At 66.1% G+C, this 111,670-nt stretch carries 102 protein-coding genes and 2 pseudogenes (2 of these 104 only partly in view); 54 read left to right on the top strand and 50 right to left on the bottom strand.

The features are described from left to right. The 3 genes from AC1TXO_RS15925 to AC1TXO_RS15915 form a co-directional block, all read left to right on the top strand. Positions 1-538: the 3' portion of a CoA transferase subunit A gene (locus AC1TXO_RS15925; RefSeq protein WP_486402646.1), read on the top strand. The gene continues 161 nt to the left of window position 1, outside the view; 538 of the gene's 699 nt are visible here — the last part of the coding sequence; the start codon falls outside the window, past its left edge; it ends in the stop codon at positions 536-538. Between the two features lie 34 nt (positions 539-572). Then, the gene (locus AC1TXO_RS15920) at positions 573-1,229 is read left to right on the top strand and encodes a CoA transferase subunit B (protein ID WP_486402645.1); all 657 of its coding nucleotides are present in this window, start codon (positions 573-575) and stop codon (positions 1,227-1,229) included. A 150-nt stretch (positions 1,230-1,379) separates the two neighbouring features. Next, on the top strand, positions 1,380-2,798 hold the full coding sequence (locus AC1TXO_RS15915) for a short-chain fatty acid transporter (protein ID WP_486402644.1): 1,419 nt from the start codon (positions 1,380-1,382) through the stop codon (positions 2,796-2,798). 75 nt (positions 2,799-2,873) lie between these two features. Here AC1TXO_RS15915 and AC1TXO_RS15910 read toward each other — a convergent pair whose 3' ends face one another. Next, positions 2,874-3,302 (bottom strand): hypothetical protein, encoded by a 429-nt coding sequence (locus AC1TXO_RS15910; protein WP_486402643.1) that lies wholly within the window; start codon positions 3,300-3,302, stop codon positions 2,874-2,876. Positions 3,303-3,532: 230 nt separating this feature from the next. Continuing rightward, positions 3,533-4,144, bottom strand: coding sequence for a LysE family translocator (locus tag AC1TXO_RS15905; protein ID WP_486402642.1), 612 nt, complete (start codon positions 4,142-4,144; stop codon positions 3,533-3,535). A gap of 153 nt (positions 4,145-4,297) precedes the next feature. Between AC1TXO_RS15905 and AC1TXO_RS15900 the strand changes: the two genes are divergently transcribed. The 6 genes from AC1TXO_RS15900 to AC1TXO_RS15875 all read left to right on the top strand — a co-directional run bounded on the left by AC1TXO_RS15900 (position 4,298) and on the right by AC1TXO_RS15875 (position 11,824). After that, positions 4,298-5,269: a GlxA family transcriptional regulator gene (locus tag AC1TXO_RS15900; protein ID WP_486402641.1), complete on the top strand. Its 972-nt coding sequence runs from the start codon at positions 4,298-4,300 to the stop codon at positions 5,267-5,269. A 173-nt stretch (positions 5,270-5,442) separates the two neighbouring features. Beyond that, positions 5,443-7,056 carry an ABC transporter substrate-binding protein gene (locus AC1TXO_RS15895; protein ID WP_486406850.1) on the top strand — a complete coding sequence of 538 codons (1,614 nt, stop codon included), beginning with the start codon at positions 5,443-5,445 and terminating at the stop codon, positions 7,054-7,056. Continuing rightward, positions 7,053-8,036: an ABC transporter permease gene (locus tag AC1TXO_RS15890; protein ID WP_486402640.1), complete on the top strand. Its 984-nt coding sequence runs from the start codon at positions 7,053-7,055 to the stop codon at positions 8,034-8,036. The genes AC1TXO_RS15895 and AC1TXO_RS15890 overlap by 4 nt, the downstream gene beginning before the upstream one ends. Then, positions 8,033-8,896, top strand: a complete 864-nt coding sequence (locus tag AC1TXO_RS15885; RefSeq protein ID WP_486402639.1) for an ABC transporter permease — start codon at positions 8,033-8,035, stop codon at positions 8,894-8,896. The genes AC1TXO_RS15890 and AC1TXO_RS15885 overlap by 4 nt, the downstream gene beginning before the upstream one ends. After that, positions 8,893-10,602 carry a dipeptide ABC transporter ATP-binding protein gene (locus AC1TXO_RS15880; RefSeq protein ID WP_486402638.1) on the top strand — a complete coding sequence of 570 codons (1,710 nt, stop codon included), beginning with the start codon at positions 8,893-8,895 and terminating at the stop codon, positions 10,600-10,602. The genes AC1TXO_RS15885 and AC1TXO_RS15880 overlap by 4 nt, the downstream gene beginning before the upstream one ends. Positions 10,603-10,612: 10 nt before the next feature. Next, positions 10,613-11,824, top strand: a complete 1,212-nt coding sequence (locus tag AC1TXO_RS15875) for an acyl-CoA dehydrogenase family protein (protein WP_486402637.1) — start codon at positions 10,613-10,615, stop codon at positions 11,822-11,824. Between the two features lie 32 nt (positions 11,825-11,856). Here AC1TXO_RS15875 and AC1TXO_RS15870 read toward each other — a convergent pair whose 3' ends face one another. After that, positions 11,857-14,010, bottom strand: coding sequence for a TonB-dependent receptor (locus tag AC1TXO_RS15870; RefSeq protein ID WP_486402636.1), 2,154 nt, complete (start codon positions 14,008-14,010; stop codon positions 11,857-11,859). A gap of 63 nt (positions 14,011-14,073) precedes the next feature. After that, entirely contained in the window at positions 14,074-14,484 is a 411-nt protein-coding gene (locus tag AC1TXO_RS15865) for a DUF2946 domain-containing protein (RefSeq protein ID WP_486402635.1), read from the bottom strand. A gap of 287 nt (positions 14,485-14,771) precedes the next feature. Between AC1TXO_RS15865 and AC1TXO_RS15860 the strand changes: the two genes are divergently transcribed. The 8 genes from AC1TXO_RS15860 to ureG are packed head-to-tail and all read left to right on the top strand — an operon-like array spanning position 14,772 to position 20,320. After that, positions 14,772-15,605: an urease accessory protein UreD gene (locus AC1TXO_RS15860; protein ID WP_486402634.1), complete on the top strand. Its 834-nt coding sequence runs from the start codon at positions 14,772-14,774 to the stop codon at positions 15,603-15,605. 12 nt (positions 15,606-15,617) lie between these two features. Beyond that, positions 15,618-15,920, top strand: a complete 303-nt coding sequence (locus AC1TXO_RS15855; protein ID WP_486402633.1) for an urease subunit gamma — start codon at positions 15,618-15,620, stop codon at positions 15,918-15,920. Positions 15,921-15,939: 19 nt separating this feature from the next. Further along, positions 15,940-16,257, top strand: a complete 318-nt coding sequence (locus AC1TXO_RS15850; RefSeq protein WP_486402632.1) for an urease subunit beta — start codon at positions 15,940-15,942, stop codon at positions 16,255-16,257. Then, positions 16,254-17,957, top strand: coding sequence for an urease subunit alpha (gene ureC, locus AC1TXO_RS15845; RefSeq protein ID WP_486402631.1), 1,704 nt, complete (start codon positions 16,254-16,256; stop codon positions 17,955-17,957). The genes AC1TXO_RS15850 and ureC overlap by 4 nt, the downstream gene beginning before the upstream one ends. A gap of 10 nt (positions 17,958-17,967) precedes the next feature. Then, complete coding sequence (gene ureE / locus AC1TXO_RS15840; protein WP_486402630.1) at positions 17,968-18,435, top strand: urease accessory protein UreE; 468 nt, start codon at positions 17,968-17,970, stop codon at positions 18,433-18,435. Positions 18,436-18,465: 30 nt separating this feature from the next. Then, complete coding sequence (locus AC1TXO_RS15835; protein WP_486402629.1) at positions 18,466-19,011, top strand: HupE/UreJ family protein; 546 nt, start codon at positions 18,466-18,468, stop codon at positions 19,009-19,011. Further along, complete coding sequence (locus AC1TXO_RS15830; protein WP_486402628.1) at positions 19,011-19,685, top strand: urease accessory protein UreF; 675 nt, start codon at positions 19,011-19,013, stop codon at positions 19,683-19,685. The genes AC1TXO_RS15835 and AC1TXO_RS15830 overlap by 1 nt, the downstream gene beginning before the upstream one ends. An 11-nt stretch (positions 19,686-19,696) precedes the next feature. Continuing rightward, positions 19,697-20,320: an urease accessory protein UreG gene (gene ureG / locus AC1TXO_RS15825; RefSeq protein ID WP_186665077.1), complete on the top strand. Its 624-nt coding sequence runs from the start codon at positions 19,697-19,699 to the stop codon at positions 20,318-20,320. A gap of 55 nt (positions 20,321-20,375) precedes the next feature. Here ureG and AC1TXO_RS15820 read toward each other — a convergent pair whose 3' ends face one another. Both AC1TXO_RS15820 and pdxR read right to left on the bottom strand, forming a co-directional pair. Beyond that, positions 20,376-20,864: a DUF1097 domain-containing protein gene (locus AC1TXO_RS15820; RefSeq protein WP_486402627.1), complete on the bottom strand. Its 489-nt coding sequence runs from the start codon at positions 20,862-20,864 to the stop codon at positions 20,376-20,378. Between the two features lie 150 nt (positions 20,865-21,014). Then, entirely contained in the window at positions 21,015-22,472 is a 1,458-nt protein-coding gene (gene pdxR / locus AC1TXO_RS15815) for a MocR-like pyridoxine biosynthesis transcription factor PdxR (protein WP_486402626.1), read from the bottom strand. A 93-nt stretch (positions 22,473-22,565) separates the two neighbouring features. Here pdxR and AC1TXO_RS15810 point away from each other — a divergent pair, with 93 nt between their 5' ends. From AC1TXO_RS15810 to AC1TXO_RS15800, 3 genes are all read left to right on the top strand, one after another. Further along, positions 22,566-22,997 (top strand): GNAT family N-acetyltransferase, encoded by a 432-nt coding sequence (locus AC1TXO_RS15810; RefSeq protein WP_486402625.1) that lies wholly within the window; start codon positions 22,566-22,568, stop codon positions 22,995-22,997. Positions 22,998-23,088: 91 nt separating this feature from the next. After that, positions 23,089-23,706, top strand: a complete 618-nt coding sequence (locus tag AC1TXO_RS15805; RefSeq protein ID WP_486402624.1) for an FMN-dependent NADH-azoreductase — start codon at positions 23,089-23,091, stop codon at positions 23,704-23,706. Then, positions 23,703-24,716 (top strand): hypothetical protein, encoded by a 1,014-nt coding sequence (locus AC1TXO_RS15800; protein WP_486402623.1) that lies wholly within the window; start codon positions 23,703-23,705, stop codon positions 24,714-24,716. Before AC1TXO_RS15805 ends, AC1TXO_RS15800 begins: the two co-directional genes overlap by 4 nt. 12 nt (positions 24,717-24,728) lie before the next feature. Here AC1TXO_RS15800 and AC1TXO_RS15795 read toward each other — a convergent pair whose 3' ends face one another. After that, positions 24,729-25,850 (bottom strand): mechanosensitive ion channel family protein, encoded by a 1,122-nt coding sequence (locus tag AC1TXO_RS15795; RefSeq protein WP_486402622.1) that lies wholly within the window; start codon positions 25,848-25,850, stop codon positions 24,729-24,731. Between the two features lie 203 nt (positions 25,851-26,053). On the opposite strand from AC1TXO_RS15795, the gene AC1TXO_RS15790 reads away from it, so the two are divergent. Genes AC1TXO_RS15790 through qhpG form a run of 4 tightly spaced genes read left to right on the top strand, consistent with a single transcriptional unit; the run spans position 26,054 to position 31,674 of the window. Next, positions 26,054-27,964: a sigma-54-dependent Fis family transcriptional regulator gene (locus tag AC1TXO_RS15790; protein ID WP_486402621.1), complete on the top strand. Its 1,911-nt coding sequence runs from the start codon at positions 26,054-26,056 to the stop codon at positions 27,962-27,964. Between the two features lie 3 nt (positions 27,965-27,967). Then, positions 27,968-29,701 carry an ABC transporter ATP-binding protein gene (locus tag AC1TXO_RS15785; protein ID WP_486402620.1) on the top strand — a complete coding sequence of 578 codons (1,734 nt, stop codon included), beginning with the start codon at positions 27,968-27,970 and terminating at the stop codon, positions 29,699-29,701. Next, on the top strand, positions 29,691-30,368 hold the full coding sequence (gene qhpE / locus AC1TXO_RS15780; protein WP_486402619.1) for a subtilisin-like serine protease QhpE: 678 nt from the start codon (positions 29,691-29,693) through the stop codon (positions 30,366-30,368). The genes AC1TXO_RS15785 and qhpE overlap by 11 nt, the downstream gene beginning before the upstream one ends. After that, positions 30,322-31,674 carry a flavin-dependent monooxygenase QhpG gene (qhpG, locus tag AC1TXO_RS15775; RefSeq protein ID WP_486402618.1) on the top strand — a complete coding sequence of 451 codons (1,353 nt, stop codon included), beginning with the start codon at positions 30,322-30,324 and terminating at the stop codon, positions 31,672-31,674. Before qhpE ends, qhpG begins: the two co-directional genes overlap by 47 nt. Before the next feature lie 98 nt (positions 31,675-31,772). Here qhpG and AC1TXO_RS15770 read toward each other — a convergent pair whose 3' ends face one another. Then, the gene (locus AC1TXO_RS15770) at positions 31,773-33,266 is read right to left on the bottom strand and encodes an aldehyde dehydrogenase family protein (RefSeq protein WP_486402617.1); all 1,494 of its coding nucleotides are present in this window, start codon (positions 33,264-33,266) and stop codon (positions 31,773-31,775) included. 539 nt (positions 33,267-33,805) lie between these two features. Between AC1TXO_RS15770 and peaA the strand changes: the two genes are divergently transcribed. The 5 genes from peaA (at position 33,806) to AC1TXO_RS15745 (ending at position 40,157) form a co-directional block, all read left to right on the top strand. Further along, complete coding sequence (gene peaA, locus AC1TXO_RS15765; RefSeq protein WP_486402616.1) at positions 33,806-35,371, top strand: quinohemoprotein amine dehydrogenase subunit alpha; 1,566 nt, start codon at positions 33,806-33,808, stop codon at positions 35,369-35,371. A gap of 48 nt (positions 35,372-35,419) precedes the next feature. After that, entirely contained in the window at positions 35,420-36,850 is a 1,431-nt protein-coding gene (peaB, locus tag AC1TXO_RS15760) for a quinohemoprotein amine dehydrogenase maturation protein (protein ID WP_486402615.1), read from the top strand. A 1-nt stretch (position 36,851) separates the two neighbouring features. Next, positions 36,852-37,175 (top strand): quinohemoprotein amine dehydrogenase subunit gamma, encoded by a 324-nt coding sequence (gene qhpC, locus AC1TXO_RS15755; RefSeq protein WP_054891339.1) that lies wholly within the window; start codon positions 36,852-36,854, stop codon positions 37,173-37,175. A gap of 32 nt (positions 37,176-37,207) precedes the next feature. Continuing rightward, a complete protein-coding gene (peaD, locus tag AC1TXO_RS15750; protein WP_486402614.1) occupies positions 37,208-38,335 on the top strand; it encodes a quinohemoprotein amine dehydrogenase subunit beta in 1,128 nt (375 codons plus the stop codon). A 139-nt stretch (positions 38,336-38,474) separates the two neighbouring features. Further along, a complete protein-coding gene (locus tag AC1TXO_RS15745; protein ID WP_486402613.1) occupies positions 38,475-40,157 on the top strand; it encodes an AMP-binding protein in 1,683 nt (560 codons plus the stop codon). 14 nt (positions 40,158-40,171) lie between these two features. Here AC1TXO_RS15745 and mobA read toward each other — a convergent pair whose 3' ends face one another. The 3 genes from mobA to AC1TXO_RS15730 all read right to left on the bottom strand — a co-directional run bounded on the left by mobA (position 40,172) and on the right by AC1TXO_RS15730 (position 45,109). Beyond that, positions 40,172-40,744: a molybdenum cofactor guanylyltransferase MobA gene (mobA, locus tag AC1TXO_RS15740; protein ID WP_486402612.1), complete on the bottom strand. Its 573-nt coding sequence runs from the start codon at positions 40,742-40,744 to the stop codon at positions 40,172-40,174. 61 nt (positions 40,745-40,805) lie between these two features. Then, positions 40,806-43,928, bottom strand: coding sequence for a multidrug efflux RND transporter permease subunit (locus tag AC1TXO_RS15735; RefSeq protein ID WP_486402611.1), 3,123 nt, complete (start codon positions 43,926-43,928; stop codon positions 40,806-40,808). Between the two features lie 11 nt (positions 43,929-43,939). Further along, the gene (locus AC1TXO_RS15730; protein ID WP_486402610.1) at positions 43,940-45,109 is read right to left on the bottom strand and encodes an efflux RND transporter periplasmic adaptor subunit; all 1,170 of its coding nucleotides are present in this window, start codon (positions 45,107-45,109) and stop codon (positions 43,940-43,942) included. Positions 45,110-45,369: 260 nt separating this feature from the next. Here AC1TXO_RS15730 and AC1TXO_RS15725 point away from each other — a divergent pair, with 260 nt between their 5' ends. Further along, positions 45,370-46,071, top strand: coding sequence for a response regulator (locus AC1TXO_RS15725; protein ID WP_486402609.1), 702 nt, complete (start codon positions 45,370-45,372; stop codon positions 46,069-46,071). A gap of 6 nt (positions 46,072-46,077) precedes the next feature. Next, entirely contained in the window at positions 46,078-47,376 is a 1,299-nt protein-coding gene (locus AC1TXO_RS15720; protein ID WP_486402608.1) for an ATP-binding protein, read from the top strand. A gap of 9 nt (positions 47,377-47,385) precedes the next feature. Here the strand turns inward: AC1TXO_RS15720 and AC1TXO_RS15715 are convergent, their stop codons facing one another. After that, positions 47,386-48,090: an SDR family oxidoreductase gene (locus AC1TXO_RS15715; RefSeq protein WP_486402607.1), complete on the bottom strand. Its 705-nt coding sequence runs from the start codon at positions 48,088-48,090 to the stop codon at positions 47,386-47,388. A 110-nt stretch (positions 48,091-48,200) separates the two neighbouring features. Then, on the bottom strand, positions 48,201-49,094 hold the full coding sequence (locus AC1TXO_RS15710) for a LysR substrate-binding domain-containing protein (RefSeq protein ID WP_486402606.1): 894 nt from the start codon (positions 49,092-49,094) through the stop codon (positions 48,201-48,203). Positions 49,095-49,207: 113 nt separating this feature from the next. On the opposite strand from AC1TXO_RS15710, the gene AC1TXO_RS15705 reads away from it, so the two are divergent. After that, on the top strand, positions 49,208-49,516 hold the full coding sequence (locus tag AC1TXO_RS15705; RefSeq protein WP_486402605.1) for a c-type cytochrome: 309 nt from the start codon (positions 49,208-49,210) through the stop codon (positions 49,514-49,516). A gap of 116 nt (positions 49,517-49,632) precedes the next feature. On the opposite strand, the gene AC1TXO_RS15700 is transcribed toward AC1TXO_RS15705, so the two are convergent. The 7 genes from AC1TXO_RS15700 to AC1TXO_RS15670 all read right to left on the bottom strand — a co-directional run bounded on the left by AC1TXO_RS15700 (position 49,633) and on the right by AC1TXO_RS15670 (position 56,807). Continuing rightward, complete coding sequence (locus AC1TXO_RS15700; protein WP_486402604.1) at positions 49,633-49,962, bottom strand: hypothetical protein; 330 nt, start codon at positions 49,960-49,962, stop codon at positions 49,633-49,635. A 39-nt stretch (positions 49,963-50,001) separates the two neighbouring features. After that, the gene (locus AC1TXO_RS15695) at positions 50,002-51,348 is read right to left on the bottom strand and encodes a dihydroorotase (protein ID WP_486402603.1); all 1,347 of its coding nucleotides are present in this window, start codon (positions 51,346-51,348) and stop codon (positions 50,002-50,004) included. Next, positions 51,345-52,601 (bottom strand): hydantoinase/carbamoylase family amidase, encoded by a 1,257-nt coding sequence (locus AC1TXO_RS15690; protein WP_486402602.1) that lies wholly within the window; start codon positions 52,599-52,601, stop codon positions 51,345-51,347. The genes AC1TXO_RS15695 and AC1TXO_RS15690 overlap by 4 nt, the downstream gene beginning before the upstream one ends. After that, positions 52,598-53,533, bottom strand: coding sequence for a dihydroorotate dehydrogenase (locus tag AC1TXO_RS15685; protein WP_486402601.1), 936 nt, complete (start codon positions 53,531-53,533; stop codon positions 52,598-52,600). The genes AC1TXO_RS15690 and AC1TXO_RS15685 overlap by 4 nt, the downstream gene beginning before the upstream one ends. After that, positions 53,530-54,363 carry a dihydroorotate dehydrogenase electron transfer subunit gene (locus AC1TXO_RS15680; RefSeq protein ID WP_486402600.1) on the bottom strand — a complete coding sequence of 278 codons (834 nt, stop codon included), beginning with the start codon at positions 54,361-54,363 and terminating at the stop codon, positions 53,530-53,532. Before AC1TXO_RS15680 ends, AC1TXO_RS15685 begins: the two co-directional genes overlap by 4 nt. 181 nt (positions 54,364-54,544) lie before the next feature. After that, positions 54,545-55,792 carry an MFS transporter gene (locus tag AC1TXO_RS15675; RefSeq protein WP_486402599.1) on the bottom strand — a complete coding sequence of 416 codons (1,248 nt, stop codon included), beginning with the start codon at positions 55,790-55,792 and terminating at the stop codon, positions 54,545-54,547. A 160-nt stretch (positions 55,793-55,952) separates the two neighbouring features. Further along, positions 55,953-56,807: a hypothetical protein gene (locus tag AC1TXO_RS15670; protein WP_486402598.1), complete on the bottom strand. Its 855-nt coding sequence runs from the start codon at positions 56,805-56,807 to the stop codon at positions 55,953-55,955. Between the two features lie 194 nt (positions 56,808-57,001). Here AC1TXO_RS15670 and AC1TXO_RS15665 point away from each other — a divergent pair, with 194 nt between their 5' ends. Beyond that, complete coding sequence (locus AC1TXO_RS15665; RefSeq protein ID WP_486402597.1) at positions 57,002-57,877, top strand: helix-turn-helix domain-containing protein; 876 nt, start codon at positions 57,002-57,004, stop codon at positions 57,875-57,877. A gap of 75 nt (positions 57,878-57,952) precedes the next feature. Here the strand turns inward: AC1TXO_RS15665 and AC1TXO_RS15660 are convergent, their stop codons facing one another. Further along, positions 57,953-58,822, bottom strand: a complete 870-nt coding sequence (locus AC1TXO_RS15660; RefSeq protein ID WP_486402596.1) for a LysR substrate-binding domain-containing protein — start codon at positions 58,820-58,822, stop codon at positions 57,953-57,955. Positions 58,823-59,061: 239 nt separating this feature from the next. On the opposite strand from AC1TXO_RS15660, the gene AC1TXO_RS15655 reads away from it, so the two are divergent. The 5 genes from AC1TXO_RS15655 to AC1TXO_RS15635 all read left to right on the top strand — a co-directional run bounded on the left by AC1TXO_RS15655 (position 59,062) and on the right by AC1TXO_RS15635 (position 65,259). Beyond that, on the top strand, positions 59,062-60,378 hold the full coding sequence (locus tag AC1TXO_RS15655; protein ID WP_486402595.1) for an MFS transporter: 1,317 nt from the start codon (positions 59,062-59,064) through the stop codon (positions 60,376-60,378). Between the two features lie 14 nt (positions 60,379-60,392). Next, a complete protein-coding gene (locus tag AC1TXO_RS15650) occupies positions 60,393-61,784 on the top strand; it encodes an FAD-dependent oxidoreductase (protein WP_486402594.1) in 1,392 nt (463 codons plus the stop codon). Positions 61,785-61,928: 144 nt separating this feature from the next. Then, complete coding sequence (locus AC1TXO_RS15645) at positions 61,929-62,639, top strand: YebC/PmpR family DNA-binding transcriptional regulator (protein ID WP_046856031.1); 711 nt, start codon at positions 61,929-61,931, stop codon at positions 62,637-62,639. Positions 62,640-62,738: 99 nt separating this feature from the next. Continuing rightward, a complete protein-coding gene (locus tag AC1TXO_RS15640; RefSeq protein ID WP_486402593.1) occupies positions 62,739-63,683 on the top strand; it encodes a LysR family transcriptional regulator in 945 nt (314 codons plus the stop codon). A gap of 163 nt (positions 63,684-63,846) precedes the next feature. Then, positions 63,847-65,259: a DOPA decarboxylase gene (locus AC1TXO_RS15635; RefSeq protein WP_486402592.1), complete on the top strand. Its 1,413-nt coding sequence runs from the start codon at positions 63,847-63,849 to the stop codon at positions 65,257-65,259. 33 nt (positions 65,260-65,292) lie between these two features. Here the strand turns inward: AC1TXO_RS15635 and AC1TXO_RS15630 are convergent, their stop codons facing one another. Continuing rightward, a complete protein-coding gene (locus AC1TXO_RS15630; RefSeq protein WP_486402591.1) occupies positions 65,293-66,663 on the bottom strand; it encodes an MFS transporter in 1,371 nt (456 codons plus the stop codon). A 279-nt stretch (positions 66,664-66,942) separates the two neighbouring features. Here AC1TXO_RS15630 and quiC point away from each other — a divergent pair, with 279 nt between their 5' ends. Both quiC and AC1TXO_RS15620 read left to right on the top strand, forming a co-directional pair. Further along, the gene (gene quiC / locus AC1TXO_RS15625) at positions 66,943-68,826 is read left to right on the top strand and encodes a 3-dehydroshikimate dehydratase QuiC (protein ID WP_486402590.1); all 1,884 of its coding nucleotides are present in this window, start codon (positions 66,943-66,945) and stop codon (positions 68,824-68,826) included. 110 nt (positions 68,827-68,936) lie between these two features. After that, positions 68,937-69,605 carry a TetR/AcrR family transcriptional regulator gene (locus AC1TXO_RS15620; protein ID WP_486402589.1) on the top strand — a complete coding sequence of 223 codons (669 nt, stop codon included), beginning with the start codon at positions 68,937-68,939 and terminating at the stop codon, positions 69,603-69,605. A gap of 126 nt (positions 69,606-69,731) precedes the next feature. On the opposite strand, the gene AC1TXO_RS15615 is transcribed toward AC1TXO_RS15620, so the two are convergent. Both AC1TXO_RS15615 and AC1TXO_RS15610 read right to left on the bottom strand, forming a co-directional pair. Then, positions 69,732-69,914 (bottom strand): hypothetical protein, encoded by a 183-nt coding sequence (locus AC1TXO_RS15615; RefSeq protein ID WP_486402588.1) that lies wholly within the window; start codon positions 69,912-69,914, stop codon positions 69,732-69,734. Positions 69,915-70,019: 105 nt separating this feature from the next. After that, the gene (locus AC1TXO_RS15610) at positions 70,020-70,358 is read right to left on the bottom strand and encodes a hypothetical protein (RefSeq protein ID WP_054891267.1); all 339 of its coding nucleotides are present in this window, start codon (positions 70,356-70,358) and stop codon (positions 70,020-70,022) included. A gap of 161 nt (positions 70,359-70,519) precedes the next feature. On the opposite strand from AC1TXO_RS15610, the gene AC1TXO_RS15605 reads away from it, so the two are divergent. Beyond that, a complete protein-coding gene (locus AC1TXO_RS15605) occupies positions 70,520-71,341 on the top strand; it encodes a shikimate 5-dehydrogenase (RefSeq protein WP_486402587.1) in 822 nt (273 codons plus the stop codon). A gap of 42 nt (positions 71,342-71,383) precedes the next feature. Here AC1TXO_RS15605 and AC1TXO_RS15600 read toward each other — a convergent pair whose 3' ends face one another. The 3 genes from AC1TXO_RS15600 to AC1TXO_RS15590 all read right to left on the bottom strand — a co-directional run bounded on the left by AC1TXO_RS15600 (position 71,384) and on the right by AC1TXO_RS15590 (position 72,847). Next, on the bottom strand, positions 71,384-71,626 hold the full coding sequence (locus AC1TXO_RS15600; protein WP_486402586.1) for a hypothetical protein: 243 nt from the start codon (positions 71,624-71,626) through the stop codon (positions 71,384-71,386). Between the two features lie 98 nt (positions 71,627-71,724). After that, positions 71,725-72,252: a lactoylglutathione lyase gene (gene gloA, locus AC1TXO_RS15595; protein WP_486402585.1), complete on the bottom strand. Its 528-nt coding sequence runs from the start codon at positions 72,250-72,252 to the stop codon at positions 71,725-71,727. 226 nt (positions 72,253-72,478) lie between these two features. Continuing rightward, positions 72,479-72,847 (bottom strand): histone-like nucleoid-structuring protein, MvaT/MvaU family, encoded by a 369-nt coding sequence (locus AC1TXO_RS15590; RefSeq protein WP_486402584.1) that lies wholly within the window; start codon positions 72,845-72,847, stop codon positions 72,479-72,481. Between the two features lie 334 nt (positions 72,848-73,181). Here AC1TXO_RS15590 and AC1TXO_RS15585 point away from each other — a divergent pair, with 334 nt between their 5' ends. Together AC1TXO_RS15585 and cobF are read left to right on the top strand one after the other, a co-directional pair. Next, positions 73,182-74,471 (top strand): OprD family porin, encoded by a 1,290-nt coding sequence (locus AC1TXO_RS15585; protein ID WP_486402583.1) that lies wholly within the window; start codon positions 73,182-73,184, stop codon positions 74,469-74,471. A gap of 65 nt (positions 74,472-74,536) precedes the next feature. Next, the gene (gene cobF / locus AC1TXO_RS15580) at positions 74,537-75,289 is read left to right on the top strand and encodes a precorrin-6A synthase (deacetylating) (protein ID WP_486402582.1); all 753 of its coding nucleotides are present in this window, start codon (positions 74,537-74,539) and stop codon (positions 75,287-75,289) included. A gap of 27 nt (positions 75,290-75,316) precedes the next feature. Here the strand turns inward: cobF and AC1TXO_RS15575 are convergent, their stop codons facing one another. Then, positions 75,317-75,667, bottom strand: a complete 351-nt coding sequence (locus tag AC1TXO_RS15575; protein WP_486402581.1) for a response regulator — start codon at positions 75,665-75,667, stop codon at positions 75,317-75,319. 259 nt (positions 75,668-75,926) lie between these two features. On the opposite strand from AC1TXO_RS15575, the gene AC1TXO_RS15570 reads away from it, so the two are divergent. Genes AC1TXO_RS15570 through AC1TXO_RS15550 form a run of 5 tightly spaced genes read left to right on the top strand, consistent with a single transcriptional unit; the run spans position 75,927 to position 82,426 of the window. Beyond that, positions 75,927-79,394, top strand: coding sequence for a response regulator (locus AC1TXO_RS15570; RefSeq protein WP_486402580.1), 3,468 nt, complete (start codon positions 75,927-75,929; stop codon positions 79,392-79,394). Then, complete coding sequence (locus AC1TXO_RS15565; RefSeq protein ID WP_486402579.1) at positions 79,391-80,212, top strand: CheR family methyltransferase; 822 nt, start codon at positions 79,391-79,393, stop codon at positions 80,210-80,212. Before AC1TXO_RS15570 ends, AC1TXO_RS15565 begins: the two co-directional genes overlap by 4 nt. Then, positions 80,209-80,784, top strand: a complete 576-nt coding sequence (locus tag AC1TXO_RS15560) for a chemotaxis protein CheB (RefSeq protein WP_486402578.1) — start codon at positions 80,209-80,211, stop codon at positions 80,782-80,784. Before AC1TXO_RS15565 ends, AC1TXO_RS15560 begins: the two co-directional genes overlap by 4 nt. Continuing rightward, complete coding sequence (locus AC1TXO_RS15555) at positions 80,778-82,004, top strand: hybrid sensor histidine kinase/response regulator (protein WP_486402577.1); 1,227 nt, start codon at positions 80,778-80,780, stop codon at positions 82,002-82,004. Before AC1TXO_RS15560 ends, AC1TXO_RS15555 begins: the two co-directional genes overlap by 7 nt. A 44-nt stretch (positions 82,005-82,048) precedes the next feature. After that, complete coding sequence (locus AC1TXO_RS15550) at positions 82,049-82,426, top strand: response regulator (protein WP_402761879.1); 378 nt, start codon at positions 82,049-82,051, stop codon at positions 82,424-82,426. 6 nt (positions 82,427-82,432) lie between these two features. On the opposite strand, the gene AC1TXO_RS15545 is transcribed toward AC1TXO_RS15550, so the two are convergent. The 4 genes from AC1TXO_RS15545 to AC1TXO_RS15530 all read right to left on the bottom strand — a co-directional run bounded on the left by AC1TXO_RS15545 (position 82,433) and on the right by AC1TXO_RS15530 (position 86,563). Then, positions 82,433-83,065, bottom strand: coding sequence for a LysE family translocator (locus AC1TXO_RS15545; protein ID WP_486402576.1), 633 nt, complete (start codon positions 83,063-83,065; stop codon positions 82,433-82,435). Positions 83,066-83,170: 105 nt separating this feature from the next. Beyond that, positions 83,171-84,325, bottom strand: coding sequence for a cysteine desulfurase family protein (locus AC1TXO_RS15540; RefSeq protein WP_486402575.1), 1,155 nt, complete (start codon positions 84,323-84,325; stop codon positions 83,171-83,173). 161 nt (positions 84,326-84,486) lie between these two features. Beyond that, the gene (locus AC1TXO_RS15535) at positions 84,487-85,530 is read right to left on the bottom strand and encodes a hypothetical protein (RefSeq protein ID WP_486402574.1); all 1,044 of its coding nucleotides are present in this window, start codon (positions 85,528-85,530) and stop codon (positions 84,487-84,489) included. A gap of 94 nt (positions 85,531-85,624) precedes the next feature. Beyond that, positions 85,625-86,563: a LysR family transcriptional regulator gene (locus tag AC1TXO_RS15530; protein WP_486402573.1), complete on the bottom strand. Its 939-nt coding sequence runs from the start codon at positions 86,561-86,563 to the stop codon at positions 85,625-85,627. A 142-nt stretch (positions 86,564-86,705) separates the two neighbouring features. On the opposite strand from AC1TXO_RS15530, the gene AC1TXO_RS15525 reads away from it, so the two are divergent. Next, a complete protein-coding gene (locus tag AC1TXO_RS15525) occupies positions 86,706-87,935 on the top strand; it encodes an acyl-CoA dehydrogenase (protein WP_486402572.1) in 1,230 nt (409 codons plus the stop codon). Between the two features lie 32 nt (positions 87,936-87,967). On the opposite strand, the gene AC1TXO_RS15520 is transcribed toward AC1TXO_RS15525, so the two are convergent. The 4 genes and pseudogenes from AC1TXO_RS15520 to AC1TXO_RS15505 all read right to left on the bottom strand — a co-directional run. Beyond that, complete coding sequence (locus AC1TXO_RS15520; protein ID WP_486402571.1) at positions 87,968-89,053, bottom strand: TerC family protein; 1,086 nt, start codon at positions 89,051-89,053, stop codon at positions 87,968-87,970. Between the two features lie 155 nt (positions 89,054-89,208). After that, positions 89,209-90,228, bottom strand: coding sequence for an ABC transporter substrate-binding protein (locus AC1TXO_RS15515; RefSeq protein ID WP_486402570.1), 1,020 nt, complete (start codon positions 90,226-90,228; stop codon positions 89,209-89,211). A 101-nt stretch (positions 90,229-90,329) separates the two neighbouring features. Beyond that, positions 90,330-90,839: pseudogene (locus AC1TXO_RS15510) on the bottom strand (methyl-accepting chemotaxis protein); the annotation flags it as partial. A 396-nt stretch (positions 90,840-91,235) separates the two neighbouring features. Then, positions 91,236-92,153: pseudogene (locus AC1TXO_RS15505) on the bottom strand (methyl-accepting chemotaxis protein); the annotation flags it as partial. Positions 92,154-92,726: 573 nt separating this feature from the next. On the opposite strand from AC1TXO_RS15505, the gene AC1TXO_RS15500 reads away from it, so the two are divergent. Both AC1TXO_RS15500 and AC1TXO_RS15495 read left to right on the top strand, forming a co-directional pair. Next, positions 92,727-94,046 carry a Na+/H+ antiporter family protein gene (locus tag AC1TXO_RS15500; RefSeq protein ID WP_486402569.1) on the top strand — a complete coding sequence of 440 codons (1,320 nt, stop codon included), beginning with the start codon at positions 92,727-92,729 and terminating at the stop codon, positions 94,044-94,046. Between the two features lie 72 nt (positions 94,047-94,118). Beyond that, positions 94,119-95,033 carry a LysR substrate-binding domain-containing protein gene (locus AC1TXO_RS15495; RefSeq protein ID WP_486402568.1) on the top strand — a complete coding sequence of 305 codons (915 nt, stop codon included), beginning with the start codon at positions 94,119-94,121 and terminating at the stop codon, positions 95,031-95,033. Between the two features lie 38 nt (positions 95,034-95,071). On the opposite strand, the gene AC1TXO_RS15490 is transcribed toward AC1TXO_RS15495, so the two are convergent. From AC1TXO_RS15490 to leuC, 3 genes are all read right to left on the bottom strand, one after another. Beyond that, the gene (locus tag AC1TXO_RS15490) at positions 95,072-96,400 is read right to left on the bottom strand and encodes a 2-hydroxycarboxylate transporter family protein (RefSeq protein ID WP_486402567.1); all 1,329 of its coding nucleotides are present in this window, start codon (positions 96,398-96,400) and stop codon (positions 95,072-95,074) included. Positions 96,401-96,492: 92 nt separating this feature from the next. Beyond that, positions 96,493-97,101, bottom strand: a complete 609-nt coding sequence (leuD, locus tag AC1TXO_RS15485; protein ID WP_486402566.1) for a 3-isopropylmalate dehydratase small subunit — start codon at positions 97,099-97,101, stop codon at positions 96,493-96,495. A gap of 3 nt (positions 97,102-97,104) precedes the next feature. Then, complete coding sequence (gene leuC / locus AC1TXO_RS15480; RefSeq protein ID WP_486402565.1) at positions 97,105-98,529, bottom strand: 3-isopropylmalate dehydratase large subunit; 1,425 nt, start codon at positions 98,527-98,529, stop codon at positions 97,105-97,107. Positions 98,530-98,721: 192 nt separating this feature from the next. On the opposite strand from leuC, the gene AC1TXO_RS15475 reads away from it, so the two are divergent. Further along, entirely contained in the window at positions 98,722-99,270 is a 549-nt protein-coding gene (locus tag AC1TXO_RS15475; protein ID WP_486402564.1) for a TetR/AcrR family transcriptional regulator, read from the top strand. 11 nt (positions 99,271-99,281) lie between these two features. Here AC1TXO_RS15475 and AC1TXO_RS15470 read toward each other — a convergent pair whose 3' ends face one another. Together AC1TXO_RS15470 and AC1TXO_RS15465 are read right to left on the bottom strand one after the other, a co-directional pair. Further along, positions 99,282-99,542, bottom strand: a complete 261-nt coding sequence (locus AC1TXO_RS15470; protein ID WP_486402563.1) for a DUF1652 domain-containing protein — start codon at positions 99,540-99,542, stop codon at positions 99,282-99,284. A gap of 257 nt (positions 99,543-99,799) precedes the next feature. Then, positions 99,800-100,447 (bottom strand): DUF1345 domain-containing protein, encoded by a 648-nt coding sequence (locus AC1TXO_RS15465; RefSeq protein ID WP_486402562.1) that lies wholly within the window; start codon positions 100,445-100,447, stop codon positions 99,800-99,802. 235 nt (positions 100,448-100,682) lie between these two features. Between AC1TXO_RS15465 and AC1TXO_RS15460 the strand changes: the two genes are divergently transcribed. Continuing rightward, complete coding sequence (locus AC1TXO_RS15460; RefSeq protein ID WP_486406849.1) at positions 100,683-101,528, top strand: site-specific integrase; 846 nt, start codon at positions 100,683-100,685, stop codon at positions 101,526-101,528. 48 nt (positions 101,529-101,576) lie between these two features. Here AC1TXO_RS15460 and AC1TXO_RS15455 read toward each other — a convergent pair whose 3' ends face one another. The 3 genes from AC1TXO_RS15455 to AC1TXO_RS15445 form a co-directional block, all read right to left on the bottom strand. Beyond that, positions 101,577-102,164: a hypothetical protein gene (locus AC1TXO_RS15455; protein ID WP_486402561.1), complete on the bottom strand. Its 588-nt coding sequence runs from the start codon at positions 102,162-102,164 to the stop codon at positions 101,577-101,579. 91 nt (positions 102,165-102,255) lie between these two features. Further along, complete coding sequence (locus AC1TXO_RS15450; protein WP_486402560.1) at positions 102,256-102,642, bottom strand: VOC family protein; 387 nt, start codon at positions 102,640-102,642, stop codon at positions 102,256-102,258. 74 nt (positions 102,643-102,716) lie between these two features. Continuing rightward, positions 102,717-103,577: a CAP domain-containing protein gene (locus AC1TXO_RS15445; RefSeq protein ID WP_486402559.1), complete on the bottom strand. Its 861-nt coding sequence runs from the start codon at positions 103,575-103,577 to the stop codon at positions 102,717-102,719. A 255-nt stretch (positions 103,578-103,832) separates the two neighbouring features. Between AC1TXO_RS15445 and AC1TXO_RS15440 the strand changes: the two genes are divergently transcribed. Next, entirely contained in the window at positions 103,833-106,001 is a 2,169-nt protein-coding gene (locus tag AC1TXO_RS15440; RefSeq protein WP_486402558.1) for a TonB-dependent receptor, read from the top strand. 13 nt (positions 106,002-106,014) lie between these two features. On the opposite strand, the gene AC1TXO_RS15435 is transcribed toward AC1TXO_RS15440, so the two are convergent. From AC1TXO_RS15435 to AC1TXO_RS15410, 6 genes are all read right to left on the bottom strand, one after another. Continuing rightward, entirely contained in the window at positions 106,015-106,623 is a 609-nt protein-coding gene (locus AC1TXO_RS15435) for a cell wall hydrolase (RefSeq protein ID WP_486402557.1), read from the bottom strand. A gap of 48 nt (positions 106,624-106,671) precedes the next feature. Beyond that, the gene (locus AC1TXO_RS15430) at positions 106,672-107,589 is read right to left on the bottom strand and encodes an AEC family transporter (RefSeq protein ID WP_486402556.1); all 918 of its coding nucleotides are present in this window, start codon (positions 107,587-107,589) and stop codon (positions 106,672-106,674) included. Positions 107,590-107,699: 110 nt separating this feature from the next. Further along, complete coding sequence (locus AC1TXO_RS15425) at positions 107,700-108,563, bottom strand: LysR family transcriptional regulator (protein WP_486402555.1); 864 nt, start codon at positions 108,561-108,563, stop codon at positions 107,700-107,702. Between the two features lie 78 nt (positions 108,564-108,641). Further along, positions 108,642-109,949 carry a substrate-binding domain-containing protein gene (locus AC1TXO_RS15420; protein WP_486402554.1) on the bottom strand — a complete coding sequence of 436 codons (1,308 nt, stop codon included), beginning with the start codon at positions 109,947-109,949 and terminating at the stop codon, positions 108,642-108,644. Between the two features lie 77 nt (positions 109,950-110,026). Then, positions 110,027-110,629, bottom strand: coding sequence for a cupin domain-containing protein (locus AC1TXO_RS15415; protein ID WP_486402553.1), 603 nt, complete (start codon positions 110,627-110,629; stop codon positions 110,027-110,029). Positions 110,630-110,670: 41 nt separating this feature from the next. Beyond that, positions 110,671-111,670, bottom strand: partial view of an oxidoreductase gene (locus AC1TXO_RS15410; protein WP_486402552.1) — the 3' portion only. Its footprint extends 953 nt past the window's final position; 1,000 of the gene's 1,953 nt are visible here — the last part of the coding sequence; the start codon falls outside the window, past its right edge; the stop codon is at positions 110,671-110,673.

Raw genomic sequence — 111,670 nt, 5'->3', positions numbered from 1 at the left:
CAACAACTGCGGCGTCGACGGCTTCGGCCTGGGTGTGCTGCTCGAAGACCGGCAGATCCGCAAGATGGTCGCCTCCTACGTCGGCGAGAACGCCGAGTTCGAACGCCAGCTGCTCAGCGGCGAACTGGAAGTCGAACTTACCCCCCAGGGCACCCTGGCCGAGAAGATGCGCGCCGGTGGCGCCGGTATCCCGGCATTCTTCACCGCCACCGGCTACGGCACGCCGGTCGCCGAAGGCAAGGAAGTGCGCGAGTTCAACGGCCGCAAGTACATCCTCGAAGAAGCCATCACCGGCGACTTCGCCATCGTCAAGGGTTGGAAGGCCGACCACTATGGCAACGTGGTGTACCGCAACACCGCGCAGAACTTCAACCCGCTGGCCGCCACCGCCGGCCGGATCACCGTGGTCGAGGTCGAGGAAATCGTCGAACCGGGCGAGTTGCTGCCCAGCGAGATCCACACCCCGGGGATCTTCGTCGACCGGGTCATCGTCGGCACTTTCGAGAAGCGTATCGAAAAGCGCACCGTCAAGGCCTGAGCGCCGTCCACAGAACAACAAAGAGATCCTGACCATGGCACTGACCCGCGAACAGATGGCTCAACGCGTCGCCCGTGAACTGAAGGACGGCTACTACGTCAACCTCGGCATCGGCATCCCCACCCTGGTGGCCAACTACGTGCCCGCCGACATGGACGTGATGCTGCAGTCGGAGAACGGCCTGCTCGGCATGGGCGAGTTTCCCACCGAAAGCACCGTCGATGCCGACATGATCAACGCCGGCAAGCAGACCGTGACCGCCCGCCGCGGTGCATCGATCTTCGACTCGGCACAGTCCTTCGCCATGATCCGTGGCGGCCACGTCGACCTCACCGTGCTGGGCGCCTTCGAAGTGGACGTGGAGGGCAACATCGCCTCCTGGATGATCCCCGGCAAGCTGGTCAAGGGCATGGGCGGCGCCATGGACCTGGTGGCCGGTGCCGAGAACATCATCGTCACCATGACCCATGCGTCCAAGGACGGCGAGTCCAAGCTGCTGCCGCGCTGCAGCCTGCCGCTGACCGGCGCTGGCTGCATCCGCAAGGTGCTCACCGACCTGGCTTACCTCGAGATCGAGAACGGCGCCTTCATCCTGCGTGAGACCGCACCCGGGGTGAGCGTCGAGGAGATCGTCGAGAAGACCGCCGGCAAACTGATCGTGCCGGACGATGTGAAAGAGATGACCTTCTAAAAGACCACCCTATCCCCCTGTGGGAGCGGGCTTGCCCGCGAATGCGCCGGTACATTCGCCGTCGCATTCGCGGGCAAGCCCACTCCCACAGGGGTTTTGCGTTGATCGACAAGCAACATCCACCAATAAGACCAAAAAAGGAAAACCCTCGTGGCCGCTGAAATCCAAGACAGCCGCTCCGCCCGCTTTGCCCTGCGCTGCTCCAACTGGGCCGAACGCTGGTTCCCCGACTCCTGGGTGTTCGCCGCCCTGGCGGTGATGCTGGTGTGCCTGGGCGCCCTGGCCATGGGCGCCAAGCCCACCGACACCGCCAAGGCCTTTGGCGACGGCTTCTGGAGCCTGATCCCGTTCACCATGCAGATGGCCTTCGTGGTCATCGGCGGCTATGTGGTCGCCAGCTCGCCGCCCGCTGCACGCCTGATCGACCGTCTCGCGCGCCTGCCGAAGAATGGCCGCTCGGCCGTGTGTTGGGTGGCCTTGATCTCGATGCTCGCATCGTTGCTCAACTGGGGCCTGTCGCTGGTGTTCGGGGGGCTGCTGGTGCGTGCCCTGGCCCGTCGCACCGACCTGAAGATGGACTACCGCGCCGCGGGCGCTGCCGCCTACCTGGGCCTGGGCGCCGTGTGGGCGCTGGGCCTGTCGTCGTCGGCGGCCCAGTTGCAGGCCAACCCGGCCAGCCTGCCGCCGTCGATCCTGTCGATCACCGGCGTGATTCCCTTCACCGAGACCATCTTCCTGTGGCAGTCCGGCGTGATGCTGGCGGCGCTGGTGATCGTCTCGCTGGTCATCGCCTACGCTACCGCGCCCGGCCCGAACAGTGCACGCAGTGCCGAAGACTGTGGCGTCGACCCCAGCTTCACCGCACCGCCTGCGCCACAGCGCACCCGCCCGGGTGAATGGCTGGAGCACAGCCCGATCCTGATCCTGCTGCTGGTGGCCCTGGCCGCCGGCTGGCTCTACCAGGAGTTCGCCACCAAGCCGGCGATCACCGCCATCTCCGGGCTGAACACCTACAACCTGCTGTTCATCATGCTCGGCGCGCTGCTGCACTGGCGTCCGCGCAGTTTCCTCGACGCCGTGGCCCGTGCCGTGCCGACCACCACCGGGGTGCTGATCCAGTTCCCGCTGTACGGCTCGATCGCCGCCATCCTCACCCAGGTCAAGGGCGCCGACGCCCAGACCCTGGCGCACCACATCTCGGTGTTCTTCACCCAGATCGCCACCCACGACACCTATGCCTTGCTGATGGGCGTGTACTCGGCGGTGCTGGGCTTCTTCATCCCTTCCGGTGGCGGCAAGTGGATCATCGAAGCCCCCTACGTGATGCTGGTGGCCAACGACCTGCAGTACCACCTGGGCTGGGCCGTGCAGATCTACAACGCCGCCGAGGCGCTGCCCAACCTGATCAACCCGTTCTACATGCTGCCGCTGCTGGGCGTGCTGGGACTCAAGGCGCGCGACCTGATCGGCTTCTCTTTCGTGCAGTTGCTGGTGCACGTGCCGCTGGTGCTGGTGCTGCTATGGGCGTTGGGGACGACCTTGCAGTATGTGCCGCCGGTGATGCCGTAGGGGCAGAGGGCAACGAAAAAAGGACGGGCCGCCCCGTCCTTTTTCGTTTTCCTTCAAGCGGGATTTTTCAACGCGTCAAAGGCTGGAGTATTTTTCATCCACTTTGCGCTTTTCCAGCGTATACCTCTCCAGGTCAATCTCTTTGGTGGAAAGCCTTGTGTCGAGCAGATCCATATCGTGCCGTTTCAAACTGGCGACACGCGCCCTGGTGGCCTGGTAGTTGATGGACTCGGCAGCATTGTAGCCACTCACCGGATCCCACAGGATCGAGATAGGCCAGAGCAACAGGTTCACCACACCGAAGCCGTACGAGCGGCCGTAGAATGAACCGCCTCCCGGCAGCAGGCCCAGCGCAGCGGCGCCTCCCGGGCTCTTTTCCTGTACTGCCATGTCATTGGCTCGGTATTTGGCGAGCTCTGATTCCTGTGATGAATTAAGCCCGCTGGCGCAGCCGGTCGTCATTGTAATAACGGCAGCAGCCATCAGAGTACGAAGCGCGAACATCCTTGACCCCTTGTTGATTTTCTCTACGCTTGCGCGCGCAGCGCAAGGGCGGGAATTCTATCTCAGATGATGGCACTTTGCCTTAACTCGGTATGGGCGCCGGAAGATAAACAAAAGCCTTGCAGCCGGCTTGACGACCGCACTGCGCCTTTGGCTGTCCGAACGACCCGGCTGCTCCTTGGCTGTTTTCGCCTTGCCTGACCTTCGTCTCAAGACTTTTCATGCAGACCCTAACGCCCCAGCGGCAGCGCCACCGCGATCATCGCGAACAGCGCGCCGCAGCAGCGATTGAAGCCCTTGCCGCCCTTGGCCAGCCAGGGTCTGATGCGAAACGCCAGGCGAGCCAGCAGGTATTCGACCAGGCACTCCACTGTGGCGAAGGTCGCTGCCATCACCACGAACTGCACGGCCAGGGGGCGCTGCGGGTCGATGAACTGGGGCAGGAAGGCGCCGTAGAACAGCAGCACCTTGGGGTTGGCCAGCGCCGACAGCAGGCCCTGGCGGAACAGGCCCGCGTTGCTCAGGTGGCTGTCGCCCTGGCTCAGTTCCAGGTGCATGGGCGGTGCCCGCCAGAGCTGGATGCCCAGCCACAGCAGGTAGGCTCCGCCAACCCACTTGAGCACCTGCAGCACCGAGCCCGAGGCTTGCAGCAGCGCACTGAGCCCGAACATCGCCAGGGCGATCAGGGCGCTGAAACCACACATGCCGCCGACGATGGTGAACAGGGTTCGCCGCGCGCCATGGCGCGCGCCGTGGGTGAGGGCGAGCAGGCTGTTGGGGCCGGGGGTGAGCGACAGGCCGACGCTTGCCAGCAGATAGATGAGCCAGGTGTCGAGTGCCATGAGAATGCCTTGATGGAGGGGCTGTACCGTCCTGTGGGAGTCACTGTCTTGCTCAAAAGCCAGGTCGGTCCGGAGCATGGGAGGGAGTATAGGGCTGCCCTTGGCGAAATCAGGGTATGATCTGGACATCCTGCGGTAATAATCGGACGCATCATGCAACCAGATCTGCGCCTGCTGATCCTCCCGCTACCTGAATTCGCCCTGCTGCCGTTCGGCGGCTTTCTCGACAAGCTGCGCTTCAGCGCCGACGACGAGGACTACAGCCGCCAACGCTACTGCAGTTGGCAGGTGGTGGGCCTGACGCCGGCGCCGGTGACTTCGAGCAGTGGCGCGGTGGTGCAGGTCGACCGGCAGGCGCAGGACCTCGAACTGGCCGGCCATGACTACCTGGTGCTGTTCGGTGGGCGCAATGCAGCTGCAACGGCGGCACTGGCTCCAAGCTACCGACCATGGCTGCAGCGTGCTGCCCGGGCCGGGATCAGGCTGGTGGCGGTCGACAACGCGGTGTTCCTGCTCGCAGCCTGCGGCTTGCTGGATGGTCATCAGGTGGTCGTGCACTGGCGCCATGAGGCGGAGTTCCGCGCAGCCTTCCCGCGCGTCAGGGTGCAGTCCGAACAGCTGTATTGTTTCGACGGCGCCAGGGTTTCCTGCGCGGGAGGCACTGCCGCCATCGACCTTGCCGTGGAGCTGCTCGCCCGCGCCTGTGGTCGGGCGCGAGCGCTCAAGGGCCTGGCCGACATGCTGGTGGACGAAACCCGCGACAGCCGCCACGCCTTGCGCTCGCTTGAACTCGGTGGCGGGCAGGGTCGCCAGGTGCAGCGCGCCACGGCATTGATGCGCCACCACCTGGGCTCCGGGCTGGCGGTCGAACAACTGGCGGCGCAACTGGGCATCAGCCGACGCCAGCTCGACCGGCAGTTCATCGCTGAACACGGCATCAGCGCCAGTGCCTGGTGGCTGGAGATGCGCCTGCAGCAGGCACGCTGGCGCCTGCTCAATTCGGCGCACAGCCTGGCGCAGATCGCCGAAGAGGTGGGGCTGGTCGACGCCAGCTACCTGGGCAAGCGGGTACGACGGCGTTTCGGCTGCACGGCGATGGCCTTGCGCAAAGGCGCAGCGCACTGACCGGGCAACTGTTGCCTGGCCAACAGCAGCGCTACAGTTTGCCCGCCGCCGATCACCCGCACGTCGGCAAACCCCTGTGAAATCAGGGGGTTGAAACCCGGCACAACTCCTGCAAAAGCCCCTGCGATGCCCAGTCACCCGCAGGAGCGCCCTTGAACCGAATCCACTTCTCCCTGATCCCGCTCTGCGCTGCATTGGCCCTGGCCGGCTGCGAACGGGTCGAGCAGGTCAGCACACGCAGCGACCAGCCGCAGCACGGTGGCACCCTGGTCTACGCCACCGACCGCGAACCCACCTGCCTCGATCCGCATGTGGCGGGCGACATGCCCCAGGTGTTCGTCGGCCAGCAGTACCTCGACTCGCTGGTGTCGATGGACAGCGATGGCCGCATCGGCCCCTGGCTGGCCGAGCGCTGGGAGGTGTCCGGTGACGGCCTGAGCTACACCTTCCACCTGCGCCGCGACGTGCACTTCACTGACGGCACGCCCTTCAACGCCCTGGCGGTCAAGGCCAACCTCGACCACATGGCCGACCCGAAGACCCAGTCCAGCACTGCCGGCGGCTACATCCGCCAGTACCGTGGCACCGACATCGCCGACGAGTACACCGCAGTGGTGCACCTGGCTACGCCTTACGCAGCCTTTCTCGAAGTGCTGGCCCAGGGTTTTCTCGGCATCCAGTCGCCCACCGCGCTCAAGCGCAGCCGCGACGAGAACTGCGAGAGCCCGGTGGGCAGCGGGCCGTTCAAGGTGGTGCGCTGGGACCGACAGAACCAGGTCGAGCTGGTACGCAACCCGGATTACAACTGGGCGCCGCCGACCGCCCGGCACCAGGGACCGGCCTACCTGGAGCGCATCCTGTGGAAGTTCATCCAGGAGCCGTCGGTGCGCTTCGCCTCGCTGCAAGCCGGTGAAGTGGACGTGATCGAGAGCGTACCGCCGGAGTCGCACGAGGCGGCGCGGCGCAACCCGGACGTCGAGCTGATCATCGCCCAGCGTCCCGGCAACCCCACCAACGGCACCTTCAATATGCGTCGGGCGCCGTTCGACGATATCCGCGTGCGCGAAGCCTTCGTGCGCAGTGCTGACATCGAAGGCGCACTCAAGAGTGTGTATTTCGGCGAGTTCCCCCGCGCTGGCGGCCCGCTCAGCCTGGCCACGCCGTTCTACAGCGGCGACTTCGAGCACAGCCAGGACTACGACCCGGTGCGCGCCGCCCGGTTGCTCGACGAGGCCGGCTGGACCCGCCGCGACGCCGAGGGCTACCGCACCCGCGACGGCAAGCGCCTGAGCGCCGTGGTGCTGATCGGCGCACGCACGCCGCCGTCGGAGCTGACCCTCTGGGAGCAGGTCCAGGCCACTACCCGCCAGGCCGGCCTGGAACTGGTGATCGACCAGATGAGCGACGCCCAGGTCACCGCCCGCCAGGCTGCCTGGGACTACGACATCCGCACCGGCTACTGGAACACCAATACCCCGGACGTGCTGCGCATCATCTTCGGTTCGGCGTTCGTGCAGCCGGCCGGAGTCGGTGGCTACCACCAGAACTCCTCGGGCTTTGCCGATGCCGGCTTCGACGCGCTGCTCGACGCAGCCCTGGCCACCCAGGACCCCGACCAGCGTCGTGCCCTCTACTTCAAGGCCCAGCAACAGGCTGCCGGCCAGTACCTGCAACTGAACACTTACCCGCAGAGCACGCGGCTGGGCCTGTACAAGACCGCCCATGGCGTGCGCCTGGAGCCTTCGCTGGCGGTGACCTACCTCTATGACGCATGGGTGAGCAAATGAGCGACGCGACGACCCTGACCGACCCTCGCCGCGAGCGCCTGCGTGCCCTCGCGCGCCGAGGTTTTATCCGCCTGGGCGGCGGCCTGCTGGTGCTGTGGGCGGTGGCGACCCTGACCTTCTTCGCCCTGCGCCTGATGCCGGGTGACCCGGTGCTGGCGATCCTCGGCGGCACCACCGGCAACCCGACGCCGGAGGCCATCGAGGCGACGCGGCGCGAATACGGCCTGGACAAGCCGCTGCCGGAGCAATATGTGCTGTACCTCGGGCGCCTGCTGCAGGGCGACCTGGGCCAGTCCTACTCGCAGCACCAGCCGGTGACCCGGGTCCTGGCCGAGCAGGCCGGCGCGACCCTCGAACTGACCCTCGCCGCGTTGCTGGTGGCCTGGTTGCTGGTGTTGCTGCTGACGGTGGCCACCGCCGGGCGCGGGCGCTTGATCGGCGGCCTGGCGTCCTTGGCCGAAACCCTCAGCGCCGCCTTGCCGCATTTCTGGCTGGGCGTGGTGCTGCTGGCCGTGTTCGCCTTCGGCTTGCGCTGGTTCCCGCCCGCTGGCAGCGATGGGCTGGCCAGCCTGGTGCTGCCAGCGTTCTCGCTGGCCATTCCGCTGGCCGGCTTCATCGCCCAGGTGACCCGCGAATCCCTTGAGCTGACCCTCGACCAACCCTTCATCCTCAGCGCCCGCAGCCGCGGCCTGAGCGACCTGGCGGTGCGCTTCCGGCATGCCCTGCGCCACGCCCTGCTGCCGGGGGTGTCGCTGTCGGGCTGGGCCATCGGCGCGCTGATCAGTGGGGCGGTGGTGTGCGAGGTGATCTTCTCGCGCAAGGGGGTGGGCCGTCAGCTGTACCAGGCAGTGCAACTGCAGGACCTGCCACTGGTGATCGGCATCACCCTGGTGGTGGCCGCAGCCTACGTGCTGGCGAACATCCTGGTGGACCTGCTCTATCAATGGATCGACCCGCGCCAACAGGAGGCGACTGCATGAGCGACCTGATTCTCCAACGCGCCCAGGCGCCATCGCGCCGGCAACGGCGCCTGCAATGGCCGCCGCTGGGCGCGAGCCTGGCCCTGTTGTTCCTGTTCGCCTTGTTGCTGGCAGCGCTGGCACCCGGGCTGTTCACCCGCATCGACCCGCTGGCGATCGTGCCGCGCGAAGCGTTCCAGGCACCGAGTTGGGCGCACTGGCTCGGCACCGACCAGTCGGGGCGCGACATCTTCGCGCGGATTGTCCACGGTGCCCGGCAAAGCTTGCTGATCGGCGTGGCGGCAACCCTGCTGTCGATGACCATCGCCATCAGCCTGGGGCTGCTCGGCGGGCTCGGCGGCGCGCGCGTGGACCGTGGCGTGGGCTGGTTGCTGGAGGTGCTGTTCGCCTTTCCCAGCCTGGTGCTGGCGCTGCTGTTCGTGGCGGTGTTCGGCAGCGGCGTCGGCCCGCTGATCGTCGCCACCGGGCTGGGCGGCGCGCCGGGCTATGCGCGGATGGTTCGCGGCCAGGTGCTGGCGGTACGCAACTCCGGCTACATCGAGGCGGCGCGGGCGCTGGGGCATCCCACCGCGCGCATCGTGCTGCGCCAGTTGCTGCCCAACGCCATGCGCCCGTTGGTGGTGACCCTGACCATGGGCGTCGGCCAGGCCATCGTCTGGGCCTCGGCCTTGAGCTTCCTGGGCCTTGGCGCCCGGCCACCGGCGCCGGAGTGGGGCACCATGCTGTCGATGGGCCGCGACTTCATCGCCAGTGCCTGGTGGCTGACCTTCTTCCCCGGCCTGTTCATCGTGCTCACCACCCTGGCCACCACCGCGGCCGGACGCTACATCCAACAACACCTGGAGGGCCGCCTGCCATGAACGACAAGACCTTGATCGTCGAGGGACTGAACGTGTCTTTCGAAGGCCGCAGCGTGGTGCGCGAGCTGTCTTTCACCCTGGCGCCGGGGCGCTGCGTGGCACTGGTGGGCGAGTCCGGCTCGGGCAAGAGCGTCAGTGCCCGCAGCCTGGTGGGGCTGACCGGTGCGCGCAGCGAAGTGACGGCGCGGACCCTGAGTTTCGCCGGGAGCGACCTGCTGGACCTGAGCGAGCGCCAGTGGCGTGGCGTGCGCGGCAAGGAAATCGGCTTCGTGCTGCAGGATGCGCTGGTGTCGCTCGACCCGCTGCGGCCGGTGGGCAAGGAAATTCTCGAGGTGCTGCACACCCACGGCCATGGCACGCGTGCGCAGCGCGGCGCACGGGTGCTGGAGTTGCTCGAACGCGTCGGTGTGCCGGACGCTGCGCTGCGCGCCCGGCAGCGTCCAGGCCAGCTCTCGGGCGGGCTGCGCCAGCGGGCGTTGATCGCCAGTGCGCTGGCAATGGATCCGGCGCTGGTGATCGCCGACGAGCCGACCACTGCGCTGGATGCCACGGTCCAGGCGCAGATCCTCGAAGTCTTCCAGCAGATCAAGGCCCGAGGCGCTTCGCTGCTGATCATCAGTCATGACCTTGCCGTGGTCGCGCAACTGGCCGATGAAGTCGTGGTGCTGCGCCATGGCGACGTGGTGGAGCAGGGGCCGATGCAGCAGGTGTTGCGTCAGCCGCAGCATCCCTATACCCAGGCATTGCTGGCGGCGGTGCCCGCCGAGCAGCCGCGCGGCAGTCGCCTGTCGCCTGAGCGTGCCGGCGCGCCTGTGTCGCCTGTGCCCATCATCGATGAAGTGCTGTTGCAGGCCAGTGGCGTGGGCAAGCGCTACACCGGACCCGATGGCGTGGTACGCCAGGTGGTACAGGGCGTTGACTTCACCCTGCGTGCCGGCCGCACCCTGGGCATCGTCGGTGAATCCGGCTCGGGCAAGACCACGGTTGCGCGCATCGCCCTGGGCCTGCTGCAACCGGACCAGGGCGAGGTGCTGTACCGCGGCAAGCCTTGGAACCTCCCGAACGACGCCGTGAGCGAGGCCGAACGGCGGCCGTTGCGCCAACAGATCAGTGTGATCTACCAGGATCCGCTGGGTTCGTTCGACCCGCGCTGGAGCGTGGCGCAGATCCTCGACGATGCGCTGCAGGTGGCGGGCGTGGACGCGGCGGCGCGACCGGCCCGCATTCAGGTGTTGCTCGAGCAGGTGCGCCTGCCGGCGAGCCTGGCTGCGCGCCGCCCCCTGCAGCTTTCCGGTGGCCAGCGCCAGCGCGTGGCCATCGCCCGCGCCATTGCCAGCGAGCCGAAGCTGATCATCTGCGACGAGCCGGTCTCGGCCCTGGATGTGTCGGTACAGGCCCAGGTGCTCGACCTGCTGGCCGACCTGCAGGACGCGCTGGGCCTGGCGTACCTGTTCATCTCCCACGACCTGGGGGTGATCCGGCATGTCAGCGACGAGGTGCTGGTGATGCGCCACGGCCAGGTGGTCGAGTACGCGCCGGCCGAGCAATTGTTCGAGCGACCTGCCCACGAATACACCCGCCGCCTGCTCGGTTCCGTGCCGCGCCTGCCCGGTAGCGGCGCCGAACTGGTGGTGCCGCCGCTGGACCTGGAACACGAAGCCTTCGACCTGTTCGACGAATCACGCCTGTGGAAAATCGCCATCTGAGGACTACCCCATGACCACCTTCCAACGTTTCCCTCATCAGGCCCCGGCCTCCAGCATCCAGGCCCTGAAGACGCGCATCGAGGCGCTGCTGCCGCAGATCGCCGCCGGCGCCGCCGAGCGCGAGCGCGAGCGTCAATTGCCGTTCGAGGCGATTGCCCGGCTGGCCGCAGCCGGCCTCTACAGCGTACGCATTCCCAGCCGTTTCGGCGGGCCGGGCGGTTCGGTGAGCGATGTCATCGAGCTGTTGCTGAAGATCGCCGCAGCCGACTCCAACGTCGCCCAGGCCCTGCGCCCCGGCTTCGCCTTCATCGAGGGCTTGCTGTTGTCTACTGCCGAGGACGCCGAACAGGAGCGCGAGCGCTGGTTCGCCCGCTACCTTCAGGGCGCTGTGATCGGCAATGCCGGCTGGGAGCTGGGCGGTGCCAATGGCGCCATCGCCGCACGGCTGGTGCGCGAAGGCGATCACTATCGGGCCAATGGCAGCAAGTTCTACAGCACCGGGGCGCTGTTCGCCGACTATGTCAGCGCGGTGGCGCTGGATGAGGATGAACAGCCGGTGTCATTCGTCCTGCCGCGTGATCGCGAAGGCCTGGAACTGGTCGACGACTTCGACGCCATGGGCCAGCGCCTGACCGCCAGCGGCACCACGCACCTGCGCAATGTGCGGGTGGAGGAAAGCGAGCTGCGCACGCGCACCGTGGAGGAGGGCAAGCGCACCCTGGTAACGCCGTTCCTGCAGCTGTTCCTGGGCACTGTGCTGGCCGGTATCGCGCGCAATGCGCTGGACGATGCCACGCGTTTCGCCCGCGAGCATGCCCGACCGATCAAGCACAGCACGGCCAGTCGTTCGGTGGACGATCCCTACGTGGAACTGAGCGTCGGTGACATCGCCGCACGCGCCTACGGCGCCGAGGCGCTGGTGCTGAAGGCAGCCGCCACGATTGACCGGGCCTGGGCGACGCCGCTGGACGAGACCGCCGTGGAGCAGGCCGCCGTAGAGGTGGCGCAGACCCAGTACCTGGTGGCGGAGCTTGCGCTCAAGGCCGCCGAGACGGTGTTCGACGTGGGCGGCGCCTCGACCACGGGACGTCAGCACAACCTCGACCGCCATTGGCGCAATGCCCGCACCGTGGCCAATCACAACCCGCGCCAGTGGAAGGCGGCGGTGGTGGGTGCCTGGCAGCTCAAGGGCACCCGGCCACCGGTGTCGGGGTTGTTCTGAAGGTATCTGCCGCAAGCGCAGACACCTCGACCCTAGAACTTCACATCCATCGCCACTTCGAAGGTGCGCGGTGCCCCCATGTAGTACTGCTGCCCGTAGGCCTGCTTGGCATACACCTCGTCGGTCAGGTTGCGCACCCGGCCGGTGAGGGTGGTGTGCTCGTCCAGGCGGTAGCGGGCGAAGGCGCCGAGCAGCGTGTAGGCGGGGGCCTGGAGGCTGTTGGCGTTATCGGCATACACCGAATCGACGTAGCGCACGTCCACGCCGGCCGACCAGTCGCGGGTGAGGGCGTAGGTCAGCCACAGGTTGGCGACGTTGGCCGGCACGTTGACCGGCGCGTTGCCCTTGCGTGATACCGACACGCCGCCCACCGCTTCGTTGAACTCATCGTAGCGGGCATCGACATAGGCGTAGTTGGCCTCGGCCAGCAGCTTGGGCGTGACCTGCAGGCGCGCGGACAGCTCGATGCCGCGCGAAGTCTGCTGGCCGGCCTGCACCGTCAGGTTGGGGTCGTTGGAGTCGCGCACGGCAAAATCCTTGCGCACGATCTGGTACACCGCCACGGTGGCGGCGCCGCGTCCGTCGAGAAAGTCGAACTTGCTGCCTGCCTCCCACTGTTCGCCCTTGGACAGGTCGAACAGCCCGACGTTGGAATAGGTCGCCGAGGCCAGTGAGCCGGCCGGCAGGTCGGCGGAGTTGCTGTACTGCAGGTAGACACTGGCGCTCGGGGTCAGCTCGTAGGTCAGGCCGATGCGCCCGGACAGCGGCTCCCAGCGGCGTTCGAAATAGGCCGGCGAGCTGGGGCTGACCGGGCCATAGTTGGTGACCTGCATGTCCAGGTAGTCGTAGCGCAGGGCCGTCAGCAGCGCCAGGCGCTCGGTCAGTTGCAGGCGGTTCTCGGCGAACAGCGCACGGTTGAGCACTTCGTTGCGCCGCTGCTTGGTCAGGCCACGGTTGACGCCCGGAATGTCGTGGAAACTGCCGGGGTCGAAGTGATCTGGATCGACCACATCGCTGTAGCTGCTGCCGGTGGGGTACAGGGTCTGGTGCATGCTCGACCAGTCCAACCCCAGCGACCACTGGCTGCTCAGCCCGAACAGGCTGTTGTCGTGGCGCAATTCGACGCGATCACCGATCACGCTCTGCTGGTGGCGCTGCAGGTAGGGGCTGGAACGCACTACGTTGCCGTCGCTGTTGTAGCGGTAGCCTTCGACGTTGCGGTAATCACGCTGGGCGTTGTAGTGGTAGAGCGTGTTCTGCACGCTGGTGCTGTCGCTGACCTGGTAGTCGAGGATCGAGCGCAGCCAGCGCACACGTTGCTCGTAGCGGCCATCGGCAACGTTGTAGTTCTCGAAGCGCCGGCTCTTGTCGATCTTCATGGTGCTGCGTCCGGGCAGGATGGGCGAGCCCCAGTACGGGCTGTCTTCCTTGTCCTCCTGGTATTCCAGGGCCAGGGTGTGGGTGAGGTTGGGCGACAGGTCGCTGAGCAGCGAGAAGGCCAGGCTGTCGGTCTTGCGCTGGTTGCGGTCGATGTAGCCGTTGCCCTGGCTGTGGCTGAAGTCGAGGCGGGCGAAATGGCGGGCATCGGCGGGGTTGTCGGCCAGGGCCTGGTTGATGCCGAAGGCGACTTCCGAGTCGTCGTAGCTGCCGTAGCGGATACGCCCGTCGAGGGTCTGCGCATCGCGGCTGGCAAGCTTGGTGATGTAGTTGATCGAGCCGCCCACGGCCCCGGCGCCGTGCAGGAACGATGACGGTCCGCCGATCAGTTCGACCCGGTCCAGCACCCAGGCATCCACCGGGCGGGTGGCGCTGCTGTAGCCCAGGTTGATGCCGTTGTAGAGCTGGGTGACCTGGTTCTGGGTGAAGCCACGGTAGGCGACGAAGCCGCCGTAGCCGGGGTTGGCCGAGGCGTTGACGCCGGTCATGGCGTTGATCACGTCCTGGCTGTCCTTGGCATCGCGCTGCTCGATCACCCGCCGGTCCGAGACGCTGACCGAGGCGGGTGTCTGCCGAGCGCTCAGGCCCAGGCGCGAGCCGGTACGAATCGGCTCGTCCAGCTGGATGCCCGAAGGCGCTTGCTGCTCGGCATCGATGGTGGTGGCGTCGAGCTGCACGGGGGCGACATCGGCCCAGGCACAGGTGCAGGTGGTGCCCATCAGGAGCACCAGAGAAGTGTTGCGGATCATGTTGTAGAGGCTTCCACGCAAAGGTCATGGCTGACCCGCGGGCAGGGTCGTGCCCGCCTGGGGTCAGGCGAAGGTCGCAGCTGCGGGGAAGACGGAGGGGGAGGCGCGGGGCGGGATGGCGGGACGCAGGTGCCGTGGCGGCGGCTGCGCCCAGCTGCGCACGATGATCGGCGAGGGTTGGCCGCTGTGCGCTGCCGGGAACGACCAGAAGTTGCCGCTCAGCGGCACGGCCAGGGCGAAGGAGGAGCACACCGGGCAGTCGAGCTGGGCCATGTGCTGGTCGCCGCTGCCGTCACCCAGGTCGAAGGCCGGCCCCTTGCCGGTGCTGTCCAGCGAACAGAACCCACCCTCCAGGCCCGACAAGCGCAGGCCGCTCATCTGGCCGTGGTGCAGACCGCACAGCAACAGGCTGAACAGGACGCTCGCGTAGAGCGTCCAGGCAGTCAGCGAGCGGGTCTGGCGGGTGGTTTTCATGGCCGCGAATCTACCATTCGGATGGCTGCGTGGGGTGCTGTCGTGGTGTGGTCGATTGTCGCATTCCAGGCACCGAAAGCGTGCCCCCGCGCGCTCCACGATCGTGCGTCACGCCCTGTTCCAGAGCGGCGACCGTAAAATTTCATCTTCGTTCATATTCGTTGTTGGCCCGCAACCTGCTATATCAGTTCAGCAATTCAGACAAGCGGTCATTGCCTAGCCCATCAGTGGTAAACGCGACAGACCCGCAAAAATTTAGCAAGACCAAGGATTTCAGGGGCTGCAGGATGGCATCCGCGCTACAGATCGAACACCCGGGAAGCGATGCAGGCTGGAGTGCGTACCTGCAACTGCGCTTCGTCCAACGTGGCGACACGACCCGCCTTGGTGCGCGCAAGCATTTCGGCCCTCTTCTGGTGCAGCGGCCGTTCTACCCGGAAGGCGCGCCGTGCCATGTCTACATCCTCCACCCCCCTGGCGGTGTGGTCGGCGGAGACCGGCTGGAGCTCGACATTCATCTCGAGCCCGGCAGCCACGCGCTGCTGACCATGCCTGGGGCGAGCAAGTTCTACCGCAGCATCGGCCCGACCGCGCGGCTGGCCCAGCACTTTCACCTGCAGGCCGGGAGCACGCTGGAATGGCTGCCCCAGGACAGCATCTTCTTCGACGGCGCCCGCGCCCGGCTCGACAGCCGCTTCACCCTCGAGCCCGGCGCACGCCTGCTGGCCTGGGAAACCCTGTGCCTGGGCCGGCCGGTGATGAACGAGCGCTTCGACCATGGCGCCCTCGACAGCTGCCTGCAGGTCGAGATGCCGGATGACCCCGGGCTGCACGAGCGCCTGCGCATCGAAGGCGGTCGCCTGGAAAAGCTTGGTGGTTATCCGCTGGTCGCGACCTTCTGTGCCGCGCCTGCCGACCCGGCCCTGCTCGAGCAGGTGCGCCAGGTGCTCGACGATGTGCAAACCCCGGCCGGCGCGACCCTGCTCGGGTCGTTGCTGGTGATTCGCCTGCTCGACAACGACAACCAACACGTGCAACGCACCCTGCAGCGCCTCTGGCATGTGCTGCGCCCGGCCGTTCTTGGCCTGGCGCCGTGCCCGCCGCGCATCTGGGCCACCTGAGAGAGCCTCCCCATGGAGCTGACCCCGAGAGAGAAAGACAAACTGCTGCTGTTCACTGCCGCGCTGGTTGCCGAGCGCCGCCTGGCCCGTGGACTGAAGCTCAACTACCCCGAGGCGGTGGCGCTGATCAGCGCCACGGTAATGGAGGGCGCGCGCGATGGGCGCACGGTGGCCGAGCTGATGAGCCTGGGCCGCGAGGTGCTCAGCCGTGACCAGGTGATGGAGGGAGTGCCTGAGCTGATTCCCGACGTCCAGGTGGAAGCGACCTTCCCGGACGGCACCAAGCTGGTGACCGTCCACGAGCCCATCGTCTGAACCTGCCCAGGAGGCATCCATGATTCCCGGAGAAGTCCAGGTCGCCCCTGGCGACATCGAACTCAATGTCGGTCGCGAAACGGTGAGTGTCAGCGTGGCCAACCATGGCGACCGCCCGGTCCAGGTCGGTTCGCATTATCACTTCTATGAAGTCAACAATGCCCTGGTGTTCGAGCGCGAGCCGACCCGTGGTTTCCGCCTCGACATCCCCGCCGGTACCGCCGTGCGCTTCGAGCCTGGCCAGTCGCGCACCGTGCAACTGGTGGCCTATGCCGGCAAGCGCGAGGTCTACGGCTTCCAGGGCAAGGTGATGGGCGCACTGGAGGACAGGCCATGAGTCGTATTTCCCGGCGGGCCTACGCCGACATGTTCGGTCCCACCGTAGGCGACCGTGTGCGCCTGGCCGACACCGCGCTGTGGGTCGAGGTGGAGAAGGACTTCACCATCTACGGCGAAGAGGTCAAGTTCGGCGGCGGCAAGGTCATCCGCGACGGCATGGGGCAGGGCCAGATGCTGGCGGCCGACGCCGTGGACCTGGTGCTGACCAACGCCCTGATCATCGACCACTGGGGCATCGTCAAGGCCGATATCGGTGTGCGTGGCGGACGTATCGTCGCCATCGGCAAGGCCGGCAACCCGGATGTCCAGCCCGGTGTGACCATTCCGGTCGGGGCGGCCACCGAAGTGATCGCCGCCGAGGGCAAGATCGTCACGGCCGGCGGCATCGACACGCACATCCACTTCATCTCCCCGCAGCAGGTCGACGAAGCCCTGACCAGCGGCGTCACCACCTTCATCGGTGGCGGCACCGGCCCGGCCACCGGCAGCAACGCCACCACCTGCACCTCGGGGCCCTGGTACCTGGCGCGCATGCTCCAGGCGGCCGACAGCCTGCCGATCAACATCGGTTTCCTGGGCAAGGGCAACGTCTCCAAGCCCGAGCCGCTGCGCGAGCAGATCGCTGCCGGGGCCATGGGCATGAAGCTGCACGAGGACTGGGGCTCGACCCCGGCGGCCATCGACTGCTGCATGAGCGTGGCCGAAGAGATGGACATCCAGGTGGCGATCCACAGCGACACGCTCAACGAGTCCGGCTGCATCGAGGACACCCTGGCGGCCATCGGCGACCGCACCATCCATACCTTCCACACCGAAGGGGCCGGCGGTGGGCACGCACCGGACATCATCCGTGCGGCGGGACAGGCCAATGTGCTGCCGTCCTCCACCAACCCGACGCTGCCCTACACCATCAACACCGTCGACGAGCACCTGGACATGCTCATGGTCTGCCACCACCTGGACCCGAGCATCGCCGAGGACGTGGCCTTCGCAGAGTCGCGCATTCGCCGCGAGACCATCGCCGCCGAGGATATCCTCCATGACATGGGCGCGTTCTCCATGACCTCGTCCGATTCCCAGGCCATGGGCCGGGTCGGGGAGGTGGTGCTGCGCACCTGGCAGGTCGCGCACCAGATGAAGGTGCGGCGCGGGCCACTGGCGCCGGACAGCGACTACAGCGACAACTTCCGGGTCAAGCGCTACATCGCCAAGTACACCATCAACCCGGCGATCAGCCACGGCATCGCCCACGAAGTCGGTTCGGTGGAGGTGGGCAAGCTGGCCGACCTGGTGCTCTGGTCGCCAGCCTTCTTCGGCGTCAAGCCGGCCACGGTGATCAAGGCCGGGCTGATCGTCACCGCGCCGATGGGCGATATCAACGGCTCGATCCCGACCCCGCAGCCGGTGCATTACCGCCCCATGTACGCAAGCTTCGGCGCCGCCCGTCATGCCACGCGCATGACCTTCCTGCCCCAGGCCGCCATGGACCGTGGCCTGGCCGAAGAGCTGGGGCTGCGCAGCCTGATCGGCGTGACCCATGGCTGCCGACGGGTGCGCAAGGCCGACATGGTGCACAACGGCCTGCAGCCGCTGATCGAGGTCGATGCCCAGACTTACCAGGTGCGCGCCGATGGCGAGCTGCTGGTGTGCGAACCGGCCAGCGAACTGCCGCTGGCCCAGCGTTATTTCCTGTTCTGAAGGAGCAAGCATGATTGTCCTGACCCGCCGGATCACCGAGGCTGCCTCGGTCACCGGCACTGTCACCCTGGATGTGGACAGCCGTATCAAGAGCCGCCTGCGCGTGACCCTCGACGATGGCCGGGAGGCCGGCCTGATGCTCGTCCGCGGCCACCTGCTGCGCGGCGGGGAACTGCTCGCCGATGACCACGGCGAGCACGTCGTGCAGGTGCTGGCCGCTGCCGAGCGCGTGTCGACCGTGCGCTGTGCAGACCCGTTGCTGCTGGCGCGTGCCGCCTATCACCTGGGCAACCGCCACGTACCGCTGCAGATCGACAACGGACTGCTGCGCTACCAGCACGACCATGTGCTGGACGAGATGGTGCGTGGCCTGGGCCTCGAGGTGGCGCTGGAGCAGGCGCCATTCGAACCCGAGGCAGGTGCCTACCAGAGCGCGCCCCATGGGCATGCCCACGACCACCCCTTCGTTCGCCTGTAAACCCCTTTTCGAACTGCCTTGGAGCACACAATGAAAAAAGCCCTCGCGCTGATGCTGCTGATGATTGCCTTGCCGGCCTTCGCCCACCCCGGTCACGACAACAACCCGCTGCAGGATGGCCTGCTGCACCCGCTGACCGGTATCGACCACCTGCTGATGCTGCTGGGCACCGGCGTGCTGGCGGCACTGACCCGGCGCACCCTGACCCTGCCGCTGGCCACGCTGTCGGCGATGTTCGGCGGTGCGGTGCTGGGCCACCTGTTCGGTGACATGGTCGGCGTCGAGTCGATGATCACCGTCTCGCTGGTGGTGGCGGCCTGCGCCATGCTGCTGCCCAACCGCCAGGTCCTGCTGGCGCTGGCCATGCCGGTGTTCGCCCTGTTTCACGGCTGGGCGCATGGCGTCGAGGCTACCCCGAGCGCGTTCTGGATGTTCAGCGCAGGCTTCGTCACGGTCAGCGCACTGCTGCTGGTGGTCGGTTTCGGCGTAGGCTGCCTGCTGCGTCGCCACACCAAGCTGCAGAAGCTGTTCGGCGGTGGTCTGCTGGCTGGCGCCGCGTTCGTGCTGGCGGGCTGATGAGCAGCGACCTGGCGCTGCTGCGTCTGCTGCAACTGGCAAGCCCCGGCCTGCCGGTGGGCGGCTTCACCTACTCGCAGGGCCTGGAGTGGGCCGTCGAGGCTGGCTGGGTACGCGATACGCCGGGCTTCTGCGCCTGGCAGCGCGAGCAGTTGCACGACACCCTCGGTTGCCTCGACTGGCCGTTGCTGGCGCGTCTCTATCAGGCCTGCCTGAACGACGACGCCGAGGCCTTCGCGCATTGGAGCCGTTTTCTGCTGGCCAACCGCGAGACTGCCGAGCTGCGCCTGGAAGAGTGTCAGCGCGGCAGCGCCCTGGCGCGCATCCTCGATGGCTGGCAACTGGCGCAGGCGCCGGCCTGGCGTGAAAGCATCGAGCTGTCGCAGCTCGGCGGCATGGCCTGGCTCGGGGCGCACTGGTCCATCCCGCTGCGCGACCTGGCCCTGGGCCACGGCTTCGCCTGGCTGGAGGGCGCGGTGATGGCCGGGGTCAAGCTGGTGCCTTTCGGCCAGCAAGCGGCCCAGACCCTGCTGCGCGACCTGGGCGCGGAGTTGCCGGCCGTGCTCGACCAGGCCCTGACCCTTGACGACGACGCGCTGGGCGGTGGCCTGCCGCTGCTGGCCATCGCCTCGTCACGACACGAAACCCAATACACCCGTTTGTTCCGTTCCTGAGGACTGCCTACATGCAAAGCTATCAGCAACCCCTGCGCGTCGGTGTCGGCGGCCCGGTCGGCTCCGGCAAGACCGCGCTGCTCGAGGCCCTGTGCAAGGCCATGCGTGACCACTACCACATCGCGGTGGTGACCAACGACATCTACACCAAGGAAGACCAACGCATCCTCACCGAGGCCGGCGCCCTGGAGCCGGAGCGCATCGTCGGCGTGGAGACCGGTGGCTGCCCGCACACCGCGATCCGCGAGGATGCCTCGATGAACCTGGCGGCGGTGGAAGCCCTGGCGCGCAAGTTCGGCAACCTGGAAGTGATCTTCGTCGAGAGCGGGGGGGACAACCTCAGCGCCACCTTCAGCCCGGAGCTGGCCGACCTGACCATCTACGTGATCGACGTCGCCGAAGGCGAGAAGATCCCGCGCAAGGGTGGGCCGGGCATCACCAAGTCGGACTTCCTGGTGATCAACAAGACCGACCTGGCGCCCTATGTCGGCGCTTCGCTGGAGGTGATGGAGCGTGACACCAACCGCATGCGCCCCGAGCGCCCCTGGACCTTCAGCAACCTGAAGAAGGGCGAGGGCCTGCAGGCGGTGATCGACTTCATCGTCGATCGCGGCATGCTCGGCGTCAGGGGCTGACCGGCACGGCCCCGCCGGGCGGCTGCACGGCCGGCCGGGCGGGGCATGTCGCCAATCAGGCGACGAACATCTTGCGCGGGCTGTGGTGCGAGATCCAGCCCGCCACCGAACCCAGGGTACTGGCCCCGGCCATTTGCGCCAGGCTCTCGAGCGAAGGCTCCAGGTGCGCGGCGAACCAGGCCACCAGGCCCAGGAAGTAGCACAACAGGTTGTTCATCATCGGCAGGCCGCGCAGGCTGACCACGATCACCGCGACCACGAACACCACCATCGGTATCGCCAGCAGTGGGCCGACGCTTGGCGCGATCAGGGCGACGCTGGCTGCAGCCAGGGCTCCGAAGATCAGGCCGAGCCAAACGCAACCGAGGTTTTCCAGGGTCGAGCGGGTGGTCAGGCCCCGGGTGAAGAAGGCGATCCAGCCGATGAACATGGCCCAGACCGGCACCTGTGCGGCCAGGGCGGTGGCGGAGGCGGCGGCGGCGGTGACGGCCGCGACCAGGGTGACGGTGATGTAGCTGCTGCGGGAAACGTGGAGGTGACTCATCGCTGGGTTCCTGTGGGTGGTTGTGACGGCTGGATTCTGGTCCGTTTCCCCACCGGGATAATCACCCGGGCAAGAGCTTGTTAATTCCAAGTACGTTAACAATGCATTTGTAATAATTTGTTTTATCTAAATAATTGAAACAAAAAATGTTCAATTGTTTCGACGTATTTGTTCGCCTGCCGGCGCCGACAATCCATCCCAGACCGCTGCCAGGCGCCGCACCGCGCTCATCGCGTCATCGGCATCGATGAAATTGGCGAACCCCATCAGCAGCCCCTGTTCGGCGCAAGGTCGTACCCGCCATTCCCCCAACGCATGCACGGCCAGGCCCTGGGCCCGTGCGCTCGCGGCGAGCAGGTGCTGGTCGGTCGCGTCGTGCAGGTGAGCCAGTACGTGAATGCCTCCGGCCTGCTGCTGCACACCCAGGCGCGTGCCAAGCACCTGCTGCAGGGCGTCGACCAGATACTGGCGACGGACGGCGTAGAGCGCGCGCATCCGGTTCAGGTGACGGGCGAAATGGCCAAGTTCCATGAACTGCGCCACGGTGGCCTGCAAGGCAATGGCGCCAGGTCCGGGCAGGTGGCGGGCACTGTCGTTGAAACGCTCGACCTGCGACATCGGCACCACCAGGTAGGCCAGGCGCAGGCCCGGATACAGCACCTTGCTGAAGGTGCCGGTGTACAGCACCCGGCCTTGGCGGTCCAGGCTCTTGAGTGCAGGCAGCGGTCGACCGTGGTAGCGAAACTCGCTGTCGTAGTCATCCTCGATTATCCAGGCGTCGGCCCGTGCCGCCCAGTCCAGCAATTCCAGCCGCCGTTGCAGGCTGAGGGCAACGCCCATCGGGCTCTGGTGGGTCGGCGTGACCACCGCGAAACGCGCCCCCGCGGCCAGGCGCTGGCCGAGGTTGACGTCCAGTCCGTCCTGGTCCACGTCCACGGGTTGCAGGCGCATCCCGGCGTGCTCCAGGCACTGGCGTGCATGCAGGTAGCCGGGGTCTTCGTACCAGCCCAGGTCGCCGGGGCGCAGCAGGGTGCGACACACCAGCTCGAGCGCGCCCCGATAGCCGGTGGTGACGAACACCTGCTCATGGCTGCAGTGGATGCCGCGCGAAATGCCCAGATAGGTGGCGATGGCGTGGCGCAACTGTGCATGCCCGGCGGCCGGGGGAGCGGTCATGGCCAGTGGATCGAGGCTGCGCAGGTGGCGCGCGGCCAGGCGTGCCCAGGTCTTGCGCGGGAACGCATCGAGCGCCGGCAAGCCCAGGCGGAAGGGCGCTATGTGCGTGCCTGCGTCCTGCGTCGCAGGGCTGACCGGCAGCGTCGCCGGGGCCACGACCCGGTCGGTACCGGGCAGCCCGCACAAGCCGGGGGCCACGACCGTGCCGGCCGCACCACGGGTGATGAAATAGCCTTCGCCGACCAGCATCTGGTAGGCCATTTCCACCGTGCCACGGGCCAGGTTCAGTTCGCTGGCCAGGCTGCGCACCGAGGGCACCCGGTCGCCAGCGCGCAGCTTGCCCCTGGCGATCGCTTCGCGGTAGCGCTGGTAGAGCTGCAGGTAAATGGGCGCGGTGTGTTCGCGGCTGGGCTTGAGCTGTTGCAGGTCCATGGGGCTTGTCCCATTCAATTGAGCGATTCTTGCACCTGTCGGGTGGGGCATGATCTTCCTAGAGTGGCGGGCAGACCTCAAGGGACACCTGTCATGAATACCTTCAGCCTGACCCATGCCGAAACCGATGCCCAGTTGCATGCCTGCTTCGCGGTGATGCACGAGCTGCGTCCGCACCTGGCCGATGCCGCTACCTTCGTCGCCCAGGTCCGTCGTCAGGCTGCGCAGAACTATCGCCTGCTGGCGGCGTGGCAGGGTGATGAAGCCAAGGCGCTGGCCGGCTACCGGGTGCAAGAGAACCTGCTGTACGGACGCTTCCTGTATGTCGACGACCTGGTTGCCAGCACCGAGGCGCGCCGCCATGGCCTGGGGGCGGCGTTGATCGACGCTCTGCGCGAGGAAGCCCGTGCGCAAGGCTGCACGCACCTGGTGCTGGACACCGCGTTGGCCAATGCCCTGGGTCAGCGCTTCTATTACCGCCAGGGCCTGCTGGCCAGGGCCATGCACTTCAGCCAGGCCCTCTGATTGCACGGCCGGCTTCACCTCACTCGCGGAGAACTCCGATGAACCTGTGTCCATCGGCCTGCCTGCGCAGGCCCCTGTTCGGAACCCTGACATGAAGATCCTGCACATCGATTGCAGCACCCGGGTCGCCTCGCACAGCCGAGCGCTGTCGGCGGCGGTCGTCGACCGTCTGGTCGAGGGTGCGGCGCAGGTCGTGGTTACCCGCCGTGACCTGGGCATGACGCCCATCGGGCATGCCTCGGCGGCCTACGCCGACGGATTGCAGTCGCCCCAGGCACTGGAGGCGGCGCTGGCAGGCTCGGCCATGGCCCTGTCCGAGCAACTGATCGTGGAAATCGAGCGCGCCGATGCCCTGGTGATCGGCACGCCGATGCACAACTTCACCGTGCCTTCGGTGTTCAAGGCCTGGCTCGACCAGGTGATGCGCGTCGGCCGCACCATCGGGCGCACGCCCGAGGGCCGCAAGACCGGCCTGCTGGCTGACCGCCCGGTGCATGTGGCCATCGCCTCCGGCGGCTTCTTCACCGGCGAGCGCCCGGCGCAGCCGGATTTCCTCACCCCCTATCTCGACGCAGCGTTCGCCTGCATCGGCCTGCACTCGGTACGCTTCCACGCGCTGCAGGGCACGGCCGTGCTTGACGCTGCGCAATTGCGTGACGAACACCAGCGCTTGCTGGCGAGTCTCGACCGGTGGAGATCGCAGGCATGACGATCATCGAGCAATCTCCCCTGAAAGTGCAGGCGCATCCGGGCAGTCGCGGACCGTTGGCCGTCCCGCTGCTGGCGGTACTGGTCTACCCGTTCCTGTTGATGCTGTTCAACGCCTATGTAAACGAGCCCAGCGGCCTGGATGGGGTGGGTGCGGTGATCGCCCTGGGCCTGGCCTTCGCCGTGCCGATTCCCGGCTTGCTGGTGGCCGGGCAGGCCGGGGTGTCTGCCGGTGTGCGCCGCTTTGCCTACGCCAGCGTGGCGGCGCCGACCCTGTACGTGTTTCTCGGCGTGGTACAGGCGCTGCTCGGCAGCACGCTGCCCGACCCGCTGGTGTGGTGCGTGATCTGGCTGGCACTGGCCGCACTGGCGCTGTTGCGTGCACGCCAGCCAGTAGCCGCATCGGCCACGGCAGGCCTGGGCCGCTGGCGCGTGGCCCACGGCGTGAGCGGCGCGGTCCTGTGCCTGTATGTGCTGTTCCACCTGGGTAACCACCTGGCCGGGCTGGTCGGGCCTGAACTGCACGCCCAGGTAATGGAGATCGGCCGCACGGTGTACCGGGCCGGCCTGATCGAGCCGCTGCTGGTGCTGGCGTTCATCTTCCAGGTAGTCAGCGGCCTGCACCTGGCCTGGCGCTGGAGTGCCCGGACGCAGGACCGGCTGCGGACCTTGCAGGTGGCGTCCGGGGTGTACCTGTCGCTGTTCGTGCTCGGGCACATGAACTCGGTGTTCATCTATGCCCGCACGTTCCTCGGCATCCCTACCGACTGGAACTTCGCCACCGGCGCACCCACCGGCCTGCTGTTCGATGCCTGGAACATCCGCCTGGTGCCGCACTACACCTTGGGCGTGTTCCTGGTACTGCTGCACCTGCTGTTGGGGCTGCGGGTGGTGCTCCAGGCGCACGGCGTGCAGGAGCGCGCCGTGCGCCTGGTCTGGCGGGGCGGCGTGACGGCCTGCGCGGCCATCGCGCTGGCGATCATCGCCGGCATGTGCGGGGTGAGGCTGTAGCGCCAGGGCGGTTCAACCGCCCTGGGAATCGCGCCCCTTGAGCGGGGTGAACTGGTTCGAAGCCTCCGGCAGGCCGGTGACCTTGATCGACCGCGCCCCGACGGCGAACTTCGCGCCCACCTTGGAGAAGCGCTCGAGCAGCTGGAAGTTGATCGCCTGCTGGATATCCATGTACAGGTTGTAGCCGGGGTCGAGCACGATGTAGACCGCCTCGAACTCCAGCGCCTCCTTGCCGAAGCCGCGCAGGTGGGCGCGGTCGAAGCGCACCTGGCCCTGGGCCTTGATCGACTCCTCGACGATCGCCGGGGCCTTCTTCACCGCTTCGGTCGGTGTGTCGTACGACAGGCCGAACTCGAAGACGATACGCCGTTCCTGCAGGCGCTTGTAGTTCTGGATGGTGCTGCTGATCATGCCGGCGTTGGCCATGACGATCTGCTCGCCGCCCAGGCTGCGGATGCGCGTGGTCTTCAGGCCGATGTTCTCGACCGTGCCGGCCAGCGCGCCGATGACGATGAAGTCGCCGACCTCGAAGGGTTTGTCGACGGCGATCGACAGCGAGGCGAACAGGTCGCCCAGCACGTTCTGCACTGCCAGCGCCACGGCGATGCCGCCCACGCCGAGGCTGGCGACGAAGGCGGTGATGTTCACGCCCAGGTTCGACAGCATCGCCAGCAGCACCACCGACCACAACAGCACGCGCGCGCCCCAGCCCGACAGGGTGGCCAGGGCACTGCCGCGGTAGGCGCTGCCGCTGTCGTGGCGAGCGAAGTAGCGGCTCAGGCCAAGGGCGATGGCGCGGTTGGCCCACAGGCCGATCTGCAGCGCAGCGACCACGAACCACAGGCTGCCGACCCGGTCCAGCCAGCGCTCGGGCAAATCCAGTACGCCAAGGCCGACCAGCAGCGAAGCGAGCATCAGCAGGAAGTTGCTGGTGCCTTCCAGTACCTGGGTGATGAGTTTGCTGAGCTGGCCGTCGTGACTGGACCATTGCCGGGCGCGGCGCTTGAGAAAGCTCAGCGCCCAGCGCGTCACCAGGAAGGTGATCAGGGTCACCGCCAGGGCCAGCAGCAGGTTGAGGATGGAGATGCCGAACACCGTGGTGGTGGTCAGCAACTGCAGCAATCGTTCGTCCATCGGGTCTCCCTCCGAGATGGTGGTCAATTCAGGGTGCCTGTTGCGGCACAGTCTGTTTAGAAGGGCGAGGGCGGCGAGGGTTTAATCGGATGTGCGCCGATGCTGCCCGACGCCTGCCGGGCTGCCTTGCGCCATGGCAGCTTTACGTGCACGTCAGGCTGTCGCACACTGCGTGCAGTTCCGGGGTACAGCTGGAGTAAACGATGGCGCGACAATCACCCATAACAGACGCCCACGACCCGATGCAGCAATCCCGCCAGGTCCGCCTGCACCTGGCCAGCGAAGGCGAACTGCCTTCGGGCATGCTGCGCGACGAGATCGATGCGTCCTGGCGGCGCAGCCATGGCCACGGCCTGGATTGCCTGCAGGGCGAACAGGTCGGCCTGGGCCTGAAGCACGGTAATGACCTGCAGACGCTGCTCGAACTCAACCGCACGCTGATCGATGCCGTCACCCCTGAGCTCGATTACCTGGTCGAGCGCCAGGGCAAGGGCGGCATCATCATCCTCGGCGACGCCCAGGCCAATGTGCTGGCCATCGAAGGGCAGACCCATGTGCTCAACCGCACCGGCCTGCGCGACCTGCACCCGGGCAGCTGCTGGAGCGAGGCGCTGCGCGGCACGAATGCCATCGGCACGGCCGTGGTCGAAGGCCGGCCGACCCTGATCAACTGCGGCGAGCACTACCTGGATCGCCTCAGCCCGTTTTCCTGCACTTCGGTACCGCTGCGCGACCCGCGCGGCGAGGTGATCGGCGTGCTCGACATCACCCGCGAAGGAGTGATGAGCCAGCCGCAGGACAGCCTGTCGACACTGATGCTCGCGGCGGGCAACATCGAGAGTCGGCTGTTCGGTCTGTATCACCCCGAGCAACTGGTGCTGGCCTTTCACAGCCGCCCGCAATACCTGGGCAGCGCCTGGCACGGCCTGCTGGCGCTGAGCCTGGACGGCGAGGTGCTGGCGGCCAACGACAATGCCTGCCAGCTGCTGGGCCTGGCCCGCCCGGGCCTGATCGGCCGGCGCTGCAGCGACCTGCTCGGTGAGCGTTCGCCCGCCTTCCTCAACCGGCTGTGGCAGGGCGGGGTGAGCAGCGTGCAGACTGCCAAGGGCGAGTTCTTCTGCCGCGTGCTGCAACTGCCGCGACACCTCCCGCTCGGCCCCGCGGTGGCGACCAGGCCGGCGGCTGCGCCCAGGTCAACGGCGCTCGAGGCCCTGGCCGGCGGCGACGCGCGCCTGGCGCGTGGCCTGCGCATGGCTCGCCAGGGCCTGGGCAACGGCCTGCCGGTGCTGCTGCTGGGCGAAACCGGCACCGGCAAGGAGGTGGTGGCACGCGCCCTGCACCAGGCCAGCCCCCGCGCCGACAAGCCGTTCGTGGCGGTCAACTGCGCGGCCATTCCCGAAGGGCTGATCGAGTCCGAACTGTTCGGCTACCGCGACGGTGCCTTCACCGGTTCGCGGCGCGGCGGCATGGTCGGGCGGCTGATGCAGGCCCAGGGCGGCACGCTGTTCCTCGACGAGATCGGCGACATGCCCCTGGCCCTGCAGGCCCGCCTGTTGCGCGTGCTGCAGGAGCGTCGGGTGGCGCCGCTGGGGGCAGGGGAGGAGCAGGATATCGACGTCGCGATCATCTGCGCCACCCACCGCGACCTCAAGCGCCTGGTGGCCGAGCAGCATTTTCGCGAAGACCTCTACTACCGGGTCAACGGCGTGTCCCTGCGCCTGCCGGCCCTGCGCGAACGCGATGATCTGCGCGCGCTGATCGACGGCCTGCTGGACAAGCTCGGCGCTCGTCACGTCAGCCTGGCACCTGGCTTGAGCACATTGCTCGAAGGCTTCGACTGGCCGGGCAACATCCGCCAGCTGGAAATGGTGCTGCGCACCGCACTGGCCATGCGCGAGGAGGGGGAGCAGGTACTGCAGCTCGAGCATCTGACCGACTGCCTGCTCGACGAGCTGTCCAGCGGCGTCGCCGCGCCCGGCAGCCTGCGCGAGAACGAGCTGGAGCTGATTCGCGGCGCGCTGGCGCGACACCAGGGCAATGTCTCGGCGGCCGCCGAGGCGCTGGGGATCAGCCGTGCCACGCTGTATCGCAAGCTCAAGCAGTTGCGCGCCTAGGCCATGGGGGGACTGTTCTCGCGCCTGATCGAGTCCGGCGACCCGCAACTCATGCGCCAGGCCCTGGCCTGGCTGTATGGATTCGTGCGCCCGCAGCGCCGGGCCATCGCTGCACTGCTGGGCCTGTCGCTGCTCGCCTCGCTGCTGGCGCTGGCCCAGCCCTGGCTGGTCAAGACCCTGATCGACGATGGCCTGTTGGCCCGCGACTACCCCACGCTCTGGCACATGGCGGCACTGATGATCGGCGCCGGCGTGCTGGGCACGCTGCTGTCGGGCGTCAACCGCTACCTGCACACGCGTCTGTCGGGGCGCATCCTGTTCGCCCTGCGCGACGACCTCTACCGGCATCTGCAGCAGTTGTCGCCGACCTTCTACGGGCGGCGGCGCACCGGTGACATCCTCTCGCGGCTGGACGGCGATGTCGCCGAGATCCAGCGTTTTGCCGTGGATTCGCTGTTTGCGGCAGTGTCCAGCGTGATCGGCCTGCTCGGTGCGGTGCTCCTGATGCTGATGCTGTCGTGGCAGTTGTCGCTGTTGCTGGCCGTGCTGGTGCCGATCGAGGTGCTGTGGCTGCGCTGGATGCGGCGCAAGGTCGAACGTGAGGTGCGCAGCCTGCGCGAGCGCTCGGCGGATGTGTCGTCGTTCCTGGTGGAGACCTTGCCGGCGATGAAGTTCATCCAGGCCGCCGGACAGCAGGACCGCGAGGCAGGGCGCCTGGATCGGTTGGGCCAGGGCTACATGCGGCAATTGCTGAAGGTGCAGGTCACCGAGTTCTTCACCCAGGCGGTGCCCGGCACCCTGACGTCGTGGTGTCGCGCCTGTGCATTCCTGGTGGGCGGCTGGTGGGTGATCCAGGGCACCTGGCAGTTGGGGGCGCTGATCGCTTTTTCGACTTACCTGGGCATGGCCGTGGGGCCGGTGCAGAGCCTGCTTGGCCTGTATGTGGCGGTGCAACGCATGGCGGTCAGCCTGGGGCGGGTGATGGAACTCAAGCGCGAGGCGGTGGCCGTTCGCGAGCCGCAGGCGCCCCGGCCGATGCCGGACGGCCCCGGCGAGTTGCGCCTGGAGGCTGTCGGTTTCACCCATGAAGGCCGCCAGGGCGCAGTGCTCGACCAGGTCGACATCGCTGTCCCGGGTGGACTGAAGGTGGCCATCAGCGGTGCTTCCGGGGTGGGCAAGTCGACCCTGATCGACCTGCTGCAGCGCTTCTACGACCCCGATCACGGGCGCATCCTGCTCGATGGCGTCGATCTGCGCGAGCTTGACCTGGCCGCGCTGCGTCGGCGCATCGCGGTGGTCAGCCAGGACATCGTGCTGTTTCGTGGCACCCTGGCGCAGAACCTGGCCTACAGCACCCCGCACGCCAGCCGCGCAGCGCTGGAGCAGGTGGTGCGCCTGACCCATCTGCAGAGCCTGGTGCACAGCCTGCCGCTGGGGCTCGATGGTACGCTCGGCGAGCGCGGCCAGCAGTTGTCCGGCGGGCAGAAACAGCGTATCGCCATTGCCCGTGCCTTGCTCCAGGATCCGGCGATCCTGGTGCTCGACGAAGCCACCAGCGCCGTGGACGAGGCGACCGAGCGCGAGGTGATCGCCGCCATCGACCAGTTGTTCGCCGGGCGCACCCGGATACTCATCAGCCACAGGCCTTCGACCCTGGCCGATGCCGACCTGCACCTGCATTTGCAGGAGGCTCGCCTGCAGGTGCTGCAACCGGTGCGTGCCGACCATGGCCAGTGAACTGCGGCTGGGGGTGGTCGACAGTGGCTGTGCACTGCAGCATATGCCTGCGGTGCTGGCGGCGCGACGGTTCTGGCTGGAAGACGGACTGCTGCAGGAAGGCACGGCGCTGCCCGACCGCCTGGGGCACGGCAGCGCCGTGCTGGAATGCCTGGCGCAGGATGCTGGCGAGGCCGGTTTGCTGGTGGCGCAGGTCTTCACCGATCAGCCGCGCACCAGTGCCTTGCAAGTGGCTGCAGCGGTGTTGTGGCTGGTCGAGCAGGGCGCGACCCTGATCAATCTGAGCCTGGGGCTGGCCCAGGACCGCCCTGTGTTGCGCCAGGCCTGCGCAGCCGCCCAGGCTGCCGGCGTGGTGCTCTGCGCCGCAAGCCCGGCGCGCGGTGGCCCGGTGTATCCGGCCAGTTACCCCGGCGTGCTGCGCATTACCGGTGACGCCCGTTGCCAGCCGGGGCAATGGTCGTGGCTGGGCACGGCGCAGGCTGACGTTGGCGCAGCGGTGGGCGAAGGCGGCCAGGCGGGTGCCAGCCTGGCGTGCGCCGCCCTGACCGGGCGCCTGTGCGCTGTGCTGCGTGAGCACCGCGAACTGCAACCGGCGAACTTGCGTGCCTGGCTGCAGGCGCATGCCGCGTTCGTCGGGCCTGAGCGGCGAGGTGTCGATGGCCAGTGATCCGCAGATCCTGGTCCTCGGCGCAGGCCCTGCCGGTGCCACCACCGCCATCGGCCTGCGGCGCCTGGGCTATGCGGTCACCCTGGTATCGGACTGGCGCCGCTTCGATGCAGTCGAAGGCGTTTCGCAACGGGTGCTGGACGGCCTGCGCCATGCCGGACTGGGCCAGGCGCTTCACGTGGCGACCGTCGCAGCCGCGCGCCAGGTGCAGTGGAACGGCGAGCGCCTGCAGATGAATCAGGAGTTCCTGCTCGACCGCGTCCGTTTCGACCGGGCGCTGCGCGAGGACTTGCTGCGCGCCGGAGTACGGCTGATCCACGGGCGTGTCCGTGAGCTGGAACAGGCGGATGGCTACCGGGTGCGCCTCGACGATGGCCAGTGGCTGCAGGGTGATTTCCTGGTCGAGGCCCGTGGCCGTCAGGCACCGCTGCCGGGCAGTCGCCTGCGCGGCCCGGAGACCCTCAGCCTGCTCAACCTTTGGCAAGCCACGGAAGGTGCGCCGGCCTCGGCCGTGGAAAGCCTCGAAGATGGCTGGGCGTGGATGGCGCGCCTGGCAGACGGGCGCTGCTATTGGCAGATCACCCTGGATGCCGGTGCCGCTTCGCTGCCGGGCAAGGCGGCTTTAGCCGGCTATTGCGCAGCGCGGCGGCGTCAATCGGCCCTGGTGGCGCAGCTGTTCGATGCCCGGGCGCTGGAGCCTGCCCAGGTGCATGCGCGCAGCAGTACGGCGATTCTGGCCGGCGAGTGCGCGGGGCGCGACTGGCTGCGGGTGGGCGATGCGGCGATGGCGGTCGATCCGCTGTCGGGCAACGGGATCTTCCAGTCGCTGTCGTCGGCATTGCAGGCGCCGGTGGTGATCAACACCCTGCTCAGGCGGCCCGGGCGGGCAGCGCTGGCGCAAAGCTTTCACCAGCAACGGGTCGAGCAGCTGTTCTTGCGCTTTGCCCGCACGGGGCGCGATTTCTACCGCCAGGAGCGCCGTCAGCCCGGCGCCGGTTTCTGGATGCCGCGCCAGGCGTGGCCGGATGACCAACCCATGCATCAGGCCGCGCACTGGCAGGCCGTTCGGCTCGAGCGCAGGCCGGTGCTGCGTGATGGCTGGGTGGATGAAGCCGAGGTGGTGGTGACTGCCGACCAGCCGCTGGGTGTGTGGCACCTGCAGGGCATCGAGTTGGCGCCGGTGGTGCGGGCCCTGCAGGCAGGGGCCGGCCTGGACGCGGCATTGGCGGGGCAGCCACGGCAGGCACAGGCGATGGTCCGGCGCTGGTTGCATGAGCAGGGCTGGCGTATCGACGAAGCATTCTGAAAAACGGCAGGCGCGGTCAGTGCCCTGAACCGTAGCGGTGTCGTTTCGACAGGAAGGCGGCCTGCTCGCGCAGTGGCTGCGAGAGAGGCCGCTCAAGCTCAGAGCTTGATCAGTACCGACTTGAGCTCGGTATAGTAGTCGATCGCCGCTGCCCCCATCTCGCGGCCAACCCCCGACTGCTTGTAGCCGCCGAAGGGCAGTGCCGGGTCCAGCGCGCTGTGGCAGTTGACCCAGATCGAGCCGGACTTGATGCGTGGGATCATCCGGTGCACCGCGCCCAGGTCGTTCGACCAGATGCTGGCACCCAGCCCGTACGGGTTGTCGTTGGCCATGCGCAGCACTTCGTCGATGTCGTCGAAGGGCATGGCCACCAGTACCGGGCCGAAGATTTCCTCCTGCACCAGGCGGTGACGCTGGTCGACATCGACGATCACCGTCGGCTTGACGAAGTAGCCCGGCCCGAAGCTTTCGCCGCCGCAGGCGATGGTCGCGCCCAGTTCGCGGCCCAGTTCGATGTAGCTGGCGACCCGATCCTGCTGCTTGGCCGAGATCAGCGGGCCCATCTGGACTGCTGGATCCAGGCCACTGCCCAGCTTCATGCCGTTGGCGATGCCGGCGATGTCGGCTACCACGTTGTCGAAGTGCTTGCGGTGCACGTACAGCCGTGACCCAGCGCAGCACACCTGGCCCTGGTTGAAGAAGATCGCCGTCGCCGCGCCGGCGGCCGCCTCCTGCAGGTTGGCGTCGGGCATGACGATGGTCGGCGACTTGCCCCCCAGTTCAAGGGTGACGCGGGTCATGTTGTCCATCGCGGCCTTGCCGATCAGCTTGCCCACTTCGGTGGAGCCGGTGAAGGTCAGCTTGTCCACGCCGGGGTGACGGCTGAGGGCAGCGCCGGCATTGAGCCCGGTGCCGGTGACGACGTTGAATACCCCATCCGGGTAGCCGGCTTCGGCGACCAGCTCGGCAAGCTTGAGTGCGGTCAGCGGGGTTTCGTCGGCCGGCTTGAGGACCATGGTGCAACCGGTGGCCAGGGCCGGGCCGAGCTTCCAGCAGGCCAGCAGCAGCGGGAAGTTCCAGGCGACGATGGCGCCAACCACGCCAACCGCTTCGCGGCGGATGAAACCGTGGAACTGTTCGTCGGGCATCAGCGGCATCGAGGCGTCCACGGTGCTGCCTTCGATCTTGGTGGCCCAGCCGGCCATGTAGCGCAGGAAGTCGATGGCCAGTTGCACATCCATCACCTGGGCGACATTGGCGCTCTTGCCGTTGTTCAGGCATTCCAGCTCGGCCAGTTCGCGGGCATCGCGCGCCATCAGGTCGGCCAGGCGCCACAACAGGTTCTGCCGTTCGCGCGGGCGCATGCGGCTCCAGGGCGAATCGTCGAAGGCCTGGCGCGCGGCGCGCACCGCACGGTCGACGTCTTCAGCCTCGGCGCTGGGGACTTCGCCGAGGATCTGCCCGGTGGCCGGGTTACGGAAATTCAGGGTTCGGCCGCTGGCGGCGTCCTGCCAGTCGGCGCCGATGCGCATCTTCAGCTTGCGCGCGAGAAAGGCCTGGGTGGCGGGCAGCAGGGGCAGGTCGGAAAGCATGGGGCGGTGCCTCTTGTCATTGGAATGTGGCAAGGGGCGGCGCAATGCCCGTGCCAAGGTCGCCTGGCGGCTTCAAACCATTGATCCGGCTGGTTTTTGCAATGCTGCACAGGGCAGCTTGCGGGCCTGCGCTGTTGCACATTGAGACGCTGTGAGACGGTGCTGAAACAGGTGGGCCGGTGGTGATCTTTTCGCGGGCAAGCCCGCTCCCACAGGTTGGACTGCCCCCAAAAAGTTGGACACAAATCCAACCCTTGGGGGGCAGTCCAGGTATTGAAGCCTGCACCAACCAGTGGGAGCGGGCTTGCCCGCGAAAAGGCCACCTCCGATACCCCTGTCTCAACCTGAAACAACCTGTCGCGAATTGGGACGTTCCAACCCGTAGCAACGCCTTGTGGCAGACCGCCCAAAGCAGCTCAAGTCCCTGAAACAACGCCACTTTCAAACTCCTGGCACACTTCCTGTATTGCCTCTGTCACATGCACCGGCGGTATCCAAGCGTGCGATAACGATAAGAACGACACCGTGGAGGTCTGACCTTGAAGACGACTCGACTCCGGCGGCAGGCGGGCACACTGGCGCTGGTCGCCACCGCCTTGCTGAGCGCCCAGGCCCTGGCGGCCGAGCAGGGCCCGGCGATTTTGCAGAACAAGTGCATGGGCTGCCATATCCCCGAGGGCAACGATGCCTACAGTCGCATCAGTCACCAGCGCAAGACCCCCGAGGGCTGGCTGATGAGCATCGCCCGCATGCAGGTCATGCACGGGCTGCAGATCAGCGACGACGAGCGTCGCACACTGGTCAAGTACCTCGCCGACCAGCAGGGCCTGGCGCCCAGCGAAACCGACGGCGTGCGCTACGCCATGGAGCGTCGGCTCAATACCGTCGAGCACTTCGACACCCAGCTCGCCGAGACCTGTGGCCGCTGCCATTCCGGCGCTCGTGTCGCCCTGCAGCGCCGCCCGGCGCAGGAGTGGGAACACCTGGTCAACTTCCACCTTGGCCAGTGGCCGTCCCTCGAATACCAGGCCCAGGCACGCGACCGCGACTGGCTGGAGATTGCCCTGAAACAGGTGGTGCCGGACCTGGCCAGGCGCTTCCCGCTGGAAAGTCCTGCCTGGAGCGCGTGGCAGAAAGCCAAGCCCAAGGCTGACGCGTTGTCGGGGCAGTGGGCGTTCAGTGGTCATATGCTCGCCAAAGGCGATGTCCGGGGCGTGATGACGGTCAGCGCTGAACAGGGCGACAGCTTCAAGGTCGAGGTCAAGGGTCAGTACGCCGACGGAACGCCGTTCAATGGCAGCGGTTCGGCGATCCTCTACAACGGCTATGAATGGCGCGGCAACGTAAAGATCGGCGACAGCAACCTGCGCCAGGTCTTCGCTGCGCTCGACGGCCAGATGCAAGGGCGCATGTTCGAGGCCGAACACGACGAGCGCGGTCTGGACTTCACGGCGGCGAAGCAGGGCAAGGCCCGCCTGCTGGCCGTGCAGCCGGCCTACATCAAGGCGGGCAGCGAGCGCGAGATCACCCTGGTCGGCACCGACCTGGCGGGCACGCCGCAGTTGGGCGCCGGGGTCGAGGTGACCGAGGTGCTCGAGCAGACCCCGACCCTGGTCCGGGTCAAGGCCCGCGCTGGCGCCGATGCCGCGCCGGGGCAGCGCGAGGTCACGCTGGGTACGCTCAAGGGCCTGAGCCTCGCGGTCTACGACAAGGTCGAGGAGGTCAAGGTGGTGCCGGCCTTCTCCATCGCCCGGATCGGCGAGAACGGGGCTTCGGTGCCCAAGGTCCAGGGGCGCTTCGAGGCCGAGGCCTGGGGCAAGGATGCCAGCGGCCAGCCGCTGCGCATCGGCTATCTGCCGGCGAACTGGAAGGTCGAGCCGTTCAACGAGCGTGCGGTCGAGGACGAAGACCTCAAGTTTGCCGGCAAGATGCAGGCCGATGGCGTCTTCGTGCCGGGCGGTGCCGGGCCGAACCCGGCGCGCAAGATGATGACCAACAACGCCGGCAACCTGAAGGTCATCGCCACGCTGGCCGACGGCGGCCAGACCGGCGAAGGCCACCTGATCGTCACCGTTCAGCGCTGGAACAATCCGCCGCTGCCGTAGGGGCAGCCGGTCAGGGTATTCCAACGAATCGATTATCGGGAGATCGCCATGGGCGCATTACTGAACCTGGTCGAACGCAACCTGCATGAAGTGCAGGTCGATGCCGACCGCATGCTGTTCCACATTCCCAGCAGTTCGCTGTTCACCGCCGACGCGGTGACCGGCGGCATCATCGACGCCCTGCGCCAACAGGGCTGCTCGGCCGAGCAGTTGATGCAGCGCCTGGGCCGGCAATTCGCCGGGGAGGATATCCAGGACACCCTGCGCGAGCTGATCGCGCTGGAACTGGTCAGCGACGGCTCGCCGCTGACCCCGGAAATCGCCCTCAGGCAGGTCGAGCGCACGGCGCTCAATACCGTGGTGCTCAACGTCAACACCGGCTGCAACCTCAGTTGCACCTACTGCTACAAGGAAGACCTCGACAAGCCTTCGGCGGGGCGCAAGATGAGCATCGACACCGCCGAGGCGTCGGTGGAGATGCTGCTCAGGGAATCGCCTGACGAGACGCGTTACAGCGTGGTGTTCTTCGGCGGCGAGCCGCTGTCCAACCGGCCCTTGATCGAGCACATGGTCGCGTACTGCGAGCGGCGCTTCGCCGAGGCCGGCAAGCAGGTCGAGTTCATCATGACCACCAACGCGACGCTGCTCACCGAAGAGATAGTCGACTGGCTCAACGCCCACCGCTTCGGCCTGTCGGTGAGCATCGACGGGCCCAAGACCGTGCACGACCGCAACCGCATCACCGTGGGCGGACAGGGCACCTACGATGTGGTGCGGCGCAAGGCCGTCATGCTGCTGTCACGCTACGACAGCCGCCCGGTCGGCGCGCGGGTGACCCTCACCCGGGGCATCACCGATGTCGAGACCATCTGGAACCATCTGTTCAACGAGCTGGGCTTTGCCGAGGTGGGCTTCGCGCCGGTGACCTCCGGCGACATGGCCGACTTCAACCTCACCGGCGAGGAACTGGTGCAGGTGTTCGCCAACATGAAGGCGCTGGGGCGCCAGTACCTGGCGGCCGCGCTGGAGCATCGCAACATCGGCTTCTCCAACCTGCACCAACTGATCACCGATATCCATGAAGGGCACAAGAAGGCCCTGCCGTGCGGTGCGGGCCTGAAGATGCTGGCGGTCGACCATGAGGGCGAGCTGAACCTCTGCCACCGCTTCACCGGCTCCAGCCTGCCGACCTTCGGCAACGTGCACACGGCGGTCAAGCAGGTCGAGCTCAACGGTTTCCTGTCCCAGCGCCTGGACCGCAGTGGCACTGGCTGTGACAGCTGCCGCATCCGCAACCTGTGCTCCGGTGGTTGCTATCACGAGAGCTACGCGCGTTATGGCGATCCGCAGCACCCGACCTACCACTACTGCGAACTGATGCGCGACTGGGTCGACTTCGGCATCGAGGTCTACAGCCGCATCATGGCCGCCAACCCGGCGTTCATCGACCGCTACATCACTCCACGCAAGGCACACTGACATGAAGCACTTGAAGCCCCTGAACAACAAGGCGCGCATTCTTGAACAGGCTGCCGCCGAAGACCGCGTGGAAGAAGTCATGGCCATGAGCGCGGTGGCCGGCTGCACTGCCACCACCGACCCGGGCTGGGAGGTGGACGCCTTCGGCGGTGTCAGCTCGCTGTGCCAGCCCATGGAGGCCGACCTGTATGGCTGCTCCGACCCGTGCTGGTGGCCGGCCCAGGTGCCCGACATGATGAGCACCTACCAGGATTGGAACGCGCAGGCGAGCAACTCCCAGGACGACTGGCGCAACCTCGGCACCGTCTTCCCGAAAGACAAGTGAACGGCCCGACAAGAACGACAAGGGGACACCGCATGAAACCTGGACTCTGCGCGCAACTGGCGCTGACCGCCACCTGCGTCGCCGGGAGCATGGCCGTCCACGCTGCCGACGACAGTGTCGGCCCGGCCCTCAAGCCCGGCCATGAATACCTGATCGCCACCAACTACCCCAACAACCTGCATGTGGTCGATGTGGCCAGCGACACGCTGTTCAAGAGCTGCCGTCTGCCGGACGCCTTCGGTCCGGGCACGGCGATGATGGCGCCGGACAACCGCACCGCCTACATCCTCAACAACCACTACGCCGACATCTACGGCATCGACCTGGACAGTTGCAGAACCACCTTCCATGCCAACCTGTCGAGCGTGCCGGGCGAGGTGGGCAAGGCGATGTACTCCTTCGCCATCAGCCCCGACGGCAAGGAAGTGTACGCCACGGTCAACCCGACCCAGCGCCTGAACGACCACTACGTGGTCAAGCCGCCGCGCCTGGAAGTGTTCAGCACCGCCGATGGCGTGGGGGCCAAGCCGGTGCGCACCTTCCCCATGCCGCGCCAGGTCTACCTGATGCGCGCAGCCGACGATGGCAGCCTGTTCGTGGCCGGGCCGGATATCTACAAGATGGACGTCAAGACCGGCAAACAGGAAGTGGCGCTGCCGCTGCGTACCTGGAACCGTAAGGGCTACAGCGCTCCGGACGTGCTGTATTTCTGGCCCCACCAGAGCCCGCGCCACGAGTTCTCGATGCTGTACACCATCGCCAGGTTCAAGGATGAAAAACAGGATCCGGCAACCGCCGAGCTGCTGTACGGCTACCTGAGCGTGGACCTCAAGACCGGCAAGACCCACACCCAGGAGTTCGCCGACCTGACCGAGCTGTATTTCACCGGGCTGCGCTCGCCCAAGGATCCGAACCAGATGTATGGCGTGCTCAACCGCCTGGCGCGGTACGACATCAAGCAACGCAAGCTGGTCAAGGCGGCGAACCTGGACCATACCTACTACTGCGTGACCTTCGACAAGGCGGGCGACAAGCTCTACCTGGGCGGGACTTTCAACGACCTGGCGGTATTCGACCCCGACACCCTGGAGAAGGTGAAGAACATCAAGCTGCCCGGGGGTGACATGTCCACCACCACGCCGCAGGTGTTCGTCAGGTAATCGGTCGTCTGTGACGGCCCTATCGCGGGACAAGCCCGCTCCCACAGGTATCCACTGTAGGCAGAGGGTTAACTGTGGGAGGGGGCTTGCCCCGCGATAGGGCCCGCCTAAACAACACAATAATTATCAGGCCCTCTCTATGACCCACCCCAGTCACACCCAGGGCGACCCCGGCAAGCCCTTGCTCAACCACTGCATCGGTGACGCCTTCGACGCCACCGTCGCCCGCTTCCCCGATCGCGAGGCGTTGGTGGTCCGTCACCAGCAACTGCGCTACACCTGGCGACAACTGGCCGACGCCGTCGACCGGCACGCCCGTGCGCTGATGGCGCTCGGCTTGCAGGCGGGGGATCGCCTGGGCATCTGGGCGCCGAATTGCGCCGAGTGGTGCATCACCCAGTTCGCCAGCGCCAAGATCGGTGCGATCCTGGTCAACATCAACCCCGCCTACCGCAGCAGCGAGCTGGACTACGCCCTGGGGCAGTCCGGCTGTCGCTGGGTGATCTGCGCCGATGCCTTCAAGACCAGCGACTACCACGCCATGCTCCAGGGCCTGCTGCCGCGGCTGTCTGCCAGTCGGCCCGGTGAGCTGCACGACGAGCGCTTGCCCGAGCTGCGGGGGGTGATCAGCCTGGCGGCGCAGCCACCGACGGGTTTTCTCGCCTGGGCTGAACTGCAGGCGCGGGCCGGTGAAGTCAGCATCGATGCACTGGCGCGCCGGCAGGCCAGCCTGCGTCGGCACGAGCCGATCAATATCCAGTACACCTCCGGCACCACGGGCTTTCCCAAGGGGGCGACACTCAGCCACCACAACATCCTCAACAACGGCTACATGGTCGGCGAGAGCCTGGGGCTGACCGAGCACGACCGCCTGGTGGTGCCGGTGCCGCTCTATCACTGCTTCGGCATGGTCATGGCCAACCTGGGCTGCATGACCCACGGCAGCACGCTGATCTACCCAAGCGACGCCTTCGACCCGTTGCTCACCCTGCAGGCCGTGGCCGAGGAGCGCGCCACCGCGCTGTACGGCGTACCGACCATGTTCATCGCCGAACTGGACCATCCCCGCCGTCACGAATTCGACCTGTCGAGCCTGCGCACCGGGATCATGGCCGGCGCCACCTGTCCGATCGAGGTGATGCGCCGGGTGATCGACGAGATGCACATGGCCGAGGTGCAGATCGCCTACGGCATGACCGAAACCAGCCCGGTGTCGCTGCAGACCGGCCCGCAGGACCACCTGGAGGTGCGTGTGACCACCGTGGGCCGTACCCAGCCATGCCTGGAGAGCAAGGTCATCGATGCCGATGGCAACACCCTTGTACGCGGCGAGGTTGGCGAACTGTGTACCCGTGGCTACAGCGTCATGCTCGGCTACTGGAACAATCCCGAAGCCACTGCCGGGAGCATCGACGCCGATGGCTGGATGCACACCGGCGACCTGGCGCTGATGGACGAGCAGGGCTACGTGCGGATCGTCGGGCGCAGCAAGGACATGATCATTCGCGGCGGCGAGAACATCTATCCGCGCGAGCTCGAGGAGTTCTTCTTCACCCATCCGGCGGTGGCCGACGTGCAGGTGATCGGCGTGCCGTGCAACAAGTATGGCGAGGAGATCGTCGCCTGGGTGCGGCTGCATCCAGGGCATAGCGCCAGTGCAGATGAGTTGCGCGAGTGGGCCAGGGCGCGGATTGCGCACTTCAAGGTGCCGCGGCATTTCCGTTTCGTCGACGAGTTTCCGATGACGGTGACCGGGAAGGTGCAGAAGTTTCGGATGCGCGAGATCAGTGTCGAGGAACTGGGTGGGGTGTCAGCCGGTTGATGGGGCCGTTACGGTCAAGCTAACCACTCGGGGCTGTTGAAGTTGCCGAGCCGCTCATCGTCGGCGGCACATTCCAGCCCCTTCAGCGGTTCGCGTGACAAGGCCCGCTGCAGGCTCCGCTCACCGGCCTGCCAGGCGTGTTCCAGGCGTGGCAACAGGTGTGTCGGCAAGACACTGAACATCGGCTGCCAACAGCCCTCCTGGCGCACCATCGCAGCGCTGTCATGGCGTGCAGCCAACTCGCGCAGTGCATCGATCAGCGCCTGGTCGACCCGCGGCGAATCGCAGGCCAGCACCACCACCCAGGGGTGCCTGGCCACCTTGAGCCCGGCAATGACCCCGGCCAGTGGTCCGGGATAATCCGCCTCGGCATCGCCCACGCATTGGTCGGCATAGACGGCATAGGCCTGCTGGTTACGGTTGCAGGAAATTACCAGGTCATCGCTCAATCCCCGCACCACACGGTGCAGGTGCGCCACCAGCGGTTCGCCGCGCCAGGCCACCAGGCCCTTGTCGCGCCCGCCCATGCGCTGGCCACGGCCGCCGGCGAGAATGAGGATGGAGCAGGGGGGCAGGGCGGCAGGCATGAAAAAGGGCTCCGGACAGTCGATGCCCGGAACCCTCTCACTCAATGCCCGGCTTGTCCAGTCAGGCGTCGTCGCTCACGGCGTGGTCCGCCCTGGCTCGCCCCCTTCCCGCCAGGCGCATCACCACCACGAAGAACACCGGCACGAACACCACCGCCAGGGTGGCGCTGAGCATGCCGCCGATCACCCCGGTACCGATCGCCTGCTGGCTGGCCGAGCTGGCGCCGCTGGCGATGGCCAGGGGCACGACGCCGAGGATGAACGCCAGCGAGGTCATGACGATCGGGCGCAGACGCAGTCGCGCCGCCTGGATGGCCGCCTCGACCACATCGACGCCCTGGTCGACCTGGCTCTTGGCGAACTCGATGATCAGGATCGCGTTCTTCGCCGAGAGGCCGATCAGGGTGATCAGGCCGACCTTGAAGAACACATCGTTTGGCATCCCGCGCAGGGTGACGGCCAGCACCGCGCCAAGCACCCCCAAGGGCACTACCAGAAGCACTGCGGTGGGGATCGACCAGCTCTCGTAGAGCGCCGCCAGGCACAGGAACACCACCAGGAGCGACAGCGCCAGCAGCAGCGGGGCCTGGCTGCCGGAGAGACGTTCCTGCAGCGACAGCCCGGTCCATTCCAGGGCGCTGCCGGCTGGCAAACGGTCGACCAGGCGCTGGATTTCCGCCATCGCCTCGCCGGAGCTGTAGCCGGCCGCCGGCTCGCCCGAGATCGACACCGCCGGGTAGCCGTTGTAGCGCGTCAGCTGGACGGGGCCGGTGAGCCAGCGCGCCTGGACGAAGGCCCCCAGCGGCACCATCTTGCCGCTGCTGTTGCGCACATGGATCTTGAGCAGGTCTTCGACCTGGCTGCGCTGGTCGCCCTCGGCCTGCACCACCACGCGCTGCATGCGGCCCAGGTTGGGGAAGTCGTTGACGTAGTTCGAGCCCACTGCGGTGTCGAGCACCGCGCCGATATCGGCGAACGATACCCCCAGGGCGTTGGCCTGGCGGCGGTCGACTTCCAGCTGCACCTGCGGGCTCTCGGCCAGCGACGCTTCGCGCACGTTGGCCAGCACTTTACTCTTGCGAGCGCTTTCCAGCAGCTCGTCGCGGGCTGCCATCAGCCCGGCATGGCCCATGCCGCCACGGTCCTGCAGGCGGAACTCGAAGCCGGTGGACTCACCCAGGCCATCGACCGGAGGCGGCAGCACCGAATAGGCCACGGCGTCCTTGAGCTGGGAGAAGGCCTGGGTTGCGCGGTCGGCGATCGATTGCGCGCTGTCCTTCGCACCGCGCTCGGACCAGTCCTTGAGCGTGGTGAAGGCCAGTGCCGCGTTCTGGCCGCTGCCGGAGAAGCTGAAGCCCAGGATCAGGGTGGTGTTGCCCACACCCGGTTCGGCGGCGTTGTGCGCCTCGATCTGCGCCGCCACCTGTTCGGTGCGCATGCGCGTGGCACCCGGCGGCAGCTGGATGTCGGTGATGGTGTAGCCCTGGTCCTCGGTGGGCAGGAAGGCACTCGGCAACTGGCTGAATCCGTAGGCCAGCACCGCCACCAGCAGCCCGTACAGCAGCAGGTAGCGCCCGCTGCGCGCCAGGGCGTGGGCCACCCAGCGCTGGTAGCCGTTGCTCATGCCCTCGAAGCGCCGATTGAACCAGCCGAAGAAACCCTTGCGCGCATGCTGCTCGCCCTTGGCCAGCGGCTTGAGCAGGGTGGCGCACAGTGCCGGTGTGAGGCTCAGGGCGAGGAAGGCGGAGAACAGGATCGACACCGCCATCGACAGCGAGAACTGCTGGTAGATGACGCCGACCGAGCCTTTCATGAAGGCCATCGGCAGGAACACTGCCACCAGCACCAGGGTGATGCCGATGATCGCCCCGCTGATCTGGCCCATGGCCTTGCGGGTCGCCTCCCTGGGCGCCAGGCCTTCCTCGGCCATGATCCGCTCGACGTTCTCCACCACCACGATGGCGTCATCGACCAGGATGCCGATGGCCAGCACCATGCCGAACAGGGTCAGCACGTTGACCGAAAAGCCCAGCGCCAGCATCACTGCGAAGGTGCCCATCAGCGCCACCGGCACCACCAGGGTGGGGATCAGTGTGTAGCGGATGTTCTGCAGGAACAGGAACATCACCGCGAACACCAGCAGCATGGCTTCGAACAGGGTACTGATGACCTGCTGGATCGAGACCTTGACGAACGGCGAGGTGTCGTAGGGGATGTCGTACTTGACCCCGGCGGGGAAGTAGTGCGACAGCTCGTTCATCTTCTGTCGCACCAGGGTCGCGGTCTGCATGGCATTGGCGCCCGGTGCCAGTTGCACGCTGAAGGCGCTGGTCTGTCGGCCATCCAGGCGTGTGCCGTATTGATACTCCTGGGCGCCGACCTCGACCCGGGCGACATCACCGACGGTGACCACCGAGCCATCGGGGTTGGCACGCAGGACGATGGCGGCGAACTCCTCGGGTGTGCTCAGTTGGCCCTTGACCACCACGTTGGCGGTGATTTCCTGGGTGGGCCGTGCGGGCAGGTCGCCGATGCTGCCCGGTGCGACCTGGGCGTTCTGCGCGGCGATGGCCTCGGACACATCCTGGGGCGTGAGCTTGAAGCCGACCAGCCTGGCCGGGTCGATCCAGATGCGCATGGCGCGTTCCGACCCGTACAGCTGGGCCTTGCCGACGCCCTTGAGGCGGCGGATCTCGTTCATCACGTTGCGCGCCAGCAGGTCGCTCAGGGCAATCTCGTCGTAACTGCCGTCCTCGGAGGTGAGGGTGCCCAGCAGCAGGAAACCGGTGGACACTTTCTCCACCTGCAGGCCCTGCTGGGTGACCGGGCGCGGCAGGCGCGACTCGATCACCTTGAGGCGGTTCTGCACATCGACCTGGGCCAGGTCAGGGACGGTGCCGGGTTCGAAGGTCGCGGTGATGGTGGCGCTGCCCAGGCTGCTCTGCGACTGGAAGTACAGCAGGTTGTCGGCACCATTGAGTTCCTGCTCGATCACGCTGACCACGCTTTCGTCCATGGTCTGCGCCGAGGCACCGGGGTAGACGGCGTAGATCTCGACCTGCGGCGGGGCGACGTCCGGGTACTGGGCCACTGGCAGTTGCGGGATGGCGAGGGCGCCGGCAAGCAGGATGAACAGGGCGACCACCCAGGCGAAGATCGGGCGGTCGATGAAGAACTGCGGCATGGATCAGGCCCTCACTGGCCGTTGTGCTGAACGATGGAGTGGCCGGCGGTATCGGCATCGACCTGCACCTGGTCGCCAGGCTTGACGTGCTGCAGCCCTTCGACCACCACGCGTTCGCCAGGCGCCAGGCCTTCGCTGACGATCCAGCGGTCGCCCTGGGCGTTGCCCAGCACCACCTGGCGTTCGTCGATGCGCTGGTGGTCGTCGACCACCAGCACCTTGGGCACGCCGGCACTGTCGCGCAGGATCGCGCGCTGCGGCACGCTGATGCCCTTGGGCTGCACCGCCTGCTCCAGGCGCACGCGCACGTAGCTGCCCGGAAGCAGGTCGAGGTCGGGGTTGGGGAACTCGCTGCGCAGGGTGATCTGGTTGGTGCTCGGGTCGACACTGATGTCGGAGAACAGCAGCTTGCCCGGCAGCGGATAGGCGCTGCCGTCGTCCTGGATCAGCGTGGCACGGGCCTGGTCGCGGGCCACCTGTTGCAGCTCGCCGGCGCGCATGGCCCGGCGCAGGGCATTGAGGTCGCGGGTCGACTGGGTGACGTCGGCATGGATCGGGTCCAACTGCTGGATCAGTGCCAGGGCGGTGGTCTCGTTCTGCCCGACCAGCGCGCCCTCGGTGACCAGTGCGCGGCCGATGCGCCCGGAGATCGGCGCGGTGACCGTGGCATAGCCCAGGTTCAGCCGTGCCCGTTCCAGCGCGGCCTTGGCCTCGGCAACCTGGGCGTCGGCTTGCAGGAAGGCGGCGCGGGCGTTGTCGTACTCCTGGCGGCTGACGGCCTTGTCGTCGACCAGCTGGCGATAGCGCTGCTCCTGCAGGCGCGCCTGGTACAGGGTCGCCTCGGCGCGGGCCAGGGCGGCGCGGGCGCTGTCGTGGTCGGCCTTGAACGGTGCCGGGTCGATGAGGAACAGTACGTCGCCCTGCTTGACGTCGCTGCCCTCGCGGTACACCCGCTTGAGCACCACCCCGGCCACCCGTGCGCGCACTTCGGCGGTGCGCGGCGCGAGGATGCGCCCGCTGAGTTCGGTGCTGATGGCCAGGCTCTGCAGTTGCACGGTCTCGACCCGCACCTTGGGCGAGGGCGCCTGTGCGTCCTGCTCGGAGGTGTCGTTGCAGCCGGCCAGGACCAGGGTCAGCGCGGCGAGGATCGCCAGGGGGCGCTTGGAGCGGGAAATGAGCATACGGATCTTCCGGATCGAATCAGGCCTATGCTAAGGCAGGCGCTCGCGCGTGGGCTGTTAAGCTGTGTAGGCCGTGTGTGAAAAAGTGTAAGGCTCGTGCGGTGTGGAGCGCAGGATTCTATATCCTGCGAGCAACTGACTGCACTGGCCCCATCGCCGGGCAAGCCCGCGCTCACGGAAGTTCGCAGCCTCTGTGGGCGCGGGCTTGTCCGGCCATGGCGACGGTAATGTCTCAAGCCTATCCGTTCATGACGACCCCCATGCCGAACATCCTTCTGGTTGAAGATGACAGCGCGCTGTCCGAGCTGATTGCCAGCTACCTGCAGCGCAACGATTTCCACGTCCGGGTCATCGCCCGTGGCGACCACGTGCTCGACGAGTTCCGCCGCCAGCGCCCCGACCTGGTGGTGCTCGACCTGATGCTGCCAGGCCTGGACGGCCTGCAGGTGTGCCGCCTGCTGCGCCAGGAGTCGCAGAGCCTGCCGATCCTCATGCTGACCGCCCGCGACGACAGCCACGACCAGGTCCTGGGCCTGGAGATGGGCGCCGACGACTACGTGACCAAACCGTGCGAGCCGCGGGTACTGCTGGCCCGGGTGCGCACCCTGCTGCGTCGCAGCAGCGTCAATGAACCGCGCCTGGACAGCGAACTGATCCAGGTCGGCGGGCTGAGCATCAACCTGGCCGAGCGCAGCGTGAGCTGGCGCGGTGCCGAAGTCGAGCTGTCCAGCGGCGAGTACAACCTGCTGGTGGTGCTGGCGCGCAACGCCGGTGAAGTGCTGAGTCGCGACCGCATCCTCCAGCAGTTGCGCGGTATCGAGTTCAACGGCACCGACCGCTCGGTGGACGTGGCCATCTCCAAGCTGCGCCGCAAGTTCGACGACAACGCCGGCGAAGCGCGCAAGATCAAGACCGTGTGGGGCAAGGGCTACCTGTTCAGCCGCGTCGAGTGGGAGTACTGACGGGCCATGCTCAAGATCCTGGTGCGCCTGTATCTGGTGATCATCGTTGCCTATGCCGGCGCCTTGCTGTTGATCCCCGACGCCATCGTGGGGGCGTTCCACGAACGCTTCATGGCCTACAACCTCGATCAGGCCAAGGGCGTGCAGTCGCTGATCGTCCGCCAGTTCCACCAGGCGCCGCGCGAGCAGTGGCCATCGGTGGAGCAGGACCTGGCATCGGCCTTCGCCCCGCTGCAGGTGGAGCTGTTGCGCATGGACGCTGCCGACCTGGCGCCGCAGGAACGGGCGCGCCTGGAACATGGGCTGTATGCCGTGCGCATCGCCGACTGGGGCTATTACGAGACCGTGCTGGCGCCGCTGGACAAGGAGTGGCTGGTGCGCCTGCACTCGCCACCGGATCCGCTCGACATCAATGTGCTGTCGTGGGGCGTCACCGTGTTGATCGGCGCGGCCATGCTCGGCTGCCTGCTGCTGTGGGTGTGGCCGCACTGGCGCGACCTCGAGCGCCTGAAAGAGACCGCGCGGCGCCTGGGCCGCGGCGAGATGGCCGAGCGTACGCAGATCTCGCCGCGCTCGAACATCGGCGAGCTGGCCGGAGTGTTCGACACCATGGCCGGCGACCTGGAGCGCCAGGTCAACCAGCAGCGCGAGCTGCTCAATGCGGTGTCGCACGAGCTGCGCACGCCCTTGACCCGCCTCGATTTCGGCCTGGTGCTGCTGTTCGACGAGGTGCCACCGGCCAGCCGCAAGCGCCTGCTGGAGCTGGTGGGGCATGTGCGCGAGCTGGACGAGCTGGTGCTCGAGCTGCTGTCGTACAGCCGCCTGGAAAATGCCGACGCGTTGCGCGAGCGGGTCGAGGTGTCGCTGCTCGAACTGGTCGACAGCGTGCTGGGCGGTTTTGCCGAGGAACTGGACGGACGCGGGATCAAGTGGGAGGTGCGCGCCGATGACAAGCTGCCGCGTTTCGTCCTCGATCCTCGCCTGACCGCACGGGCGGTGCAGAACCTGGTGCGCAATGCCATGCGCTATTGCGACGAAAGCCTGCTGCTGCGGCTCAAGCAGGAAGCGGACGGCGCCTGCCTGCTGACGGTCGAGGATGACGGTATCGGCATTCCGCCCGAGGAACGCGAGCGTATCTTCCAGCCCTTCTACCGCCTGGATCGCAGCCGCGACCGCAGCACCGGCGGTTTCGGCCTGGGCCTTGCGATCAGCCGTCGGGCGATCGAAGGCCAGGGCGGGACCTTGACCGTGGCGCAGTCGTCGCTTGGCGGTGCGCAGTTCAGGATTCGACTGCCGGCGGGCTGAGCCGGCTGATTACAGGCTGCGGGTAAGGCCGCCGTCGACCTTGATGTTCTGGCCGGTGATGTAGGCCGCGCCCTCGCTGGCCAGGAAAGCGATGGTGGCGGCGATTTCCTCGCTTTTGCCGTAGCGCTTGAGCGGCACGCTGTCGCGGCGCTGCTCGGTGGCTGGGAGGCTGTCGATCCAGCCGGGCAGGACGTTGTTGATGCGCACGTTGTCCTTGGCGTAGGTGTCGGCGAAGACCTTGCTGAACGCTGCCAGGCCGGCGCGGAACACCGCCGAGGTAGGGAACAGGTCGCTGGGTTCGAAGGCCCAGGCGGTGGAGATGTTGATGATCACGCCGCCTTGCTGTTTCTGCATGACCGGGGTCACCAGACGGCTCGGACGGATCACGTTGAGCAGGTAGGTGTCCATGCCCTTGTGCCAGTCCTCGTCACTGATCTCCAGGATCGGTGCACGGGGGCCGTGGCCTGCGCTGTTGACCAGCACGTCGATGCGCCCCCATTGCGCGAGCACGGCGTCGACCAGGCGCTGCAGGTCTTCGTTGGACTGATTGCTGCCGGTGACGCCGATACCGCCCAGCTCCCTGGCCAGGGCCTCGCCCTTGCCCGACGACGACAGGATCGCCACCTTGAACCCGTCTGCCGCCAGGCGCCGCGCCGCAGCCGCCCCCATGCCGCTGCCGCCGGCGGTGATGATCGCTACTTTTTCTACTGACATGTGGCCTCCAGAGACGCTGTCCGACTGTTTCGATGCAGATCAGCCTAGCACCGGGCTACCGCAGCAGGGAGGCAGCAGGGGTTTGCATATTCAGTAGAAAATCTATTGCCTCAGTGCGATTCGACCTGTTCGAACAACCAGCTGCGTACCACCTCCAGTGCTGCCGGGGTGCCGCCCTTGCGCGGCCAGACCAGATAGAAGTGCTTGTCCATCTCCAGCGCCTGCTCGAATACCTGCACCAGTCGCCCGCTTTGCAGGTCCTCCTGCACGAACAGTTCGCTGGACAGTGCCAACCCCTGTCCGCCCACGGCGGCTTCGATGGCCAGCGAAGTCTGGTTGAAGCGCACGTTCTTCGGCATCGGCTGCGTCGGTTGCCCGAACAGCCGAGCGATGAACTCGGGCCAGAAGTTATGCGCATCGTGCAGCAGCAGGAATTGCTGCAGTTGCTCGATGCTGCGTGGTGTGCCCAGCTGCGCCAGCAGCGTCGGGCTGGCCACGGCGACCACACGCTGCCTGAGCAGCAGCTCGGTGTTGAGCCCCGGGCCGAACGGTGGATGGCCGTAGCGCACGGCCAGGTCCACGGCGTCGGCCTGGAAGCGTGACAGCCGGTCGGTGGCCAGCACCCGCAGGTCGATCTCGGCATGCGCTTCGGTGAACGAGCTCAGGCGTGGAATCAGCCATTTCGAGGCGAACGTGGGGGTGACGCTGACGGTCAGGTGACGGTCGTGCGGGCGCAGTGCGGCAGTGGCTTCGCTGATCAGCGCAAAGGCGCTGCGGATGCTCTGGCTGTAGCCCAGGCCCGCGTCGGTCAGGCGCAGGCCACGGGGCAGGCGCTCGAACAGCTTGATCCCCAGGCTCGCCTCGAGCCCGCGGATTTGCTGGGCAACCGCGGCCTGGGTGACGTCCAGCTCCTCGGCCGCCAGGCGGAAGTTCAAGTGGCGCGAAACCACGTCGAACACGCGCAGGCCGTTGAGTGGGGGGAGGGTGGTCAGGCCGTCGGTCATGGTCGGATCTGGCTGGTGGGCATCGGCGCAGGATAACAGTTTGCACGCCAGGGTCTGTCGCCGGATCGCGCCAGCCGCTACCCTCTACGCCCGACTGTGTTCAGGACCTGCCCATGCATCGCCTCGTGATTGCCGCTTCCCTTTCGCTATTGGCCAGCGCCCCGGTATTCGCCGAGCCGCCGTCGGTAATGCAGCGCTATGCCTGCAGCGCTTGCCACCAGCTCGATGCCCGTGCCGTCGGCCCGTCCTGGAGGGAGATCGCTGCGCGTTATGGCGATGGCAGCAAGCAGGCCGAACAACTGGTGCAGAGCATCCGCCAGGGCAGCCAGGGGCAGTGGGGCACGCTGGCCATGCCACCCCAGGCGCAGGCCCGCGAAGAGGATCTGCAGGCCATCACCCGCTGGATCCTCGAGCAGCAGTGAGCGCGGCGAGATTGTCCCGAGGCTTGCAATGAATCATCAGAACCTGTCCTTCTGATCGAGACCGGCCCTGAAGGCATGACAGTCATCTACGCCCCGGCGACGGCCAGCGCCACCGATCAGAAGATCCGGTCGCTGGCCGCGTACTGGCTGACCACCTGGTTCAGCGCCTGGTGCACCACGGCCGCATCCTGGCTGGCCAGGGCGCGGTCGAGCTGGCCCATGTAGTCGAGCAGCTGGCGCTGGTTGCTGCGGGCAAATTCCAGCTCCAGCGCCTGGTCTTCATAGAGCAGCACATAGCTGCGGCAGAAGCCGCCGATCAGGAAGGCCGCGCAGGCCTGGAACGGCTCGTCGCGGATGATCGCCTCGCAGTGCGCCTTGGCCTGCTTGAACGAGTCGGTGCCTGGCAGGGCAATGGCGAACTGGTTGACCATCAGGGAGAAATTCATTGCAAAGTCACCTCGCTAAACGTGTGTCGAAAATCGCTATCAGCGCTCGAAGGCCAGGCGCTGGCCGCGTACCGTCGGGTCGATGCGCGTGCCATCCCAGACGCGCCGGCCGTTGACGAAGGTGGCGGCGATACTTGCCCTGAAGGTGGTGCCGGCAAACGGCGTCCAGCCACATTTGGACAGTACCTGGGCGTTGCTGACCAGGTGCGGGCGGCGTGGGTCCACCAGCACCAGGTCGGCGGCATGACCCTCGCGCAGGAAGCCACGCTGGCTGACCTGGAACAGCTCGGCGGGGGCATGGCTGACCACCTCGACCAGCCGCTCCAGGCTCAGCTCACCGGCAAATACCCGCTCCAGTGCCGTCTGCAGGGCAAACTGCACCAAGGGGATGCCCGACGGCGCCTGGGTGTAGGGCGCCTGCTTTTCATCGAGCAGGTGCGGGGCGTGGTCGGTGGCCAGCACGTCCAGCCGGCCCTCGGCCAGCGCCCGGACGATGGCGCTGCGATCGCTCTCCTGCTTGATTGCCGGGTTGCACTTGATCAGCATGCCCAGCCGCTCGTAATCCTCGGTACTGAAGTGCAGGAAATGCACGCAGGTCTCGGCGCTGATGCGCTTGTCGCGCAGCGGGCCAGGGCTGAACAGTTCCAGTTCTTCGGCGGTGGAGATGTGCAGCACGTGCAGCCGTGCATCGTGCTTGCGGGCAAGGGCGATGGCCAGGCGCGTGGAGGCGATGCACGCCTCGCGCGAGCGGATCAGCGGATGTTCGCGTGCAGGAATCGCGTCGCCGTGGCGGGCCTTGGCGCGGGCCAGTTCGGCATCGATCATCGGGGTGTCTTCGCAGTGGGTGATGATCGGCACCGGTGCACAGCGGAAGATCTCGTCGAGCACCAGCGGATCATCGACCAGCATGTTGCCGGTCGAGGCGCCCATGAACACCTTGAGCCCTGGCGTGCTGGCCGGGTCGATCTGGCGGATGGCCTCGAGGTTGTCGTTGCTGGCGCCCATGTAGAAGGCGTAGTTGACGGCGCTTGCGCCTGCGGCAAGGGTGTACTTGGCTTCCAGGGTCTGGCGGTCGAGCGCTGCCGGGCGTGTGTTGGGCATTTCCATGAAGCTGGTGATGCCGCCGGCAGCGCAGGCGCGTGATTCGCTGGCGATATCGGCCTTGTGGGTCAGGCCTGGTTCGCGAAAGTGCACCTGGTCGTCGATCATCCCCGGCAGCAACCACAGGCCGCTGGCGTCGATCACCTGTTCCTCGCGCTGCCGGGCAAGTCCTGGTGCGATGCGTTCGATGCGCCCGCTGCGTACGCGCAGGTCGGCAATCCAGCGGCGGCCTTCATTGACCAGCGTGGCGTTGCGGATCAACCAGTTGTCGTCGTGATCGTTCATGCGCTGAGCTCCAGGATCGAGTGGTAGAGCACTTCGGTGGCAGCCAGGAAATCGTCCAGGGCCATCGCCTCGTGCGGGTTGTGCGAACCGTGCTGGTTGCGGATGAACAGCATGGCGCTGGGGATGCCGGCATTGGCGAACACCGCTGCATCGTGCCCGGCCCCGCTGGGGGTGAGCACGCCTTGCCAGCCCAGTGCACGGGTGTGGCGCTGCAGGGTGTCGACCCAAGGGCCGTGCATGGCGGCCGGTTGGGTGTCGATGCGCGTGTCGAACTCGAAACGCACCTGACGCGCCCGCTCGATGCAGCCGGCCTCGTCCAGGACCAGGGCATGGAAGGCGTCCAAGGTGGCCTGGTGCAGGCTGCGCATCTCCAGGCTGAAGGCGACTTCGCCCGGGATGCGCGAGACGGCGTGATGCGCGGCGTTGGTGCCCAGGGTGCCGACGGTGACCACCAGGTCCTTGCCGGCATCGACCCATTCGCTCCAGCGCGCATCGACCCGTGCGATCAACTCGCTGACGGCGAACACCGCGTCGTGCCGGTCTTCACGCGCCACGGCGCCGGAGTGGCCATCTTCGCCCAGGCAGCGCACGCGGTTGTGCCGCAGGTTGCCGCGAATCCCCGGGACCACGCCCAGCGCCTGGCCCATGCGCTCCAGCGATTCGGCCTGCTCGATGTGCACCTCCAGGTAGCCGGCGAACTGTTCGCGCTCGATCAGCCATTGCCGGTGGCCGATGGCCTCCAGGTCGGCACCGACCCCGCGCAGGGCATCGCCCAGGGTGCGCGGGCCGAAGCGGTTGACCAGGGCCAGGTCCTGCGAGCCGAGCCCGCCGAGCAGTGCCCGCGAGCCGATGTACGACTTGCCGTACCAGGCGCTTTCCTCGCCGCGCAGGCCGAGCACGCGCAGCGGGTGGCTGCCGCGCACGCCTTCGCGCTCCTGGCGGCACAGGCACAGCAGGCCGGCGATGACCCCGGCCAGCCCATCGTAGTTGCCGCCCTGGGGCACCGAGTCCAGGTGCGAACCGACCCACAGCGCCGGTTGGCCGTTGTCGTCACGGCGCTGGAAGATCACGTTGCCGGCGCGGTCGTGGCTGACGTCCAGGCCGTGGGTGAGGGCGAAGTCGCTCAGGCAGGCGATCGCCTCGCTTTCCCCGCGGCCGTAGCTTTCCCGCGTGACGCCCTCGTGCGGATCGCGCGACAGCTGTTCGACATCGGCGAACAGCCTGGCTGCCTGCTGCTGCCACAAGGTGCTCATGGCAGTGCTCCGAAGGGGGCGGCCGGGGAATCGTCGAGGCTGCCGATGAGGGTGCGCAGGGCATCGATGCCTTTGCGGCGGCAGTAGGCTTCGAGTTCGTCGACCAGCACGTTCATGGCCTTGGGATGGATGAAGGTGGCGGTGCCGACCTGCACGGCGCTGGCGCCGGCATAGATGAACTCCAGCGCGTCATCGGCGGTGGCGATACCGCCGCAGCCGATCACTGGAATTTCCAGGGCCTGGGCGCACTGGTAGGTGAGGCGGACCATCAGCGGGCGGATGGTCGCCCCGGAAATCCCGCCCATGAAGTTGCCCAGGCGGGCACGGCCACGCTCGATGTCGATGGAAAGCCCGAGCAGGGTGTTGCCGACCACCACCGCATTGGCGCCGGCTTCCTGTGCGGCGAGGGCGACGTTGACGATCTCGCCGCTGTTGGGCGTGAGCTTGACCCACAGCGGCAGCGAAGTGCACTGGCGCATCAGCTCGACCACCTCACGTGTGCTGTCGGCGTGCATGCCGAACGATTGGCCGTGGGCTTCGATGTTGGGACAGGAGATATTGGCCTCGATGCCGGCCACGCCGGGCACATCGCTGAGCTGTGCGGCCAGCTCGGCAAAGCCCTGGGCAGTTGGCGCCGAGACGCTGACGATCAGTGGCGCCTCGAATCCACGGTAGAAGGGCACCACCTTGTCGATGAAGGCCTGGGCGCCTTTGCTGGGGATACCGATGGCGTTCATCATGCCGTCGGCCAGTTCGCACACCCTTGGCATCGGATTACCGGTGCGCTGTTCGCGGGTGATGGTCTTGGTCACCAGGGCGCCGAGCCGGTTGAAGTCCAGCAGGTGGGCAAGTTCTTCGGCGAAGGTGCCGGAGGCCGGCATCACCGGGTTCTTCAGGCGCAGGCCGCCGACGTTCACACTGAGATCGATCATGCCACCACCTCCACCAGGTCGAACACCGGGCCTTCCAGGCAGACCCGCTTGCCGACTTTCAAACCATCCACTTCGAACACGTCCACGCAGCACTGACACATGCCCAGGCCGCACACCATCTGCTGCTCCAGCGCCACCTGGCCCTGCAGTCCGAGCTCCGCGCACAGCTGCTTGAGCAGGCGGGTCAGACGCCGCGAGCCGCAGGTGAACATGGCGTTGCTGCCCTCGCGGGCGATGATCTGCCGCAGGCGGGCCTCAAGCTGCGCGGGGGCGCTGCTGCCGTCTTCGTCGAGCACCACCTCGACCTGGGCGCCGAGCGAAGCGAAACGCTCGCGCGACAGCAGGCTCTTTTCACTGCGAGCGCTGAGTACCGCGGTCAGGCCGATGCCCAGGGCGTGGGCGGCTTCGGCCAGCGGGGCAAGGGTGGCCAGGCCGACGCCACGGGCGACGATGACCATGTGGCGCCAGGTCGGGTCGAGCACGAACCCGTTGCCCAGCGGGCCGAGGATCTCGACGGTCTGTTGCGCCTGCAGGGTTTCCAGGCCGAAGGTGCCCTTGCCGGTGACCTTGTAGAGAAATTCCACCTGGCCGCTCGCCGGGTCGGCCTTGTAGGTGCTCATGGGGCGACGGAAGAATGGCTTGTGCTCGCCATCGCTGGGGCACAGCAGGTTGAAGAACTGGCCCGGCAGGGAGTGGCAGGCGGCGCCGTCGGCCTGCAGCACCAGGCGCTTGTATTCGTCATTGACCCATTCGTTGGACAGCACGCACGCCAGGGTGTCGTCGGGCGGTGTCATGGGTGTGGCCTGGCAGCAGGCGGATATCGCGTTCATGGGGTGGCCTCGCATTTGTCTAATTTTTTATACAGCATGGTCAACAGAAAAGGCCGCCTCGAAGCTGAGGCGGCATATCTACTTTCGATCAATGTTTCGTGGGTTCAATGTACTGCGTAAAAACACAATCGTCTAATTTTTGATACTTGTCACGGGCAGTCTGCCGACGGTCGGCAGATGCTCAGCCTTCGGCCATGTGCGGCTCGCGGTGCGCGGCGCCCTGGCAGGGCGGCAGCAGCCACAAGGTGGCGGCCATGGCCAGCACATACAGCGAGGCGAGCAGCATGATCGCGGCACTGAACGAATAACGGTAGGCGATCGCGCCCACCACCAAGGGACCGAAGCCACCGGCGGCACGGCCCACGTTGAACAGCACGTTCTGCGCGGTAGCACGGATCTGCGCCGGGTAGAGGTCGGAGATCAGTGCACCGTAGCCGCCGATCATGCCGTTGACGAAGATGCCCATGATCGCCCCGGCGAACAGCATCACCGTGGCGTCGCTGAGGTTGGCGTAGGCCACCACCATCAGCGCCGCGCCGGCCTGGTAGAGCAGGAAGATGCGCTTGCGCCCGAAGCGGTCGGCAAGCTGGCCGAACAGCCAGATGCCGAACGCCATGCCCACCACCGTGACGGCGGTCCAGGTGCCCGAGGCCGTGAGCGAGAAGCCGAACTTGCTCGACAGGTAGCTGGGCATCCAGATCATCAGGCCGTAGTAGCCGAAATTCTGCACCGAGGTCAGCACCATGACCCCGGCACTGGCCTTGCTGGTGGCGCGGTCCTTGAACAGGTCGGTGAAGCGGCGGCGGAACGACACCGGGTTGGCCGCTGCCCTGACGAACTCTTCCGGCTCGCCCATGGTGTGGCGGATCACGAACGACAGCAGCGCCGGCACCAGCCCCACCAGGAACATGCCGCGCCAGCCGATGTGCGGCAACAGCAGGGGGGTGAGCAGGGCCGCGGCGAGCACCCCGGCCTGCCAGCCCATGCCGACATAGGAGGAGGCGCGGTTGCGCCGGTGGGCCGGCCAGGTTTCGGCGATCAGCGCCATGCCGATGCCGAACTCGCCGCCCAGGCCGAAGCCGGCCAGGGTCCGGTACAGCAGCAAGTCCCAGTAGCCTTGGGCGATGGCGCACAGGCCGGTGAACAGCGAGAAGGTGAGGATGCACACGCTGAGCATGCGCACACGGCCATAGCGGTCGCTCAGTTGGCCGAAGATCAGGCCACCGGCCACGGCGCCGAGCAGCGTCCAGGTCACCAGCGAGCCGGCCTGGGAAGTCGTCAGGGCCAGGCCCAGAGTGATCGCCGGAAGCATGAAGCCAAGGATCAGCAAGTCGAAACCGTCCATTGCGTAGCCGGTAACGCTGGCGATCAGGGCTTTGCGCGGCGAGGCGTCATGACGGGTATCGGGAGGGCTGTTCAGCGGTGCCATCGGGTATTCCTCTTGTTCTTGTTTAACTTTTTAGACGGTTGGCAGGCAAGGTTCGACGGTTCCAGGGTCGATTGGCGCTCCGGTTGCGCCATCAGCATACTGCGCAGTCGATGCCTTGTCTAAATAATTGGACGATGTGGGCGAAAAAATATCCAGTCGTCTACAGGTGCCATTCCAGGTTGAACGACAGGGCATCGACATCGATACCCTCGCCCTTGCGGTTGCCGAACTTGTTGCGCCAGTACTCGTAGCCCGGCCCGATCCACAGCACGTTCCTGCCCAGGCCGCTCATCTGCCCGAGGTCGAGCATCAGCGAGGTGCGCATCAACTGTTCGTTGGCGGTCGGGTTGTTGCGGTAGTCGTCGCCCTTCTTGCCATTGAGGCTGTAGAAGCCCTGGAATTTAAGCGGCGCCGGCCCGAGCGTGAAGGGCAGGCCCCAGGTCAGGTTGAGCTGGTAGAAGGGGTCGAACAACAGGCGCGAATGGTTGCCGGGCAGGTCGCAGGCGTCCAGGCCGCAGTGGTTCCATTCACGGGCGTAGAACAGGCTGACATCGACGAACCCCACCGGTACTGCGAGTTTCAGTGTCGGCCCTGCCAACAGCATGCGTTTGCGCGACTGGAAGGCATTGTCCTTGGTGTTCCAGTCCAAACCCAGGGTCAGCGCCACGTCCTTGACCGGGCCGAATGCCAGAGGCGCGTCGAAGATGCGCCCGTGCTGCAGCTGGTTGCGGTAGGTGAGGTAGATCTCGGTGGCGCCGCTGCTGCTGTCCTTGCGCGGGTCGTTGTGATCGGACCTGAACACGTCGAGGTTGATGAACTGCTGGCCCAGGGTGTAGCTGCTGACATGGGTGAACTGGGCGATGTGCTTGGCCACGTCCTGGTGCTTGCCGGGATCGGAGAAATGACTGCTGTAGCGGTAACCGACGAAGGTGTCGCTGAAGGTCGGTGGCGCTGCGGCCAGGCTCAGCGCAGGCATGAGGCAGGCGAGTGCGGGCAGGGCGTTGGAGATTCGCATCGGTAGGCTTCCGTTTCTTGTTGTTGTGAAAATGGAGGCAGTGCAAGACGGGGCAGGGTGAGCGCTGGATGGACATCGGCCGGGGTTTTTTGTATTTTTAGACGATCAACCTTGCCTGTCTAAATATTGATACATTCGGCACCGAGGATCGTCAAGCCCATCGAGCGCCCGCGCTCACCGACAACGGAGTTTCCGTGAGCCAGATCGATTACCAAGCCATCGGCGAACGCCTCAGGGCCTTTCGCATTGGCCGCCAGCTCAATGCCGACCAGGTCGCCGACAAACTGGGCATTTCCCGCGCAGCGGTGTATCGGCTGGAACTGGGCAAGATCGTCAAGCTCGAGACCCTCGAGCGCCTCGCCGAGATGCTGCGGGTGTCGATGTCCAGCCTGCTGGGGTCCGATACCGAGTACTTCGACAACGCCTTGGGCTACTTCGAGCGCATGCGTCAGCTGGAAGCGCGTTCGACGCGGATCGTCTCCTACTTCGACCCGTTCTCCTACCTGCTGACCACCCCCGAATACTCCGGGCTGTTCAAGACCATGCTCGACGAAGCACGCCCGACGGACGCGGATCCGGGGCAGGTGACGATGGAGACGCAGATCCTCGACATCCTCGACGAGCGCAAGTCGACCTTCTTCCGCCAGCAATTCCAGGTGCAGTCGATCGTCAGCCTGCGCCAGATCGAACGCTACCTGCACATCGGCCTGGTCGGGCGCCTGGACCTGCCGCCGAGCGTGCGCATGGAGCGTGCGCTGCTGGCCCGGCGCGAGGTCGAGAACCTGATCCGGGTCATCGATGCCGACAGCGACCGCCTGAGCATCAACCTGATCGACGAGACGTTGCCCAGCTCCACCTTCCAGATCTTCGAACAGCCGCATACCCGCTACGTGGCGGTGAGCCCCTATCGGCTGGGCGAGCTGCCCAACCTGCAGGTGGGCATCGCCAGTGTCACGTCCTCGAGCGAAGCGGTGGACATGTACAAGGGCATGACCGCGGCGCTGCTCAAGCGTGCCAGCAGTGGTGAACAGGCCAAGCAGCAGTTGCAGGCGTTGCTGGCCAAACTGTAGGGCTTCAGCCGGCCAGGATCATCACCACACTGTGCCGGCGGTCTAACCGCGTGTTCGACTGCCCTCGGGCGCCGTTCACAGCCCTTCCTCGACCATCTGCAGGAAGGTTGCCACCACGCGTCGCGAACGCTGCTCGCTCAGGCATACCAGGGTTTCGGTCAGGTGCCGCTGGCAGTCGACGATGGGCAGCGCGCAGACCCGTGAGTCGGCGCCGAACTCGGCGGCCGAGACCACGCCCACGCCAATCCCCACCACCACCGCCTCGCGTGCGGCTTCGCGCCCTTCGACCTGGATCGCCGGGCGGATGCGCAGGCCGGCGCGCTGCATTTCCTCTTCCAGGGTCTGGCGCGTCACCGAGCCCGGTTCGCGCAGCACCAGCGGGGTGTCGTCCAGGTCGGCCAGGCTGATCGAGCCCCGGCAGGCCCATGGATGGCCCTGGGACACGAACGCGACCATCGGGTCGCGGCGCATCGGCACGCAGAACAGGCGCTCGTCATCGACATCGCGGCCGAGCAGGGCCAGGTCGGCCTGGTAGCTGAACAGCCGGGCCAGCGACTCGTCGGTATTGCCGGTCTCGATCTTGACCTGGATCCCCGGATAGCGCTGGCAGAAGCGGGCGACCTGCGGCAGCACGTGCACCGGGGCATCCACTGCCAGCACCAGGCTGCCGGTGTGCAGCGCGCGTGAGTCCTGCAGCAGCTCGAGCGCCTCGGCCTCGCAGGCGAACAGGCGCTGGCTGATGCCCAGCAGTCGCTCGCCCAGATCGGTGAGTTGCACCGAGCGCTTGTTGCGCTGGAACAGCAGCACGCCGAAACGCTCCTCCAGTTTGCGCACCTGGTCGGATACCGCAGGCTGGGTTAGGAACAGTTTTTCCGCGGCGCGGGTGAAGCTGCCGTGTTCGGCCACGGCATGAAAGGCCTTCAGTTGCGCTTGCGAAACCGACATGGACACCTCGAAACAGTGGCGTTTAAAAGCTCAGCTTATGAGTGAAATACGATAAATCGATTTTATTTATCAGTCACCCGCTGTTTTCATGTCAATCAACCCGGCGCGGCGCCACAAGCCCTCACACCGGGCCATGGCCCAGCCAGATGACGTCCCTCCGTCATGCAGTGCGCAACACAACAACAAGACAGGCGTTTCTTCACATTCTGCCGGCACACTCAGCAAGAGGTCAGATTTCAATGAACCCGTCCTTCACCGCCATCAAGCGATGGCGCATGCAGATTTTCTCCATCACCTGGCTGGCCTACGCCGCCTTCTACTTCACCCGCAAGGCATTTTCGGTCGCCAAGCTCGGCATCGGCGAAGACCCAGGTTTCATGCTGGACAAGGCCGCCATGGCCAACCTCGATGCGATCTACCTGGCCGCCTACGCCGTGGGGCAATTCACCTGGGGCATGCTCGCCGACCGCTTCGGCCCGCGCGTAGTGGTGCTGGGTGGGCTGTTGATCTCGGCGGCCGCGGCTGTGGTGATGGGCAGCTACGCCACCTTCCCGATCTTTGCCACCTGCATGCTGATCCAGGGCCTGGCGCAGTCGACTGGCTGGGCGGGGCTGTGCAAGAACATCGGCAGTTTCTTCCCCGCCTCGCAACGTGGCCGGGTACTGGGGCTATGGAGTTCCTGCTACGCCTTCGGCGGCCTGGTGGCTTCGCCCTTCGCCGGGTGGTGGGCGTACACCCTGGTCGGCACCTGGCATGCGGCGTTCTTCTCCAGTGCCGCCGTGGTGGCGGCGGTGGCGCTGCTGTTCTTCATCTTCCAGCGCAACAAGCCTGAAGACGTCGGGCTGCCGGCGGTCGAACCCGAGCCGCAGAGCATGGCGCCAGGCGACAACCTGTGCAGCGTCTGGGCGCCGCTGCGCGAGATCCTGCGCAACCGTACGGTGCTCACCCTGGGCCTTGCCTACTTCATGCTCAAGCCGGCGCGCTACGCCATCCTGCTGTGGGGGCCGGTGATCGTCTTCGAGCAGATGCCTTCGGTGGGCAAGGTCGGAGCGGCGATCATCCCCACCGCCTTCGAGCTGGCGGGCCTGCTGGGGCCGATCCTGATCGGCCTGGCCTCCGACAAGTTGTTCGGTGCCCGGCGCATGCCGGCGTGCGTGATCAGCCTGGTGCTGCTCACCTTCACCCTGGCCGGTTTCATGGCGGCGATGCACAGCGGCAGCGTCATCCTGGTGGTGGCACTGCTGTTCGTCATGGGCCTGACTCTGTACGGCCCTGACTCGATGATCAGCGGCGCCGCTGCCATCGACTTCGGCACGGCCAAGGCCGGTGCCACCGCGGCGGGTTTCGTCAATGGCTGCGGCTCGGTGGGCGCGGTGCTCGGCGGCCTGCTGCCGGGCTATTTCGACAGCGTCACGGTGTTCATCGTGTTCGCCGGCACCGCCTTGTTCTCGGCACTGGTGCTGTTGCCGCACTGGAACAGCCGACCCGCCAGCATCGCTGCTGCCAGCGACGTGGCACCCAATACCAGCATGGCGATCAAGCCGGCGCGTACCTGAAGGAAAGTGAAGCGATGAGACCGTTCTGGCTGCAACAGGCCCTGGATCTGCAAGGCGAGGCGCTGTGCCCGCCGTTGCGAGGCGATGAGCGCTGCGATGTGTGTATCGTCGGCGGTGGCTATACCGGCCTGTGGACCGCGCTGATGCTCAAGGAGGCGGTGCCGGCGCTGGATGTGCTGCTGATCGAGGCGGATATCTGCGGTGCCGGGGCCAGCGGCCGCAATGGTGGCTGCGCGCTGTCGTGGTCGGCCAAGTATTTCACTCTGGAGCGCCTGTTCGGTACGGCCGAGGCGGTGCGCCTGGTCAGCGAGTCGGAGCGCAGCATCGGCGCCATCGGCCAGTTCTGCGCAACCCATGGCATCGACTGCGATTATCGAATGGACGGCACCCTGTACACCGCGACCAACGCCGCCCAGGTCGGCAGCACCGATGCGGTGATCGCGGCGTTGCAGCGCCAGGGCATCAATTCGTTCCAGCGCCTGGCGCTGGACGAAGTGCAGCGGCGGGCGGGCTCGGAGCTGCATCGCGAGGGCTGGTTCTCGCCGGCTGCCGCCACGGTGCAGCCGGGCAAGCTGGTGCGTGGCCTGCGCCGCATTGCCCTGGAAAAGGGCGTGCGCATTCACGAAGGCACGGCGATGAGTGGCCTCGAACACGGTGCACCGGTGCAGGTGCGTACCGCCCACGGCACCGTGCGTGCCGACCGTGTGGTGCTGGGCATCAATGCCTGGATGGCGCGGCAGTTTGCCCAGTTCGAGCGCAGCGTGGCGATCGTCTCAAGCGACATGGTGATCACCGAGCCGTGCCCCGAACTGCTGCGCCAGATCGGCCTGGACAGCGGCATCAGCGTGCTCGACTCGCGCATCTTCGTGCACTACTACCACAACACGCCGGACGGCAGGCTGATGCTCGGCAAGGGCGGCAACACCTTCGCCTACGGCGGGCGCATGCTGCCGGTGTTCGACCAGCCGTCGCCTTACCGCGGGCTGCTGCGCCGGACCCTGGACGGTTTTTTCCCGACCCTGGCGCAGGTGCCGCTGGCAGCGAGCTGGAACGGGCCGTCGGACCGCTCGGTGACCGGCTTGCCGTTCTTCGGACGGCTCGACGGGCAGGGCAACGTGTTCTACGGCTTCGGCTATTCTGGCAGCGGGGTAGGGCCTTGCCATATGGGCGGGCAGATTCTTTCGTCGCTGGCGCTGGGGCTGGATAACGCCTGGACACGCTCGCCACTGGTCAAGGGGCCGCTGGGGCTGTTTCCGCCGGAGCCGATCCGCTACTTGGGGTCGCTGATGGTGCGCGACGCGGTGCGGCGCAAGGAGCGCGCCGAAGATCGCGGTCTGCGGCCGCGACGCCTGGATGTGCGGCTGGCCAAGTTCGCGGCGGCGGCGGGGAAGGCCGACAAGGGCTGAATCGGTGTGGGCTTTTTCTCGGGCGAGTCGCAGCGGCGAGCCGTCGCGCGATTTCTTGTCGATCCCGCCCGCGAGGGCGTATAAACTCTCCCCACTTTTGGCCGGTCGCTTCCTGAACCGGCCGCTGAGACAAAGAGAGTCGAGATGGGCGCACAGTGGAAAGCCAAGCATAGAGAAACCGCCGCCAACGCCAAGGGCAAGATCATGGGCAAGCTGGCCAAGGAAATTCAGATCGCCGCCAAGTCCGGTGCCGACCCTGACATGAACCCGCGCCTGCGCCTGGCCATCGTCCAGGCCAAGAAAGCCTCGATGACCCGTGAAACCCTCGAGCGCGCCATCAAGAAAGGTGCTGGCCTGGATGGCGAGGCCGTGCAATACCATGCTGTCAGCTACGAAGGCTTCGCCCCTCACCAGGTGCCGCTGATCGTCGAGTGCCTGACCGACAACGTCAACCGTACCGTCGCCCAGGTTCGTGTGCTGTTCCGCAAGGGCCAACTCGGCGCCAGCGGCTCGGTGGCGTGGGACTTCAACCACGTCGGCCTGATCGAGGCCACCCCCGAAGGTGACGCGGACCCGGAAATGGCCGCCATCGAAGCCGGCGCCCAGGATTTCGAGGACGGCGAGGAGGAGGGTTCGACCCTGTTCATCACCGACACCACCGACCTGGACGCCGTGCAGAAGGCCCTGCCCGAGCATGGCTTCACCGTCACTTCGGCAAAGATCGGCTACACCCCGAAGAACCCGGTCAGCGCGGCCAGCCTCAGTGCTGAAGCCCTGGCCGAGGTCGAAGCCTTCCTCGAGGCGATCGACGAGAACGAAGACGTGCAGAACGTGTATGTCGGCCTGACCGACTGACAGCCTGCCGGGTCTTCTCGCGGTATCTGCGGCCGTGGCGTTTCGCCGTATGCCCGGTACTGCGGGGAGGCCTTCAATTTCCCGCGAGCAGGTCACCCCATGACCCCCACCTTCGCCTCGCTGAGCCTTGCCCACCTGCGCACCCTCGATTGCCTCCTGCAATTGAAGAACCTCAGCCGCACTGCCGAACGGCTGGGCTGCAGCCAGTCGGCACTGAGCCGTCAGCTCGCCCACCTGCGCGAGGCCTTCGACGATCCGCTATTGGTGCGCCAGGGCCGTGGCTATGTGCTCAGCGAGCATGCCGAAACCCTGGTCGAGCCATTGCGCCAGGTACTCGACGAACTCAGTGCCCTGCGCCAGCCGCTGGCATTCGACCCGGCGCGATGCGAGCGACGCTTCTGTATCGCGGCGTCCGATTATGTGGCCGAGTACATCCTGCCCGACCTGGTGACGGCGCTGGAGTGCGAGGCGCCGGGCGTGTCGCTGGAGTACCGCACCTGGCAGGCCGGTCAGTACGCCTGGCTGGCCAGCGGCGAGGTCGACCTGGCCACCACGCTGTTCGATGAATCACCGCCGAATGTGCATGGCCGGTTGCTTGGCGAGGACCGGGCGGTGTGCCTGATGGCCGCTGACCATCCGCTGACCGCCCGCGATGCGCTCAGCCAGGAAGACTACCTTGCCTATCGGCATGTGCGGGTGTCCGGCGGCGGCGACAAGGACAGTTTCATCGACCGTCACCTGCGTGCCCAGGGCCTGCAGCGGCGCATGCAGCTGCAGGTGCCGTTCTTCAGTGCCATGGTCCAGGTGGTCGGCAACGGTCAGTCGCTGGCCACGGTGCCGGAACATATCGCCCGCCAGCTTTGCCGTCTGCACGGCCTGGCCTGGCGCGAGCTGGGCTTCATCGAACACAGCCAGCGCTATTGGGTGGTCTGGCATCAACGCCTGCAGGCCTCGGCCGAGCATCGTTGGCTGCGCAACCGGGTGTTCGAGTTGTGGCGCCAGTCATCGTTCGGGGTGCAGGGCGGGCATGCGGGCTTGCGATAGCAGCTATGCGCGAAACGGGGTTATTGCGCGGCGGCCGGTTGCCTAGACTGGGCTGATTGCAAAGTGGCAGTGCGGGCCAGATCGCGGGACATGCCCGTTCCACGAGGGCAGCCGTGATCCGGCCCGCACAGCCACTCCCTCTCTTGCCCCAGGAGCCCGCCCCGTGACCCCCGAACAATTCCGCCAATACGGCCACCAGCTCATCGACCTGATCGCCGACTACCGCCAGACCGTCGGCGAGCGCCCGGTGATGGCCCAGGTCGAGCCTGGCTATCTCAAGCACGCACTGCCCCAGGCCGCGCCGCAGCAGGGCGAGCCGTTCGCCGACATTCTCGAGGATGTCTCGGCGCTGGTGATGCCCGGCCTGTCGCATTGGCAGCACCCGGACTTCTATGGCTACTTCCCCTCCAACGGCACGCTGTCGTCGGTGCTCGGCGACTTCCTCAGCACCGGCCTTGGCGTGCTCGGCCTGTCCTGGCAGTCGAGCCCGGCCCTGAGCGAGCTGGAGGAAACCACCCTCGACTGGCTGCGCCAGTTGCTGGGCCTGTCGGCGCAATGGAGCGGGGTGATCCAGGACACCGCCTCCACCAGCACCCTGGTGGCGCTGATCAGTGCACGCGAGCGCAGCACCGGCTATGCCCTGGCCCGTGGCGGCCTGCAGGCCCAGGACAAACCGCTGATCGTCTACGTCAGCGCCCATGCCCACAGTTCGGTGGACAAGGCCGCGCTGCTGGCCGGGTTCGGTCGCGACAACATTCGCCAGATCGCTACCGACGCGCGCTTCGTCATGGTCCCTGAAGCGCTGCAGGCGGCCATCGAACAGGACCTGGCCGCCGGCAACCAACCCTGCGCAGTGGTCGCCACCACCGGCACCACCGCCACCACGGCGCTGGATCCGCTGCGCCCGATTGGCGAAATCGCCCAGGCGGCGGGGTTGTGGCTGCATGTCGACTCGGCCATGGCCGGCTCGGCGATGATCCTGCCGGAGTGCCGCTGGATGTGGGACGGCATCGAGCTGGCCGATTCGCTGGTGGTCAATGCGCACAAATGGCTGGGCGTGGCCTTCGACTGCTCGATCTACTACGTGCGCGATCCGCAGCACCTGATCCGGGTGATGAGCACCAACCCCAGCTACCTGCAGTCGTCGGTGGATGGCGAGGTGAAGAACCTGCGTGACTGGGGTATCCCGCTGGGCCGCAGGTTCCGCGCGCTGAAGCTGTGGTTCATGTTGCGCAGCGAAGGTGTAGAAGCCCTGCAGCAGCGGCTGCGGCGCGACCTGGACAACGCCCGCTGGCTGGCCGGGCAGATCGAGGCGGCGCCAGGTTGGGAGGTGCTGGCACCCGTGCAGTTGCAGACCCTGTGCATCCGCCATCGCCCCGAGGGGCTGGAGGATGACGCACTGGATGCCCACACCCGTGGCTGGGCAGAGCGCCTCAATGCCTCGGGCGATGCCTACGTGACCCCGGCCACCCTGCAAGGGCGCTGGATGGTGCGGGTGTCGATCGGTGCGCTGCCCACCGAGCGGACGGACGTGCAGCGTCTGTGGGCGAATCTGCAGGCGGTGGTCAAGGCCTGATGCCGCCGGGGCCGCAGCGTGGCCCCGGTCTCGTTACTGGCTCAGCACCTCGAGGTTGCCCTTGCGGCTGGCGTCGTAGGCGTCCTTTGCCATGGGCCGCGCCAGCGGGTTGCCCAGGTCTTCCATGGCCAGCCGGTAGGTCTCCGGCGCCACGTAGGCGGCCAGCGCGCACACGCAGGTGATGGCGAAGGCCAGGGCGCCGACCACCAGCCAGATATGCTCCGAACCCGGCGGCGCGACGGCAGCGAACAGCGCCGGCAGCATCGCCGTGAGCATGGTGCCGATGTTCTGCGCAATGGCCATGGCCGACACCCGGTAACGGGTCTGGAACAGCTCCGGATAGAAGCTTGGGAACACCGCGTTGTAGCCCTGGTAGACCATGCCCCACATCAGGATCGAGCCGACGAAGGCCAGCGGCACGTTCTGGATGCTGATCGCATACAGGTAGACGAAGGCCAGCAGCCCCGAGCCAAGGCAGCCGGCGATCATGGTCGGGCGTCGGCCGATACGGTCCGACAGGTTGCCCACGAACGGGATCACCAGCACCGCGACGATGTTGCCCACCACCGGAATCCACAGGTACACGCTCTTGTCGAAACCGATCCCGTAGGCCGGTTGCACCGCATAGGCTGCGCCGAAGATGGTGGCGACCACCGGAATCACGTTCATCAGCGCCATGAACATCACCAGCACCATGTGTTTCCAGCTGTGGCGGAAGGCTTCGCCGATCGGCGAGCGCGCCACCTTGTCCTGTTGCTCTTCCTGCACGAAGGCCGGGGTTTCATGCACTTCCTTGCGGATGATGAACCCGGCGATCAGCACCAGCGCGCTCATCAGGAAGGGAATGCGCCAGCCCCATTCGTTGAAGGCCTCGCTGGGCATGAAGTAGGCCAGCGGCAGGAACACTGCTGCGGCCATCACCTGACCGGCCTGCACGCCCTGCAGGGTGTAGCTGGCGTAGTAGCCGCGGCGCCCGAAAGGGGCGTGCTCCATGATCATCGAACTGGCCCCGGAAATTTCCCCGGCCACGGCAAAGCCCTGGATCAGGCGCAGCACCACCAGCAGGGCAGGAGCAAGGATGCCGATGTCGTGATAGGTCGGCAGCAGGCCCACGGCCATGGTCGAGATGCCCATGAGGAACATGCACAGCAGCAGCACGTTCTTGCGTCCGCGGGTGTCGCCCCAGTGGCCGAGGACGAAGGCGCCGACCGGGCGCGCCAGGTAACCGACGCCATAGGTGGCCAGGGACGCGATGATGGCCATCTTCGGGTCGCTGGAGGGGAAGAATATCTGCGGGAAGATCAGTGCCGCCGCCTGGGCATAGATGAAGAAATCGTAGTATTCGAGGGCCGAGCCGATCCACCCGCTGGCGGTGGCTTTCTTGGCCTGTGAAGAGTGGGCCATGGTATCTCCGTTGTTCTTGTTGGTTGTCGGATGGCGGTCGTCCTCGGGCAGGCATGGCCCGGATGGCGGCGACTGAATCCATGGTGGTCCAGTGATCTGCGGCGAATCAATTCACCTCGTGGGCTTCTGTGCGATTATCGAACACAAACTAACCATTTCGTACAAAGATCGTTGCCGGTGCGACTTTACCTGCGAATAATCGATCCTGCCATCGTCGAGAACAAGCAGGTTCACAGGGTCAGACGAACCTGGGCCTGCGTAGACAACAAGGAATTCAGCATGCAGCGTTCGATCGCCACCGTGTCCTTGAGCGGTACCCTGCCTGAAAAGCTCGATGCCATTGCCGCTGCCGGCTTCGACGGCGTCGAGATCTTCGAGAACGACCTGCTCCATTACCCCGGTTCGCCCCGCGAGGTCCGCCAGTTGTGCGCAGACCTGGGCCTGGCCATCACCCTGTTCCAGCCGTTTCGCGACTTCGAAGGTTGCCGTCGCGATCGCCTGCACAGGAACCTCGACCGTGCCGCGCGCAAGTTCGATCTGATGCAGGAGCTGGGCACAGACCTGGTGCTGGTGTGCAGCAACGTCCAGCCCGACGCCCTGGGCGATGCGCAGCTGTTGGTCGATGACCTGCGCCTGCTCGCCGAGCACGCTGCTGACCGGGGGCTGCGCATCGGGTACGAGGCGCTGGCCTGGGGACGTCACGTCAATACCTGGCAGCAGGCCTGGGAGTTGGTGCGCCAGGCCGCTCATCCGGCGTTGGGGCTGATCCTCGACAGCTTCCACACGCTGTCGCTCAAGGGCGACCCCAGCGCCATCCGCGACGTCCCTGGCGACCGGATCTTCTTCGTGCAGATGGCCGATGCGCCGGTGCTGGCGATGGATGTGCTGGAGTGGAGCCGGCATTTTCGCTGCTTCCCCGGTCAGGGGGAACTGGACCTGGCAGGCTTCCTCGCGCCGATTCTCGCCAGTGGCTATCGTGGGCCCTTGTCGCTGGAAGTCTTCAACGATGGTTTTCGCGCCGCGCCGCCGCGGCAGAACGCCGCCGATGGGCTGCGTTCGTTGTTGTACCTGGAGGAAAAGGCCCGCGAGCGCCTGGCCGGGCAATCGGTTGCGGTGGAACCGGGTGTGTTGTTCGCGCCGCCTGCGGCCAGGCGTTATGACGGCGTGGAGTTCATCGAGTTCGCCGTCGATGAGGCTGTCGCGGCGCGGCTGGATGGCTGGTTGAAGCGCCTGGGTTTCGCCGAGGCCGGTCGGCACCGCAGCAAGGCCGTGCACTTGTTGCGCCAGGGCGATATCAACATCGTGCTCAATGCCGAACCCTATTCCTTCGCGCACAATTTCTTCGAGGCCCATGGTCCGTCGCTGTGCGCGCTGGCCTTGCGCGTGGACGCTGCGCAGGCCGCGCTGGCGCGTGCGGTGGCTTACCGCGGGCAACCGTTTCGCGGGCTGGTCGGTCCCAACGAGCGCGAAATCCCGGCGGTTCGTGCGCCGGATGGCAGCCTGATCTACCTGGTGGAGCCGGCGCTGGCGGGGCAGAGCATCTACGACAGCGACTTCTGCCTGCAGCCGCCCTTGGCTGCCGCGGGCGGGCTGCAGCGCATCGACCATATGGCCCTGGCCTTGCCGGCCGATGCCCTGGACAGTTGGGTACTGTTCTACAAGAGCCTGTTCGACTTCACCGCCGACGACGAGGTGGTACTGCCCGACCCCTACGGGCTGGTCAAGAGCCGCGCGGTGCGCAGCCCTTGCGGCACGCTGCGCCTGCCGCTGAACATCTCCGAGAACCGCAACACCGCCATCGCCCACGCCCTGTCCAGCTACCGTGGCTCGGGTGTGCACCACATCGCTTTCGAGTGCGCCGACCTGTTTGCCGAGGTCACCCGTGCCAAGGACGCAGGTGTGCCTTTGCTGGAGATTCCGCTCAACTACTACGACGACCTGGCCGCGCGTTTCGATTTCGATGACGAGTTTCTCAGCGAGTTGGCCTACTACAACGTGTTGTATGACCGCGATGCCCAGGGCGGCGAGCTGTTCCACGTCTATACCGAGCCGTTCGAGGGGCGCTTCTTCTTCGAGATCCTCCAGCGCAAGGGCGGGTACACCGGATATGGCGCGGCGAACGTCGCCGTGCGCCTGGCGGCGATGGCCAACACGCGGGTGTAGGCCGTTGCCGGGCGGATCTTGCCCAGGCGCGCGCATCCTCCCTTGTGCTTCCCTGTACCGCCCGGCTCACGGATAATCCCTGCAAATTCCAAAACAGCCTGTGAGTCGGTATGAGTGATCCGCAAGTCAGCCTCGGCCAGTCCGAAGGCGGGGTGCGCAAGTCGCGCAAGAACAACCCGGAGAAAACCCGCGAGGACATTCTCCAGGCTGCGATCCACGAGTTCGTCCAGCAGGGGCTGGCGGGTGCGCGGGTCGATGCGATCGCCGAGCGTACAGCCACCTCCAAGCGCATGATCTACTACTACTTCGGCAGCAAGGAGCAGCTGTACCTGGAGTGCCTGGTCAAGCTCTACGGCGACATCCGCAAGACCGAACACAGCCTCGACCTCGAATCGCTGCCCGCCGAACAGGCGATTCGGCGGCTGGTCGAGTTCACCTTCGACCACCACGACCACAACGTCGACTTCGTGCGCATCGTCTGCACCGAGAACATCCACTACGGCGAATTCGTCAAGCAGTCGCCGGCGATCCGCGAGATGAGCAGCCTGGTGCTCGAGTCACTGGCGCGCACCTTGCAGCGTGGCGTGCAGGAAGGGTTGTTCCGGCCGGGCATCGAGGTCATCGACCTGCACATGCTGATGAGCTCGTTCTGTTTCTATCGGGTGTCGAACCGCCATACCTTCGGCGAGATCTTCCAGATCGACCTGGCCGATGAAACCATCAAGCTGCGGCACAAACAGATGATCTGCGAAACGGTGCTGAGCTATATCCGCGCCTGAACGCTCCGGCTGCCCGCAGGGTGGCAGGGGCGATAGACGGGCAGCAAAAAAAAAGCCCGCCAGAGGCGGGCACAAGAAGCGTAAGGAGCAACGCACAACACTTGGAACGGATAGGGGCGCGGAGGCTCAGGCGGTCAGGGTAGCGGCCTGCAGCTGATCAGCCATGGCCTGGGCCGTGGCGCGGGAAGTCAGGGGGCCGCTGACCGGCTCGCCATTGCGTATCAGGTACCAGCAGGCCAGCAGGCCTTGCTTGCGCAGGGTGGCGGGGACGGCGCTGCCGATGACGGACATGATCTGGATAGTGGCCATGCTGGACCTCCTGTGAAACATGGCCCTACCTTACGCAGCAGCCGACAGCGTTTGAAATCAACTTGCTCGATAGTGCTCATTACTTTTTTCTACGGTAGCTGCAGGTCACCAGCGCGGCGGGCCGTAGTACACCGGCGGCGGGCCGTAGTAGCGGCGGTACACCGGTGGCGGCGCCGGCACATAGCGTTCGACCACATAGGGCTGGTAGTACACCGGCGGCGGGGGCGCCTGCACGTAGACCGGAGGCGGCGGGTAGTAGGCCGGCTGGCGCTCGACATACACGGTGCGGTCATGGCCGCCGGATACTGCTGCCCCGACCACGGCACCGACCACGGCTGCGCCGAGCACCGGGCCTGGACCCCAACCGCCGCCATGGGCAGCTGCCTGCCCGCTGACGGCCAGTGCACCGACCAGCAGGGCGATTCCGGGGATGAGACGGTTCATGGATGAATCCTCGCGAGAACCCCACATTCGGGGCTTATCAATAAGACCCTGAATTCGGTAAAGAGAGCACAGGCGCAAGGTAAAGGTTGTGTAAGGGGCGACTGGCGGTCAGGTCTGGTACGCTCACGGAAACGATTCAGTCACAAACCACAGGAGCAGACATGGCCATTGCACCCAGCCGGGACACCACCTTGTGCATTTCCCTGGCCGGACGCCCGGGGACTTTCGGCGTGCGTTTTCACAATCACCTCTACCAGCAGTTGGGGCTGGACTACTACTACAAGGCCATGACCACCCAGGACCTGCCCGCAGCCATCGCAGGCATCCGCGCCCTGGGCATTCGTGGCTGCGGCGTTTCCATGCCGTACAAGGAAGCCTGCATGGCGCTGGTGGACGAGATCGATCCGTCTGCGGCGGCCATCGAATCGGTCAATACGCTGGTCAACAGCAACGGCCACCTCAAAGCCTACAACACCGATTACCTGGCGGTGCGCCAGTTGCTCGAGGCGCACCAGGTCGACCCTGCAACGGCATTCGCCCTGCGCGGCAGTGGCGGCATGGCCAAGGCAGTGGCCAGTGCCTTGCGTGACGCTGGCTTTCGCGAGGGCATCATCGTGGCCCGCAATGAGCAGGCCGGGCGTCAGTTGGCGGATGTCTGCGGTTATCGCTGGCAGGCCGAGCTGGGGGATCAGTGCCCGCCGCTGCTGGTCAATGTCACCCCCATCGGCATGGCCGGTGGAGCGGAGTCAGAGGATCTGGCCTTCACGCATGAGGCAGTCGAGGCTGCAGAGCGGGTATTCGACGTGGTGGCCTTGCCCGCGCAGACACCGCTCATCCGCCTGGCCCAGGACCTGGGCAAGCCGGTGATCACTGGCCTGGAGGTGATTGCGCTGCAGGCGCTGGAGCAGTTCGTGCTGTATACCGGGATGCGCCCGACACAGGCTCAGGTGCAGGCCGCTGTAGCCTACGCGCGAGGCAACTGAGGTCCAGCCATCACGGACCTGTCCGTGATGGCTGGAGCCTGCTCAGAAGGCCTTGTGGCCGTTGTCCAGCTGTTCGTCCACCAGCGCCCGGCCATGGGCCAGGGACACATGCTGGGCATTTTCCAGGTCGGAGAAGAACTTCATCGGCATCGACAGGCGCCTGCTGGTATGGCCTTCAGGGTCGGTGATCAGGCAGCCGGCGGCATAGGGCAGGGGAGAGTCGGGGTGGGGCATCACACTGGCGGTGATGGTGTGGTCGCGGTACTCACAGTGAAGGGTTTGCATCGTCCTTACCTCGCTGTGCTGGTTTGGAAGCGCTCACTCCTATGTACCACAACGCGGGGCCGGAAGTTCCCGGCCCCGACGAGCGTGACCGCTGTCGGTCAGCCCTTGAGCTCGGTGGGCTGGATGATTTCCACCCAGTAGCCATCCGGGTCCTTGACGAACGCCAGGTGGTTCATGCGCCCGTCCTGCAGGCGCTTCTGGAAGGGCACTTCCAGTGCTTCGAAACGTGCGCAGGCCTCGCGTACGTCCGGCACCGAGATGCAGATGTGGCCGAAACCGCGTGGGTCGCTATTGCCGTTGTGGTAGGCGAACTCGGCATCGTTTTCGGTGCCGTGGTTGTGGGTCAGTTCCAGCACGCCGGGAATCGACTTCATCCACTGGTGACGCGCGGCGTCGTCGGCCGGAATCTGCGCCGGGTCTACCAGGGCCAGGAAGTACAGGCTGAAGGCCGCCTCGGGGAAGTCGCGCTTGTCGACGACGCGAAAGCCCAGGACGCGGGTGTAGAAGTCCAGCGACTTCTGGATATCCTTGACCCGCAGCATGGTGTGGTTGAAGACGAATTGTGCAGTGGCGGTATCCGGTTGCGCGGTGACGCCAGGCAGGGTTTGCAGATCGTTCAGGCTCATGGGTGCTCCAGAGACAAGGCCGGCGCAGACCGCGCCGACGGTGAAAACAGGACAGCCATGATACGGCAGTGAACCGATTGCGCAAATGAAAGCGCCCTGCACGAGGCAGGGCGCTGGAATTAGAGGCCCGCATGTGCGGGCGCGTGATGGGGTCGCTAATCCTTTAGCTGGTTCGATACTCGCGCAGTCGATGTGAAAAAACTGTGAAGTATCCGTCGATGTTTCATCAGCGAACCCAGGACTCTACCGTGGCGGCGCCGTACTGTTCCTTCCAGGCCTTCAGGCCACGGTGATTGCCGCCCTTGGTCTCGATCAGCTCGCCGGTGTGCGGGTTCTCGTAGACCTTGACCACTCGCGGGCGACGCTGCTGCTTGGCGGGGGTGCCGGTGGCACGCGCACCCGCCTTGGGGGCCTTGGGATCGAGAATCGCGACGATGTCGCGCAGGCCCTTTTCGTAGGTTTTCATCAGCCCGAGCAGTTTCTGCTCGAATTCGATTTCACGTTTGAGGCCGGTATCCTTTTTCATGGCCTCCAGTTGCGCAAGCTGTTCTTGAAGTGCTTTTTCGGCCGCACGAAACTCTGCAAGTCTGGACACTTTCATCACTCCTGTTCAATCGAGGGTGGTCGGTGCTGACGCACATTAACTGCAATAAACACCGATCACACGGAGGGGGCAACTGTTTGCTGATAACGAGTGTAGTCGTGCTGGCGAGTTCGGTAAACCGTAAACTTTTATATCTGGATGTGGAACTTTCGGCGTGCCATGCACGGCAATTTCCGTGCGTTGTTCTGCAACTGCGAACGCCGTTCATACCATGGTCCAATGGCCTGCGCTTGAGCGTGAGGGCGACAATAATGCGTTAATCCTCGGTGCCCTGTGACGTCAGAGTACCGATATGTTTCTCGCCTCTATCGGATGTTCCTCCTGCATGTTTTCCTCCTGTCCTCCCGCTCCAGGCCGCCGCGCTGCCGGCCTGTTCCTGTCATGTGCCGCAACCGCTGTTCAGGCTGGCGGATTTCTTGAAGACAGCCACGCCCGGCTCGAGGCGCGCAATGTCTATTTCAATCGCGACTTCCGTGATGGCCACAGCAGTTCGGACCAGGGTGCCTCCAAGCGTGAGGAGTGGGCACAGGGGTTCATTCTCGATGCCCGGTCCGGCTACACCGAGGGTCGTGTCGGTTTTGGTGTCGATGCCCTGGGCATGCTGGGTTTCAAGCTCGATTCGAGTCCGGCCGACAGCAACAGCGGCTTGTTGCCTTCCACCGGCCATGACCCTCGCCGCTCTGCCGACCAGTACGCCAAACTGGGTGCGGCAGCGAAGATCAAAGTGTCGCGGACCGTACTGCGCTACGGTGCGATGCTGCCGGACATGCCGTTGCTCAAGTACAACGATGGACGCTTGCTGCCGACAATGTTTCACGGGGCCATGCTGACCTCCGAAGAAGTGCGTGATCTCAAGTTCACCGCTTTGCGCTTCGACAAATACACTGCCCGCGACTCCACCGATCGCCAGGATATTCGCGTGCACTGCAAGAACAAACGCTATGCCTGCGATATCCAGGCCGATCATTTCGACCTGGCCGGTGTGGACTATCGCTTCAATGAGCGCCTGGGTATCCAGTACCAGGTGTCGAAGCTGGAGAACATCTACCGCCAGCACTTCCTGGGGCTGGTGGCCGCCCAGCCGCTGTCGCTCGGTGCGCTCTCCGCCGACCTGCGCCTGATCAGGAGCGACGATATCGGCAATGCCCGCGCCGGCGAGATCGAGCACCGCGCACTGAGCACGATGCTCGGCTACAGCCTGGGCGGGCACAAGGTCAGTGCGGGCTGGCAGCGCATGTATGGTCAGAGTGCGATGCCGTACCTGGATGGCAGCAACCCGTACCTGGTCAACTATGCCCAGGTCAACGACTTCGCTGCAGCCCGCGAACGCTCCTGGCAACTGCGCTACGACTACGATTTCAAGGCGCTGGGGATACCGGGCCTGAGTTTCTTCACCCGCTATATCAACGGCGACCATATCCAGGTGCCGGGCAGCAGCGCCCAGGGCAAGGAATGGGAACGCGACAGCGAACTGCGGTACCAGGTGCAAGGCGGCACGTTCAAGGATGTCAGTGTGCGCCTGCGCAACTCCACCTATCGCAGCAACTATGAACGATGGGCGCGCGACATGGATGAGACGCGGGTCATCGTCAGCTACAACTTTTCGCTGCTCTGACAGGTTTTGCCAAATAGCCACGAGCGATGAACAATACAGGCTGATCCGTGCAGCGAGACAGCGCAATGAAGCAACTTCTGTTGATCGGCATCGGCCCGGGTGATCCGCGCCAGGTCACTTACGAGGCGGTCGAGGCCCTGCGCCGTGCCACGGTGTTCTTCGTGCTCGACAAAGGTGACGCCAAGGATGAACTGGTGCAGTTGCGCAAGGGCATCCTCGAGCGTTACCGCCCCGAGGGCGGTTATCGCCTGGTGCAGGTGGAGGACCCGCGTCGCGATGGCGGGGCCGCGGACTATGTCGGCGCCGTGCAGGACTGGCACCGCGCGCGGGCGGCGCTGTATGGGCGGCTGATCGAGGACGAACTGGGCGCCACCGATGTTGGCGCCTTCCTGCTGTGGGGCGAGCCGGGGCTATACGACAGCACCTTGCGCATCCTCGATCTGGTCCGTGAGCGCGGCGCAGGCCTTGCGCTCGAGGTGATCCCCGGCATCAGCAGCGTGCAGGCGCTGGCGGCCCGCCATTGCATCCCCTTGAACCGCATCGGCGAGCCGCTGACCGTGCTGCCCGCCCGTCGGCTGGGCGGGCAGGCCACGATCGACAATGTGGTGGTGATGCTCGATGGGCAGTGCACATTCGCCGAGCTGGATGACCCCGCCCTGACCATCTATTGGGGGGCGTACCTGGGCACGGCTGACGAAATGCTCATGGCCGGGCCGCTGCAGGAGGTCAAGGCGGATATCGTCAGGGCCCGCGAGGCGGCGCGGCGGCGCAAGGGCTGGATCATGGACACCTACCTGTTGCGCCGCGATGCTGGTTGATTCAGAGGGAGGTGAAGCGCGGCACGATCAGGGCGTCCCGAGGATGGCCGCCACCTTGTCGCGCAGCTGGTCGATGGTGAACGGCTTGCCGATCAGGTGCATGCCCTCGGGCACGTCGACGTTCTCGGCGTAGCCGCTGGCGAACAATACCGGCAGCAGCGGCCGCATCTCGCGGGCCTTGGCCGCCAGCTGGTCGCCGCGCATGTCGGGCAGGCCGACATCGGTCATCAGCAGCGCCAGGGGCTGCCCGGCATCTTCGAGAATCTGCATGGCTTTGCCGGCATCCGCCGCCTCGAGGACCTTGTAGCCCAATTCGTCGAGTACTTCGACCACCAGCATGCGGACGATGTCGTCGTCTTCGACTACCAGAAGGTGCATGGTTTGAATCCTGTCGCGTGGGGAAATGTCTTTACTCTGTGCCCGCGCGGGCAGCAGAAGTTCCCTCAGGATAGCGGTCGGTGCAATCAGATGGAACGATTGCCGACGGATACCTTCAAATACTGGCTAAATGCCCCAGCCAGAACCGGCAAAGCTGGTTAGACTCGCACTAGATACGCGGTGGCAGCGGCATACAACAATGACTGAATGTAGTGGCCACTCACTGTTCAATGGACTTATTTCGCTCGGGCGTTATCAGATGATTCAAGCAGCCTCCATGGACCAACGCAGCTTTCGCAAGCTGCTGAGCCGTAACGTCGGCCTGCCCCTGGGCGTTGGCCTGCTGGGCGCCGTGGCTTTCGTCGCGGTGATCAACTACTTGCTCTCGGCCATGCAATGGGTCGAGCACACCGACCGGGTGATCGGCAATGCCAACGAAACGGTCAAGCTGTCGATCGATATGGAAACCGGCATGCGCGGCTTCCTGATCACCGGCGACGAGCGCTTCCTCGATCCCTACGAGGTGGCCAAGCCGCGGATCTTCAGCAGCCTGGACAGCCTGCGCGGCATGGTCATGGACAACCCGCCCCAGGTCGATCGCGTCGATCGCCTGGTCGCCCTGCAGCGCGCCTGGAACGATTTCGGCAGCGAACTGATCAGGATGCGTCGCGACAAAGGCGATATCCAGGGCGTGATCGGCAGTGGGCGCGGCAAGCGCATCACCGACGAGATCCGCAAGGAGTTCGATGCCTTCGTTGCCACCGAGCAGCAGCTGCGCATGACGCGCAACGAGAAGGTCAGTACGGTCACCGTCACGGCCATCACCGCGTTCGTGCTGTTCATCGTCGGCCTCAGCGCGCTGCTGGCCTACCTGGGCCGGCGCGACCTGCTGGCGCTGTCGGAAAGCTACGTCAGCAACCTGCAGGCCCAGCAGCGTTCGGCCGAACGCCTGGAGCACCAGGCCTGGCTACGCAACGGGCAGACCCAGCTCTCGCAGCAGGTGCTCGGGCAACTGACGCTGACCATGCTCGGTGACAATATCCTGCGTTTCTTTGCCGGCTACCTGGGCAGTGTCGTCGGGGCGCTCTACATCCGCGATTCCCATGGCCGCCTGGTGCGGGTCGCCAGCTATGGGCTCGATGCCGAACAGCAGGGCCGCGAGCAGGTGATGGCCGAGCACGATGGCCTGCTGGCCCAGGTGGTGCGTGAGCGTCGCGTGCTGCGCCTGGACGACCTGCCGCAGGATTACTACCGGCTGAGTTCCGGCCTGGGCAGCGGGCTGCCACGCAGCGCCCTGCTGACACCTGCCAGCGACAACAACCAGGTCAATGGTGTGCTCGAGCTGGGCTTCCTGCGGCCGCTGCAGGAGCGTGATGTCGAGTTGCTGGAACGGATCAGCGACAACCTCGGCATCTCCCTGGAGAGCGCGCGCTATCGCCAGCGCCTGCAGGAAGTACTGGCCGAGACCCAGCAACTGAACGAAGAGCTGCAGGTCCAGCAGGAAGAGCTCAAGACCGCCAACGAAGAGCTCGAAGAGCAGTCGCGGGTGCTCAAGGAATCGCAAGCGCACCTGGAGACGCAACAGGCCGAACTCGAACAGACCAACGAGCAACTGGCCGAGCGCACCGTCGCCCTTGACCGCAAGAACAGCGAGCTCAACACTGCCCAGGTGGAATTGCAGGCACGCGCCGAGGACCTGCAGCGTTCGAGCAAGTACAAGTCCGAGTTCCTTGCCAACATGTCCCATGAGCTGCGCACGCCGCTCAACAGTTCGCTGATCCTGGCCAAGCTGCTGGCCGAGAACGGCGAGGGCAACCTCAGCCAGGAGCAGGTCAAGTTCGCCGAATCGATCTACTCGGCCGGCAATGACCTGCTCAACCTGATCAACGACATCCTCGACATTGCCAAGGTCGAGGCGGGCAAGCTCGAAGTGCGTCCCGAGACCACCCAGGTGGTACGCCTGGTCGAGGGCCTGCGCGGCATGTTCCAGCCGCTTGCGGACGACAAGGGCCTGGCCTTCGAGGTCAAGCTCGAGTCGCAGGTGCCGGCCACCCTGTTCACCGATCGCCAGCGCCTGGAGCAGATCCTCAAGAACCTGCTGTCCAACGCCATCAAGTTCACCGAGCGCGGCCAGGTCAGCCTGAACATCGGCCACCAGGCCGGCATTGGCATCGTCTTCGCCGTGCGCGACAGCGGCATCGGCATCGCCGCCGACCAGCAGCAAGCGATCTTCGGTGCCTTCCACCAGGTCGATGGCACCAGCAACCGGCGCTATGGCGGCACCGGCCTTGGCCTGTCGATTTCCCGCGACCTGGCCCACCTGCTCGGTGGCCAGATCAACGTCGACAGCACCCCCGGCCAGGGCAGTGTGTTCAGCCTGATCATCCCCGAGCGTTACGAGTCGGTCGAAGGCCAGGACGAGGTGCACAGCCTGCGCCCGACCCTCGACCAACTGCCGCCGGCTCCGCGTGCCATGCCCGTGCCGCAGCAGCCGCTGCCGATCCCGTCCTTCGCCGACGACCGCGAGCACGCGCCGTTCGCCAACCGCTGCATCCTGGTGATCGAGGACGAGCCGAACTTCGCCCGCATCCTCTACGACCTGGCCCACGAACTGGGCTACAACTGCCTGGTGGCCCATGGCGCCGACGAAGGTTTCGCCCTGGCCGCGCAATATGTGCCCGATGCCGTGCTGCTGGACATGCGCCTGCCCGACCATTCCGGCCTCACCGTGCTGCAGCGCCTCAAGGAGCAGGCCACCACCCGGCACATTCCGGTGCACATCATCTCGGTGGAGGACCGCGTCGAGGCCGCCATGCACATGGGCGCGGTGGGCTATGCGGTCAAGCCGGCCAGCCGCGAGGAGCTCAAGGAGGTGTTCGGCCGCCTGGAAGCCAAGCTGACGCAGAAGCTCAAGCACATCCTGCTGGTGGAGGACGACGACCTGCAGCGCGAGAGCATCGCCCGCCTGATCGGCGACGACGACATCGAGATCACCGCCGTGGCCATGGCCCAGGAGGCCCTGGAGCTGCTGCGCGAGAACATCTACGACTGCATGATCATCGACCTCAAGCTGCCCGATATGCTCGGCAACGAGCTGCTCAAGCGCATGACCGCCGAGGACATCCGCAGCTTCCCGCCGGTGATCGTCTACACCGGGCGCAACCTCACCCGCGAGGAAGAAGCCGACCTGCTCAAGTACTCGCGCTCGATCATCATCAAGGGTGCGCGCTCGCCCGAGCGCCTGCTCGACGAAGTGACGCTGTTCCTGCACAAGGTCGAGTCGCAGCTGTCCCATGAACGCCAGCGCATGCTCAAGACCGCGCGCAGCCGTGACAAGGTGTTCGAGGGCCGCAAGATCCTGCTGGTCGATGACGATGTGCGCAACATCTTCGCCCTGACCAGCGCCCTGGAGCACAAGGGCGCGATCGTCGAGATCGGCCGCAATGGCCGCGAAGCGCTCGAGCGCCTCGAGCAGCACGACGATGTCGACCTGGTGCTGATGGACGTGATGATGCCGGAAATGGACGGCTATGAGGCGACCCGGCTGATCCGCGAGCAGGCGCGCTGGCGCAAGCTGCCGATCATCGCCGTCACCGCCAAGGCCATGAAGGATGACCAGCAGCGTTGCCTGCAGGCCGGTGCCAACGACTACCTGGCCAAGCCCATCGACCTGGACCGCCTGTTCTCCCTGATCCGCGTCTGGCTGCCGCAACTGGAGCGAATTTGACTAGCGAACGCAACACCGATATCGAGATCCGACTGCTGATCGAGGCGATCTACCTCAAGTACAGCTACGACTTCCGTAATTACTCCGGCGCCTCGATCAAGCGCCGGATTCTCCACGCTCTGCGCCAGTTCGACTGCCGCACCGTGACTGCGTTGCAGGAGCGGGTGCTGCACGACCCGGGGATGTTCATGCAGCTGCTGCAGTACCTGACGATCCCGGTCAGCGAGATGTTCCGTGATCCCGGCCACTTCCTCGCCCTGCGCGAGGAGGTGGTGCCGCTGCTGCGGACCTGGCCGTCGCTGAAGATCTGGATCGCCGGCTGCAGCACGGGCGAGGAGGTGTACTCGATGGCCATCCTGCTGCGCGAAGAGGGGCTGCTGGAGCGCACCATCATCTATGCCACCGACATCAACCCCAGCTCGCTGGAGAAGGCCAAGCAGGGCATCTACTCGATGCAGAGCCTGCGCGAGTACGAGGAGAACTACCGCAAGGCCGGAGGGCGGCGCGACTTCTCCGAGTACTACACCGCCGCCTACGGCAACGCGATCATGGACGGCAGCCTGCGTGACAACGTGACCTTCGCCGACCACAGCCTGGCGACCGACAGCGTGTTTTCCGAGACCCAGCTGGTGTCGTGCCGCAACGTGCTGATCTATTTCAACAAGGAGCTGCAGGACCGCGCCCTGGGGCTGTTCCACGAGTCGTTGTGCCATCGCGGATTCCTGTTCCTGGGCAGCAAGGAGTCGGTGGATTTCTCGGCCTACAGTGGCCGCTTCGAGCCGCTGGTGCGGCCCGAGCGGATCTACCGCAAGTCATGAAGGGCGTGCACGCGGTGGTGATCGGTGCCTCGGCCGGCGGCGTGGCGGCGCTGTTCGAGGTACTCGGCGCCTTGCCACCCGCGTTCGCCCAGCCGGTGCTGTGTGTGCTGCACCTGCCCGACGATCGCCACAGCCGCCTGGCCGAGGTGTTGCAGCGGCGTCTGCTGCGCCCGGTGCGCGAGGCATGTGACAAGGAATGCATCCAGCAAGGGCAGATCTATGTGGCCGGGCCGGGTTATCACTTGTCGGTGGAGCGCGATTTCAGCCTGTCACTGAGCCAGGAACCGCCGGTGCATTTCTCGCGGCCGGCGATCGATTTTCTCTTCGAGTCGGCCGCCGATGCCTATGGCCAGGGCCTGCTCGGCGTGCTGCTCACCGGTGCCAATGAAGATGGCGCCCGAGGGTTGGCCTACATCAAGAAGTGCGGGGGCCGGACGGTGGTCCAGGACCCTTGCGACGCACAGGTCGCGCTGATGCCCCAGGCCGCACTGGCCCGGCATCAGCCTGACCATATTCTTTCTCTGAGTGGTATCGGGCAGTTGCTCGCTACCCTGGAACCCAGCGCATGCTAAGCCACATCATCGCCAAACTGCTGATCGTCGACGATCTGCCGGAAAACCTGCTCGCCCTCGACGCCCTGATCCAGGGCGAGGACCGCGAGGTGCACCGCGCCCAGTCGGCCGAGCAGGCCTTGTCGCTGCTGCTCGAGCACGAGTTCGCCCTGGCCATCCTCGATGTGCAGATGCCAGGCATGAACGGCTTCGAGCTGGCCGAACTGATGCGCGGCATGGACAAGACCAAGAACATTCCGATCGTTTTCGTCAGCGCCGCCGGGCGTGAAATGAACTACGCGTTCAAGGGCTACGAGAGTGGCGCGGTGGACTTCCTGCACAAACCGCTGGACACCCAGGCGGTGAAGAGCAAGGTGTCGGTGTTCGTCGACCTGTACCGCCAGCGCCAGGTGCTCGGGCGCCAGCTCGAGGCGCTGGAGCGCAGCCGCCAGGAGCAGGAACAACTGCTGGCCCAGCTGCAGGTGGCGCGCAGCGAGCTGGAGCGCGCGGTGCGCATGCGCGATGACTTCATGTCGATCGTTTCCCACGAAGTGCGTACGCCGCTCAATGGCCTGATCCTCGAGACCCAGTTGCGCAAGATGCACCTGTCGCGCGGCAACCTGGCGGCCTTCAGCGAGACGCACCTCAAGGCGATGGTCGAGCGCGACGAGCGACAGATCAACAGCCTGATCCGGCTGATCGAAGACATGCTCGATGTGTCGCGGATCCGCACCGGCAAGTTGTCGATCCGCCCACGGCCGTTCGACCTGTCGCAGCTGGTGCGCGGCCTGGTGGAGAACTTCGCCGCCCAGGCCACGGCCCTGGACACCCATATCGAACTGCAGCGCTGCGAGGCGCTGCAGGGGGAGTGGGATGAGTTCCGTATCGAACAGGTGCTGGCCAACCTGCTGTCCAATGCCCTGCGCTACGGTGAACGACGCCCGGTTCAGGTGCGGGTTTTCGAGCAGAGCGGCATGGCCTGTGTGCAGGTACAGGACCACGGCATCGGCATCAGCGGCGCCAACCAGCAGCGGATCTTCCAGCAGTTCGAGCGGGTGGCAGCGCAGCAGGCCAGCGGTGGCCTGGGCCTGGGCCTGTACATTTCCGAGCAGATCGTCCAGGCCCACGGCGGGCGAATCCGCGTCGACAGCGAGGAGGGGCAGGGCGCGACCTTCAGCATCCTGCTGCCACTGTCGACAGCCGGTCAACAAAGTGACCAGACCCAGGCAACCTCTGCGTGACCCGTGGGTCAGATGGCCAATCAATTGAAATTCAAGGCGTTATCATGAGCGAAGATGCACAAGATGTGGTGCTGGTGGTCGAGGACGAACCGGTCATCCGGATGATCCTGCGCGACTACCTGGCCGGTGAGGGCTACCACGTGCTGGTGGCCGAGGACGGCGAACAGGCCTTCGCCATCCTGGCGAGCAAGCCGCACCTGGACCTGATGGTGACCGATTTCCGCCTGCCCGGCGGGATTTCCGGAGTGGAGATCGCCGAGCCTGCGGTCAAGCTGCGACCGGACCTGAAAGTGATCTTCATCAGCGGCTACCCGGCGGAAATTCTCGAATCCGGTAGCCCGATCGCGCGCAAGGCGCCGATCCTGGCCAAGCCGTTCGATCTCGACACCCTGCACGAGCAGATCCAGGCACTGCTCAGGTAACCGGCTTCACACCGCCCGGGTGTTGAGCAGGCGCACGCCCAGGCCGATGAACAGCGCACCGGTGGCGCGCTTGAACCAGGCTGCAAGGCGCGAAGCCTTCAGGCGCTGGCCGAAGCGATAGGCGGTGAAGCAGTAGAACGAGTGCACCAGGGCGACGATGGTGGCGATGCTGATGAACATCGCCGCAAACTGACCAAAGATCGGCCTGCCGGGTTCGAGGAATTGCGGCAGGAAGGCGCAGAAGAACACCAGGGTCTTGGGGTTGCTTGCCGACACCAGGAAGGCTTCGACGCCGATCCGCCACTTGGCCCGTGGCGCGGCGCTGCGCGCATCGGCCGTCGGCAGCCTGGGCTTGTCGCGCGACAGCAACTGGCGCAGGCCGAGGTAGATCAGGTAACCGGCACCCACCAGTTTCAGGGCCAGGAAGGCCACTGGCAGGGATATCAGCAGGGCACCGACCCCCATTGCCACCCCACCGATCAGCAGCAATTGCGCGCTGAGATTGCCCAGCAGGGTCATGCCCATGCCTGACGGGCCGTAGCGCAAGGCGTTGCGCACCGTCAGCAGGACGTTCGGGCCGGGGGTGAGGGAGGTGACCAGGTAAGCCAGGGAGAAGGTCAACCAGAGGTGCAATGCCATGGAGCGCGGTCCTTCGCAGGGAAAGCACCACGATGCCAGCAATTGGCCGGGAATGCTATTGCCAGGGCGGCTGCGCAGGAGCCGCCCATCTTCCAGCCCTTGCCGTCACCAGAGCGCCACGGCCCCGGCAGCGATCACCCGGGCGAACGTCTCGAGCGCCCTGTCGACGTCGGTCTCGGTGCTGTAGCGGCCCAGGCTGATGCGCACGCTGCTGCGCGCCTGCTGCTCGGTCAGCCCCAGTGCCAGCAGTACGTGCGAGGCGGCGTTGCTCGCCGAGTTGCAGGCCGAGGTGGTGGAGATCGCCAGGTCGCCAGCCAGTGCCGAGCTATTGAACCCCTTGGCCTCGATGCACAGGTTGAGGGTGTGTGCGATGCGTTGCCCGGGACAACCGTTGAGGCTCACCCCCGGCAAGGCCAGCAGCCCGTCGCGCAGGCGTTGCGACAATGCCTGGATCCGCGCCTGTTCGCTTTCGGCCAGTACCCCGGCGAGCTCGAAGGCGCTGCCCATGCCCACGACCTGGTGAGTGGCCAGCGTACCGGAGCGCAGCCCGCCTTCGTGACCGCCGCCATGGATCTGCGCGTGCAGCAGCGGGCGTGCCCGGCTGCCGACGTACAGCGCGCCGACACCCTTGGGGCCGTAGACCTTGTGCGCGGAGAAGGACATCAGGTCCACCGCCTGGTGTGCCAGGTCGATGTGAACCTTGCCCACGGCCTGCGCCGCGTCCACATGCAACAGCGCGCCGTGCTCGCGCACATGCTGGCCGATGCGGGCGAAGTCGGTGAGGGTGCCCAGTTCGTTGTTCACGGCCATCAGCGACACCAGGCGCGTGTCTTCGCGCAGGGCGGCCTGCACGGCTTCAGGCTGGATCAGCCCGTGAGCATCGGGCGCCAGGCGGGTGACGGCCCAGCCCTGGCGTTGCAGTTCGGTGACGGTATCGAGCACCGCCTTGTGCTCCAGCTGGCTGGTGACCAGATGCCCCGGCCCGCCGGCGCCCTGGGCGATGCCCTTGAGGGCGAGGTTGTTCGACTCGGTGGCACCGGAGGTCCAGACCACGGCCTCGGGCGTCGCGCCGATCTGTGCGGCGACCTGGCGCCGCGCCTGCTCGACCAGCTCGCGAGCGCTCTGGCCGAAGAGGTGGCCGCTGGAGGCCGGATTGCCGAAGTGTGACTGGCGCCCCATGCAGGCCAGCATGCTTTCGATGACCTGGTCATCGATCGGGGTCGTGGCGGCGTAGTCGAGGTACAGCGGTGTGTCGGGCATCAGGGCGGGTCCGTGCGGGCAGAGGCTGAGGATTGATGTCAGCATGCTAGGGGAGCCGCGAGAGAATGGGTTTTCCTTGTTTTCGCTTTTTTCAGCGTTTGATGGAATTATTTTTCAGCGAAAGGCAAGCCAGGAGAAAACTGTTCTGGCTTGCCCTGTCATCAAAGCCTCCAGCACCCTTCGAAGCGTTCGCAAACGCCGTATTGCCGGTCAAGCTGCGCCATGGCCCGCAGGTGTTCGAGCTTCGCTTGGGCGGTGACCTGGCGGTAGACCCGCGCGTAGTAACGGCTCATGTCGCGCATGCGCACTTCGCGGCCGTTGTAGCGGTTACCCGGCTCCAACCCTGCCCAGATCTGCAACTGCTGGTCCTGAACGCTGTTGAGGTACTGGCGGTTATCGTCACGGAACTTGGCCTGGGTGAGGGGTTTGACCTGGCCAAGGGCCTGCTCGAAATGCTGCAGATTGGCGCGGTACTGGTCCCAGTAGGCATCGGGCAGCGTGGCATTGCCCAGGGCCTGGCGGCGCTCGGAGATCTGCCGGTCGGCCGGAGGTTGCTGCAGGTTGCTGGCTTGCAGCATGTCGATCACTGCGCCGGACGAGGCCAGGCTGTCATCGATGAGGCCTTCGATCAGTGCGCTGCGTTGCACGGAGGCAGGCAGTGGAGTGGGCGGTAGCGGGAACAGCGGGGAGGTGCCGCGACAGCTTGCCAGGGGCTCATCGTTCAGCGGGTAGGGGATGCGTACATCCTTGCCGTCGATGCGTTGCAGGCGGGTGAGTTGAAGCATGCAGTAACCGGCGCTGCGATCGACGCTGACTTCGTACTCCGAGCCGGCGGCGGGGGTGAAGGTGACCCCGATCGAGCAGGGCGCGCCACCGGTGCTCAAGGTGTTGGCAAACAGATAGAGTGGCTGGTCGGGCTCCAGGCGGATTTCCAGGTAGCCACGGGTGTCGGCCGTGGGCGGCACGCGCATGTCGGCGCGGCGGCGGGTGTCCCTGGCCAGGAAATTGTTGAGCAGGCCGGTGGTGCTGCCCTCGCATCGGGGCCCCCGGTAGACATCCAGCGTCGAGTTGGAGGTGTTGGCGACGTAGCGCAGTTTCGACGCGTCAGCGCGGCTGCTGTCCTGGTAGGTGCCGTTGAAGCTGCAGGCGCCAAGCAGCGTGCAGGCGGCAAGCAGAGTGATGGAGCGTGCTGCGGTGGCGAGCATGATCGTCCTTGAGCGTTGGGTGAGGGCGGCGCAGATGCTAGAGGTGATGGCACCGTTCGTCCAGTGTGCCATCATCGGGGGCGCCGCCTGGGCCTCAGTCGGCAGCGCCCTGTGCGGCAATCTCCCGCTCATCCTGCGCGACCACCTGCTGGCACAGCTCGATGATCTGCTCGCGCATCCAGCGGTTGGCCGGGTCCTGGTCGGTGCTTTCGTGCCAGTACAAGTGTGTTTCCAGCGGCGGAACGTCCACCGGCAGGGCCTGGTAACGCAGCTTGTGGTGGCGGGCGAAGCGCTCGGGCACGGTCATCACCATGTCGGTCTGCTGCAGCACCTGCGAGGCCATCAGGTAGTGCTGAGAGCGCAGCGCGATCTTGCGCTGCACGCCCATCTTGCCCAGTGCCAGATCGACGTAGCCCAGGCCGTTGCGACGGCTGGAAATATGGATATGGGTCATGCCCAGGTAGCTGTCCAGGGTCAGTCGCGCCTCGCCCAGCGGGTGGCCCTGGCGCAGGGCACAGACATAGCGGTCCTGCATCAGCTTGACGTGGCGCACCTGCGGGTCGGTATTGAGCGGCGCGTCGACGGCGAAGTCCAGACGGCCGGCGGCCAGCTCCTTGGTGGTTTCACGGCGCTTGCACAGGAAACTCTCGATCACCACCCCGGGGGCGAGGCGCCGCAGGCGCTGGAACAGCAAGGGCAGGACCACGGCCTCGGTGAGGTCGGTCATGCTGATGCGGAAGGTCTTGTTGGCCTGCTGCGGGTTGAAGATGCGGCTTTCCTGGACCGAGGTGCGCAGCAGGGCGAGGGCGTTGCGCACCGGGCCGATGATGTTCTGCGCCATGGGCGTGGGCACCATGCCCTGGGCGGTGCGCACGAACAGCGGGTCGTTGAAGGTCTCGCGCAGACGCGACAGGGCATTGGACACGGCGGGCTGGGTGATGCCGACGATCTGCCCGGCACGGGTCAGGTTGGCTTCGGTGTAGATGGCGTCGAAGACGATGAACAGGTTGAGGTCGACCTTGCTGAGGTTCATGGAGGCGCCACTCGTCGTTGATGTTATTCGCCGATCATATATCGGTTATGAATGTTAATACACGCCGAAAATAGACTGGATGGATCGAGCACCGCTGTTCTAGGCTCTGCTGCATGTTCTTCTTCCTGCGAAGGTAGCCCTGATGGATTTCGCCTACACGCCCAAGGTTCAGGCTCTGCGCGAACGCGTGACCGCGTTCATGGACACCCATGTCTATCCCGCCGAAGCGGTGTTCGAGCGCCAGGTTGCCGAAGGCGACCGCTGGCAGCCGACCGCGATCATGGAGGAGCTCAAGGCCAAGGCCCGCGCCGAAGGGTTGTGGAACCTGTTCCTGCCCGAATCCGAACATGGCGCCGGGCTGACCAACCTGGAATACGCGCCGCTGGCCGAGATCATGGGCCGCTCGCTGCTGGGGCCGGAGCCGTTCAACTGCTCGGCCCCCGATACCGGCAACATGGAAGTGCTGGTGCGCTATGGCAGCGAGGCGCAGAAGCAGCAGTGGCTCGAGCCCTTGTTGCGCGGCGAGATCCGTTCGGCGTTCGCCATGACCGAGCCCGACGTGGCGTCGTCCGATGCCACCAACATGGCCGCCACCGCCGTGCGCGACGGTGACCACTGGCTGATCAACGGACGCAAGTGGTGGACCTCCGGGGCCTGCGACCCACGCTGCAAGGTGATGATCTTCATGGGCCTGTCCAACCCGGACGGACCGCGGCACCAGCAGCATTCGATGGTGCTGGTGCCCACCGACGCGCCGGGGGTGAAGATCGTTCGCCCGCTGCCGGTGTTCGGCTACGACGATGCGCCCCATGGCCATGCCGAGGTGCTGTTCGACAACGTGCGGGTGCCCTACGAGAACGTACTGCTTGGCGAGGGACGTGGTTTCGAGATTGCCCAGGGCCGCCTCGGGCCTGGGCGCATTCACCATTGCATGCGTTCGATCGGCATGGCCGAACGTGCCCTGGAGTTGATGTGCAAGCGTGCGGTCAGCCGCACCGCGTTCGGCCGGCCGCTGGCCCGCCTGGGCGGCAATGTCGACAAGATCGCCGACTCACGGATGGAAATCGACATGGCGCGCCTGTTGACGCTCAAGGCGGCGTTCATGATGGACACTGTCGGCAACAAGGTGGCGCGCAGCGAGATCGCCCAGATCAAGGTGGTGGCGCCGAACGTCGCGCTCAAGGTGATCGACCGGGCGATCCAGATGCACGGTGGTGCAGGGGTGAGCGGTGATTTCCCGCTGGCCTACATGTACGCCATGCAGCGCACCCTGCGCCTGGCCGACGGGCCCGACGAAGTCCATCGGGCGGCGATCGGCAAGTACGAGATCGGCAAGTATGTGCCCAGGGAGATGCTGCGCGGCCACGAGTGAGGCCGCGCGCGGTCTGGCCAGGGGGCCTGCCGTCAGGCACCGGGGTGGTGAGTCGACGACTTGACGGATGCCGCCGTTGTGTCGTTCTCCACCCCAGGCTCGGTACTGGTCGCGCCGTTCGGCGCCGGGGCAGGCTCCTGCCCCTCGCTGCCCCGGGTCTTGAACAACGAAAGCAGTACACCTCCCAGCAGCAGCCCGAACGTCACCCCCAGCGACAGCAGTGCCGGCACCTTGCCCACCAACCCGTGGTAGAAGATCTTGCAGCCGATGAAGATCAGCACCAGCGCCAGGGCATACTTGAGGTAGACGAAGCGGTGCATCAGCGCCGACAGCGCGAAGTACAGCGAGCGCAGGCCGAGGATGGCGAAGATGTTCGAGGTGTAGACGATGAACGGATCCTGGGTGATGGCGAAGATCGCCGGCACACTGTCGACGGCGAACACCAGGTCGGCCAGCTCGATCAGCACCAAAGCGAGGAACAGCGGCGTGGCATAGCGCAGGGCCTTGCTCTGGCCGGGGGGCGTCAGGCGTACGAAGAAGTGCTTGCCGTGGATCTGGTCGGTGACGCGCATGTGCCGGCGCACGAAGCGCAGCACCGGGTTGTTGGCCAGGTCCGGATGGCTGTCCTCCTTGGACAGCGCCATCTTGATCCCGGTGAACAGCAGGAAGGCGCCGAACAGGTACAGCACCCAGGCGAAATGCTGCACCAGCGCTGCGCCCACGCCGATCATGATCGCGCGCAGCACCACCACGCCGAGGATGCCCCAGAACAGCACGCGGTGCTGATAGCGGCGGGGGATGGCGAAGAAGCTGAAGATCATCGCCATGACGAACACGTTGTCCATCGACAGCGACTGCTCGACCAGGAAGCCGGTGTAGAACTCCAGTGCCGACTGGGCGCCGAGTTCATGCCAGACCCACACCCCGAACAGCACCCCGACGCTGAAGTAGCCCGAGTACAGCAGCAGGCTTTCGCGCATCTCGATTTCCCGTTCCTGGCGATGCAGGACGCCGAGGTCCAGGACCAGCAGTGCGATGACGATGGTGACGAAGACCAGCCACAGCCAGGTGCTGGTGCCGAGCAGGGGAGTGGTGAGAAATGTCTGCAGAGCTGTCATGAGCCCCTCCTTGAATGTCGACGTTGCATGGCAACAGTGATTCCGACATGGCGGGGTCAACCGTCAGAGGGGCCCGGCATCACATGGGCTCAAGACTAGCCCATGGGACACCGCCGCCAAGGAGCAGGCTGTTACATTTCTTTGCCCGCAGCCCGTTACTGCAGTGCTTTGGCGACCTTGGTCGCCGCCTCTTCGGGCATCCAGCCGTGCCACACCTGCGGGTGCTCGCGGAGAAATACCTTGGCCGCTTCGCGCGGGTCCTGGCGCTTTTCACTCATGACCGCCAGGGCCTGGTTGAGGGTGTCGATCGGCAGGTCGACCTTCTCGAACAGCGTGACCAGCTCCGGGTACTGGCTCTTGAAGGCCTTGGACACGCCGATCGACAGCTTGGCCGGCAATGAACTGCTGCCGCGTGGCTGGGGGTTGGCGGGATCGGTGAGGGTGGCCCAGGCCTGCGGGTCGTAGGGCGGTTCTTCGAGGCGGACGAGGTCGAAGCGGCCCATCAGCGGGGTCGGGCTCCAGTAGTAGAACAGCACCGGCTGGTGGCGGCGGATCGCCGAGCTCACCTCGGCGTCGAGGGCGGCGCCTGAACCGGTGCGGAAATTGGTGAACTGGCCGTCGAGCCCATAGGCCTTGAGTTTCTGCGTGTTGACGATTTCCGAGGTCCAGCCGCTGGGGCTGTTGAGGAAGCGCCCCTTGTCCGGTGCTTCGGGATCCTTGAACACCTGCGCGTAGCGTTTCAGGTCCTCGACACGCTTGAGATCCGCTGCCATGGGCTTGATACCCTGTTCGGCGTCACCCTTGATCACATAGGCCGGCACGTACCAGCCTTCCACCGCGTTCTTCACGGTATCGCCCAGTGCGAACACCTCGCCCTTGTTCTCGGCCTCGACCCATGCCGGGCTGCGGCCGGCCCATTCCTCGGCGATCACTTGCAGGTCGTTCCTGGCCAGCGCCACTTCCATGCTCACCGTGCTGCCGGGGAGGGTGTCGGTGGGGTAGCCGTAACCGTTCTCGACGATCAGGCGCAGGATCTCGGTGGTGAGGGCGCCGCTTTCCCAGCCGATGGCGCCGAACTGGATGGGTTTGGCGGCTTCGGCGCTTGCTGCGCTGTCGGTGCTGGCCAGCCCCAGCGCGAGCATGAGGCTGGCCAGCAATGTTGGAATTTTCTTCATGGAGGCCTCGTCGGTTGCCGATTCGTGGGATCGGCCACAGTGTAGACGACGAGGGCAGGCGCTTCGTTCAGCGCCTGCGGTACAAGACTGCGCGGTGCCGATCAGACCCGGAACTGGTCCATCAGGCCCTGCTGCTGGTTGGCCAGGCTGTTCAGCGACTGGCTGACCCGTGCCGATTCGTTGGCTTGTCCGGACAGCGACTCGGTCACGTCGCGGATGGTCGCCACGTTGCTGTTGATTTCCTCGGCCACCGCGCTCTGCTCCTCGGCCGCCGAGGCGATCTGCAGGTTCATGTCGCTGATCACGGTGACTGCCTGGCCGATGCGCTGCAGTGCAGTGACGGCCTGGCCGACCTGTTCCACGCCGCCCTGGGCCTGGCGATGGCTGCTGTCCATGGCACCGACCACCTCGCGGGTGCCGCTCTGCAGCGACTCGATCACTTGGCGGGTTTCCTCGACCGACTCCTGGGTGCGGCGGGCCAGGTTGCGCACCTCGTCGGCGACCACCGCGAAGCCGCGACCGGCCTCACCGGCGCGGGCCGCCTCGATGGCGGCGTTGAGCGCCAGCAGGTTGGTCTGCTCGGCGATGGAACGGATCACCTCGAGCACCGAGCCGATCTTCTCGCTGTTCTGCGCCAGGCCCTGGACCTGGGCCATGGCGCTGCTCATGTCGGCGGCCAGGGCATCGATGCTGTCGGTGGTGCGGTCGATCACCGCCAGGCCTTCGCGGGTGGCCTGATCGGCATCGCGTGCGGCCTGCGCCGCCTGGGCCGCACTGCGGGCGACATCCTGGGCGGTGGCGCTCATCTCGTGCGAGGCGGTGGCCACCTGGTCGACCTGGCGGTACTGCTGCTCCATGCCGGCGCTGGTCTGGCTGGCGATGGCCGCCGACTGGTCGGCGGTGCTGCGGGCGGCCTGCACCGAGCGCTTGACCTCGGCGATGGTCGGTTGCAGCTTGTCGAGGAAGCGGTTGAACCAGCCGGCCAGCTCGCCCAGTTCGTCGCGCTTGTCGTAGTTCAGGCGGCGGGTGAGGTCGCCTTCGCCGCTGGCGATGTCCCTGAGCATGGCCGCCACGCCGAGAATCGGCCGCGTCACGCCGCGCGACAGCAACCACACCGCCAGCAGACCGGCGATCGCGGCGGCCAGGCCCAGGCCCAGTTCGAGCAGGGTGCCGCTGGTGTTCAAGGTATCGAGCTCATGCTTGAGTGCATCGGCCGGGCCGGTCAGGGCACTCTGCGGGACGTCGAGCAGCACGCCCCAGGGTTTGCCGCCGGGGATCGGTGCGAATGCTGCCAGTACTTTCAGGCGCTGCTGGTCGTGCAGCACCTGCAGCTTGCCGGCGGTGAGCTTGCGCACCAGCTCTGCGCCCTGGCGTGGGTCGACCTGGTCGAAGCGCTCGGCGAGTTTCCCGGCGTCCGGGCTGTAGCCGGCCAGCAGGCCGGCCGGGCTGAGGATGCCGACCTTGGTGCGGCCTTCGTAGAGGCCGCGGCTGGCCTCTTCACTCAATGCCTGCAGGCTGTTGAGGTTGGTGTCGATGGACAGGGTGGCGATTACCTTGCCGTCCACCACCAGCGGGAACACGATGCTGGTCATCAGTACCTGCTGGCCGGCGATCTCGTAGAAGTACGGCTCGATCACGCAGACCTTGCCGGTGCTGCGCGGGCAGGCCCACCAGGTGTTGGCCGCCTCGCCGCTGGGGCCGACCTGAGTGTTGGCCAGGTCGCGCTCGGGCAGCGCCATGGAGTTCAGTTGGCCGGCCCGCGGCTGCGACCAGTACAGGGCAAAGCGCCCCGTCTCGTTGCTGCCCAGTTCGGGCAGGCCGCCGAACAGCTTGTCCTTGCCGTCCAGGGCGTTGGGTTCGAACACCAGCGACAGGCCGAGCAGCTCCGGGTTGGCCTGCAATGCAGCGCGAACCTGGGCGGTCATGTCCTGGCGCAGGTCATGGGCGTCGATGAAGCGTTTTTCCGCCTGTTCGCGCAGGAACAGTACCTGGCGGGCGAAGCCGGCGCCGTACTGGTAGGCGTCCATGAACTGACGGCGGATACTCTGTGCCTGCACCTCGCCCTGCGACTCGATGCGCGCCTGGGCCGATTCGGTGAGCATCTGCGTGCTGCTGGCCTTGACCAGCTCCGAGCTGTGGTCCATGCGGTAGAGCGACAGGCCGACGAGCAAGGTGACGATGCTGGCCAGGCACAAACCGGCCAGCAGGGTGATCTTCCATTGGATGGAAAGTTGACGCAACGGCATGGTGTACATCCCTTGTAATAGTAGAGCTGGGGCTGTCGAGGGTGTCGGCCGGTGTAAATTTTTCTTTATATGAACGTTCAATAAAAATAGTCGCCGAGTACACAAGCGCCACAGTCCGGCATTTTTGACATCTTCTGCCCGGTGCTGCAGAGTGTGCGCCCTCCAAACAACACCCCTGGTCCGGCCACTGCCCCGCGCAGCCTGTCGCCGGAGCGTTGGCTTTTCGTCTGTCGTAATGAGGTATTGCACACCATGAATGCAGTGATCGCCGCGGTCGGTATCATGCTGGTACTGAGCCTTTCCCGCGTGCATGTGGTCATCGCCCTGATCGTCGGTGCCCTGACCGGGGGGCTGGTCGGCGGCCTGGGCATCGAGGGCACGCTCGCCGCCTTCAATGGCGGTCTTGGTGGCGGGGCCACCGTGGCGCTGTCCTACGCGTTGCTCGGCGCTTTCGCCGTGGCCATTGCCAAGTCGGGCCTGGCCCACGCGCTGGCCGACCGGGCGCTGGCAATGGTCGACCGCCAGGGCCAGGCGCAGACGGGCACCCTCAAGTGGCTGCTGATCGGCCTGATGCTGGTGGTGGCGATTTCGTCGCAGAACGTGTTGCCGATCCACATCGCCTTCATTCCTCTGCTGGTACCGCCGCTGCTCTATGTGCTGACGCGGTTGCGCATCGACCGGCGACTGATCGCCTGCGTCATCACCTTCGGCCTGATCACCCCTTACATCTTCCTGCCGGTGGGCTTCGGCAACATCTTCCTCAACCAGATCCTGCTGGCCAACGTCAGCCGCGCCGGGGTGGATGTCAGTGGGGTCAACGTCACCCACGCCATGGCCATCCCGGCGGCGGGCATGCTGGCCGGCCTGCTGCTGGCGGTGTTCGTCAGCTACCGGCGCAAGCGCGACTACGACCTGGCCCGGATCGAGGAGGTCGAGCAGGTCCGCGTGCACTACAACCCGCTGACCCTGCTGGTGGCTGGCGCGGCCATCGCCGCGGCGTTCATCATCCAGCTGTGGCTGGACTCGATGATCATCGGCGCCATGGCCGGCTTCCTGATCTTCTCGCTGTCGGGCATCGTGCGCTGGCGTGAAACCGACGACCTGTTCACCGAGGGCATGAAGATGATGGCCATGATCGGCTTCATCATGATTGCCGCCTCGGGCTTCGCCGAAGTGATGAAAGCCACTGGCGAGGTGAAGAGCCTGGTCGAGACTGCAGCGCAGTGGATCGACCACAGCAAGGCGGTCGGCGCGTTGCTGATGCTGCTGGTGGGCCTGCTGGTGACCATGGGCATCGGTTCGTCGTTTTCCACCGTGCCCATTCTCGCCGCGATCTTCGTGCCGTTGTGCGTGCAGCTGGGCTTCGACCCCCTGGCCACCGTGTGCATCGTCGGCACTGCCGGTGCGCTGGGCGATGCCGGCTCGCCGGCCTCCGACTCGACCCTGGGGCCGACCTCGGGCCTGAACGTCGACGGCCAGCACCACCACATCTGGGACACCGTGGTACCCACCTTCATCCACTACAACCTGCCGTTGCTGGCATTCGGCTGGCTGGCGGCGATGGTGCTGTAGGGCGCATTGTTGGCGCCGGGGCGAGCTGGCATCATGTTCGAAACGTGAACTCGCCGCCTCGGAACCACAACAATGAACACACCGCGTGTCGATTCACCGCTGCCGGAAGACCTGCGGGTGTTCCTCACCGTGATCCGCAAATCGGGCTTCGCGGCGGCGGCGGACGAGCTCGGCCTGTCGCCGGCCTATGTCAGCAAGCGCATCCGCCTGCTCGAAAGCGCCCTCGGTACCCGCCTGCTGCACCGCAATGCGCGCAGCCTCGCCCTCACCGATGCGGGGGAGCGTGCCCAGCGGTGGGCCATCCGCATTCTTGGCGACATGGACGATTTCGTCGGCGAGATGAAGCAGGTCGGCCAGCAACCGCGCGGTGTGCTGCACCTGTGCAGCAGCTTCGGCTTTGGTCGCAACCATGTCGCGCCTGCTGTGGCGCAGTTGTCGGCGGCCTATCCGGCCCTGGAAATCCGCCTGGACGTGTTCGACCGGGTGGTGGACATCGTCGCCGAAGGGTTCGACCTGGAGATCCGCGTCGGTGACGACCTGCCGGTGCAGCACATCGGCCGCAAGCTGGCGAGCAACCAGCGGGTGCTGTGCGCCACACCCGAGTACCTGGCCCAGCGTGGCACACCCCTGACCCTCAAGGACCTGGACCACCACGACTGCCTGGTGCTCAAGGAGCGCAACAACGCCTTCGGGGTCTGGCAGTTGCAGCATGAAGGGCGTGAGGAAACGGTGCGGGTCAGTGGTCCGCTGTCGTCGAACAACGGCGAGATCGTGCTGCAGTGGGCACTGGGCGGGCGCGGCATCCTGCTGCGCTCGTACTGGGATGTGCGCCCGCTGCTGGAAAGCGGGCGCCTGGTGCAGGTGCTGCATGACTACACCCAGAGCGCCAATGTCTGGGCGGTGTACCCGACGCGGCTGGCCGACTCGGCGAAGCTGCGCGTGTGCGTGGAGTTTCTCGAGCGGCACTTCAGGGTGTTGCTGGGCTAGGCGTCCCGCGCGCCGGGGCAGGGCGCGCGGGTCGTTGCTCAGCTGAACAGGCCCAGCAGCAGGGTGGCGCCGATCACCGTCGCCGCGCCGCCCAGGCGGGTGGAGATCTGCGCGAAGGGCATCAGGCCCATGCGGTTGCAGGCCGAGAGGATCGCCACATCGCCGGTGCCGCCCAGGCCGCTGTGGCAGCAGGTGACGATGGCCGACTCGATGGGATACATCTTCAGCAGGTTGCCGATCAGGAAACCCGCCAGGGTCATGGCCAGCACCACCGATGTACAGACCAGCACATAGCCGACCGAGAACACGCCCATCACGCTTTCCAGCGGCACGTAGAGCATCCCCAGGCCGATCATCACCGGCCAGATGAAGGCGGTCGATACCAGCTTGTAGAACTGCTTGCTGCCTTTCTCAAGGTGGGCGGGCAGTACGCGCAGGTATTTGAACAGCACCGCGACCACGATCATCATCACCGGCCCTGGAATGTGCACCAGCTTTTCCAGCAGGCCGCCGAGGACGAAGAAGCTGCAGATCAGCAGCACACCGGCGCCCATGTAGCGGAAGTCGATGGCCTCGTCGTCGGCCTGCTCCCTGAACTTGTCATTCTCTTCGCGGGCACGGATCAGTGTGCCGTCACCGCTGAGCTGCGGGCGTTTGCTGGCCAGCCGGGCGAGGACGCCGGCGCAGATGATCGCCACGATATTGCCGACCACCGCCGCCGGTACCAGCTGCGCTACGTACTGCTCCGGACTGCCGCCGAGGATGTGCGCATAGGCCAGCGACAGCGGCAGTATGCCTTCGCCGATGCCGCCACCGATGATCGGCACGATGATGTAGAAGAAGGTGTGGTGGACGGTGTAGCCGAACAGCACGCCGACCAGCAGACCGGCCAGGATCGCCGCCAGGGTCCCGACCACCAGCGGCACGAACATGCGCATCATGCCCTGAACCAGGATGAAGCGGTTCATGCCCAGGATGCTGCCCACCACCAGGCTGGCGATGACGAAGTAGAGGAAGTTGGCGTCCTTCATCAGCATCTTGGTCGCCTCCAGCGTGGTGCTGCCGAAGAAACCGTGGAACACCAGCACCGATGGCAGCAGCAGGCACAGGATGGCTCCGCCGCCGATTTCCTTGAGCAGCGGCAGGCGCTGGCCGAGCTGGCCGAAGAACATGCCCATGGTCATGATCACGGCCAGGCCGCCGATCATGGTCTTGGGCAGGAAACCGAAGTGCGCCGAGCAGAACACGATCAGGGCAATGCCGATGAAGCAGGGCAGGGGGATCACGCCGATCGGGTAATCGAGCAGGCTGCCGAGCCGGCGTTGGGTTGCGGAGTGTGCGGCGCCGGGCGCCAGAATCTTGTTCATGAACAGGTCCTCTAATTTGTTGTTATGCGAGGAGGGCGCCGCTCAGGCGCGGCGCGATCTTTGCGGGTGCGGCCAAGGCCGCTTGCGCAGGTTCAGGCCAGCCAGGGATTGGCCTGCAGGTGCTGCGCTTCGAAGGCGCGGATCTGCTCGGTGCGCTGCAGCGTGCTGCCAATGGCATCGAGCCCCAGCAGCAGGGCCTGCTTGCGCAACTGGTCGATGGCGAAATCGATGCGGCGCCCGTCGTGCAGTTCGATCCGCTGCTGCTCCAGGTCGATGCTCAGCCCGGCGCTGGCAGGCTCGCTGACCAACTGCCCGATGTCCTTGACCTGGGCTTCGTCCAGCTGGATCAGCAACACGCCGTTGCGCTGGCAGTTGTCGAAGAAGATTCCGGCAAAGCTGCTGCCGATCAGGGCGCGTATACCCAGTTGCTTGAGACCCCAGACCGCATGCTCGCGGCTCGAGCCACAGCCGAAGTTGGGGCCGACCACCAGAAAGCGCGCCTGTTGCCACGGCGCCTGGTTGAGCACGAATTCAGGGTTCGGTGCGCCGCCCTCGACGAAGCGCAAGTCGAAGAACAGCCCGCGGTCCAGGCCGTTGCGGTCGATACCCTTGAGAAACTGTTTGGGCATGATCACGTCGGTGTCGACGTTGGCGGCCAGGAACGGTGCGGCGATACCGGTTTCGGTGAGGAAGGGTTGCATGGCTCAGGCCTCTAGGGACAAGGTGCGGACATCGACCAGATGACCGCTGACGGCAGCGGCGGCGACCATGGCCGGGCTCATCAGGTGGGTACGGGCGCCGGCACCCTGGCGGCCCTCGAAATTGCGGTTGGTGCTCGAGGCGCAGCGATCGCCCGCTGCGAGCACGTCGTCGTTCATCGCCAGGCACATGGAGCAGCCCGACTGGCGCCATTCGAAACCGGCGTCGCGGAACAGCTGCCCCAGGCCTTCACGTTCGGCCTGCTCGCGAACCTGGGTGGAACCTGGCACGATCATCGCGCGCACCCCGGCAGCCACCTGGCGCCCCCGCACGACCCGTGCGGCATCGCGCAGATCTTCGATCCGGGCGTTGGTGCACGAGCCGATGAAGGCGTGGCTGATGCGGATCTGGTCGAGGCGCGCGCCCGGGGTGAGGTCCATGTAGCGCAGGGCGCGCTGCAGGTCCTGGCGGCGGATCAGGTCCGGCTCGAGCAGTGGGTCAGGCACTTGCTGATCGATCGGCGCAGCCTGGTCGGGGCTGGTGCCCCAGGTGACCATGGGCGCCAGTTCGCCGACGTCCAGCGTCACTTCCTGGTCGAATTGCGCACCCGGGTCGCTGAACAGGGTCTCGCGCCAGTGGCGTACGGCCTGTTCCCAGGCCTGGCCCTTGGGCGCGCGGGGCTTGTCGGCGAGGTAGTCGTAGACTTTCTGGTCGGGCGCCATGAAGGCACCCCGGGCGCCGGCTTCCACCGCCATGTTGCAGATGGTCATGCGCGCCTCGACGCTCAGGGCGCTGATGGTCGGCCCGGCAAACTCGATGGCGTAGCCGGTGGCGCCGGACGCGCCGATGCGGCGGATCAGCTGCATGATGATGTCCTTGGACACCAGGCCTGCGCCCAGCTCGCCGGTCACGGTGACGCGCAGGGTTTTCAGGCGCTTGTAGACCAGGGTCTGGGTGGCCAGCAGGTGTTCGATCTCCGAGGTGCCGATGCCGAAGCCGAACGCACCCAGCGCGCCATAGGTGGTGGTGTGGCTGTCGCCGGCAGCCACCACCATGCCTGGCAGGATGAAGCCTTGCTCCGGCGCCACCACGTGCTCGATGCCCTGGCGCTTGTCCAGCACATCGAACAGCTCGATGCCGAAATCGCGGCAGTTCTGCTCGAAGTACGACACCTGCAGGGCGCCGCCGGCATCGGGCATCGTGGCGATGCGTTCGGGGGCGGTGGGGTTGACGTGGTCGACCACCGCCAGGGTGCAGGCCGGACGCCAGACCTGTCGCCCGGCTTCACGCAGGCCGCTGAAGGCCTGGGGGCTGGTGTACTCGTTGGCGACCTGGCGGTCGATGTACAGCAGCACATGGCCCTGGTCGTCCAGCGTGCAGACGGTATGGGCGTCGAGGTGCTTGTCGTAGAGGGTTCTGGGGCGGTGCATGGCTGTCACTCACGATCTCGTTGTCATAGGCGCGGGGCGCAGGCGTCACGGTGAGCGCCTGGGTCCAGCTTATTCCGTTCGGATCGTGGAGCAATGTGGTTAACGTAATGTGCTGATGCACGAATCGTGCAGCATGTCGGGCGGTCGCCCGGGCTGGTATGCTGTGCAGCGAATCCGCCGCAAGAGATGACCATGGCACGGCCGCGAAAACAGCAACGCAGCGACAGCGACGTCAAGGCGCAGATCATCGATGCCGCGTTGCAGGTGATCCAGCGCGACGGCACCGTGTGTGCCACCTACCGGCGTATCGCCAGCGAGGCGGGCGTCTCGCCAGGCACCATGACCTATCACTTCAGCACCATCCAGGAGATCGTCGCGGCGGCCTTCGTCAAGATGACCAACCGCATCGCCGACCAGTACTTCACGCGCCTGGGCGATGCGCGCGATGCCGAGCACGCGCGCGAACTGCTGGCCGACCTGATCTGTGGCGAACTGTGGAAGGCTTCAGGGCAGATGCTGCTGATCTTCGAGCTGTACGCTTTCGTTTCCCGCCATCGGCACTACACCTACATCATGGACGACTGGATGGCGCGCTCGCGCGCGGCGCTGCAGATGCATTTCGACGAGAAGACCGCGCGTGCGCTGGATGCGCTGATCGAGGGTTTCACCATTCACAACGCGCTGAGCCGCACGGTGGTCAGCCGGGACGACATCCTGGCGCTGATTCGCGCAATATCCTGAAGCGTGGGAAGTCAGACGGCGTCGCGCAGCAGCGGGAAGGGCATGAAGGCATCCAGTTCGGCCTCGACCGCCTCGATGATGCGCTCCACATCCGCCGCTGCCATGATCGCGGCGCAGGGGATGCCGGCAATCGCCAGCAGCGTTTCGCCGCTGGCCCGGTCGAACAGGCGCGCAACCATGCTGCGCGGTGCATCCATGCTGGCTTCGAAGCCCAGGGGATGGAAATGCCAGCGCATCACCTGGCAGGCGTTGGGGAACGTCATCTTGTTCATGCCAGCCTCCTTTACCTGCATCCAGGGAGCCCTGTTGACCGCCGCCGACTGCGCAGGCAGACCGACAAGCGAACCCTAAACATAGCAGTTGCGGCGACAGTGTCGCGCGGGCTGCGTGACAAATCGGCGAATGCTTGAGGTCGATCACAGTGCCGTGACGTCGACAGCGGCCGGGCAGGGCGGCGGGCAAACGTTTTCCCCGTGGCCTGGCGCCGTTTGCGTCGGGGTGGGTACGCTCCATGATTTCGGACCGACGGTCAGCCGAGCAGACCGGCAGCGATGTTGATGGTGAAACCGAGGATTGCCGTGTTGAACACGAAACCCACCAGCGAATGCGCCAGCACCACCCGGCGCATGCCGCGCCCACCTACGCCGATGTCGGAGGTCTGCACCGCGACGCTGAGGGTGAAGGCGAAATAGTGGAAGTCCCAATAGTCGGGGTGGCGTTCGCCGTCGGCGAAGCGCAGGAGCGGCTCTTCGCCGTCATCGGTGTAGAACAGGCGGGCGTAGTGCAGGCTGAAGATGCACCCGATCAGCAGCCAGGAGCCTGCCACGGTCAGACCGGTATACAGGTAGTGCAGGGCCTGGGCACTGCCCTGCAGCCCGCGACTGGCCGCCAGTTGCAGGGTGACCGCCGCCAGGCTGGCGATGGCGGCGACGCATACGGTGAACAGCACCAGCCCGGCATTCTCGTCCTCGACGTTGGCGACCTTGCGCACGGTGTCCGGGGTGGCGCGCCAGGTGAGCCACAGCACCAGCGCCAGATACAGCCAGACGCCCAGGTTCCAGCCGGCGAGAATGCGCTGGCTCCAGTCTTCGGCGGGGATCAGCCAGCCGCCGAGCAGGCCGGCGAGGGTGGCCAGGGTCAGGCGCGGATGGGTACGGGTCAGGCGGTGCAGGGCCATGGGAACTCGACTGTGGGGCGTGTGCCTGCAACTCTAGCTTGCGCGGCGATGGCGTGGGGCCTTCATTCGATAGAAACCGGTCGATGAGGTAACATCACGCTCCTGCCATCGAAAAAAGCCTTGTGCATCAAGGCGATGACTCGCTTCACGCTACAGGATCCAGGTTTTGACCGATACCCTGCACAACCCGCTGCTGCAGTACCTGGCCCGGCTGGCGCCCTCCAGCCGGTTGACCATGCGTTACATACTCCAGGACGCCGCCGACCGTCTGGGCTTCGGCGATTGCGACATCGCCGCGGTGCCCTGGCATGCCCTCGAGCCGGGCCACGTCATCGCCCTGGTGGCGGCCCTGCGTGCCGACGGCTATGCGCCCAACACCTCCTCGCTGTACGTCAACGCAGTGCGCGGTGTGATGAACGAGGCCTGGCGCCAGGGCCTGATCGATCACGAACACCTGCTGCGCATCCGTGAGGTCAAGCCGGCCAGCGGCACGCGTCTGCCGCCGGGGCGCAACCTGCGGCGCAGCCTGATCCGCGAACTGATGGAGGTCTGCGCCGCCGACCCGCGACCCCAGGGTGTGCGCGATGCGGCGATCATCGCCTTGCTGTACGGCACCGGCATGCGCAAGTCCGAGTCGGTGGACATCGACCTGGGCGATGTCGACTTCGACGAGCGCAGCCTGCAGGTGCTGGGCAAGGGCAACCGCCAATTGCTGAAGTACGCCCCGGCCTGGGCCTTCGACAAGCTGCAGGCCTGGCTCGACCTGCGTCGCGCACAGTTGCCCGAGGGCGTGCCGGACGATCCGTTCCTGTTCAACCGGATACGCCGCGGCAGCCATATCACCCGGGCGCGCATCACCAAGCATGCCATCTACTACATCGCCCGCCAGCGCGGCGCGCAGGTCGGGGCCAGGATCATGCCGCATGATTTTCGCCGGGCGTTCATTACCCGGGTGATCGAAGAACACGACCTGTCCATCGCCCAGAAGCTGGCACACCACGTCAATATCCAGACCACCGCAGGCTACGACCGCCGTGATGACAACGAACGACGGCGGGCGGTCGAACGTTTCGACTACTGAGGCCGGCGCTGTCGGCTCCCCACGCAGGCGCGGTTGCCTGCTGCGGGGTCAGTGCGGGATGACCGAAGGCACCTCGTCGCCACCCAGCGAAAAGCGGTAGCCGATGTCGACGTCCGAGGCTGGCTGGTGGCAATGGGTGCGGCTGAGCATGAACTCGAACGCCGGCTCATACAGCCCGTCACGGATCACTGCACCGGCAAGCACTTCGACCTGGTACCAGCCGTTGTCCAGTTCGATCAGCGGCCGCCCCGGCACCTGGTAACGGGCCAGGCAGTCGCCCAGGGTCTTGTTGGTGAAGTGCTGGAGCATGCGCCAGGTGAACAGCATCAGCGCCCGGTTCTCCACGTGCAGCACGTAGCCTGCGCGGCGGTGGGTCAGGTGACTGCCGGGCTCGCCCAAGGCTGGGATGCTTTCGTCGAGGCTGAAGATGATGCGGTAGGGCAGGTTGTCGACGCCTGCCAGCGGCAGCACGACGCCTTCCTTCACCGCGCGGTCGCCGCTGTCGTTGCTGGTGAATTCGCGGGCCAGATCATCGGGTAGCCCGTTGTCTTCCTTGAAGCGCGCCAGGCGCTGGATGTCGCCGAGGAGGAAATAGTCGACCAGGTCGTTGAGGACTTCGCTGAATTCGTAGCGCATCGGATTTTCCTTGTTCTATGTGCGCTGGCGGGTAAACAAGAATGTAGCGGATGGCGCGGGGGCTGTCGCCTGCCCCCGCGAGCGGTTGTGCTCAATGGCGCTGGGCGAGCTGGATCAGGTTGCCGCAGGTGTCGTCGAATACCGCCACGGTCACCGGGCCGATGTTGGTGGGCGGCTGGGTGAACTGCACGCCACTGGCGCACAGGCGGGTGTATTCACCCTGGATATCGCGCACGCCGAACGAGGTCGCGGGTATGCCGTCGGCCTTGAGCGCTGCCTTGTAGGTCCTGGCCGCCGGATGGACGTCGGGCTCGAGCAGCAGTTCGACGCCGTTGGGGTCGTTGGGGGCGGTGAGGGTGAGCCAGCGGTGCCGACCCATGGGGATGTCTTCCTTGGGCTGGAAGCCCAGGACGTAGTGATAGAACGCCAGGGCCTTGGCCTGGTCATCGACGAGGATGCTGGTGACTACGATCTTCATAGGCTGCACCGTTCCTGGGGGTCGTAGTTGCAAGTAAAGACCCTGTGCGGCATTTGACCAGTTGGAGGGACCGCCTACTGCGGCGATCCGAACAACGCGGTCCAGTAGATCCCCGCATCGCTTTTCGGGTCTACGGCATAGGCTGCGCCCAGTTCGCGGTAGTCCGGGTTCATCAGCGTTGCACAATGCCCGGGACTGGCGAGCCAGCCATCGACCACCTTGCGCGGCGTGTCACGCCCCGCCGCGATGTTCTCGCCGATCTGCTGGTAGAGGTAGCCGGCGAGTTCGGCCCGGTCGCCAGGGGTGCGGCCGTCGCGGTCGATATGGTCGAAGAAGTTCTGGTTGGCCATGGCCCGTGTGTGGTTGGCGGCGACGCCGGCGAGCGTGGTGTTCCAGGTCAGCGGCGCGGCGGCGGCGAAGGGCTGGCCGCCGCACTGGCGCGGCAGCTTGCGTGCGGCATTGACTTCCTGCAGCAGCTTCTGGCCTTCGGCCTGCCAGTCGCCCAGGCGACCGCTGAGCAGCGGGCGTGCCAGCACGATACGCCAGTCGCGACCCTCCTGGCTGACGCCGATGTCGACGAACTGCGGGTCGAGCACCACCTGGCAGAAGCTTTCCTCGATGGCGCTCATGGCCGCCTTCGCATCGCGCGGCCCGGACAGGCTGATGGCCTGCACGTTGACCATGGGGTAGGCGGCGCGGGTCATGGCCTGCTGCAGGTCGCGCGTGCCCTCCGGCGACAGCGCCAGGCGCGTGTCGCTGTTGAGCGGCGGCAGCTCCAGCGAGGCTTCGCCGCCGCAGCGCTGGGCCTGGCTGCGATAGCTGTTGATCGATTCGATCAGTTGCGCTTCGTCGCTGCTGACGGCCTGGGCACTGGTGGAAACGACCAGGCCCAGCGACAGGGCGCCAAGGCAGGCAACGGATGACAGGACGCGCATCAAGAATCTCCCTATGACTGGCAGCGACCTCGTGTTGGCGCTGCCCATCCTACACAAGCCACGGGCTTTTGGCCTGAGGTTGTGTGTTGCAGTAAACCACCGGCAATCGATTGTTGCGGCAAAAGAGGCAGTAGACCGGCGAAGGGCGAAAAAGTGCAATTGATTGGAAATAATTCGCAACATCGATTATAAACACGACTCAATCGCAATCACGCATGCCAGGAAGGCGCCCATTCACTTTATCGGGAGCCTTTCATGGCACGTTCCTGTCCTTTTCGTCCGACCCTGCTTGCCCTCTGCTGTTCCCTTGGCGTAACCGCGCACGCCGCCGACGCCCCGCTCGAGCTGGACGCCACCGCCATCAGCGCCGACGCGGTGAAGGCTCCGCGCACGCAACTGCCCGAGGCCTTTGCCGGCGGTCAGGTGGCCCGTGGCGGGCAGATGGGCGTGCTGGGCAACCAGGACATGATGGACGCGCCCTTCACCATGACCAGCTACACCTCGCAACTGATCGAGGATCAACAGGCCGAGGACATCGGCGACGTGCTGCTCAACGACCCGTCGGTACGCCAGTCGTTCGGTTTCGGCAACCAGTCCCAGGTCTTCGTCATCCGCGGCCTGCCGCTCAGTGGTGACGACGTGTCGTTCAATGGCCTGTACGGCGTGCTGCCGCGCCAGATGATCTCCACCGATGCGGTCGAGCGGGTCGAGCTGTTCAAAGGCCCGAACGCCTTCCTCAATGGGGCCAGCCCCACCGGCACCGGCCTGGGCGGCAACGTCAACCTGCAGCCCAAGCGCGCCGGCGACACGCCGATCCGCCGTTACACCCAGGACATCAGCAGCGATGGCCGGATCGGCGAGCACCTGGACATCGGCCAGCGCTTCGGTGAGGACAACCGCTTCGGCGCGCGCCTGAACCTGTCGCAGCGCGAAGGCGAGACGGCGGTGGACGACCAGGACCAGCGCAGCAAGCTGTTCGTCGCCGGCCTCGATTACCGTGGCGACAAACTGCGCCTGTCGGCTGATATCGGCTACCAGAAACAGCGCGTCAACCACATGCGCAACTCGGTGCGCCTCGGCTCGGCGGTGACCAGCATTCCCCGAGCGCCGAGCGCCGACCATAACTACGGCCAGGACTGGGCCTGGACCGAAACCGAAGACACCTTCGGCATGCTGCGTGGCGACTACGACTTCAACGACAACTGGAGCGGCTACATCAGCGGCGGCGTCAAGCATACCCGTGAGAACGGCTTCTACGGCACGCCGGTGCTGACCAACGCGGCCACCGGCGCCGCCACCATCGGCGGCTCGCAGATCCCGCACAACGAAGATAACACCAGCCTGATGGCCGGCATCAACGGCCGCTTCCAGACCGGCCCGGTCAGCCACCAGCTGAATCTCGGCGCGGCGAGCATCTGGACCCAGCAGGAAAACGCCTACGTGTTCTACAGCTCGCAGAACACCAACATCTACAACACCAACCCGCTGCCACGGCCGACCACGCCGACCCTGATCGGCGGCATGCTCGACGACCCGGGGGTGACCGGCAAGACCCGCAACCGCAGCCTGGCGCTGTCCGATACCGTGGGCCTGTTCGACGACACGCTGCTGCTCACCGCCGGTGTGCGTCGCCAGCAACTGCGCGTAGAAGGCTACGCCTATCGCGGCACCGGCGTGGACGCCGGACGCACCGCGTTCTACGACGAGTCGGTCACCACGCCGGTATACGGCATCGTCTACAAGCTCAACCCGTCGGTCTCGCTGTACGCCAACAGCATCCAGGGCCTGGCCCAGGGGGCCACGGCGTCGGGGCAGGCGATCAACGTCGGCCAGGTGTTCCCGCCGGCCAAGACCAAGCAGGTGGAGGCGGGCATCAAGTTCGACCGCCAGACCTACGGCGCCAACCTGGCGGTGTTCCGCATCGAACGCCCCACCGATGGCTACCTGCAGGGCAATGTCTTCGTGCAGGACGGTCAGCAGGTCAACAAGGGCATCGAGCTCAGCGTGTTCGGCGAACCGCTGCAGGGCCTGCGCCTGATGGCCGGTGGCACGCGCATGGACACCGAGCTCAAGAACACCCAGAACGGCACCAACGACGGCAACAAGGCGGTGGGCGTACCGACCTTCCAGCTCAACGCCAGCGTCGACTGGGACGTGCCGGGGCTCGAGGGCGTGGCGTTGAACGCGCGCATGCTGCGCACCGGCGGGCAGTACGCCAATCCGGGCAATACCCTCAGCCTTCCTACCTGGAACCGCTTCGACGTCGGCGCACGCTATCGCTTCAAGGTGCAGGACAAGGACATCACCCTGCGTGCGAACGTCGAAAACCTGACCGACAAGAACTACTGGGCCTCGGCCAACGGCGGCTACCTGACCCAGGGCGATCCGCGCCTGGTCAAGTTCTCCGGCACCATCGATTTCTGATGGCTGGCTGCGTTCAGCGGGCCAGCGCCGGGTTGGGCTTGTAGAAGATGAAATGGCTGGTCTGCGCGGTGCGCCGGTAGACCTTGGCCCATGACGGGCTGACGTTGCGGTCATGGAAGTACAGCGCCCCGGCGGTGCTGTCCTTCAGCTCCTGGTTCAGGGCCTTGCGCGCGATTTCCTTGGCGATGTCGTAACGCTCCTTTTCCTCGACCTGGTCGGGACGCCCGTCGCACCACCAGGAAAACTGGCAGCTCCTGGTCTCTACACCTTGCTTGACCACACCGCAGATGGTGTCGGGGAAGCCGTCCTGGCCGACGCGATTGAGCACCACGCTGGCCACCGCGCTCATGTCTTTCTCGTCCGTGCCCTTGGCCTCCCAGTAGAGGGTGCGGGCAAGGCAGGTGATGCTGTCATCCAGCGGCGCCTGCCCGGCGGGGTCCACCGCCTGCACCTCTGTGGGGGTGATCTTCTCTGGCGCCTTGGGGGGCGGGGCGTCGTTTGCCACTTTCTGTTCCAGCGCCTGTGCCTTGTCCTCGGCGATGGCCTTGGCGTTCTCGGCGGCGTGCAAAGCGCTTGCGGGCAAGACCAGGAACAGGCTGATGAGCATCCACGAGTGGCGCATGATGGGGTTTCCGCTTCAGTGAGCTGAACTCATTCTAGCCAAGCGGCTTCAACTTAGCGTCAGGGTCAGCATCACCGGCAGGGTCACCGCTGCAGCGACCGTCTGCAGTGCGATGATGGTCGCCATCAGTGGCGCGTTGCCGCCCATCTGACGGGCCATGACGTAGGACGAGGACGCGGTGGGCAGGGCCTGGAACAGCACCGCGACTACCGCAGCCTGGCCACTCAGGCCGAGCAGGCGGCACAGGCCGAAGGTGGTCAGCGGCATGACCAGGAACTTGAATGCCGAAGCGGCCACCAGCGGCTTGACCTGCTGGCCCATGCGCGCCCCGCCGAGCGCGGCGCCGACGCACAGCAGCCCCAGTGGCAGGGCGGCCTGGCCAAGGGCCTTGACCGTCGGCTCCAGGCCGGGTGGCAGGCCAAGCCCGGTGACCCGCAGCAGCAGCCCACCGGCACAGCCGATGATCAGCGGATTGGCGAAGATCGCCCGCAGCACCGTCAACGGTGAGCTGTGGCGCGCGCTGAAGCGGGCGAACACCAGGACGCAGAGCAGGTTGACCAGCGGCACGATGGAGGCGTTGGCCACCGCCGCCAGGGCGATCCCGGCACTGCCATAGATGCCCGCCGCCAGCGTTGCGCCGATGTAGTTGTTGAAACGCACGCCGCCCTGGAACACCGAGGTGAAGTCGGCACCGTCGTGGCCGGCGGCGCCCTGGTAGAGCACCAGCAGCAGCGCGCCGGCCAGGGTCGAGAGCATCAGCACGCCGACCATGCCGAACACCGGCACACCGTCGAGGTTGGCAGTGGCCAGCCCATGCAGGAACAGCGACGGCAGCAGCACGTAGTAGCTCAGGCGCTCGGCGCCCGGCCAGAAGGTGTCGGCGAGAAAGCCGCGGACCCGCAGCAGGGTACCGAGGCCGATCAGCAGGATGATGGGCACCAGGGTGGTCAGGAGCAGAGGCAGCATGGAGGCGGTTCCGTGGTCGGGTACCGGCACAGGTTAGCGAGGCGAGTCAGCAGAAAAAACCGTTGTTTTCTGCATCGGCTGTTGAGAAAAAATGCATGGATGCCAACTACTCAACTGCCCATGGCCGTCTTGAGCACGGCGGTCAAATGGCGGCGCTGGCTCTTCTCATGCTCCAGCAGCACCACGTGGCGGCTCAGTTGCGGCTCGCCGAACGGCAGCACGGTGGCTGGCGGCAGGCGCTGCAGGTCGTCGTCGCTCATCGGGATGATCGCCACCCCCAGGCCCATCGCCGCCATGCGTGCCAGGGCTTCCTGGCTGTCCAGCTCCATCTGCTCACTCACTTGCAGGTGCTGGCGGCGCAGCTCCTGCTCGATCTGCCGACCGGCCCAGGCACGCTTGTCGAAGCGCAGGAACGGCTGGCTGGCGAGCAGTTGCGCCAGGCTCTGCCCGGCAAGATCCGGGCTGGCCACGGCCCAGAAACGGTCCGAGAACAGCGGGGTGAACTGCAGGCTCTGCGGGTAGGGGCTGACCGGCTCGGTGGTGATGGCCGCGTCGAGCTCGCCGTCCTCGATGCGCCGCGCCAGCTCCGCCGACATGCCGGAGACCACGCTGACATGCAGCTGCGGATGGTGCGCCTTGATCCACACCAGCGCCTTGGGCAAGCGCCGCGCCAGCACCGTGTGGATCGCACCGATACGCAGCCGCCCGCGCAGGCTGGGGCCGCTGGCCAGGGCGTCGGACAGCTCGTCATAGGCGGCGAGGATGCCCTCGGCGCGGGCCACGGCCAGTTGCCCGGCTTCGGTCAGCACCACCTGGCGGCGGCTGCGGTCGAACAGCGGCACCTGCAACTCGTCCTCGAGGGTCTTGATGTGCAGGCTCACCGCCGAAGGCGTCAGGCTCAGCAGGTCGGCGGCGCGGGCGAAGGTGCCGTGGCGGGCGATGGTGACCAGGGTACGCAGGGCTTTGAGGGACACGCGGTGGATCTCCTGCACAGGGATGCCGGGCACGGTACGCGTATCGCGACCCTGGCGGCAAGCGCAGTGTGGGGCAGGTCAGTAGACCCAGACCTCGACCCGGCGATTGCGCAGGCGCCCCTGTTCCTGGTCGTTGTCGGCTACCGGCAACTCGTCGCCCATGCCGGTCACATCCCTGACCTGCACCCCGCTGCGTGCCAGTTCCCGGCGCACGGCCATGGCGCGCAGGCGCGAGAGCAGGGCGGCGCGACCGGGTGTTTCCTTGGGGTCGCCGAAGCCGACCAGCACCGCCTTGTCCTGCAGCTTGCCGGCCTGGCGCAGGTAGTCGCTGAGCCGCTGCACATCGCGCAGGGCCTTGTTGTCGAGGCTGGCGCTGCCTTCCTGGAAGCGGAAGTTGACGCTCAGGCGCTGCGCTTCTGCGGCCAGTGCACGGTACTGCGCAGGCATCTGTGGCTGAGCGGCGACCGGCACGGCCTTGATCTGCTGCGAGACGAAACCCTGGGCTGCGACGATGGCCTGGCCTGCCGGGCTCTGGGTGAAGTCGGCAAGCGCCCGGGCCTGGGCACTCGGCTGCGCGGGCAGGTAGAAGAACAGCCGGCGGGTCAGGGGGTAGTCCTCACTGGCAACACCGGCGCGGGTCGGCAGCATGGCCGGTGCATCGCCTTCGGCGATCGCCAGCAGCCTGGCACCATGCACCGTGGTCAGGCTGCTGAAGCCGATGGCCGCGGGATCGGCCATGACTCGCTCGGCCAGGGCATCGCCGGATTCGAAGCGCTCGGTATGCGGCGAGAGTTCCACGGCCTGGGGTTGCAGGACCAGGGCGCGGAAGGTTTCGAAGGTGCCTGAGCGATCATCGCGGGCGTACAGGTGAATCGGTCCGCCCGGGACGCCCAGTTGCTCCCAGCGCTGCACCTGGCCGCCGAACACCTGCGCCAGTTGCGCGATGCTCAACTGCTGCAGGCGGTTGTCGGGGTGCACCATGACCGCGACGCCATCCAGGCCGATGACCTGCTCGCTGGCGGGGCTGCGCAGATCGCCCAGGCGCTGCAGGCGCACAACCTCCTGGTCGGAGATGGGGCGCGAGGCGGCGGCAAGGTCGGCCTCGCCGCTGTCCAACGCGCTGAAACCGGTGCTGGAGCCATGCGCGGCAATCGTGATCAGCAAGGGTTGGCCATGCTCGTCGTGGGCACGGATGTCGGTTTCGTTGGGCAGCTTTCCGGCATCGCTGCGGATGTCTTGCGCGCCTTCGCTGTGCAGCAGCCCACGCACCAGGGCCGGGCCGAGGGCTGCACCGATGGTGTTGGAACCCTGGATGCGCAGTGTCGCAGGCTCGGCCAGGGTTGACAGAGGCAGCATGCAGAGCAGCAGGGCAAGGGGGCGGAGCATGCCGGAATCCTTGGGGCATAGGCGTGTCCGGCAGATTACGACAGTGTTGTGAACGAAAAATGACGCTGAGGATGGGCTCAGAAGGTTGGCGGCGTGATCACCCAGATCACCACCGTGTCCGTTTCGCCAGGATTGCCATAGCGATGCGGTTCCTGGCTCGGGAAGCTGAAACTGTCGCCCTCGTCGAGCAGGAAATGCCGCTCGCCGACCCACAGCTCGAAACGCCCCGACAGCACATAGCCCGCTTCCTCGCCTTCGTGGCTGTAGCTCTCCTGGCTGTAGGCGCCGGGCGGGAAGCGCGAGTGCAGCATCTCCAGCTCGCGGTTGGGCTGGGGGGTGAGCAACTGATCGACCACGCCGTCCTCGTAGTGCACGCTCAGGCGGCTTTGCCTGCGCACCACATAGCCCTGGTCTTCAGGGGCGGTGCTGGCTTCGCTGGCGAAGAACCACTGGATCGTCACCCCGAGGCTGCGGGCGATGTTGAACAGTGCCGGAATCGAGGGGTAGGACAGGTTGCGTTCCAGCTGGCTGATGTAGCCGGCGGTCAGTTCGCTGAGCCGGGCCAGTTCCGCCAGGGTCATGCCGCGGCGCTTGCGCAGGCCGCGGATGCGGGTGCCGAGGAACTGTGGGGCTGCAGCGCCGGCTTCGGCAAGTTGCGGAACGAGGGGGCGCTGGCTCATCGAGGGTCGGTCCATCGGTAAAACGGCGAGTATGACCAGCCTCAGAGCGACCAGGCAACCGCCAGGCCCTCATGGATCGCCTCTTCGGCGGTGCGCGGCGCCAGGCAGTCGCCGATGCGCCGTACCTCGACCCGCCCGGCCAGTTCCCCGGCCAGGGTATCGACGGGCTGATGGCCCAGGCACAGCACCAGGGTATCGATCTGCTCGAAGATCATCGGTTCGCCACTGGCGGTGTGCTGCAGGTAGACGGTGTTGTCGTCGCAGCCATAGAGGCGGGCATAGGGCGTGACGGCAATGCCCAGCCGGTGCAGCTCGCCGGCCATCTGGTCGCGCACGTACAGCGGCAGGCTTTCGCCGCAATGGGTGCCGTTGACCGCAAGTTGCACCTGGTGGCCTTCGCGCGCCAGGCGCTCGGCGATGCCCGGGCCGATCCAGTCGCAGCGCCAGTCGATCACCAGCACCGAGCGTCCCAGGGGTTGTTCGTTGCGCAGCACCTGCCAGGCGTCCACCACCTGCAATTCACCGCTGCGCTCGAATGCGGGCCAGTAAGGGGTAGCGCCGGTGGCGGCGATGACCACATCCGGCTTTTCACGCTCGACCAGCGCAAGGTCGACGCGTGTGTTGCGCACTACTCGTACCCCTGCCAGTTCCAGCTCGCGTTGCAGGTTGGTGCTGGCGCCGCCGAATTCGCTGCGCCGTGGCAGGAGCTGCGCCAGCAGCACCTGGCCGCCGAGCTGCGCGCCGGCTTCGTAGAGGGTCACCTGGTGGCCACGGGCCGCCGCAACGACGGCGGCCTTCATGCCCGCCGGGCCGCCGCCGGCGACCAGGACACGCCTGGGCCTGGCCGCTGGGGTGACGCTGCCGTACTGCAGTTCGCGCCCGGTTTCCGGGTGCTGGATGCAGGAGATCGGCAGGCCACGGTGGAAGTGGCCGATGCAGGCCTGGTTGCAGGCGATGCAGGCGCGCACGTCGTCGACGCGACCCTGTTCGGTCTTGGTCGGCATCTGCGGGTCGCAGATCAGCGCGCGGGTCATGCCGCAC

The sequence above is a fragment of the Pseudomonas sp. FA117 genome (genome assembly GCF_057370475.1).
The sequence above is the reverse complement of the archived record's forward strand: the minus strand, read 5'-3'. Positions and strand labels throughout refer to the sequence as shown.

What these genes read in the sequence shown, in the direction of transcription:
- AC1TXO_RS15920 (WP_486402645.1), top strand. Translation starts at nt 573, where the DNA reads ATGGCACTGACCCGCGAACAGATGGCTCAACGCGTCGCCCGTGAACTG.
- AC1TXO_RS15910 (WP_486402643.1), bottom strand. Translation starts at nt 3,302, where the DNA reads ATGTTCGCGCTTCGTACTCTGATGGCTGCTGCCGTTATTACAATGACG.
- AC1TXO_RS15905 (WP_486402642.1), bottom strand. Translation starts at nt 4,144, where the DNA reads ATGGCACTCGACACCTGGCTCATCTATCTGCTGGCAAGCGTCGGCCTG.
- AC1TXO_RS15900 (WP_486402641.1), top strand. Translation starts at nt 4,298, where the DNA reads ATGCAACCAGATCTGCGCCTGCTGATCCTCCCGCTACCTGAATTCGCC.
- AC1TXO_RS15890 (WP_486402640.1), top strand. Translation starts at nt 7,053, where the DNA reads ATGAGCGACGCGACGACCCTGACCGACCCTCGCCGCGAGCGCCTGCGT.
- AC1TXO_RS15885 (WP_486402639.1), top strand. Translation starts at nt 8,033, where the DNA reads ATGAGCGACCTGATTCTCCAACGCGCCCAGGCGCCATCGCGCCGGCAA.
- AC1TXO_RS15880 (WP_486402638.1), top strand. Translation starts at nt 8,893, where the DNA reads ATGAACGACAAGACCTTGATCGTCGAGGGACTGAACGTGTCTTTCGAA.
- AC1TXO_RS15875 (WP_486402637.1), top strand. Translation starts at nt 10,613, where the DNA reads ATGACCACCTTCCAACGTTTCCCTCATCAGGCCCCGGCCTCCAGCATC.
- AC1TXO_RS15870 (WP_486402636.1), bottom strand. Translation starts at nt 14,010, where the DNA reads ATGATCCGCAACACTTCTCTGGTGCTCCTGATGGGCACCACCTGCACC.
- AC1TXO_RS15865 (WP_486402635.1), bottom strand. Translation starts at nt 14,484, where the DNA reads ATGAAAACCACCCGCCAGACCCGCTCGCTGACTGCCTGGACGCTCTAC.
- AC1TXO_RS15860 (WP_486402634.1), top strand. Translation starts at nt 14,772, where the DNA reads ATGGCATCCGCGCTACAGATCGAACACCCGGGAAGCGATGCAGGCTGG.
- AC1TXO_RS15855 (WP_486402633.1), top strand. Translation starts at nt 15,618, where the DNA reads ATGGAGCTGACCCCGAGAGAGAAAGACAAACTGCTGCTGTTCACTGCC.
- AC1TXO_RS15850 (WP_486402632.1), top strand. Translation starts at nt 15,940, where the DNA reads ATGATTCCCGGAGAAGTCCAGGTCGCCCCTGGCGACATCGAACTCAAT.
- ureC (WP_486402631.1), top strand. Translation starts at nt 16,254, where the DNA reads ATGAGTCGTATTTCCCGGCGGGCCTACGCCGACATGTTCGGTCCCACC.
- ureE (WP_486402630.1), top strand. Translation starts at nt 17,968, where the DNA reads ATGATTGTCCTGACCCGCCGGATCACCGAGGCTGCCTCGGTCACCGGC.
- AC1TXO_RS15835 (WP_486402629.1), top strand. Translation starts at nt 18,466, where the DNA reads ATGAAAAAAGCCCTCGCGCTGATGCTGCTGATGATTGCCTTGCCGGCC.
- AC1TXO_RS15830 (WP_486402628.1), top strand. Translation starts at nt 19,011, where the DNA reads ATGAGCAGCGACCTGGCGCTGCTGCGTCTGCTGCAACTGGCAAGCCCC.
- ureG (WP_186665077.1), top strand. Translation starts at nt 19,697, where the DNA reads ATGCAAAGCTATCAGCAACCCCTGCGCGTCGGTGTCGGCGGCCCGGTC.
- AC1TXO_RS15820 (WP_486402627.1), bottom strand. Translation starts at nt 20,864, where the DNA reads ATGAGTCACCTCCACGTTTCCCGCAGCAGCTACATCACCGTCACCCTG.
- pdxR (WP_486402626.1), bottom strand. Translation starts at nt 22,472, where the DNA reads ATGGACCTGCAACAGCTCAAGCCCAGCCGCGAACACACCGCGCCCATT.
- AC1TXO_RS15810 (WP_486402625.1), top strand. Translation starts at nt 22,566, where the DNA reads ATGAATACCTTCAGCCTGACCCATGCCGAAACCGATGCCCAGTTGCAT.
- AC1TXO_RS15805 (WP_486402624.1), top strand. Translation starts at nt 23,089, where the DNA reads ATGAAGATCCTGCACATCGATTGCAGCACCCGGGTCGCCTCGCACAGC.
- AC1TXO_RS15800 (WP_486402623.1), top strand. Translation starts at nt 23,703, where the DNA reads ATGACGATCATCGAGCAATCTCCCCTGAAAGTGCAGGCGCATCCGGGC.
- AC1TXO_RS15795 (WP_486402622.1), bottom strand. Translation starts at nt 25,850, where the DNA reads ATGGACGAACGATTGCTGCAGTTGCTGACCACCACCACGGTGTTCGGC.
- AC1TXO_RS15790 (WP_486402621.1), top strand. Translation starts at nt 26,054, where the DNA reads ATGGCGCGACAATCACCCATAACAGACGCCCACGACCCGATGCAGCAA.
- AC1TXO_RS15785 (WP_486402620.1), top strand. Translation starts at nt 27,968, where the DNA reads ATGGGGGGACTGTTCTCGCGCCTGATCGAGTCCGGCGACCCGCAACTC.
- qhpE (WP_486402619.1), top strand. Translation starts at nt 29,691, where the DNA reads ATGGCCAGTGAACTGCGGCTGGGGGTGGTCGACAGTGGCTGTGCACTG.
- qhpG (WP_486402618.1), top strand. Translation starts at nt 30,322, where the DNA reads ATGCCGCGTTCGTCGGGCCTGAGCGGCGAGGTGTCGATGGCCAGTGAT.
- AC1TXO_RS15770 (WP_486402617.1), bottom strand. Translation starts at nt 33,266, where the DNA reads ATGCTTTCCGACCTGCCCCTGCTGCCCGCCACCCAGGCCTTTCTCGCG.
- peaB (WP_486402615.1), top strand. Translation starts at nt 35,420, where the DNA reads ATGGGCGCATTACTGAACCTGGTCGAACGCAACCTGCATGAAGTGCAG.
- qhpC (WP_054891339.1), top strand. Translation starts at nt 36,852, where the DNA reads ATGAAGCACTTGAAGCCCCTGAACAACAAGGCGCGCATTCTTGAACAG.
- peaD (WP_486402614.1), top strand. Translation starts at nt 37,208, where the DNA reads ATGAAACCTGGACTCTGCGCGCAACTGGCGCTGACCGCCACCTGCGTC.
- AC1TXO_RS15745 (WP_486402613.1), top strand. Translation starts at nt 38,475, where the DNA reads ATGACCCACCCCAGTCACACCCAGGGCGACCCCGGCAAGCCCTTGCTC.
- mobA (WP_486402612.1), bottom strand. Translation starts at nt 40,744, where the DNA reads ATGCCTGCCGCCCTGCCCCCCTGCTCCATCCTCATTCTCGCCGGCGGC.
- AC1TXO_RS15735 (WP_486402611.1), bottom strand. Translation starts at nt 43,928, where the DNA reads ATGCCGCAGTTCTTCATCGACCGCCCGATCTTCGCCTGGGTGGTCGCC.
- AC1TXO_RS15730 (WP_486402610.1), bottom strand. Translation starts at nt 45,109, where the DNA reads ATGCTCATTTCCCGCTCCAAGCGCCCCCTGGCGATCCTCGCCGCGCTG.
- AC1TXO_RS15725 (WP_486402609.1), top strand. Translation starts at nt 45,370, where the DNA reads ATGCCGAACATCCTTCTGGTTGAAGATGACAGCGCGCTGTCCGAGCTG.
- AC1TXO_RS15720 (WP_486402608.1), top strand. Translation starts at nt 46,078, where the DNA reads ATGCTCAAGATCCTGGTGCGCCTGTATCTGGTGATCATCGTTGCCTAT.
- AC1TXO_RS15715 (WP_486402607.1), bottom strand. Translation starts at nt 48,090, where the DNA reads ATGTCAGTAGAAAAAGTAGCGATCATCACCGCCGGCGGCAGCGGCATG.
- AC1TXO_RS15710 (WP_486402606.1), bottom strand. Translation starts at nt 49,094, where the DNA reads ATGACCGACGGCCTGACCACCCTCCCCCCACTCAACGGCCTGCGCGTG.
- AC1TXO_RS15705 (WP_486402605.1), top strand. Translation starts at nt 49,208, where the DNA reads ATGCATCGCCTCGTGATTGCCGCTTCCCTTTCGCTATTGGCCAGCGCC.
- AC1TXO_RS15700 (WP_486402604.1), bottom strand. Translation starts at nt 49,962, where the DNA reads ATGAATTTCTCCCTGATGGTCAACCAGTTCGCCATTGCCCTGCCAGGC.
- AC1TXO_RS15695 (WP_486402603.1), bottom strand. Translation starts at nt 51,348, where the DNA reads ATGAACGATCACGACGACAACTGGTTGATCCGCAACGCCACGCTGGTC.
- AC1TXO_RS15690 (WP_486402602.1), bottom strand. Translation starts at nt 52,601, where the DNA reads ATGAGCACCTTGTGGCAGCAGCAGGCAGCCAGGCTGTTCGCCGATGTC.
- AC1TXO_RS15685 (WP_486402601.1), bottom strand. Translation starts at nt 53,533, where the DNA reads ATGATCGATCTCAGTGTGAACGTCGGCGGCCTGCGCCTGAAGAACCCG.
- AC1TXO_RS15680 (WP_486402600.1), bottom strand. Translation starts at nt 54,363, where the DNA reads ATGAACGCGATATCCGCCTGCTGCCAGGCCACACCCATGACACCGCCC.
- AC1TXO_RS15675 (WP_486402599.1), bottom strand. Translation starts at nt 55,792, where the DNA reads ATGGCACCGCTGAACAGCCCTCCCGATACCCGTCATGACGCCTCGCCG.
- AC1TXO_RS15670 (WP_486402598.1), bottom strand. Translation starts at nt 56,807, where the DNA reads ATGCGAATCTCCAACGCCCTGCCCGCACTCGCCTGCCTCATGCCTGCG.
- AC1TXO_RS15660 (WP_486402596.1), bottom strand. Translation starts at nt 58,822, where the DNA reads ATGTCGGTTTCGCAAGCGCAACTGAAGGCCTTTCATGCCGTGGCCGAA.
- AC1TXO_RS15655 (WP_486402595.1), top strand. Translation starts at nt 59,062, where the DNA reads ATGAACCCGTCCTTCACCGCCATCAAGCGATGGCGCATGCAGATTTTC.
- AC1TXO_RS15650 (WP_486402594.1), top strand. Translation starts at nt 60,393, where the DNA reads ATGAGACCGTTCTGGCTGCAACAGGCCCTGGATCTGCAAGGCGAGGCG.
- AC1TXO_RS15645 (WP_046856031.1), top strand. Translation starts at nt 61,929, where the DNA reads ATGGGCGCACAGTGGAAAGCCAAGCATAGAGAAACCGCCGCCAACGCC.
- AC1TXO_RS15640 (WP_486402593.1), top strand. Translation starts at nt 62,739, where the DNA reads ATGACCCCCACCTTCGCCTCGCTGAGCCTTGCCCACCTGCGCACCCTC.
- AC1TXO_RS15630 (WP_486402591.1), bottom strand. Translation starts at nt 66,663, where the DNA reads ATGGCCCACTCTTCACAGGCCAAGAAAGCCACCGCCAGCGGGTGGATC.
- quiC (WP_486402590.1), top strand. Translation starts at nt 66,943, where the DNA reads ATGCAGCGTTCGATCGCCACCGTGTCCTTGAGCGGTACCCTGCCTGAA.
- AC1TXO_RS15620 (WP_486402589.1), top strand. Translation starts at nt 68,937, where the DNA reads ATGAGTGATCCGCAAGTCAGCCTCGGCCAGTCCGAAGGCGGGGTGCGC.
- AC1TXO_RS15615 (WP_486402588.1), bottom strand. Translation starts at nt 69,914, where the DNA reads ATGGCCACTATCCAGATCATGTCCGTCATCGGCAGCGCCGTCCCCGCC.
- AC1TXO_RS15610 (WP_054891267.1), bottom strand. Translation starts at nt 70,358, where the DNA reads ATGAACCGTCTCATCCCCGGAATCGCCCTGCTGGTCGGTGCACTGGCC.
- AC1TXO_RS15605 (WP_486402587.1), top strand. Translation starts at nt 70,520, where the DNA reads ATGGCCATTGCACCCAGCCGGGACACCACCTTGTGCATTTCCCTGGCC.
- AC1TXO_RS15600 (WP_486402586.1), bottom strand. Translation starts at nt 71,626, where the DNA reads ATGCAAACCCTTCACTGTGAGTACCGCGACCACACCATCACCGCCAGT.
- gloA (WP_486402585.1), bottom strand. Translation starts at nt 72,252, where the DNA reads ATGAGCCTGAACGATCTGCAAACCCTGCCTGGCGTCACCGCGCAACCG.
- AC1TXO_RS15585 (WP_486402583.1), top strand. Translation starts at nt 73,182, where the DNA reads ATGTTTTCCTCCTGTCCTCCCGCTCCAGGCCGCCGCGCTGCCGGCCTG.
- cobF (WP_486402582.1), top strand. Translation starts at nt 74,537, where the DNA reads ATGAAGCAACTTCTGTTGATCGGCATCGGCCCGGGTGATCCGCGCCAG.
- AC1TXO_RS15575 (WP_486402581.1), bottom strand. Translation starts at nt 75,667, where the DNA reads ATGCACCTTCTGGTAGTCGAAGACGACGACATCGTCCGCATGCTGGTG.
- AC1TXO_RS15570 (WP_486402580.1), top strand. Translation starts at nt 75,927, where the DNA reads ATGATTCAAGCAGCCTCCATGGACCAACGCAGCTTTCGCAAGCTGCTG.
- AC1TXO_RS15560 (WP_486402578.1), top strand. Translation starts at nt 80,209, where the DNA reads ATGAAGGGCGTGCACGCGGTGGTGATCGGTGCCTCGGCCGGCGGCGTG.
- AC1TXO_RS15555 (WP_486402577.1), top strand. Translation starts at nt 80,778, where the DNA reads ATGCTAAGCCACATCATCGCCAAACTGCTGATCGTCGACGATCTGCCG.
- AC1TXO_RS15550 (WP_402761879.1), top strand. Translation starts at nt 82,049, where the DNA reads ATGAGCGAAGATGCACAAGATGTGGTGCTGGTGGTCGAGGACGAACCG.
- AC1TXO_RS15545 (WP_486402576.1), bottom strand. Translation starts at nt 83,065, where the DNA reads ATGGCATTGCACCTCTGGTTGACCTTCTCCCTGGCTTACCTGGTCACC.
- AC1TXO_RS15540 (WP_486402575.1), bottom strand. Translation starts at nt 84,325, where the DNA reads ATGCCCGACACACCGCTGTACCTCGACTACGCCGCCACGACCCCGATC.
- AC1TXO_RS15535 (WP_486402574.1), bottom strand. Translation starts at nt 85,530, where the DNA reads ATGCTCGCCACCGCAGCACGCTCCATCACTCTGCTTGCCGCCTGCACG.
- AC1TXO_RS15530 (WP_486402573.1), bottom strand. Translation starts at nt 86,563, where the DNA reads ATGAACCTCAGCAAGGTCGACCTCAACCTGTTCATCGTCTTCGACGCC.
- AC1TXO_RS15525 (WP_486402572.1), top strand. Translation starts at nt 86,706, where the DNA reads ATGGATTTCGCCTACACGCCCAAGGTTCAGGCTCTGCGCGAACGCGTG.
- AC1TXO_RS15520 (WP_486402571.1), bottom strand. Translation starts at nt 89,053, where the DNA reads ATGACAGCTCTGCAGACATTTCTCACCACTCCCCTGCTCGGCACCAGC.
- AC1TXO_RS15515 (WP_486402570.1), bottom strand. Translation starts at nt 90,228, where the DNA reads ATGAAGAAAATTCCAACATTGCTGGCCAGCCTCATGCTCGCGCTGGGG.
- AC1TXO_RS15500 (WP_486402569.1), top strand. Translation starts at nt 92,727, where the DNA reads ATGAATGCAGTGATCGCCGCGGTCGGTATCATGCTGGTACTGAGCCTT.
- AC1TXO_RS15495 (WP_486402568.1), top strand. Translation starts at nt 94,119, where the DNA reads ATGAACACACCGCGTGTCGATTCACCGCTGCCGGAAGACCTGCGGGTG.
- AC1TXO_RS15490 (WP_486402567.1), bottom strand. Translation starts at nt 96,400, where the DNA reads ATGAACAAGATTCTGGCGCCCGGCGCCGCACACTCCGCAACCCAACGC.
- leuD (WP_486402566.1), bottom strand. Translation starts at nt 97,101, where the DNA reads ATGCAACCCTTCCTCACCGAAACCGGTATCGCCGCACCGTTCCTGGCC.
- leuC (WP_486402565.1), bottom strand. Translation starts at nt 98,529, where the DNA reads ATGCACCGCCCCAGAACCCTCTACGACAAGCACCTCGACGCCCATACC.
- AC1TXO_RS15475 (WP_486402564.1), top strand. Translation starts at nt 98,722, where the DNA reads ATGGCACGGCCGCGAAAACAGCAACGCAGCGACAGCGACGTCAAGGCG.
- AC1TXO_RS15470 (WP_486402563.1), bottom strand. Translation starts at nt 99,542, where the DNA reads ATGAACAAGATGACGTTCCCCAACGCCTGCCAGGTGATGCGCTGGCAT.
- AC1TXO_RS15465 (WP_486402562.1), bottom strand. Translation starts at nt 100,447, where the DNA reads ATGGCCCTGCACCGCCTGACCCGTACCCATCCGCGCCTGACCCTGGCC.
- AC1TXO_RS15460 (WP_486406849.1), top strand. Translation starts at nt 100,683, where the DNA reads ATGCGTTACATACTCCAGGACGCCGCCGACCGTCTGGGCTTCGGCGAT.
- AC1TXO_RS15455 (WP_486402561.1), bottom strand. Translation starts at nt 102,164, where the DNA reads ATGCGCTACGAATTCAGCGAAGTCCTCAACGACCTGGTCGACTATTTC.
- AC1TXO_RS15450 (WP_486402560.1), bottom strand. Translation starts at nt 102,642, where the DNA reads ATGAAGATCGTAGTCACCAGCATCCTCGTCGATGACCAGGCCAAGGCC.
- AC1TXO_RS15445 (WP_486402559.1), bottom strand. Translation starts at nt 103,577, where the DNA reads ATGCGCGTCCTGTCATCCGTTGCCTGCCTTGGCGCCCTGTCGCTGGGC.
- AC1TXO_RS15440 (WP_486402558.1), top strand. Translation starts at nt 103,833, where the DNA reads ATGGCACGTTCCTGTCCTTTTCGTCCGACCCTGCTTGCCCTCTGCTGT.
- AC1TXO_RS15435 (WP_486402557.1), bottom strand. Translation starts at nt 106,623, where the DNA reads ATGCGCCACTCGTGGATGCTCATCAGCCTGTTCCTGGTCTTGCCCGCA.
- AC1TXO_RS15430 (WP_486402556.1), bottom strand. Translation starts at nt 107,589, where the DNA reads ATGCTGCCTCTGCTCCTGACCACCCTGGTGCCCATCATCCTGCTGATC.
- AC1TXO_RS15420 (WP_486402554.1), bottom strand. Translation starts at nt 109,949, where the DNA reads ATGCTCCGCCCCCTTGCCCTGCTGCTCTGCATGCTGCCTCTGTCAACC.
- AC1TXO_RS15415 (WP_486402553.1), bottom strand. Translation starts at nt 110,629, where the DNA reads ATGAGCCAGCGCCCCCTCGTTCCGCAACTTGCCGAAGCCGGCGCTGCA.